The 103,115-nt window shown below is 71.9% G+C and carries 82 protein-coding genes and 2 pseudogenes; 39 read left to right on the top strand and 45 right to left on the bottom strand.

Annotated elements, in window-relative coordinates; translation table 11 throughout:
• Window positions 1-400: 400 nt before the first annotated feature.
• Window positions 401-1,048, bottom strand: a complete 648-nt coding sequence (locus ACLJOU_RS43090; RefSeq protein ID WP_410575058.1) for a TetR/AcrR family transcriptional regulator — start codon at window positions 1,046-1,048, stop codon at window positions 401-403.
• Window positions 1,049-1,241: 193 nt separating this feature from the next.
• Here ACLJOU_RS43090 and ACLJOU_RS43085 point away from each other — a divergent pair, with 193 nt between their 5' ends.
• The 8 genes from ACLJOU_RS43085 (at window position 1,242) to ACLJOU_RS43050 (ending at window position 13,615) form a co-directional block, all read left to right on the top strand.
• The gene (locus ACLJOU_RS43085) at window positions 1,242-2,711 is read left to right on the top strand and encodes an amino acid permease (RefSeq protein WP_410575057.1); all 1,470 of its coding nucleotides are present in this window, start codon (window positions 1,242-1,244) and stop codon (window positions 2,709-2,711) included.
• 12 nt (window positions 2,712-2,723) lie between these two features.
• Entirely contained in the window at window positions 2,724-3,557 is an 834-nt protein-coding gene (locus tag ACLJOU_RS43080; protein WP_410575056.1) for an urea amidolyase associated protein UAAP1, read from the top strand.
• A complete protein-coding gene (locus tag ACLJOU_RS43075; protein ID WP_410575055.1) occupies window positions 3,554-4,189 on the top strand; it encodes an urea amidolyase associated protein UAAP2 in 636 nt (211 codons plus the stop codon). The genes ACLJOU_RS43080 and ACLJOU_RS43075 overlap by 4 nt, the downstream gene beginning before the upstream one ends.
• Window positions 4,186-7,734 carry an urea carboxylase gene (gene uca / locus ACLJOU_RS43070; protein WP_410575054.1) on the top strand — a complete coding sequence of 1,183 codons (3,549 nt, stop codon included), beginning with the start codon at window positions 4,186-4,188 and terminating at the stop codon, window positions 7,732-7,734. Before ACLJOU_RS43075 ends, uca begins: the two co-directional genes overlap by 4 nt.
• A complete protein-coding gene (locus ACLJOU_RS43065) occupies window positions 7,731-9,365 on the top strand; it encodes an allophanate hydrolase (protein ID WP_410575053.1) in 1,635 nt (544 codons plus the stop codon). The genes uca and ACLJOU_RS43065 overlap by 4 nt, the downstream gene beginning before the upstream one ends.
• Before the next feature lie 126 nt (window positions 9,366-9,491).
• Window positions 9,492-10,121: a DUF998 domain-containing protein gene (locus ACLJOU_RS43060; RefSeq protein WP_410575052.1), complete on the top strand. Its 630-nt coding sequence runs from the start codon at window positions 9,492-9,494 to the stop codon at window positions 10,119-10,121.
• 183 nt (window positions 10,122-10,304) lie between these two features.
• Window positions 10,305-11,504: a thiolase family protein gene (locus tag ACLJOU_RS43055; protein ID WP_410575063.1), complete on the top strand. Its 1,200-nt coding sequence runs from the start codon at window positions 10,305-10,307 to the stop codon at window positions 11,502-11,504.
• Entirely contained in the window at window positions 11,504-13,615 is a 2,112-nt protein-coding gene (locus ACLJOU_RS43050) for a 3-hydroxyacyl-CoA dehydrogenase NAD-binding domain-containing protein (protein WP_410575051.1), read from the top strand. The genes ACLJOU_RS43055 and ACLJOU_RS43050 overlap by 1 nt, the downstream gene beginning before the upstream one ends.
• Here the strand turns inward: ACLJOU_RS43050 and ACLJOU_RS43045 are convergent, their stop codons facing one another.
• A complete protein-coding gene (locus ACLJOU_RS43045; RefSeq protein ID WP_410575050.1) occupies window positions 13,616-14,044 on the bottom strand; it encodes a hypothetical protein in 429 nt (142 codons plus the stop codon). It abuts the gene before it with no gap.
• A 68-nt stretch (window positions 14,045-14,112) separates the two neighbouring features.
• Between ACLJOU_RS43045 and ACLJOU_RS43040 the strand changes: the two genes are divergently transcribed.
• Together ACLJOU_RS43040 and ACLJOU_RS43035 are read left to right on the top strand one after the other, a co-directional pair.
• A complete protein-coding gene (locus ACLJOU_RS43040; protein WP_410575049.1) occupies window positions 14,113-15,645 on the top strand; it encodes a PHP domain-containing protein in 1,533 nt (510 codons plus the stop codon).
• Window positions 15,639-16,715, top strand: coding sequence for an alpha/beta hydrolase (locus ACLJOU_RS43035; protein WP_410575048.1), 1,077 nt, complete (start codon window positions 15,639-15,641; stop codon window positions 16,713-16,715). Before ACLJOU_RS43040 ends, ACLJOU_RS43035 begins: the two co-directional genes overlap by 7 nt.
• A 184-nt stretch (window positions 16,716-16,899) precedes the next feature.
• On the opposite strand, the gene ACLJOU_RS43030 is transcribed toward ACLJOU_RS43035, so the two are convergent.
• The 3 genes from ACLJOU_RS43030 to ACLJOU_RS43020 form a co-directional block, all read right to left on the bottom strand.
• Window positions 16,900-18,024, bottom strand: a complete 1,125-nt coding sequence (locus ACLJOU_RS43030; protein ID WP_410575047.1) for a sensor histidine kinase — start codon at window positions 18,022-18,024, stop codon at window positions 16,900-16,902.
• Window positions 18,021-18,698, bottom strand: a complete 678-nt coding sequence (locus tag ACLJOU_RS43025) for a response regulator transcription factor (protein ID WP_410575046.1) — start codon at window positions 18,696-18,698, stop codon at window positions 18,021-18,023. The genes ACLJOU_RS43030 and ACLJOU_RS43025 overlap by 4 nt, the downstream gene beginning before the upstream one ends.
• Before the next feature lie 188 nt (window positions 18,699-18,886).
• On the bottom strand, window positions 18,887-20,389 hold the full coding sequence (locus ACLJOU_RS43020; protein ID WP_410575045.1) for a PucR family transcriptional regulator ligand-binding domain-containing protein: 1,503 nt from the start codon (window positions 20,387-20,389) through the stop codon (window positions 18,887-18,889).
• A 98-nt stretch (window positions 20,390-20,487) separates the two neighbouring features.
• Here ACLJOU_RS43020 and ACLJOU_RS43015 point away from each other — a divergent pair.
• The 5 genes and pseudogenes from ACLJOU_RS43015 to ACLJOU_RS42995 all read left to right on the top strand — a co-directional run.
• A pseudogene (locus tag ACLJOU_RS43015) lies at window positions 20,488-21,932 on the top strand (sodium:solute symporter).
• On the top strand, window positions 21,925-22,869 hold the full coding sequence (gene speB, locus ACLJOU_RS43010; RefSeq protein WP_410575044.1) for an agmatinase: 945 nt from the start codon (window positions 21,925-21,927) through the stop codon (window positions 22,867-22,869). Before ACLJOU_RS43015 ends, speB begins: the two are co-directional and overlap by 8 nt.
• Window positions 22,866-24,509 carry a thiamine pyrophosphate-binding protein gene (locus ACLJOU_RS43005; RefSeq protein WP_410575043.1) on the top strand — a complete coding sequence of 548 codons (1,644 nt, stop codon included), beginning with the start codon at window positions 22,866-22,868 and terminating at the stop codon, window positions 24,507-24,509. Before speB ends, ACLJOU_RS43005 begins: the two co-directional genes overlap by 4 nt.
• Window positions 24,510-24,909: 400 nt before the next feature.
• A complete protein-coding gene (locus ACLJOU_RS43000) occupies window positions 24,910-25,242 on the top strand; it encodes a ClpX C4-type zinc finger protein (RefSeq protein WP_410575042.1) in 333 nt (110 codons plus the stop codon).
• 37 nt (window positions 25,243-25,279) lie between these two features.
• Window positions 25,280-26,023, top strand: a pseudogene (locus tag ACLJOU_RS42995) (helix-turn-helix domain-containing protein); the annotation flags it as partial.
• Between the two features lie 36 nt (window positions 26,024-26,059).
• Here ACLJOU_RS42995 and ACLJOU_RS42990 read toward each other — a convergent pair.
• The 3 genes from ACLJOU_RS42990 to dxs form a co-directional block, all read right to left on the bottom strand.
• Window positions 26,060-26,455, bottom strand: a complete 396-nt coding sequence (locus ACLJOU_RS42990; protein WP_410575041.1) for a hypothetical protein — start codon at window positions 26,453-26,455, stop codon at window positions 26,060-26,062.
• Window positions 26,456-26,470: 15 nt separating this feature from the next.
• Window positions 26,471-27,499 (bottom strand): LacI family DNA-binding transcriptional regulator, encoded by a 1,029-nt coding sequence (locus ACLJOU_RS42985; protein ID WP_410575040.1) that lies wholly within the window; start codon window positions 27,497-27,499, stop codon window positions 26,471-26,473.
• Window positions 27,500-27,624: 125 nt separating this feature from the next.
• Entirely contained in the window at window positions 27,625-29,535 is a 1,911-nt protein-coding gene (gene dxs, locus ACLJOU_RS42980) for a 1-deoxy-D-xylulose-5-phosphate synthase (protein ID WP_410575039.1), read from the bottom strand.
• Window positions 29,536-29,710: 175 nt separating this feature from the next.
• On the opposite strand from dxs, the gene ACLJOU_RS42975 reads away from it, so the two are divergent.
• A complete protein-coding gene (locus tag ACLJOU_RS42975; protein ID WP_410575038.1) occupies window positions 29,711-31,180 on the top strand; it encodes an aldehyde dehydrogenase family protein in 1,470 nt (489 codons plus the stop codon).
• A 127-nt stretch (window positions 31,181-31,307) separates the two neighbouring features.
• On the opposite strand, the gene ACLJOU_RS42970 is transcribed toward ACLJOU_RS42975, so the two are convergent.
• From ACLJOU_RS42970 to ACLJOU_RS42955, 4 genes are read right to left on the bottom strand one after another with little or no spacing between them, the layout of a single operon-like run.
• Window positions 31,308-31,541 (bottom strand): hypothetical protein, encoded by a 234-nt coding sequence (locus ACLJOU_RS42970; RefSeq protein WP_410575037.1) that lies wholly within the window; start codon window positions 31,539-31,541, stop codon window positions 31,308-31,310.
• The gene (locus ACLJOU_RS42965) at window positions 31,532-31,870 is read right to left on the bottom strand and encodes a maleylpyruvate isomerase N-terminal domain-containing protein (protein WP_410575036.1); all 339 of its coding nucleotides are present in this window, start codon (window positions 31,868-31,870) and stop codon (window positions 31,532-31,534) included. The genes ACLJOU_RS42970 and ACLJOU_RS42965 overlap by 10 nt, the downstream gene beginning before the upstream one ends.
• A gap of 49 nt (window positions 31,871-31,919) precedes the next feature.
• Complete coding sequence (locus ACLJOU_RS42960; protein ID WP_410575035.1) at window positions 31,920-33,107, bottom strand: class I SAM-dependent RNA methyltransferase; 1,188 nt, start codon at window positions 33,105-33,107, stop codon at window positions 31,920-31,922.
• Window positions 33,104-35,137 carry an APC family permease gene (locus ACLJOU_RS42955; RefSeq protein WP_410575034.1) on the bottom strand — a complete coding sequence of 678 codons (2,034 nt, stop codon included), beginning with the start codon at window positions 35,135-35,137 and terminating at the stop codon, window positions 33,104-33,106. The genes ACLJOU_RS42960 and ACLJOU_RS42955 overlap by 4 nt, the downstream gene beginning before the upstream one ends.
• A 92-nt stretch (window positions 35,138-35,229) precedes the next feature.
• On the opposite strand from ACLJOU_RS42955, the gene ACLJOU_RS42950 reads away from it, so the two are divergent.
• Window positions 35,230-35,895, top strand: coding sequence for a potassium channel family protein (locus ACLJOU_RS42950; protein WP_410575033.1), 666 nt, complete (start codon window positions 35,230-35,232; stop codon window positions 35,893-35,895).
• Complete coding sequence (locus ACLJOU_RS42945) at window positions 35,892-36,548, top strand: potassium channel family protein (protein WP_348946888.1); 657 nt, start codon at window positions 35,892-35,894, stop codon at window positions 36,546-36,548. Before ACLJOU_RS42950 ends, ACLJOU_RS42945 begins: the two co-directional genes overlap by 4 nt.
• A gap of 606 nt (window positions 36,549-37,154) precedes the next feature.
• Here ACLJOU_RS42945 and ACLJOU_RS42940 read toward each other — a convergent pair.
• Window positions 37,155-37,877 carry a DUF3159 domain-containing protein gene (locus tag ACLJOU_RS42940; protein ID WP_410575032.1) on the bottom strand — a complete coding sequence of 241 codons (723 nt, stop codon included), beginning with the start codon at window positions 37,875-37,877 and terminating at the stop codon, window positions 37,155-37,157.
• Window positions 37,878-37,886: 9 nt separating this feature from the next.
• Window positions 37,887-38,267: an OB-fold nucleic acid binding domain-containing protein gene (locus ACLJOU_RS42935; RefSeq protein ID WP_003074944.1), complete on the bottom strand. Its 381-nt coding sequence runs from the start codon at window positions 38,265-38,267 to the stop codon at window positions 37,887-37,889.
• A 106-nt stretch (window positions 38,268-38,373) separates the two neighbouring features.
• Between ACLJOU_RS42935 and ACLJOU_RS42930 the strand changes: the two genes are divergently transcribed.
• Window positions 38,374-39,087 carry an alpha/beta hydrolase gene (locus ACLJOU_RS42930; protein ID WP_410575031.1) on the top strand — a complete coding sequence of 238 codons (714 nt, stop codon included), beginning with the start codon at window positions 38,374-38,376 and terminating at the stop codon, window positions 39,085-39,087.
• Between the two features lie 45 nt (window positions 39,088-39,132).
• On the opposite strand, the gene ACLJOU_RS42925 is transcribed toward ACLJOU_RS42930, so the two are convergent.
• Window positions 39,133-39,804: a DUF3710 domain-containing protein gene (locus ACLJOU_RS42925; protein WP_410575030.1), complete on the bottom strand. Its 672-nt coding sequence runs from the start codon at window positions 39,802-39,804 to the stop codon at window positions 39,133-39,135.
• Window positions 39,804-40,307 carry a dUTP diphosphatase gene (dut, locus tag ACLJOU_RS42920; RefSeq protein ID WP_410575029.1) on the bottom strand — a complete coding sequence of 168 codons (504 nt, stop codon included), beginning with the start codon at window positions 40,305-40,307 and terminating at the stop codon, window positions 39,804-39,806. Before dut ends, ACLJOU_RS42925 begins: the two co-directional genes overlap by 1 nt.
• A gap of 24 nt (window positions 40,308-40,331) precedes the next feature.
• Between dut and ACLJOU_RS42915 the strand changes: the two genes are divergently transcribed.
• On the top strand, window positions 40,332-40,814 hold the full coding sequence (locus tag ACLJOU_RS42915) for a DUF3093 domain-containing protein (RefSeq protein WP_410575028.1): 483 nt from the start codon (window positions 40,332-40,334) through the stop codon (window positions 40,812-40,814).
• 133 nt (window positions 40,815-40,947) lie between these two features.
• Here ACLJOU_RS42915 and ACLJOU_RS42910 read toward each other — a convergent pair whose 3' ends face one another.
• A complete protein-coding gene (locus tag ACLJOU_RS42910) occupies window positions 40,948-41,256 on the bottom strand; it encodes a DUF4193 domain-containing protein (RefSeq protein WP_013224476.1) in 309 nt (102 codons plus the stop codon).
• Between the two features lie 513 nt (window positions 41,257-41,769).
• Between ACLJOU_RS42910 and cei the strand changes: the two genes are divergently transcribed.
• On the top strand, window positions 41,770-42,453 hold the full coding sequence (gene cei, locus ACLJOU_RS42905; RefSeq protein ID WP_410575027.1) for an envelope integrity protein Cei: 684 nt from the start codon (window positions 41,770-41,772) through the stop codon (window positions 42,451-42,453).
• A 100-nt stretch (window positions 42,454-42,553) separates the two neighbouring features.
• Here the strand turns inward: cei and ACLJOU_RS42900 are convergent, their stop codons facing one another.
• On the bottom strand, window positions 42,554-43,372 hold the full coding sequence (locus ACLJOU_RS42900) for an inositol monophosphatase family protein (RefSeq protein WP_410575026.1): 819 nt from the start codon (window positions 43,370-43,372) through the stop codon (window positions 42,554-42,556).
• 64 nt (window positions 43,373-43,436) lie between these two features.
• On the opposite strand from ACLJOU_RS42900, the gene ppgK reads away from it, so the two are divergent.
• A complete protein-coding gene (gene ppgK / locus ACLJOU_RS42895; RefSeq protein ID WP_410575062.1) occupies window positions 43,437-44,204 on the top strand; it encodes a polyphosphate--glucose phosphotransferase in 768 nt (255 codons plus the stop codon).
• A gap of 172 nt (window positions 44,205-44,376) precedes the next feature.
• Window positions 44,377-45,777 carry an RNA polymerase sigma factor gene (locus ACLJOU_RS42890; protein WP_410575025.1) on the top strand — a complete coding sequence of 467 codons (1,401 nt, stop codon included), beginning with the start codon at window positions 44,377-44,379 and terminating at the stop codon, window positions 45,775-45,777.
• Between the two features lie 54 nt (window positions 45,778-45,831).
• Here the strand turns inward: ACLJOU_RS42890 and ACLJOU_RS42885 are convergent, their stop codons facing one another.
• From ACLJOU_RS42885 to malQ, 10 genes are all read right to left on the bottom strand, one after another.
• Window positions 45,832-46,224: a hypothetical protein gene (locus ACLJOU_RS42885; RefSeq protein WP_410575024.1), complete on the bottom strand. Its 393-nt coding sequence runs from the start codon at window positions 46,222-46,224 to the stop codon at window positions 45,832-45,834.
• Window positions 46,225-46,402: 178 nt separating this feature from the next.
• Entirely contained in the window at window positions 46,403-48,610 is a 2,208-nt protein-coding gene (glgB, locus tag ACLJOU_RS42880) for a 1,4-alpha-glucan branching protein GlgB (protein WP_410575023.1), read from the bottom strand.
• Window positions 48,607-49,986 (bottom strand): maltokinase N-terminal cap-like domain-containing protein, encoded by a 1,380-nt coding sequence (locus tag ACLJOU_RS42875; protein WP_410575022.1) that lies wholly within the window; start codon window positions 49,984-49,986, stop codon window positions 48,607-48,609. Before ACLJOU_RS42875 ends, glgB begins: the two co-directional genes overlap by 4 nt.
• A gap of 5 nt (window positions 49,987-49,991) precedes the next feature.
• Window positions 49,992-51,821, bottom strand: coding sequence for a maltose alpha-D-glucosyltransferase (treS, locus tag ACLJOU_RS42870; protein WP_410575021.1), 1,830 nt, complete (start codon window positions 51,819-51,821; stop codon window positions 49,992-49,994).
• A 40-nt stretch (window positions 51,822-51,861) separates the two neighbouring features.
• Window positions 51,862-53,844, bottom strand: coding sequence for a maltotransferase domain-containing protein (locus tag ACLJOU_RS42865; RefSeq protein WP_410575020.1), 1,983 nt, complete (start codon window positions 53,842-53,844; stop codon window positions 51,862-51,864).
• 326 nt (window positions 53,845-54,170) lie between these two features.
• Window positions 54,171-56,318 (bottom strand): glycogen debranching protein GlgX, encoded by a 2,148-nt coding sequence (glgX, locus tag ACLJOU_RS42860; RefSeq protein ID WP_410575019.1) that lies wholly within the window; start codon window positions 56,316-56,318, stop codon window positions 54,171-54,173.
• A 71-nt stretch (window positions 56,319-56,389) separates the two neighbouring features.
• Complete coding sequence (gene treZ, locus ACLJOU_RS42855; RefSeq protein ID WP_410575018.1) at window positions 56,390-58,102, bottom strand: malto-oligosyltrehalose trehalohydrolase; 1,713 nt, start codon at window positions 58,100-58,102, stop codon at window positions 56,390-56,392.
• On the bottom strand, window positions 58,099-60,375 hold the full coding sequence (gene treY, locus ACLJOU_RS42850; RefSeq protein ID WP_410575017.1) for a malto-oligosyltrehalose synthase: 2,277 nt from the start codon (window positions 60,373-60,375) through the stop codon (window positions 58,099-58,101). Before treY ends, treZ begins: the two co-directional genes overlap by 4 nt.
• A complete protein-coding gene (gene glgX, locus ACLJOU_RS42845) occupies window positions 60,372-62,498 on the bottom strand; it encodes a glycogen debranching protein GlgX (RefSeq protein WP_410575016.1) in 2,127 nt (708 codons plus the stop codon). The genes treY and glgX (ACLJOU_RS42845) overlap by 4 nt, the downstream gene beginning before the upstream one ends.
• 81 nt (window positions 62,499-62,579) lie before the next feature.
• Window positions 62,580-64,547, bottom strand: a complete 1,968-nt coding sequence (gene malQ, locus ACLJOU_RS42840; protein ID WP_410575015.1) for a 4-alpha-glucanotransferase — start codon at window positions 64,545-64,547, stop codon at window positions 62,580-62,582.
• 187 nt (window positions 64,548-64,734) lie between these two features.
• Between malQ and ACLJOU_RS42835 the strand changes: the two genes are divergently transcribed.
• Window positions 64,735-66,168: an amino acid permease gene (locus ACLJOU_RS42835; RefSeq protein ID WP_410575061.1), complete on the top strand. Its 1,434-nt coding sequence runs from the start codon at window positions 64,735-64,737 to the stop codon at window positions 66,166-66,168.
• Here the strand turns inward: ACLJOU_RS42835 and ACLJOU_RS42830 are convergent.
• Together ACLJOU_RS42830 and ACLJOU_RS42825 are read right to left on the bottom strand one after the other, a co-directional pair.
• Window positions 66,146-66,928: a DUF6885 family protein gene (locus tag ACLJOU_RS42830; protein ID WP_410575014.1), complete on the bottom strand. Its 783-nt coding sequence runs from the start codon at window positions 66,926-66,928 to the stop codon at window positions 66,146-66,148. The two genes, ACLJOU_RS42835 and ACLJOU_RS42830, sit on opposite strands and share 23 nt — an antisense overlap.
• Window positions 66,929-67,536: 608 nt before the next feature.
• Complete coding sequence (locus ACLJOU_RS42825; RefSeq protein WP_410575013.1) at window positions 67,537-68,334, bottom strand: EamA family transporter; 798 nt, start codon at window positions 68,332-68,334, stop codon at window positions 67,537-67,539.
• Window positions 68,335-68,674: 340 nt separating this feature from the next.
• Here ACLJOU_RS42825 and ACLJOU_RS42820 point away from each other — a divergent pair, with 340 nt between their 5' ends.
• Window positions 68,675-68,854, top strand: coding sequence for a hypothetical protein (locus ACLJOU_RS42820; protein ID WP_191316871.1), 180 nt, complete (start codon window positions 68,675-68,677; stop codon window positions 68,852-68,854).
• Between the two features lie 130 nt (window positions 68,855-68,984).
• Here the strand turns inward: ACLJOU_RS42820 and ACLJOU_RS42815 are convergent, their stop codons facing one another.
• The 5 genes from ACLJOU_RS42815 to ACLJOU_RS42795 all read right to left on the bottom strand — a co-directional run bounded on the left by ACLJOU_RS42815 (window position 68,985) and on the right by ACLJOU_RS42795 (window position 75,958).
• Window positions 68,985-70,166, bottom strand: coding sequence for an ROK family protein (locus ACLJOU_RS42815; RefSeq protein WP_410575012.1), 1,182 nt, complete (start codon window positions 70,164-70,166; stop codon window positions 68,985-68,987).
• Between the two features lie 11 nt (window positions 70,167-70,177).
• Window positions 70,178-71,641 carry a sugar ABC transporter permease gene (locus ACLJOU_RS42810; RefSeq protein WP_410575011.1) on the bottom strand — a complete coding sequence of 488 codons (1,464 nt, stop codon included), beginning with the start codon at window positions 71,639-71,641 and terminating at the stop codon, window positions 70,178-70,180.
• 20 nt (window positions 71,642-71,661) lie between these two features.
• Entirely contained in the window at window positions 71,662-72,435 is a 774-nt protein-coding gene (locus ACLJOU_RS42805) for an ATP-binding cassette domain-containing protein (RefSeq protein WP_043783645.1), read from the bottom strand.
• A gap of 90 nt (window positions 72,436-72,525) precedes the next feature.
• A complete protein-coding gene (locus ACLJOU_RS42800) occupies window positions 72,526-73,668 on the bottom strand; it encodes a sugar ABC transporter substrate-binding protein (RefSeq protein WP_410575010.1) in 1,143 nt (380 codons plus the stop codon).
• Window positions 73,669-74,221: 553 nt separating this feature from the next.
• A complete protein-coding gene (locus tag ACLJOU_RS42795; RefSeq protein ID WP_410575009.1) occupies window positions 74,222-75,958 on the bottom strand; it encodes a DEAD/DEAH box helicase in 1,737 nt (578 codons plus the stop codon).
• 226 nt (window positions 75,959-76,184) lie between these two features.
• Between ACLJOU_RS42795 and ACLJOU_RS42790 the strand changes: the two genes are divergently transcribed.
• Both ACLJOU_RS42790 and ACLJOU_RS42785 read left to right on the top strand, forming a co-directional pair.
• Window positions 76,185-77,336, top strand: coding sequence for a YihY/virulence factor BrkB family protein (locus ACLJOU_RS42790; protein ID WP_410575008.1), 1,152 nt, complete (start codon window positions 76,185-76,187; stop codon window positions 77,334-77,336).
• Between the two features lie 89 nt (window positions 77,337-77,425).
• On the top strand, window positions 77,426-80,566 hold the full coding sequence (locus ACLJOU_RS42785) for an efflux RND transporter permease subunit (protein ID WP_410575007.1): 3,141 nt from the start codon (window positions 77,426-77,428) through the stop codon (window positions 80,564-80,566).
• 179 nt (window positions 80,567-80,745) lie between these two features.
• On the opposite strand, the gene ACLJOU_RS42780 is transcribed toward ACLJOU_RS42785, so the two are convergent.
• Both ACLJOU_RS42780 and ACLJOU_RS42775 read right to left on the bottom strand, forming a co-directional pair.
• Complete coding sequence (locus ACLJOU_RS42780) at window positions 80,746-81,582, bottom strand: hypothetical protein (protein WP_410575006.1); 837 nt, start codon at window positions 81,580-81,582, stop codon at window positions 80,746-80,748.
• Between the two features lie 166 nt (window positions 81,583-81,748).
• Window positions 81,749-81,991: a DUF3039 domain-containing protein gene (locus ACLJOU_RS42775; RefSeq protein ID WP_004561020.1), complete on the bottom strand. Its 243-nt coding sequence runs from the start codon at window positions 81,989-81,991 to the stop codon at window positions 81,749-81,751.
• Between the two features lie 214 nt (window positions 81,992-82,205).
• Here ACLJOU_RS42775 and ACLJOU_RS42770 point away from each other — a divergent pair, with 214 nt between their 5' ends.
• Window positions 82,206-83,111 carry a pseudouridine-5'-phosphate glycosidase gene (locus tag ACLJOU_RS42770; RefSeq protein ID WP_410575005.1) on the top strand — a complete coding sequence of 302 codons (906 nt, stop codon included), beginning with the start codon at window positions 82,206-82,208 and terminating at the stop codon, window positions 83,109-83,111.
• Window positions 83,108-84,010 (top strand): carbohydrate kinase family protein, encoded by a 903-nt coding sequence (locus tag ACLJOU_RS42765; protein ID WP_410575004.1) that lies wholly within the window; start codon window positions 83,108-83,110, stop codon window positions 84,008-84,010. The genes ACLJOU_RS42770 and ACLJOU_RS42765 overlap by 4 nt, the downstream gene beginning before the upstream one ends.
• On the opposite strand, the gene ACLJOU_RS42760 is transcribed toward ACLJOU_RS42765, so the two are convergent.
• Window positions 84,007-84,321, bottom strand: coding sequence for a DUF3099 domain-containing protein (locus tag ACLJOU_RS42760; RefSeq protein WP_410575003.1), 315 nt, complete (start codon window positions 84,319-84,321; stop codon window positions 84,007-84,009). The genes ACLJOU_RS42765 and ACLJOU_RS42760 overlap by 4 nt on opposite strands.
• 38 nt (window positions 84,322-84,359) lie before the next feature.
• Window positions 84,360-85,625, bottom strand: coding sequence for an amidohydrolase (locus tag ACLJOU_RS42755; RefSeq protein WP_410575002.1), 1,266 nt, complete (start codon window positions 85,623-85,625; stop codon window positions 84,360-84,362).
• A 28-nt stretch (window positions 85,626-85,653) separates the two neighbouring features.
• Between ACLJOU_RS42755 and ACLJOU_RS42750 the strand changes: the two genes are divergently transcribed.
• The 4 genes from ACLJOU_RS42750 (at window position 85,654) to ACLJOU_RS42735 (ending at window position 90,977) form a co-directional block, all read left to right on the top strand.
• Window positions 85,654-87,156, top strand: coding sequence for a methyltransferase (locus tag ACLJOU_RS42750; RefSeq protein WP_410575001.1), 1,503 nt, complete (start codon window positions 85,654-85,656; stop codon window positions 87,154-87,156).
• A complete protein-coding gene (gene dtd / locus ACLJOU_RS42745) occupies window positions 87,153-87,578 on the top strand; it encodes a D-aminoacyl-tRNA deacylase (RefSeq protein ID WP_410575000.1) in 426 nt (141 codons plus the stop codon). The genes ACLJOU_RS42750 and dtd overlap by 4 nt, the downstream gene beginning before the upstream one ends.
• Before the next feature lie 288 nt (window positions 87,579-87,866).
• The gene (locus ACLJOU_RS42740; protein WP_410574999.1) at window positions 87,867-88,901 is read left to right on the top strand and encodes a sigma-70 family RNA polymerase sigma factor; all 1,035 of its coding nucleotides are present in this window, start codon (window positions 87,867-87,869) and stop codon (window positions 88,899-88,901) included.
• Between the two features lie 423 nt (window positions 88,902-89,324).
• Window positions 89,325-90,977 (top strand): fumarate hydratase, encoded by a 1,653-nt coding sequence (locus ACLJOU_RS42735; RefSeq protein WP_410574998.1) that lies wholly within the window; start codon window positions 89,325-89,327, stop codon window positions 90,975-90,977.
• Window positions 90,978-91,031: 54 nt separating this feature from the next.
• Here the strand turns inward: ACLJOU_RS42735 and ACLJOU_RS42730 are convergent, their stop codons facing one another.
• From ACLJOU_RS42730 to ACLJOU_RS42715, 4 genes are all read right to left on the bottom strand, one after another.
• Entirely contained in the window at window positions 91,032-91,760 is a 729-nt protein-coding gene (locus ACLJOU_RS42730) for a hypothetical protein (RefSeq protein ID WP_410574997.1), read from the bottom strand.
• Between the two features lie 159 nt (window positions 91,761-91,919).
• Window positions 91,920-92,399, bottom strand: coding sequence for a hypothetical protein (locus tag ACLJOU_RS42725; protein ID WP_410575060.1), 480 nt, complete (start codon window positions 92,397-92,399; stop codon window positions 91,920-91,922).
• Window positions 92,400-92,484: 85 nt separating this feature from the next.
• Window positions 92,485-92,982, bottom strand: a complete 498-nt coding sequence (locus ACLJOU_RS42720; protein WP_410574996.1) for a hypothetical protein — start codon at window positions 92,980-92,982, stop codon at window positions 92,485-92,487.
• A gap of 41 nt (window positions 92,983-93,023) precedes the next feature.
• Window positions 93,024-93,806, bottom strand: coding sequence for a GntR family transcriptional regulator (locus ACLJOU_RS42715; protein WP_410574995.1), 783 nt, complete (start codon window positions 93,804-93,806; stop codon window positions 93,024-93,026).
• Between the two features lie 80 nt (window positions 93,807-93,886).
• Here ACLJOU_RS42715 and ACLJOU_RS42710 point away from each other — a divergent pair, with 80 nt between their 5' ends.
• Window positions 93,887-95,098, top strand: coding sequence for an APC family permease (locus ACLJOU_RS42710; RefSeq protein WP_410574994.1), 1,212 nt, complete (start codon window positions 93,887-93,889; stop codon window positions 95,096-95,098).
• Window positions 95,099-95,222: 124 nt separating this feature from the next.
• The gene (locus ACLJOU_RS42705) at window positions 95,223-96,023 is read left to right on the top strand and encodes a S1 family peptidase (protein ID WP_410574993.1); all 801 of its coding nucleotides are present in this window, start codon (window positions 95,223-95,225) and stop codon (window positions 96,021-96,023) included.
• A 51-nt stretch (window positions 96,024-96,074) separates the two neighbouring features.
• Here ACLJOU_RS42705 and ACLJOU_RS42700 read toward each other — a convergent pair whose 3' ends face one another.
• Both ACLJOU_RS42700 and ACLJOU_RS42695 read right to left on the bottom strand, forming a co-directional pair.
• Window positions 96,075-97,175 carry an NAD(P)H-dependent flavin oxidoreductase gene (locus ACLJOU_RS42700; protein WP_410574992.1) on the bottom strand — a complete coding sequence of 367 codons (1,101 nt, stop codon included), beginning with the start codon at window positions 97,173-97,175 and terminating at the stop codon, window positions 96,075-96,077.
• Window positions 97,176-97,186: 11 nt separating this feature from the next.
• Window positions 97,187-98,803 (bottom strand): acyl-CoA synthetase, encoded by a 1,617-nt coding sequence (locus tag ACLJOU_RS42695; RefSeq protein WP_410574991.1) that lies wholly within the window; start codon window positions 98,801-98,803, stop codon window positions 97,187-97,189.
• Window positions 98,804-98,864: 61 nt separating this feature from the next.
• On the opposite strand from ACLJOU_RS42695, the gene ACLJOU_RS42690 reads away from it, so the two are divergent.
• The 4 genes from ACLJOU_RS42690 to ACLJOU_RS42675 all read left to right on the top strand — a co-directional run bounded on the left by ACLJOU_RS42690 (window position 98,865) and on the right by ACLJOU_RS42675 (window position 102,902).
• Window positions 98,865-99,653: a crotonase/enoyl-CoA hydratase family protein gene (locus tag ACLJOU_RS42690; RefSeq protein WP_410575059.1), complete on the top strand. Its 789-nt coding sequence runs from the start codon at window positions 98,865-98,867 to the stop codon at window positions 99,651-99,653.
• A 90-nt stretch (window positions 99,654-99,743) separates the two neighbouring features.
• Entirely contained in the window at window positions 99,744-100,721 is a 978-nt protein-coding gene (locus ACLJOU_RS42685; protein WP_410574990.1) for a Zn-ribbon domain-containing OB-fold protein, read from the top strand.
• A gap of 7 nt (window positions 100,722-100,728) precedes the next feature.
• A complete protein-coding gene (locus ACLJOU_RS42680) occupies window positions 100,729-101,742 on the top strand; it encodes a thiolase domain-containing protein (RefSeq protein WP_410574989.1) in 1,014 nt (337 codons plus the stop codon).
• The gene (locus ACLJOU_RS42675) at window positions 101,739-102,902 is read left to right on the top strand and encodes a thiolase domain-containing protein (RefSeq protein WP_410574988.1); all 1,164 of its coding nucleotides are present in this window, start codon (window positions 101,739-101,741) and stop codon (window positions 102,900-102,902) included. The genes ACLJOU_RS42680 and ACLJOU_RS42675 overlap by 4 nt, the downstream gene beginning before the upstream one ends.
• The last annotated feature ends 213 nt before the right edge of the window (window positions 102,903-103,115 follow it).

Raw genomic sequence — 103,115 nt, 5'->3', positions numbered from 1 at the left:
AACGCTGCTTCAACCGCCTCAAACAGTTCCGTGCCATCGCCACCCGTTTCGACAAGACCGCTACCTCCTACCGAGGGTTGATCGACCTGGCCACCCTGCTCCTCTGGCTTTGAGGACACGCCCTAGGGCGTGTCTGACGAACGTTCCGGTTGGTCGCTGGGCCCACTCCTCGCGCGCGATCCGCGGACACCTGCGCGAGCGCGGCATCACCGCCGTGCTCCCCGAACCCGCAGACCAAGCCGGGCACCGCGAACGCCGCGGGTCCCGCGGCGGCCCACCACCCGCCTTCGACGCGGTCGACCACCGCGGCCGCACGTCGTCGAACGACAGTTCAACCTGCTCAAACAATCGTCCTGCATGCCGTGATCATCAGCCACCTGCTGGGCGGCCCACCTCGGCCCTAGTCCGGGAGAGCCGCCAGCAAGGCGTGCGCCTCGGCGCGCAGGCCGTCGGTCGGCTCCGGCAGGCCCACCAGCCGGACCACGCCGTCGGCGCCCTCCCGCACGTGGGCCTCGACGTCCAGGGCCGGATCGTCGCGGCGGATCACCGCGATGCTCTCCACCAGGCCGAACACCAGGTCCGTGCGGATCGCGACGGCCGCGGGGGCCACGCCCGAGGCCGCGACCAGCCGGCCGTACGCCGCCTTCAGGTCCGCGCGCTCGGTGCGGAACCGCGCCAGGTTGGGCGAGCCGACTTCCGGCAGCAGGTACAGCGCGCCCAGGTTGTGCCGGGCCCCGCCCAGCAGGCCGATGTCCGCGTACGCCAGCGCCCACAACCGGACCGCCGCCGGGGCCTCGCCGGCCGCGAGCCGGGCCGCCAGCGCCAGTGACGGGCGGACCGTCTCCGCCAGCAGCGCCGCGAGGATGTCTTCCTTCGCCGGGAAGTGGTAGTACAGCGACGCCTGACGCAGCCCCGCGCGTTCGGCGATCGCCCTCGTCGTCGTGGCCGCGTACCCGGCTCCGGTGAACAGCTCCCCCGCCGCGTCGAGCACCGCCGCGCGCGCGTCCGGGCGGTTCGCCGCCACTCCGCTCGCCCTCGGCCTGCCCACTCCCGCCCCTTTGCCCACGGGCGAGATCTTGCCAGGTTTCCGGCGGCAACTCGCGCGGGGAGCCGGGGTTACGCCGGGGTTTCCTCATTGACGCCGTGACCGTCCCGGCGTTAACGGAGTCCTTACCCCGCGGAGATCGCCGCGACGCGGCGGAAACCTAATTTCTGTCAGGCGATCGAAACAAGGAGCGCGCATGACCCCACCCGACGAACTCGCCGCTTTCGGTTACCGCCAGGAACTCCGCCGGTCCCTCGGCGGGTTTTCCGCCTTCGCCGCCGGCTTTTCCTTCGTTTCCATCCTCACCACCGTCTTCCAGCTCTTCGGCTTCGGCTACACCTTCGGCGGGCCGCTGTTCTTCTGGACGTGGCCGGTCGTCCTGGCCGGCCAGCTGCTCGTCGCCCTGGTCTTCGCCGAACTCGCGGCGCGCTACCCGCTCGCCGGATCCGTGTACCAGTGGGCGAAACAGCTCACCAAGGGCTTCCTGGGCTGGCTCGCCGGCTGGATGATGCTGCTCGGCTGCGTCGTCGCGCTCGCCGCGGCGGCCATCGCCCTGCAGGTCGTGCTGCCCTCGGTGTGGGACGGCTTCCAGTTCGTCGGGGGCGACCCGTCGGTGACGTCGCCGACCGGTGCGGCCAACGCCGTGCTGCTGGGCACCGTGCTGCTCGTCTTCACCACCGCCGTCAACACCGGCGGCGTCCGGTTGATGGCACGGATCAACGACGTCGGGGTCGCGGCCGAGCTCCTCGGGGTCGTCGTCCTCATCGGCGGCCTGACGCTGTTCGCCGTGCGCGGTCCGCAGGTGGTGCTGCACGACGCACCGGGCACCAGCGCGGGTATCGGCGGGGTGCTCGCTTCGGCGCTCATGGCCGCGTACGTCCTGTACGGCTTCGACACCGCGGCGTCGGTCGCGGAGGAGACGAAGGACGCGCGCAAGGCGGCTCCGCGCGCGGTGCTGCGAGCGGTGCTCGTTTCCGGGATCGGCGGCCTCGCCGTCGTCGTCACCGCGCTGATGGCCGCACCGAGCCTCACCGACGGGCAGCTCGCCGGCAAAGGCCTGCCGTACGTGATCACCGCCGTCTTCGGCGACACCCTCGGCCGGGTCTTCCTCGCCGACGTCGCGATCGCCGTCGTCGTCTGCACCCTGACCATCCAGACCGGCACCGTCCGGCTGATCTACGCGATGGCCCGCGACGGCGCGCTCCCGGGGTCCGGCCGCCTCGCCGGCGTCAGCCCGCGCACCGGGACGCCGGTCGCGCCGGCCCTGCTGTCCGGTGCGCTGGCCATCGGGCTGCTGCTGCTCAACGTCGGCAACCCGACCCTGTTCAGCACGATCACCGCGACGTCGGTGGTGGTCGTCTACCTGGCCTACCTGCTCGTGACGGGCCCCCTGCTCGTCAAGCGGCTGCGCGGGCGGTTCCCCGCCGAACCCGGCCGGTTCTCCTTGGGGCGCTGGGGGGTACCGCTGAACGGGGCAGCCGTCCTGTACGGAATCGCCATGATCGTGAACATCGCCTGGCCCCGCGCGGAGATCTACGATCTCGCCGGTTCGGGCGCACCCTGGATGCTCTTGTTCCCGATAGAGTTCGTCGGCGGCGCACTGGTGATCGGCTGGCTCTGCTGGCTGCGGCTGCGCCCTGCTCCCGCTCTCGAACCCGCGACCTGAGAGAGGACGACCATGAGCACCACCGCGACGACCTACGGAGCGCGCGACCACGCCCGCGCGCAGGCCGGCACCGTGGTCGACACGATGCCGTCGATCCCCGCGAGCACCTGGGCCGCCCCACCGGCCGGAGTCGACCCCGAAGCGCTGACCTGGGCCGAAACCGTGGCCGGCGGCGGGTACACGCACAAGGTGCTGGCCCGCGGCACGCGGCTGCGGCTGACCGACGTCGACGGCGACGCCTGCGCGCACCTGCTGCTGTTCAACGCCGATCAGCCGTGGGAACGGCTGAACGTCGCGGACACGGTGAAGGTGCAGTGGAACGCCTACCTCGGCGAGTCGGTGGCGCTGCTGTCGGACCAGGGCCGGGTGCTGGCCACGATCGTCGCGGACTCCAGCGGCCACCACGACGCGCTCTGCGGTACGTCCACAGTGGACGGTAACACCGAGCGGTACGGCGACGGTGCCCCGCAGGGCCCCTCCCCCGCCGGGCTGCCGCTGTTCACGCTGGCCGCGGCGAAGAACGGCCTCGGCCCGCGGGACGTGCCGCCCAGCCTGTCGTTCTTCCAGGGCGTGCGGGTGCAGCCGGACGGCCGGCTGGAGTTCACCGGGTCCGCGGGCGCGGGCAAGGCCGTCGACCTGCGCCTCGAGATCCCGTCGATCGTGCTGGTCGCGAACGTCGCCCACCCCGTCGACCCGCGCCCGGACTACACCGTGACCAACCTGGAGGTCCTCGCCTGGCGCGACCGGCCGACCACACCGGACAGTCCGGAGTGGACACACACGCCGGAGGCGCAGCGGGCCTTCGAGAACACCGCCGACTACCTGACCGCACGGGGGATCGCATGAGCACGGCGTACGAGTCCCAGCTCGAAGTCAGCTTCGACGTCCCCGCGCGGGCGCCGTTCTCCACGGTGCTGCAGGCGGGTCAGGAGCTGGCGATCATGGACCTGGGCGGCAACCAGGCCGTCGACTTCCTCTGCTACGACGCGCACGACACCTCGAAGCGCTACAGCGCGGCCGCGACGATCGCCGGCCAGTGCAACATCTTCCTGACCACCGGCAGCGTCCTGCGCACCCAGGAGGGCGCCCCGCTGCTGACCGTCGTCGCCGACACGTGCGGGCGCCACGACACGCTCGGCGGCGCGTGCAGCAAGGAGTCCAACAGCCTCCGCTACGGCCAGCACACCCGCTACCAGCACGCCTGCGTCGAGAACTTCCTCATCGAGGGCGCCAAGTGGGGCCTGGGCAAGCGCGACCTGGTCAGCAACGTCAACTGGTACATGAACGTGCCGGTCGAAGAGGACGGCACGCTCGGCATCGTCGACGGCATTTCGGCGCCCGGGCTGGAGGTCCGGCTGCGGGCCGAGACCGACGTGCTGGTGCTCGTCTCGAACTGCCCGCAGATCAACAACCCCTGCAACGGTTTCGACCCGACGCCCGTGCGGATGATCGTCATCTCCCCGGGAGGCGGCGAGTGAGGCTGCTCGTCGCCAACCGCGGCGAGATCGCGGTCCGGATCCTGCGCAGCGCGAGGGAACTGGGGCTCGAAACCGTGGCGGTGCACTCCGACGCCGACCGCCTCGCGCCGCACGTGCGGCTCGCCGACCGGGCGGTCCGGCTCGGCCCGGCACCCGCGGCGGACAGCTACCTGCGGGCCGACGCGATCATCGCCGCGGCGCTGGAGACCAGCTGCGACGCGATCCACCCCGGCTACGGCTTCCTCTCGGAGGACGCGGCGTTCGCCCGGGCCTGCGAAGACGCCGGGATCGTGTTCGCCGGCCCGGCTCCGGAGCACCTGGAGGTGTTCGGCAGCAAGCACACCGCGCGCGAGGCGGCCATCGCGGCGGGCGTGCCGCTGCTGGCCGGCACCGGCCTGCTGTCCGATGTGGACGAGGCACTGGCGCGCGCGGCGGACATCGGCTACCCGGTGATGCTCAAGGCGACCGGCGGCGGGGGCGGGATCGGCATGCGCGCCTGCGCGTCGCCGGAGGAGCTGCGCGCCGCCTGGGACACCGTGCGCAGCGTCGCGGCCAAGAGCTTCGCCAGCTCCGGGGTCTTCCTCGAACGCCTGGTGACCCGCGCCCGGCACGTCGAGGTGCAGGTGTTCGGCGACGGCCTGGGCGAGGTCCTGGAGCTGGGCACGCGCGACTGTTCGCTGCAGCGGCGCAACCAGAAGGTCGTCGAGGAGTGCCCGGCACCGGACCTGCCCGACGCCGTCCGCAAGCAGCTCGTCGAGTCGGCCGTCGCGCTGTGCTCGTCGGTGCGGTACCGCTCGGCGGGCACGGTCGAATACGTCTACGACGCCGAGCGCGGCGAAGCGGCGTTCCTCGAGGTCAACACGCGGCTGCAGGTCGAGCACCCGGTCACCGAGGCCGTCCACGGCGTCGACCTGGTCGCCTGGATGCTCCGGCTCGCCCAGGGCGATCGCGGGATGTTCCGCGCGGTCCCGATCCCGCGCGGGCACGCCGTCGAGGCGCGCGTGTACGCCGAGGACCCGGGCGCCGGGCACCGGCCGAGCGCGGGCCTCGTCACCCGGGTCACCCTGCCTCCGGGCACCCGGGTCGACACGTGGGTCGAGCCGGGCACGGCCGTCACCACCCACTACGACCCGTTGCTGGCCAAGCTGGTCTGCACCGGCACCGACCGCGCCGAGGCCCTGGCGAACCTGCGGGAAGCGCTCGCCGCGACCCGGTTCGACGGGGTGCAGACCAACCTCGGGCAGCTGCGGGCGGCGGCCGCGGACCCGACCTTCGGCGCGGCGGCGCACGACACGTCCACGCTGGACGCGGTGACCGACGCCGAGCCGCGGATCGACGTCCTGCGCGGCGGCACGATGACGACCGTGCAGGACTGGCCGGGCCGCACCGGGTACTGGGCCGTCGGGGTGCCGCCGAGCGGGCCGATGGACGACCTCTCGCTGCGGCTGGGCAACCTCGCCCTCGGCAACCCGGAGGGCGCACCCGGCCTCGAGTGCACTGTGGACGGTGTCGCGCTGCGGTTCTCCCACGCCACCGAGGTGTGCGTGACCGGCGCACCGGCAGCCGTGCTCGCCGACGGCACCGAGGTCCCCCTGTGGACACCCGTCGAGGTGCCGGCGGGCGCCACGCTCGACGTCCGGGCGTGCACCGCCGGGCTGCGCAGCTACGTACTGGTCCGCGGCGGCATCGACGTGCCGGAGTTCCTCGGCAGCGCGGCGACGTTCACGCTGGGGAAGTTCGGCGGCCACGGCGGCCGCGCCCTGGCCGCCGGGGACGTCCTGCGGCCCGGGCCGGCACCCGCGGACCCGGTCGCGGGCCCGGTCCCCGCGGCGGAGCGGCCGGTCTTCGCTCCGCATTGGACGATCGGCGCGCTCGAAGGCCCGCACGCGGCCCCGGAGTTCTTCACCCCGGAAGACGTCGACACGTTCTACGCCACGGACTGGCAGGTCCACTTCAACTCCGCGCGCACCGGCGTCCGGCTCGTCGGGCCGCGGCCCGAATGGTCCCGCGCGGACGGCGGCGAGGCGGGCCTGCACCCGTCGAACATCCACGACACGCCGTACGCGATCGGCGCCGTCGACTACACCGGCGACCTGCCGATCCTGCTCGGCCCGGACGGGCCCAGCCTCGGCGGGTTCGTCTGCCCGGCGACGGTGGCGACCGGCGAGCGCTGGAAACTCGGGCAGCTGCGGCCGGGCGACACCGTGCGGTTCGTGCCGATCGGCACCGACCACGCGGCGGCGCTGCGGCGGCGGCCGTCGTCGGCGGTCGAGCCGAGCCGGGCCGTCCGCGAGGACGGCGGCGTCCTCGCGCGACTGTCCTCCTCGGACAGTGTGGGATCCGTGGGCGAACCGTCGGTCACCTACCGCCGCAGCGGCGACGACAACCTGCTCGTCGAGTACGGCGAGATGAAGCTCGACCTCGCCCTGCGGATGCGGGTGCACGCGCTGGCCGAGCGTCTGGCAGCCGAAGGCGCGCCGGGGATCGTGGACCTGACGCCGGGCATCCGGTCGCTGCAGGTGCACGTCGACCCGGACGCGCTGCCGGTCGGCAAGGCCCTCGGGCTGGTGCGCGAGCTGGAGCGGGACCTGCCGCCGACGCACGACCTCGTCGTGCCGAGCCGCAGCGTGCGGCTGCCGCTGTCGTGGGACGACCCGGCCACCCGCGAGGCGATCGAGCGGTACATGACCGGCGTCCGCGACGACGCGCCGTGGTGCCCGTGGAACATCGAGTTCATCCGGCGCGTCAACGGACTGTCCAGTGTGGACGAAGTGTACCGGACGGTGTTCGACGCGGAGTACCTCGTGCTCGGCCTCGGCGACGTCTACCTCGGCGCCCCGGTGGCGACCCCGCTGGACCCGCGCCACCGCCTGGTCACGACCAAGTACAACCCGGCCCGGACGTGGACGGCGGAGAACTCCGTCGGGATCGGCGGCGCCTACCTGTGCATCTACGGCATGGAAGGCCCGGGCGGCTACCAGTTCGTCGGGCGGACGGTCCAGGTGTGGAACAGCTGGCGCGGCGGGGACCGGCCGTGGAACCTGCGGTTCTTCGACCGGATCTCCTGGTACCCGGTCTCGGCCGGGGAACTGCTGGACCTGCGGGCCCAGAGCGCGTCCGGGACGCTGGAGCTCGACACCACCGAGGGCTCGTTCGCCCTGGCGGACTACCAGCAGTTCCTCGCGGACAACGCCGAGAGCATCGCCGGGTTCCGGGCGACGCAGGCGGCCGCGTTCGAGGCGGAACGACGGGCGTGGGCGGCGGCCGGCGAGTTCGACCCGAAACCGGAGCCGGTCACCCGGCCGCCGGCCCGGGTCGAGGCGCCGCCGGGCGGGCACGTCGTCGAGGCACCGTTCGCGGCGACGGTGTGGCGGGTCGACGTCACCGCGGGCGAGCGCGTCGAGCACGCGCAGGCCCTGGTGACGCTGGAGGCGATGAAGACGGAGGCGCGGATCCCCGCGCCGTCGAACGGTGAGGTGGTCGAGGTGCTCGTGTCCCCCGGTGACCAGGTCGCCCCCGGCACGCCGCTGGTAGTGCTCGGGTGAGCGCCGACGCACTCCCGCCCGCGGAGGCGGCATCGAACACCGCCGTGGAGCGGGTGCGGGCCGCCTACCGGCGGATCGAGCAGGTGGACCGGCCGGAGATCTGGATCGGCCTCCGGCCGGAAGCCGACGTCCTGGCCGAGGCCGCCGCACTGGAGGAACGCGGGCGGCCGCTGTACGGCAAGCTCGTGGCCGTCAAGGGCAACATCGACGTCGCGGGACTGCCGACGACGGCCGGCTGCCCGGGCTACGCGTACGAGCCGGAGGCGGACGCCCCGGTCGTCGCGCGGCTGCGGGCGGCCGGGGCGCTGGTGCTCGGCACGACGAACCTGGACCAGTTCGCGACCGGCCTGGTCGGGACGCGCAGCCCGTACGGTGCGGTGCGCAACGCCGTCGACCCGGCGTACGTCTCCGGTGGGTCGAGTTCGGGCTCGGCGGTGGCCGTCGCGCTGGGGATCGTGGATCTCGCGTTGGGGACGGACACCGCGGGGTCGGGCCGGGTGCCGGCGGCGTTCAACGGGATCGTCGGGCTCAAGCCGACTCCCGGCCTGCTGCCGGCTCAGGGTGTGGTGCCCGCGTGCGCGAGCATCGACTGCGTGTCGCTGTTCGCGCGGACGGTCGAGGAGGCGTCGTTCGCGCTGACCTGCCTGGCCGAGCCCGCGCGGGTCCACCCCGGACGGTTCCGGCTGGGCGTCCCCGACCGGCTGGGATCCCTGGCGCCCGGCTGGGCCGAAGCGTTCGACGCCGCCGTCGAGGACTACGCGACCGCGGGCGCCGAAGTGACCACTGTGGACATCTCGGCGTTCCTGGAGGCGGCCCGGCTGTTGTACGGCGGCGCGTTCGTCGCCGAGCGGTACACGGCGGTCGGCGAGTTCATCGACACGCACCCGGACGCCGTCGACCCGGTCGTGCGCTCGATCATCGGCCCGGCTCGCGACATCCCGGCACACCGGTTGTTCGCCGACCAGGCAACCGTGGCGGCCCTGCGCGCGGAGGCACTGGCCGTGCTGGCCGGCGTCGACGCGATCCTGCTCCCGACGACGAGCGAACACCCGACGCTGGCGGAGGTGGCGGCGGACCCGGTGGCGGTCAACGCCCGGCTGGGGCGGTTCACCAACTCCACGAACCTGTTCGGGCTGTCCGCGCTGGCGGTCCCGGCGGGTTCGGTGGCCGGGCGGCCGTTCGGGGTGATGTTCCTGGGTGCTCCGCACGACGACCTGAAGCTGGCGGCCCTGGCCGGGCTGCGGCGCCGGCGGATCCCGATCGTGGTGGTCGGGGCGCACCTGCGGGGCCAGCCCCTGAACCACGAGCTCACCTCCCGCGGCGGCCGGTTCGTGTCGTCCGTGTCGACGGCGGCCGCGTACCGGCTGTATGCGTTGGACACGGTGCCGCCGAAGCCGGGCCTGGTGCGGGTGGCGTCCGGCGGGGTTTCTGTCGCGGCGGAGGTGTGGGAGCTCCCGGCGAAGGGGTTCGGCGAATTCGTGGCGGGAATCCCGGCGCCCCTGGCCATCGGCAAACTGGAACTGGCCGACGGCAGGTGGGTGGCCGGCTTCCTGTGCGAGCCGGTGGCCACGGAGGGAGCGGAGGACATCTCGGCGAAGGGCGGCTGGCTGGCCCACCTCGGCCTCGGGTGAATCCGCGACGGCGTCTCCGCCGAACTGCGTAACGATCAGCTGAGAACTTGGACAACTCCGTGGTAACAACCCTCACCCGTGGGCACTTGGACGCCGATCCACCTCAGTGAACCCCCGGAGGCGGCCATGACCACGGCGACCACATCCCCGCAGACCACGCTCGTCCACTCGTACCTGTTCCTGCGCCGCGCCATCGGGCTGATCGGCCTGGCCCTGCCGCTCGTCCTCATCCTCGGCAAGCAGCTGGTGCAGGGCGGCGACCTCATCGGCTCGCTGAGCGGCTACTACTACACCGACCTGCGGGACGTCCTCGTCGGCGCGATGTGCGCGGTCGGCGTGTTCCTGCTCGCCTACTACGGCCACGACTACGTCGACAACATCGCCAGCACCGTCGCCGGGCTGGGGGCGATCGGGCTCGCCTTCCTTCCCACCACCCCGGACCACGACGTCACGGCCTGGGACCGCACCGCCGGCGTCCTGCACCTCGCCTTCGCGGCCGTGTTCTTCCTCTCCCTCGCCTACTTCTGCCTCCGCCTCTTCCCCCACGACGGCGAACAGCCCGAACGGTTCGGCGCGCTCTACCGCGTCTGCGGGGGCGTGATCCTCGCCTGCCTGGTGCTGATCGCCCTGGCCAAGTACCTCGGCCTGACGCCGTCCCTGCACCCGGCGCTGTGGCTGGAGGCCATCGCGGTGGAGGCGTTCGGCGTCGCGTGGCTCGTGAAAGGACGGACGATGGAACCCCGGAGTGTGCCGTAGCCCACTCGACCGGGCCACACCACTGGTTACCCGTGGGTAACAAGGGCTATCGTGCGGACAGTGACAACCGGGGCTCCGCCCCGGCCGGGGGCTCCGCCACCCGGACCCCGCAAGAAGACCTGTCTACTTCATGGAGCATTCGTGGCCACAGCAGCAACGCCGCTCGCGCCGACCGCGCGGGGCGTGCGCACCGTCGCCTTCGTCGAAGGGGTCCGCACCCCCTTCGGCAAGGCCGGCGACAAGGGCATCTACGCCGGGACCCGCGCCGACGACCTGGTCGTCAACACCATCCGCGAGCTGCTGCGGCGGCACCCCGAACTGCCGCCCGAGCGCGTCGACGAGGTGGCCATCGCCGCCACCACCCAGACCGGCGACCAGGGCCTGACCATCGGCCGCACCGCCGCGCTGCTGGCCGGGCTGCCGAAGTCGGTCCCCGGCTTCGCCATCGACCGCATGTGCGCCGGCGCCATGACGGCCGTCACGACCGCCGCGTCCGGCATCGGCTTCGGCGCCTACGACATCGCCATCGCCGGCGGCGTCGAGCACATGGGCCGCCACCCGATGGGCGAGGGCGTCGACCCGAACCCGCGGATCATCGCCGACAAGCTCGTCGACCCGACCGCCCTGGTCATGGGCCAGACCGCCGAGAACCTGCACGACCGCTTCCCGGCCATCACCAAGCAGCGCACCGACGCCTACGCCGCGCGCAGCCAGGAGCGCTACGCCGAAGCCGTCAAGACCGGCAAGATCGGCCCCGAGCTGGTCCCGGTCGCCACCCGCTCGAAGGAGCTGGGCTGGGGACTGGCCACCGAGGACGAGCCGCCGCGGCCGGGCACCACGCTGGAAACCCTCGCGAACCTCAAGACGCCGTTCCGCCCGTTCGGCCGGATCACCGCGGGCAACGCGGCCGGCCTCAACGACGGCGCCACCGCGTCGCTCCTCGCCGACGAGGAAACCGCCCGCGAGCTGGGCCTGCCGGTCGCGATGCGGCTGGTCGGCTACTCCTTCGCCGGCGTCGAGCCGGAGGTCATGGGCATCGGCCCGGTGCCGGCCACCGAGAAGCTGTTCAAGCGCACCGGCCTCACCATCGACGACATCGGCCTGTTCGAGATCAACGAAGCCTTCGCCGTGCAGGTGCTGGCCTTCCTCGACCACTTCGGCATCGACGACGAAGACCCGCGCGTCAACCAGTGGGGCGGCGCCATCGCGTGCGGCCACCCGCTGGCGTCGTCCGGCGTCCGGCTCATGACGCAGCTGGCCCGCCAGTTCGCCGAGCGGCCCGACGTGCGGTACGGCATGACCACGATGTGCATCGGCATCGGCATGGGCGGCACCGTGATCTGGGAAAACCCGGCCTACAACGGCCTCCAGGGGGCGAAGTAATGACTTTCACCGCAGAAGAGGCGAAGGCCGCGTTCCCGGACGAGGTCGTCACCCACGCGAAGACCAACCTGGTCAAGGTGCCCGGGCTGGCGAAGCCGGTCGCGCTGATCACGCTCGACAACGGCCACGACCACACCCGGCCGAACACCTTCGGCCCGCAGGGCCTGGTGTCGCTGAACGCGGCACTGGACAAGGCGTTCGAAGCCGAGCCGGCCGCGATCGCCGTCACCGGCAAGCCGTTCATCTTCGCCGTCGGCGCCGACCTGTCCGGCGTCGAGGCCGTCAGCGACCCGCAGCTGGCGCGCGAGATCGCCCAGACCGGGCACGACGTGTTCCGCCGCCTCACCGAGTCGTCGATCCCGACGTTCGGGTTCGTGAACGGCGCGGTCATGGGCGGCGGCCTGGAGCTGGCCCTGTCCTGCCACTACCGGACGCTGTCGGAGAACACCGCGGCGATCGCGTTCCCCGAGGTCTTCCTCGGCCTGTTCCCGGGCTGGGGCGGCACGCAGCTGCTGCCGAACCTCATCGGCGCCGACGCCGCCGTCACGGTGATCATCGAGAACGCCCTGGCGCAGAACAAGATGCTGAACGTCAAGCAGGCGGCCGAGCTCGGCATCGTCGACGCGGTCTTCGGCTCGGCCGACTACCTCGAGCAGTCGCTGCTGTGGCTGGCCCGCGTGGTCAACGGCGAGCTCAAGCCGGAACGCCGGGAAATCGACCGCGGTGCAGCGTGGGACGCGGCCATCGCCCGCGCGAAGTCCATTGTGGACGGACGCACGCACGGCGCCTCGCCGGGCGCGACCAAGGCCGTCGAACTCCTCGAGCTCGCGAAGGAGAACGATCTCGACCGCGGGTACGCCGCCGAGACCGACGGCCTCGCCGAGCTGCTCATGTCCGACGTCCTGCGCGCCGGGCTGTACTCGTTCAACCTGGTCAACAAGCGCGCCAAGCGCCCCGCCGGCGCGCCGGACAAGTCCCTGGCCCGCAAGGTGAACAAGGTCGGCATCGTCGGCGCCGGCCTGATGGCCAGCCAGCTGGCCCTGCTGTTCGTGCGCCGCCTGAAGGTGCCGGTCGTGCTGACCGACGTCGACCAGGAGCGCGTCGACAAGGGCGTCGGGTACGTCCACGCCGAAATCGACAAGCTGCTGAGCAAGAAGCGCGTCTCCCCGGACGGCGCCAACCGGCTCAAGGCGCTGGTCTCCGGCTCGCTCGACAAGGCCGCGTTCGCCGACGCCGACTTCGTCATCGAAGCCGTCTTCGAGGAGCTCGGCGTCAAGCAGCAGGTATTCGCCGAACTGGAGCAGCACGTCAAGCCCGAGACGATCCTGGCGACGAACACCTCGTCGCTGTCGATCACCGCGATGGCGTCGAAGCTGCAGCACCCCGAGCGCGTGGTCGGCTTCCACTTCTTCAACCCCGTGGCCGTGCTGCCGCTGCTGGAGATCGTCCGCGGCGAGCGGACCGACGACGCTGCGCTGGCGACGGCGTTCTCGGTCGGCAAGCAGCTGAAGAAGTCCAGCGTGCTGGTGAAGGACGCGAGCGCGTTCGTCGTCAACCGGCTCCTGCTGCGCTTCCTCGGCGAGGTGCTGGTGACCGTCGACGAAGGCACGCCGTTCGAGGTCGCCGACAAGGCCCTGGAACCGCTGGGCCTGCCGATGACGCCGCTGACGCTGATGCAGCTCGTCGGCCCGGCCATCGCGCTGCACGTCGGCGAGACGCTGCACGAGTCCTTCCCGGACCGGTTCACGGTGTCGGACAACCTCGCCAAGTTCGTCAAGGCGGGCAAGAAGGGTGTCTGGATCTGGGACGCCCAGGGCCACGCCTCGGTCGATCCCGAGGTCGCCGAGCTGTGGACCCAGGGTGACCGGCCGTCCACTTCGGAGCAGGTGCGCGAGCGGGCGCTGTCGGCCATCGCCGAGGAGATCCGGATCATGCTCGACGAGGGCGTGGTCGCCGAGGCGCAGGACATCGACCTGTGCCTGCTCCTCGGGGCGGGCTGGCCGTTCTGGAACGGCGGCATCACGCCGTACCTGGACCGCTCCGGCGTGTCCGAGCGCGTGAACGGCAAGCCGTTCCTGGCTCCGGGCGTGGCGTCGGTGCCGACGGCGTAGCTAGTACTCGCCCTCGCGGGGGCACTTCGGCGGCGGCGCGGTGAGTTTCAGCTGCGCCGCCGTCGCGTCGGAGTCGATCACCGTCACTCGCTCGGCGGTCCGGAAGCGGGCGTGCAGCTGCTGCGCCCAGGCCTTGAGGTCGGTGCCCGGGACGGCGAGCAGGGACACCGACGGCGGGTCGACGAACACCCGCCGGACCGTCGGGTCGTCGTGCAGGGACCGCGCCGCGGCCCGCATGTCCGTGGCGGAGGGGAAGACCACGACGACCGCCGCGCAGAGCGTGTGCCCGGCCAGGGGCGCCGGATTCGTGTCCACCGGCAGGTCGGGCGGCCGGACGAGCGCGGCGATGAAGAACGCGAGCCCGACGCCGGCGGCCAGGGCCAGCGCCATGACCGGCGCCAGCACCCGGGCCAGGGGTTTGTCCTCCACACCGAAGATCACAGCACAGTTGGCCGCCGGGACACCGCCCGTTCACCCCGGCGGCTTAGCGTCCGGCCGTGACCACCGACAGACGCCGCTTCCTCCAGGGCGCCGGCCTCGCGGCCGCCGCCGCGGGCCTCCCGCTCCCCCGCCCCGGCCTCGACGTCGACCTGAGCCGGGTGTGCGGCCGCTACCAGTGGCTGGTCGGCGACCACCACACGCACAGCCAGTACTCCTACGACGCGATGTACCGGATCGAGCAGATCGCCGCCGGCGGGCGGGCGCACGGCGCGGACTGGATCGTCTTCACCGACCACGGCCACGCCGAGCACGAGCAGGTGTCGGTCGAACCCACCGAAGCCGACTTCCTCGCCGCCCGGCGGAAGTACCCGGACCTGCTGCTGTGGCACGGCATGGAGTGGAACGTCCCGGGCGCCGAGCACGCCACGGTCTTCTTCCAGGCCGGTGCGCAGCAGGCCGCGAAGCTGCGCGAGTTCGAGCGGGCCTTCGACTGGCGGCTGACGAACTCGGAGGCGTCGAGCCCGGCGAACGAGGCCCTCGCGCTGCGGGCGTTGCGGTGGCTGGCTTCGGAGGAACAGGCGAAGCGGATCCACGCCCCGGTCGTGCTGATCAACCACCCGCTGCGCAACGGCCGGGTCGCCCCGCACGAGCTGCGGGCCTACCGCGACGCCGCGCCGGGCATCGTCATCGGCATGGAGGGCGCGCCCGGCGCGCAGGCGGACGGCTTCCCCGAGCCGCTCGGCAACGGCGGCGCGCGCGGCGGCTACGGCAACAGCCCCGGGCCGAACTCGTGGCCGGGCTACCCGGCCGAGGCGTACCGCACGCACGGCGGCTGGGACTGGGCGACGGCGAAGGTCGGCGGGCTGTGGGACTCGCTGCTCGCCGAGGGCAAGCCGTGGTGGATCACCACGAACTCCGACTCGCACTACAACCGCGGCGACACGCTGGTCCGCCCGGACGTGCCGGGCGACTGGTACGACACGCACGGCAGGTTCCCGGACCCCGTCGACTCCGGCGTCCCGCAGTTCGTGCCGCCGTACGCCGACTTCTACCCGGGCGAGTTCAGCCGCACGCACGTCGGCGTCACGCAGCGCAGCCTCGAAGGCGTCCTCGCGGGCCTGCGGGCCGGTCGGATCTGGCTGTCGCACGGCGGCCTGGTGCCGGACCTGCAGGTCGGCGCGTACGGCGGTGGTTCCTCGGCGCCCCTGGGCGGACGCCTGCGGGTGCGGCGGGGTTCGGACGTCACGGTCGTCGTCTCCGCGCGGCTGGCGTCCCGGCCGAACGGCGGCGGTTCGGTGCCGCGGTTGGCGCGCCTGGACGTCGTCGCGGGGCCCGTCACCGGCCCGGCCGCCGACCGCGACGCGATGACCGCGCCGGGCACGCGGGTCGTGGAGTCGTTCGAGCCGCGCTGGGCGCCGGGGCGGCAGGTCGTGTTCCGGCACACCTTCCGGAACGTGCGGTCCCCGTTCTACCTGCGGGTCCGCGGCTCGAACGGCGATGCCGAGCCGACGCCGGACGTCGTCGGGCAGGCGAACCCGTTCGAGGACTTGTGGTTGTACGCGAACCCGATTTTCGTGGACCTGTGCTGACTGGACTCTCCCGCCGGCTGCTCGTCCGGTCGGTCATGGCCGGGTTGCGCTTCCTGCTGCGGCTGCCGTCGCCGGTGCTGCGGCTGATCGCCGGGCGTCCGGTGGTCGTGGCCGGCCGGGAGCCGGTCCTCACCGCGCAGGTGCTCATGCGGGTGTCGCGCTGGGCGCCGTTCGACGCGCCCCACCACAACGGCAGCCTGCCGCGGGCGCGGGCCGAGCTGAACCTGGCGGGTGCGCTCGCCGGCGCCGGGATCTGCCCGGGCGTCCGGACGCGCGATGCGTCGTGGCCCGGGCCGGGCGGGCCGCTGCCGCTGCGGTGGTACGAGCCGGCCGGCGTCCCCGCGCCCAGCCCGGCGCTCGTGTACTTCCACGGCGGCGGGTTCGTGCTCGGCAGCCTCGACACGCACGAAGGCGCGTGCCGGCTGCTGGCCGAGGAAGCCGGGGTGCGGGTCGTGTCGATCGGCTACCGGCTGGCGCCGGAGCACCCGTTCCCGGCGGCGGCTTCGGACGCGGTGGCGGCGTTCGCCTTCGTCCACGAGCACGCGGCGGAGTTCGGCGTGGACCCGGCCCGGCTCGCGGTGGGCGGCGACAGCAGCGGCGCCAACCTGGCGGCGGTGGTCGCCCACGCGGCGGCCCGCGGCGAGCTGCCGCGGCCCGCGTTCAGCCTCCTGCTCACCCCGGCGACGGACGCGCTGGGCTCGTCGGAGTCGCACCGGCAGTTCGGCTCGGGCTTCCGCCTGGACCGCGACGAATGGGCCTGGTACCGCGCGCAGTACCTGCGCGACCCGGCCCACTACCGCGACCCGCGCGCGTCGGTCCTCTACGACGAGAGTCTCGAGGGCCTTCCCCCGACGTTCGTGGCCACGTGCGGCTTCGACCTGCTGCGCGACGAAGGCGAGGCCTACGCGGCCCGCCTCGCCGAAGCGGGCGTCCCCCTGGTCCACCGACGTCACGAAGGCCAGCTCCACGGCTTCGCCAACCGTGTCGGCGTGGACCCGGACGCCCGCGCAGCCATGCTCCACGCGGCCGGAGTCCTCCGCGCCGCTCTCGCCCTGGGCCATCACCCGTGATCAGACAGCCATCATTCGTGATTGGAGGGACGACACGGCGGGCCGGCCGGACCTCGCCGTGTCGGCTCGCCAATCACGCGAGATGACCCTCCAATCACGCGAGATGGCCCTTCAATCACGCGTGATGACCCTTCAGTCACTCGTGATGCCCGGCGGAGCACGGGTGAGGCCTGGTGGCGCCCGGTCAGTGGACCGGAAGGTGGACCGTCACGCCGAGGCCGCCGCCCACGATCGGTTCCGCTGTCACGCTCCCGCCGTGCGCCGCCACCGCTGCGCGGACGATCGACAGGCCCAGGCCCGCGCCCGAGCGGGCCGTGCGGGCCACGCCCGCCCGGCGGAACGGCTCGAACAGCTCCGCCACCCCCGCCGGGTCGACGAGGCCGCCCGAGGACCGGACCCGCAGCGTCGACCACCGCGGCCCCGGCTGGACCACGACCTCGATCCAGCCGCCGTCGACGTTGTGCCGCACGGCGTTCTCCAGCAGGTTCCCCGCGATCCGCTCCAGCAGCGCCGGGTCGCCGAACGCGGACGCCGGCGGCGTCGTGAACGACGCCCGGATCCCGCGCTGCTCGGCTTCGCGGCGGACCGCGCGCCACGCCCGGTCGACGACCACCGCGAGGTCCACCGGCTCGTGGACGCCCAGCCCGGCGCCGTCGGTGCGGGCCAGCAGCAGCAGGGAGTTGACCAGCTGCCCGGCGCGCTCGGTGGCGTCGCGGACCACCCCGGCCATGCGCCGCAGCTCGGCTTCGTCGGCGGCGTCGTCGGCCAGGGTGACGTCGAGTTCGGTGCGGATCACCGACAGCGGCGTCCGCAGCTCGTGGCTGGCGTTGGCGACGAAGTGGCGTTGGGCGTCGAACGCGGCCTGGAGCCGGTCCAGCATGTCGTCGAACGTGCTCGCCAGCTCGGCCAGCTCGTCGCGGGAGCGGATCTCGCCGATCCGCTCCCCCAGCGACTCGACCGACAGCCGCCGCGCGGTCCCGGTGATCTCGCGCAGCGGCAGCAGCACGCGCGAGGTGAACGTCCAGGCGAGGATCGCCGCGGCCGCCACCACCAGCAGGAACGCCAGCGAACCGAACAGCAGCATCCGGTCGCGGGCGTGGACGCGCAGGTGCTCGGCGAGCGTCGAGGCGTCGACCGAGACGCCGTCGACGACCACCACGCTGCCCGGCGGCATCTGCGGCACGGTGTCGAGCGAGTCCCGCACCAGCGTCCAGGCCAGCCAGAGCAGCAGCAGGCTGACGGCGGCGACCAGGACGGTCGCCAGCAGGGTGATCCGGGCGCGGAGGGTGCGGGTGCCCGGCAGGTTCACGCGCGGGAAGCGCCGGGCTCCGGCACCCGGTACCCGGAGCCGACGACGGTCTCGATGATCCCCGGCTCGCCCAGCTTCTTCCGCAGCGTCATGACGGTCACCCGGACGGTCGTGGTGAACGGGTCGGCGTTCTCGTCCCAGACCCGCTCGAGCAGCTCCTCGCTGCTGACGACGGACCCGGCGGCCTGCAGCAGCACCTCGAGGACGCCGAACTCCTTGCGCGTCAGCTCGATCGGCCCGCTCGCGCGCCGGACGGTCCGCTTGGCCGGGTCGAGTTCGACGTCCCCGGCGGTGAGCAGCGGCGGCGCGGCCGGCGTCGCCCGGCGGCCCAGCGCCCGCACCCGCGCGACCAGCTCGGGGAAGGCGAACGGCTTGGCGAGGTAGTCGTCGGCGCCCAGCGACAGCCCGTCCACGCGGTCGGACACCGAGCTGCTGGCGGTGAGCATCAGCACCCGGGTCAGCTCCCCGGAGGCGACGATCTCCCGGCACAGCTCGTCCCCGGACATCCCGGGCAGGTCCCGGTCCAGCAGCACGACGTCGTACCGCGTGATGGCGGTCTTCTCGTGCCCGTCGTCCCCGGTGAGCGCGACGTCCACGGCCATGCCCTCCCGGCGCAGCCCACGGGCGATCGCGTCGGCCAGGGGTTCTTCGTCCTCGACTACCAAAACTCGCACGAGCCCACAATCCCATATTTTCCTGAGAGCGCCCTTTAAGGGCGTTGTGCATCCGATGAGACGCACGGCGGGCCGGCGCGACGAACTCTGCGGTCAGTAAGTCTTCCGCTGCCTCGCCCAAGCGCCAGGTGGGCGCGTGTTACGGCAGCGGGCGGAGCGGAGCTGCCCCGCCGCCCTGAGAGCGCCCTTCAAGGATGAAGGGTGGCCCACCGGAGGGCGAACCACAGCCGCATCCGGGTCTCCGGGTCCGCCAGATCCACTCCCAACGCCTTCTCCACCTGGGCGATCCGGTGCCGGACGCTGTTGCGGTGCACGCCCAGCTCCGCCGCCGTCGGCTCCCAGCCGCCGTGGTGGGCCAGCCAGGTCCGCAGCGTCACCACCAGTGAGCGGTCACCGGCCTCGTCCAGGGCCACCAGCGGGGCGAGCACCTTCTCGGCGAACCCCCGGGACGCGCCGGGGTCCAGCAGCGCGTCGAAGTCCGGTGGCCCGCCGCCCGCCAGCACCGGGCGGCCCAGGGCGCGCGCCCGCGCCAGCAGGAGCTCCACCTCCGCCGAGGCCGAAGCCGCCCGGGCAGCGGGCCCCGGTGACCCCACGGCCGCGAGCCAGCCGGCCGCACGCAGGTCCTCCAGCACCGCGAGCGGCACGGAGTCGGCGACGGCCACGAACGACGGCCCGGGCAGCACCGAGACCAGCGGCGTGTCCAGCCGCGCGCGCAGCCAGTCCGGGCGCTGGGCCACCTCGGCCGGCCCACGCCGGTACGCCGCCCCGGCGACCAGGCGGACGACGGCCGAGCCGACCAACGCGCGGGCCACCTCGTCCGGGGCAGTCCGGCCGAGCAGCAGGCCGGTGGCCGCCGCGCCCAGCTCGGCCGCGTCGGAGCCCGCGCGGCCGACCAGGCCGAGCAGGGCCGCGCCGACGGCGAGGATCGCCCGGTCCGCGCCGTCGAGCCGCCGGGACCGGCCGACGACCACCAGGTGCGACGCCGTGGCCTGCGGATACACCGGCTGGACCACCACGAAGGTGCCGCCGGCCGACGTCGTCGCGCTCCGGATCCCGCTGCCCGCCCGCACGGTCGCCAGCAGCTCCCGCACCTCGGGCGGCAGCGGCGCGGGCGCGTCGTGCGCCGAGGCCAGCACGTCCCCGGCGCCGACCAGGGCGACCCAGGACCGCAGCACCGCCGCCAGCGCCGACGTCAGCTCGCCGAGCCCGCCACCCGCCGCGCGGGTCAGCGTCTCGCGCGCCGCCGTGACCCGCCGCTGGTCCCGCTGCCCGGCCTCGGTCAACGCGACGGAGACCGCGCGGTTGACCGCCAGGAACGGCGTCCGCGACGGCACCACCAGCAGCGGCAGCCCGCGGCGCGCGCAGGCCCGGCGCAGGGGCTCCGGCAGGGTCTCGTGCACCGTCGGGGTGAGGCCGAACCCCAGCGCCGTCACGCCGGCGTCCCGCAGCCCGCGCACGTACCGGTCGAGGTTTCCCGGCAGGTTCACGCCGGCCGTGAGGATCAGCTCGCCGCCCAGCAGGTAGGGCGCGGGATCCTGCAGCTCGCTGACGTGGGCCCAGCGCACGGGCAGGTCCAGTGCACCCGGCCGCAGCGTCTCGGGGACGACCTCCAAGGCGAGCTCCCGGTTGCCCACCACGTCCCGTAACGGGACATTCACCTCCGTGTGCGCCATCTCCGGGTTCTGGGTCATTGCGTCCCCATCCGAGTCGACTATGAGATGAATCATCCCATGCCGCAGCGGTGGCGAGCGAACCTACGGTGACCCGAAACCGACGTGAGGAGGACACCGTGACCGGCGACTACACGGTGATCGCGCTGTACGTCGCGGGCATGCTCGGGGTCGGCTGGTACGGCCTGAAGCTCGCGAAGACGAAGTCCGACTACCTCGTCGCCGGGCGGCGGCTGGGCTGGTTCCTGTACTCCGGCACGATGTCGGCCGTCGTCCTCGGCGGCGCGTCCACCGTCGGCGGGGTGAAGCTGGGCTACACCTACGGTATCTCCGGCATGTGGCTGGTCGTGAGCATCGGCGTCGGCATCCTGGTGCTGCACGCGCTGTTCGCGCGGCGGCTGGTGCGGCTGCGGGTCTACACCGTCGGCGAGATGCTCGACCTGCGCTACGGCGGGCGCACCAGCGCGGTGTCCGGCGTCGTCATGTGGGGCTACACGCTGATGCTGACGGTGACCTCGACGCTGGCCTTCGCGACGATCTTCAAGGTGCTGTTCGACCTGCCGAACTGGGCCGGGATCGCGGTCGGCGGCTCGATCGTCGTCCTCTACTCCGTGCTCGGCGGCATGTGGTCGATCACGCTCACCGACATCGCCCAGTTCGTCATCAAGACCATCGGCATCCTGGCCATCCTGCTGCCGGTGGCGATCACCTCCGCCGGCGGCTTCGACGGCATGCGCGCGAAGCTCGACGCGAGCTTCTTCAGCTTCACCGCGATCGGCACCGACACGATCATCACCTACTTCGTGATCTACACCTTCGGCCTGCTCATCGGCCAGGACATCTGGCAGCGCGTGTTCACCGCCCGCACGCCCGCGATCGCGACCTCCGGCGGCCTCACCTCCGGCGGCTACTGCCTGGTCTACGGCCTGGCCGGCGCCCTGATCGGCACCGCCGCGCACGCGCTCTACCCGGACATCGCCAGCGCACAGGACGCCTTCGCGACGATCGTCGAGCGGCTGCTGCCGACCGGCGTCCGCGGCCTCGTCCTGGCCGCCGCGCTTTCGGCGATGATGTCGACGGCGAGCGGCGCGCTCATCGCGTGCTCGACCACCACGACGTCGGACCTGCTGACCAAGCTGGACCTCAAGAAGGCGGCGAAGTCCGCCGCAACCGGATCGCCACGCTGCTGCTCGGCCTGCTGGCCATCGGGATCGCGATGCTCGTCGACGACGTCGTCAACGCGCTCACCATCGCCTACGACATCCTGGTCGGCGGCCTGCTGGTGGCGATCGTCGGCGCGCTGTTCTGGAAGCGCGGCACCCGCCAGGGCGCATACGCCTCGATGGTGGCCGGGACGCTCTCCGTCATCGCCTTCATGATCATCGACGGGGTCGACGCCAACACCCCGATCTACTGGGGCCTCGGCGGCAGCCTGGTCGTGTACCTGGCGGTCAGCCTCGCCACCCCCCGCACGCCGGAGACCATCCTTTCCACCTGGACCCGCCGCCTGGCCGGCGAAGACACCCCCACCTCGATTCGGGAACAGGAGCCCACCAGTGCCTAACATCGGACCCCTCGACTCGGCGCGCATCCCCCGGTTCGCCGGCTTCGCGACCTTCGCGCGGCTGCCGCGGATCGACCAGGTCGAGCGCGCCGACGTCGCCGTCGTCGGGGTGCCCTTCGACTCCGGGGTGTCCTACCGGCCCGGCGCGCGGTTCGGGCCGGCGGCGGTCCGCGAGGCGAGCCGGCTGCTGCGGCCGTACCACCCGGAGCTGGACGTCTCGCCGTTCGCCGAAAAGCAGGTCGTCGACGCGGGCGACATCGCCGTCAACCCGTTCGACATCGGCGAAGCGATCGAGACGCTGCAGCAGGAAGCCGAGGCGCTGCAGGCGGACGGGACGCGGCTGGTGACCGTCGGCGGCGACCACACCATCGCGCTGCCGCTGCTGCGGGCCGTGGCGAAGAAGCACGGACCCGTTGCCCTGCTGCACTTCGACGCGCACCTCGACACCTGGGACACCTACTTCGGCGAGCCGTACACCCACGGCACCCCGTTCCGGCGGGCGTCCGAGGAAGGCATCCTCGACACGAGCGCGCTGTCGCACGTCGGCACGCGCGGCCCGCTGTACGGCAAGCGCGACCTCGAGGAGGACCGGCGGCTCGGCTTCGGCATCGTCACCTCCGGCGACGTCCTGCGCCGCGGGGTCGCCGAGACGGTCGACGCGCTGCGCCGGCGCATCGGCGACCGGCCGCTGTACGTCTCGGTCGACATCGACGTGCTCGACCCGGCCCACGCGCCCGGCACCGGCACCCCCGAGGCGGGCGGGATGACCAGCCGCGAGCTGCTGGAAATCCTGCGCGGGCTGCGTGAGCTCAACCTGGTCGGCGCGGACGTCGTCGAGCTCGCCCCGGCCTACGACCACGCCGAGATCACCGCCATCGCGGCCTCGCACGTCGCCTACGACCTGGTGAGCCTGCTGACCCTGGGGACGGGCGCATGACGCGGATCGGCGGCGACGTCGTCGTCGAGACCCTGCGGGCCCTGGGCGCCGACACGGTGTTCGGCCTGCCGGGCCAGCACGCGCTGGGCCTGTTCGAGGCCTTGCGGCGGGCCGAGGACCTGCGCGTGATCAGCGGGCGCGTCGAGAACAACCTCGCCTTCGCCGCCGACGGGTTCGCCCGCGCCCGGCTCGCGGCGGACCCGGACGGGCCCGTGCCGGTGACACCGCTGGTCGTCTCCACCGGCCCGGGTGCGCTGCTGACGTTGGCTTCCCTGCAGGAGTCCCGGGCGGCGTCGGTGCCGGTGCTCGGGATCTCCAGCCAGGTGCCGGTCGCCGGGCTCGGCGGCGGGCGGCACGGCTACCTGCACGAGCTGCCCGACCAGCAGGCGAGCTTCGCCGGCGTCGTCAAGTCGGTGCACGTCGTGCGTCGGGCGAGCCAGCTCCCGTCGGCGCTGCGCGAGGCGTGGACGTCGGCGGCGACCGCGCCCTACGGGCCGGTGTGGGTGGAGATCCCCCAGGACGTGCTGCTCGGCCCGGCGGGCATCCCGCCGATCACGTCGGTGTCGGCTGCTCCCCCGCCGCTGGAACCCCTGCCGGAGCTGGTCACCGCCGCAGCCGAACTGCTGGCGGGGGCGGCGAACCCGGTCATCCTGGCCGGCGGCGGCGCCCTGCGGTCTGGCGCGCACGCGGAGCTGCTGGCCCTGGCCGAAGCCCTGCGCGCGCCGGTGGTCTCGACGTTCGGCGGCAAGGGGGTTTTCCCGTGGGACCACGAGCTGTCCGGCCGGTCGTGGCTGGAGGACTGGCACACCACGGAGTTCCTCGCCGCCGCCGACGTCCTGCTCGTGCTGGGTTCCGGGCTCGGCGAGCTGTCCAGCAACTACCGCGAATTCGCCCCGCGCGGCCGGGTGGTCCAGGTCGAAGCCGACCTCGGCAAGCTGGAGGCGAACTACCCCGGTCTCGGCATCCACGCCGATGTCCGGCTCACGCTGCAGGCGCTGCTGGAGTGGGTGCCGATGCGGGCGTCCGACGGCCGGGCCGAGAAGGCCGTCTCGGGCCTGCTCGCCCGCGTCGAGTCGCGATTGGACGGTCAGGACCTGGCCGCCGAGCGGAAGCTGATCGACGACATCCGTGCCGCGCTCCCCGAGGGCACGCAGACGTTCTGGGACATGACGATCGCGGCCTACTGGGCCTGGTCGGCGTGGAATCCCGAGGGCGCCCCGATCCACACCGCGCAGGGCGCCGGCGGGCTGGGCTACGGGCTGCCGGCCGCGCTCGGCGGCGCCGTCTGCGGCGGCCCCACGCTCGCGGTGTCGGGCGACGGCGGCGCGATGTACGGCCTCGCCGAGCTGGCCACCGCGGTGCAGCACGACCTCGACGTCACGTGGCTGATCATCGACGACGGCGGTTACGGCGTCCTGCGCGAATACCTCACGGACACCTTCGGCCGGACCACGGCGACCGAGCTGGCCCGGCCGGACTTCGCCGCACTGGCTTCCTCCTTCGGCGTGCCCGCTCGCCTGTCCTCTTTGGACAAGGTGGGCGCGGACCTCGCCGAAGCGCTGCGCACACCCGGGCCGTCCGTCGTCGTCCTGCCCGCGTTGCTGAAGCTGTTCGCGCCGACCCACCGGGAGAAGGCATGAGCCGGACGCTCGACCTGACCGACCCCTCGACCGGCGAAGTGTCCGGCACCAGCCCGATCGCCTCGCCGGCCGACGTGGACGCAGCGGTGGCAGCCGCCCCCAGGCGTTCGCGACCTGGCGGCGCAGCACTCCGGCGCAGCGGCCGCCGGCCCTGCTGAAGATCGCCGACGCGCTGGAGGCGCGGTCGTCGGAGTTTCGCCGCGCTGGAAGTGCGGGAGACCGGCAAGATCCGGTCCGTCCTCCTCGCGGACCCTGCTGGTCTTCCCCGACGTCGACCTCGCGTCGGCGGCCGAGGGCATCGTGGGCGCGGCGGCCAGGAGGTTGTTGACGCGTCCTTGTCAGGCTTGTCCTGACGACCTACCTTCGCGTCAGGCACTTCCTGACGAAAGGTGTGTGGATCGTGGACCGCTGTTCCTTCTGCAGGCGATCAGCCGAGAGCGTCGACACGCTCGTGGCCGGGCCTGGTGTCTATATCTGCAACGATTGCGTGTCCCTGTGCGCTGAGACTGTGGCCACCAAGCCGGCCGGCTTGATCCGAGCCACTCCGATCTGGGTGGGCATCGACGACGAGGCGTTGCTGGCTCAGCTACCCCGCATCGAGGCGATTCGTCATCAGGTCGACGACGATCTGCGGGCATGGGTCGGCGAGGCTCGGCGACGTGGCATCTCCTGGGACCGGGTCGGCGACTCGCTCGGGATGCGCCGTCAATCGGCGTGGGAACGGTTCTCGTGACACGTCGGCTGCGCCCGACAGCCGGGAGGACGGACTCGTGGCGCACGCGAACGCACCGCTGAGCCCAGAGGGTCGTCGCCGCCTGGTCGAGCGGTGCGAGACGAGGCCGATCGCTCACGTCGCTGCGGAGATGGGGATCTCGCGGGCGACTGCGTCGAAGTGGGTGAATCGCTATCGCGATTACGGAGGCCTGGGGCTCGTGGACCGCTCGTCGGCGCCGCTGGCCCAGCCGGCCGCAACCCCGGCCGAGATCGTCGTGCGGATCGGGCAACTGCGGCGTGACCGCAAATGGTCGGCGGCGCGGATCACCCATGAACTCGCCGCTGACGGGATCGTGATCTCCCGCCGAACCGTCAGCCGTCACCTGGCCGACCTCGGGTTGAATCGGCGCAAGTCCATCGATCCGGGCGGCGATACCAACCGCGCACCCGGAAGGATCATCGCCCGCAGGCCCGGCCACCTGATCCACATCGACGTCAAGAAGGTCGGCCGGATTCCCGACGGCGGCGGCCGGCGAGCCCACGGGCGCGGGAGCACCCGAGCAAAGGCCGTGGAACGCCGAAAAGGGAAGTCCGAACGCGGCGGATGCACCTACCTGCACTCCGCAATCGACGGCTACTCGCGACTCGCCTACGCCGAGGCCCTCCCCGACGAGACGGCCACGACCGCAATCGCTTTCCTCCACCGCGCACGCGGGTGGTTCGCCGCCCACGGAATCACCCGCATCGAACGGATCGTCACCGACAACGGGACGTGCTACCGCGCCGACGCCTTCGCCCGAGCAAGCGCCGCCGACGGAGAGTCGCCCGCCTCTTGACTACCCGTCGGCGCCACGCTCGGCCTCCGAGACAGGACGACGTTGCCGAGGCACGTCGACCGGTGGCGGGGGCGCCGAGACGGCGGTGACGACGGACAAGATCTTTTCGGTCCACTTGATGGATCCCGCGATCAGGTCCGTCGTGGGCTTTCGCATGGACGGAACGAAGTTGCCGACGACGAGCGCGGGCGCCGCGCAGACCACCACCACGAGCAGCGGCAGAAAGGCGAGCAGGACCGCCACCGAACGCGCGAGCTGGCCCCAAGCCTCAGCGTGTCTCAATGCCACCAAGGGAAACGGCATGGGAGCCTCCAGCCGGCTGCACCGGGCCACTCGGTGAACGGGGAACGGCACGTCGACCACCGGCCCGGCGACGGTCCACGTCACGTTGTCCATCAGCAATCGAAGCGGTCATCCATCGGTGCGGTTCACCGGGCTGCTCCGGCAGCCGCAGGACTCGCGCAGCACAAGCTCGGTGGAAAAGGTCTTCGGCAGCGCGTCGGCCTTGCTGTTCCGGATGCGGTGTTCCAGGTGCCGGAAAGCGCAGTCGGCCAGCTGTTCCATGGGTTGCTGAACGGTACTGAGGGAAGGAACGCTGAAGCGGCCGCGCTCGATCCCGTCGAAGCCCAGGACGGCGAGGTCGTCCGGCACGCGCAAGCCCAGCTCGGCAGCCGCGCGCAGCACGCCCATCGCCTGCTCGTCGCTGGTGGCGAAGACCGCGTCGGGACGGTCCGCCCCGGTGAGGATTTCCAGGCCGGCGCGGTAGCCGTCGTCGAGGCGGAACGTGCCGTAGGCGAGCGGTAACGTCGCCGGATCGATCCCCCGGTCGGCCAGGCCACGGCGCCAGCCCGCCACCCGGGCCGTCGTGGTCCGGGCGCTCTCCGGCCCGGCGACGCAGGCGATCCGCGTGTTGCCGTGCCCCAGGAGGTGGTTCGTCGCCACGTAGGCCGCCTGCTCGTTGTCCACGGTGATCTCCACGGCGTGTTCGTCGTCGAGACTCCGGTCGAGGATCACGAACGGAACCGGCGCCCGGTCGAGGTCCGCCTCCAGCACAGTCGAGCCCGGCACGGGAATCACGATGAGCCCGTCGACCTGGCGGTCGAGCAGCGTACGGACGTACTGCCCTTCCCGTTCCGGGTCCTCCATGGCGTTGCCGAGCAAGGTCGTGTAACCGAAGTCGAACGCAACGCTCTCGATGGCGCGCGTCAGGTAACCGAAGAACTCGTTCGACGAGTCGGGCGTGACCACGCCGATGGACATCGTGCGGTTCGTCCGGAGGGAGCGCGCCACGGCGTTCGCGCGGTAACCCAATTCGCGAATGGCGGTCAGGACCCGCTCCCGGGTCGCCGGGGCGACATTGCGCGGGCCGTTGTTGACGACATAGCTGACCACCGCTTCAGAGGTCCCGGCCCGCAACGCAACATCACGTCGAGTAACCATCACGATCACCCTCTGGGATCAACACGTGTCGTCTACACGCGTTGATTACGCTACGCCCAGCGTTGATCGACATCCAGTGACTTCAGGTCACCACTCGGTCACGGGTCCACCGTCGCCGGAATCGCTCAGCTGCGGTCGGCGTTCTTCTTCGCCGGCTCGTCCGACCCCAGCCGTCCCGAGGCCCACTCGGTGACCCGGCGCGCCACGTCCTGGGCGGTCAACCCGATCCGCCCGAGGACCTCGTCCCGGCTCCCGTGGTCGTGGAACGCCTGCGGCACCGCCAAATCGCGCAACGGGACATCGCACTCGGCGTCCCGGAACAACGCCGCCAAAGCCGAGCCGAACCCCCCGTGCCGGCCGCTGTCCTCGACCGTCACCACCAGCTTGTGCTGCGAAGCCAGCGCGACCAGCTCCGCGGGCACCGGCAGCACCCACCGGGGGTCCACCACGGTCACCCCGATGCCCTGATCCGCCAGCCGGTCCGCGGCCGCCAGCCCGAGCGCCGCGAACGCGCCCACCGTCACCAGCAGCACGTCGGCCCCGTCGGCCGGGCGGCGCAGCACGTCGACCGTGCCGATCCGCTCGACGGCGGTGACGTCCGTTCCGACCTTGCCCTTCGAGAACCGCAGGGCGGTCGGCCCGTCCGCCACCGCGACAGCCTCGCGCAATTCCTCCCGCAGCGTCGCCGGGTCGCGCGGAGCCGCCACCCGCATCCCCGGCACCATGCCGAGCAGCGAGAGGTCCCACATGCCGTGGTGGCTCGGCCCGTCCGGCCCGGTGATCCCGGCCCGGTCGAGCACCAGCGTCACCGGCAGCCGGTGCAGCGCCACGTCCATCAGCACCTGGTCGAACGCCCGGTTGAGGAACGTCGAGTAGATCGCGACAACCGGGTGCAGGCCGCCCATCGCCAGGCCCGCGGCCGACGTGACCGCGTGCTGCTCGGCGATCCCGACGTCGTACCACCGGTCCGGGAACGCCTCGGCGAACTTGTCCAGGCCGGTGGACCGCAGCATCGCCGCGGTGATCGCGACGACGTCCGCGCGCTCGGCACCGATCCGGGCCAGCTCGTCGCCGAACACGCCGGTCCAGCTCGGGCCCTTCACCGGCGGCAGGCCGGTCTCCGGGTCGATCGGGTCGGTCTGGTGCATCTGGTCGTGCTGGTTGTTGACCGCGGGCGCGTAGCCGTGACCCTTTTCGGTGACCACGTGCACGATCACCGCGCCGCCGAACGCCTTCGCGCTCTGCAGGGCCTTCTCCAGCGCCACCTGGTCGTGGCCGTCGACCGGACCGAGGTACTTCAGGCCCAGGTCGGAGAACATCGCCTGCGGGCTCAGCGCGTCCTTCAGGCCGGCCTTCGCGGCGTGCAGCGCGGCGTAGATCGGCTTGCCGACGACGGGGGTGTGCCTGAGGATCTCGCGGCCGCCGTCGAGGAGCCGCTCGTAGCCGGGCTGCAGGCGCAGCGCCGCGAGGTGGTCGGCCAGGCCGCCGATGGTCGGCGAGTAGGAGCGGCCGTTGTCGTTGATCACGATGACGACCGGGCGGTCCTTGTGCGCGGCGATGTTGTTGAGCGCCTCCCAGCACATGCCGCCGGTGAGCGCGCCGTCGCCGACGACGGCGATCGCGTGCCGGCCGCCGCCGGCCAGCTCGAACGCCTTCGCCAGGCCGTCCACATAGGACAGACCGGACGACGCGTGGCTGCTCTCCACCCAGTCGTGTTCGCTCTCCGCGCGCGACGGGTAGCCGGTGACGCCGCCGGTCTGGCGCAGCAGGTCGAACCCGGCCGCGCGGCCGGTGACCAGCTTGTGCACGTACGCCTGGTGACCGACGTCCCACACGATCGCGTCGCGCGGCGAGTCGAACACGCGGTGCAGCGCCAGGGTCAGCTCGACGACGCCGAGGTTCGGCCCGAGGTGACCGCCCGCCCGCCGGACCTTGTCGACGAGGAAGTCCCGGATCTCGGCGGCCAGCTCGCCGAGGTCCTCGACACTCATGCGCTTCAGGTCCGCCGGTCCGTCCACGGACTCCAGCATCGTCACTCGTCTCCACCTCACTCGCTCGGTTCCGGCCAGTCTACGGAGACCCGCCAGGGCGGGGCCGCAGGCCGCGTCCGGCATCACAGCCGGAGCGCGACCGCCGGTCATCAGGCGGGGTGAACCTCGTCTCCCCGCGGCGCTGTGGCGGTCACGCGGCGTGGCCACGAGAATGGGTGGCATGGCGGATTTCTTCATCGGCGGCGAATGGGTGGACGCGGTGGGCGGCGGCCGGCGGGAGATCCGCTGCCCGGCCGACGGCTCCCTGGTCGCGACCGTCGCCGAGGGCACCGCCGAGGACACCGAGGCCGCCATCGCGGCGGCGCGCCGGGCGTTCGACACCGGCCCGTGGCCAGGCACCCCCGCCCACCTGCGCGGTGACCTGCTGTTGCGCACCGCCGATCTGCTCGACCGCGACGCGGAGGCGTTCGCCCGCGCCGAGTCGCTCGACACCGGCAAGCGCCTGGTCGAGAGCCGGTACGACATGGCCGACATCGCCGCGTGCCTGCGCTACTTCGGCAAGCTCGCGGCGCAGGACGCCGGGCGCGTCGTCGACACCGGCAACCCGGACGCCTTCAGCCGGATCGTGCACGAGCCGGTCGGCGTCTGCGGGCTGATCACGCCCTGGAACTACCCGCTGCTGCAGAGCGTGTGGAAGATCGCGCCGGCGCTGGCCGCGGGCAACACGTTCGTGCTCAAGCCCAGCGAGCTGACCCCGCACACGGCGATCCTGTTCCTGAAGCTGCTCACGGAGGCGGGCCTGCCGCCGGGGGTGGGCAACCTGGTGCTCGGTGCGGGCGCCGAGGCGGGCGCGCCGCTGGCGGCGCACCCGGACGTCGACCTGGTGTCGTTCACCGGCGGCCTGGCGACCGGGAAGACCATCGCCGCCGCGGCGGCCGCCACGGTCAAGAGGGTGGCGCTGGAGCTGGGCGGGAAGAACCCGAACGTGGTGTTCGCCGACGCCGACTTCGAGACCGCGGTGGACTACGCGCTGACGGCGGTGTTCCTGCACTCCGGCCAGGTCTGTTCGGCGGGCGCGCGGCTGATCGTGCAGCGGGAGTGGCACGACGAGTTCGTCGACGAGCTGGTGCGCCGCGCCGAGCGGATCCGCCTCGGCGGCCCGTTCGACGCGCAGGCGGAGGCGGGCCCGCTGATCTCGGCGGCCCATCGGGAGAAGGTGGCGGCGTACGTGGCGGCCGCGCTGGCCGAGGGCGCGGTCCTGCGCACGGGCGGCCGCCGCCCGGACGACCCGGCGCTGGCCGACGGCTGCTACTACCTGCCGACCATCCTCGACCAGGTGAAGCAGGGGTCGTCGGCGGTGGTCGAGGAGTCGTTCGGCCCGGTGCTGACGGTCGAGACGTTCACCGACGAGGACGACGCGGTCCGCATCGCCAACGACACGCACTACGGCCTGGCGGGCGCGGTGTTCACCCAGGACGCGGGGCGCGCCCAGCGCGTGGCGGGGCGGCTGCGCCACGGGACGGTGTGGATCAACGACTACCACCCGTACCTGCCCCAGGCCGAGTGGGGCGGCTACAAGCAGTCCGGGTTCGGCCGCGAGCTGGGCCCGACGGGACTGGCCGAGTACACCGAGGTGAAGCACATCTACCAGAACCTGCGGCCGGCGCCGCAGCGCTGGTTCTCGGGCTGACCGGCGTGGTGCTGCCTCCACGGTGAGGCAGGGAGGCGCACGGCCGAAGACCCGGCATGTCGAGCCGCGGCATCCACCGCACGAGAAGGCAGCCGCCGCACCCTCCCGGCCCGGTCACCTGCCGCCCCTAGCCGTTCACCGCCTTCCGGCCCAGGAACGCCGCCAACCGGTCGGCCGCCGTCGCTTCCGGGGGCGCCGGGACCTCCGGCCCGAACGGCCCACCCGGCTGCCGAGGCGCCGACCTGAACCGGGACCGCCACTGCTCCAGCGCCCGCTCCGCCAGCTCCGGCGCCAGGTCCGTCGGCTGTCCCGTGGCGTCCGCGATGTCCCAGCCGTGGGCCAGGTACTCGTTCACCCGCATGTGTACCAAAACACCCCGGGCACCTCGCCGAGCGGGGTCGTCACCTGCCGGGTGAACAGCCCCGGCGCCGCCAGCACCGCACGAGCCGCCGCGACCGACGCGGTGAACGCCTCGACCGGCGAGGCGCCCAGGTAGTCGCCGTCCGGGGCCGGTGGGCCCGTGCCCGCCCAGAACGCCACCTTCGCGTTTCCGTGCGCCAGGTGGTTCACCACCGCGCGCACGTCCCAGTCCACGCACGCCGTCGGGAGCGTCCACTGGTCCGCGCGGACCGCCGTCACCACGCCGGTCACCGTCGAAGCCGCCAGGTCGAACTCGTCGAGAGGAGTCATGCGCACAGTGTGCCGACCACCACCGACAAAAACTCACGCCGACAAAAACTCACGACAGCAGCGCCACGCACTCCACGTGGTGGGTCATCGGGAACGCGTCGAAGGCCCGCAGGTCCGTCAGCGAATAGCCGTGCGACGCGAAGGTCGCCACATCGCGCGCGAGCGCCGCCGGGTCGCAGGCCACGTACACGATCCGGTCCGGTGCGCCCGCGACGATCGACTCCACGACCGCCTTGCCCGCGCCCTTGCGGGGCGGGTCCAGCACCACCACGTCGACCGGCTTGGCCGCCGACGCCAGGACGTGCTCCACCCGCCCGGCCCGCCACGTCACCTGCGGCAGGTCCGCGAGGTTGCGCTCGCCGTCGGCGACCGCGCGCCGGCCGGACTCGACCGCGAGCACCCGGCCCGCCGATCCCACCTGCCCCGCCAGCACCGACGCGAACAGCCCGACGCCCGCGTAGAGGTCCCAGGCCGTGCCACCGGAAGGCGCTTCCGCCCACTCCCCCACGACCGCGGCGAACGTCGACGCCGCCGCCGGGTGGACCTGCCAGAAACCGTGCGCGTCCAGCCGCCAGTCGCGGCCCGCCGCGTGCTGGACCGCGACGCCGCCGGTCAGCTGCCGCGCCCGCACCTTGCCGCGGACCGTCGAGAGCTCCCGCACGTGCACGTCGCCGTCGCCGTCGGTGGTGACCTCCAGCTCGCTGCCCGGCCGCCAGCGCCGGGCCAGGACGTCGTCGAGCTCGCCGGGGACCGCGATCGGGCAGTCCTCCAGCGCCACCACCCGGTGGCTGTGGTGCGCGCGCAGCCCCGCGCGCCCGTCGCGCCCGGCGACCAGCCGGACTCGGCTGCGCCAGTCCAGCGGCCCGCCGTCGAGGGCTTCCACGACGACCTCGCGCTCGATCCCGGCCAGCCGGTGCAACTGTTCCGCCACCACCGACGCCTTGAGCGCGCGCTGGTGGTCCGGGTCGGCGTGCTGCCAGTCGCAGCCGCCGCAGCCGCCGGGCACGGCCAGCGGGCACGGCGGCGGGACCCGGTGCGGAGACGCCGAGAGCACCTCGATCGCGTCCCCGCGGCAGAACGAACCGCCGTTGTCCTCGGTGATCTCGACGCGGACCTGCTCGCCCGGCAGCGCGTGCCGGACGAACACGACCCGCCCTTCCGCGCGGGCGACGCAGTGACCGCCGTGCGCGACCGCGCCGACCTCCACCTCGAGGACCCGGCCCAGCCAGTTCGTCATTCGGCGGGCTCCTTGGGCTTCGGCGCGACGACGGGCTTGCCGTTGGGCGAGAACCCGCGGCGGACGTCACCGGCCGCCGGCCGCTCGTTGCGGACGCGCGCGGCCGCCTTCGCCGACGACTCGAGCTGCCACGGCACGCTCGCCACGATGACCCCCGACTGGAACAGCAGCCTGCCCTTGAGCCGCAGCGCGCTCTGGTTGTGCAGCACCTGCTCCCACCAGTGCCCGACCACGTACTCCGGGATGAAGACGGTGACCACGTTGCGCGGGTTGTCGCCGCGCACGCGCTTCACGTAGTCGAGGACCGGCTTCGTGATTTCGCGGTACGGCGACTCGACGACCTTCAGCGGCACCTTGAAGTTGTGGGCGTCCCACTCGGCGGTGAGCTTGCGCGTGTCCGCATCGTCCACATTGACCGTCACGGCCTCGAGGACGTCGGGGCGCATCGCCTTGGCGTAGGCCAGCGCGCGCAGCGTCGGCCGGTGCAGTTTGGACACCAGCACGATCGCGTGGTTGCGCGAGGGCAGCACGGTCGGGGTGTCGCCGAGGTCCTTCAGCTCGTCGGCGACGCGGTCGTAGTGCTTCCGGATCGCCGTCATGAGCACGAAGATCGCGACCATGGCCGCGATCGCGATCCACGCGCCGAGCAGGAACTTGGTGATGAGCACGATCACCAGGACGGTCGCGGTCATGGTCAGGCCGATGGCGTTGACCGTCTGCGAACGCCGCATCCGGCGCCGCGCGCCCGGGTCGGTTTCCCTGGCCAGCAACCGGTTCCAGTGCCGGATCATGCCCGCTTGGCTCACCGTGAACGAGACGAACACGCCCACGATGTAGAGCTGGATGAGCCGGGTCACCTCGGCGTCGAAGGCGATGATCAGGACCAGCGCGAACGCCGCGAGGAACAGGATGCCGTTGGAGAACGCCAGCCGGTCGCCGCGGGTGTGCAGCTGCCGGGGCAGGTAGCGGTCCTGCGCCAGGATCGAGCCCAGCACGGGGAAGCCGTTGAACGCGGTGTTCGCGGCCAGCAGCAGGATGATGCCGGTGGAGAAGGAGATGTAGTAGAAAGCCGGCGGGAAGTCGGCGAACACCGCGTGCGCGATCTGCGCGACGATCGTCTTCTGCTCGTAGCCGGCGGGCGCCCCTTCGAGCTGCCGCGCCGGGTCTTCGGCGAACTTGACGTCGGTGATCGTGGCCAGGGTGATGATGCCGACCAGCATGGTGACCGCGAGCAGCCCCATCATCAGCAGCGTGGTCGCCGCGTTCTTCGACTTCGGTTTCTGGAACGCCGGCACGCCGTTGCTGATCGCCTCGACCCCGGTCAGCGCCGCCGCACCGGAGGAGAACGCCCGCAGGATGAGGAACGCGTACCCGACCCCCGCGAAGGTGCCCTCGGCGGTCAGCGTGAACCCGGCGCTCTCGGCCTTCATCTCGGTGCCGGTGGCGGCCTGCACCAGGCCCCAGACGACCATGACGAGAATGCCCAGGATGAACCCGTATGTCGGGATCGCGAAGGCCTTCCCCGACTCGCGGATGCCGCGCAGGTTCAGCGACGTCAGCACGACCACGATGACGATCGACGCGAGCACCTTGTGCTGCGCGACCCACGGGACGGCCGAGCCGATGTTGGCCACACCGGACGAAGTGGACACCGCCACCGTCAGGACGTAGTCCACGAGCAGGGCGCTGGCCACGGTGAGGCCGAACTTGCCGCCCAGGTTCGTGTTGGCGACCTCGTAGTCGCCGCCACCGCTCGGGTAGGCGTGCACGTTCTGTCGGTAGGAGGCGACGACGACCAGCATGACCAGGGCGACCATGATGCCGATCCACGGCGCGATCGCGTACGCGGACAGGCCCGCGACGCTCAGGGTCAGGAAGATCTCCTCCGGCGCGTAAGCCACGCTCGAGAGCGCGTCGGAGGCGAAGATCGGCAGCGCGATGCGCTTGGGCAGGAGCGTGTGAGCGAGCCTGTCACTGCGGAACGGACGTCCGAGGACCAGGCGTTTCAGCACGGTCGGGAACTTCGACACCACGAAAGCGTAGCTGCCGTGGGGCACGGTAGGTTCGGCGCTGGTATGTCGGGGGTAAGACGGACGGGTAACCGCCGAGGAGGAGGCAGGGCGTGCACGTGGTGATCATGGGATGCGGCCGGGTCGGCGCGTCCCTGGCCGCTGCGCTGGAGCGGCTCGGCCACGAGGTGGCCGTCATCGACAAGAACCAGCAGGCGTTCCGCCGGCTCGGCAGCGACTTCCACGGCCAGCAGGTCGTCGGCGTCGGCTTCGACCGGCGGGTGCTGATCGACGCCGGCATCGAGCGGGCGGGCGCGTTCGCGGCGGTGTCCAGCGGCGACAACTCGAACATCATCTCGGCGCGGGTCGCGCGCGAGAACTTCGGCGTGGAGCACGTCGTCGCGCGGATCTACGACCACAAGCGCGCGGCCGTGTACGAGCGGCTGGGCATCCCGACGGTCGCGACCGTGCCGTGGACGACCGACCGGTTCCTGCGCACCCTCCTGCCGGACGGCGTGGCGTCGGCGTGGCGTGACCCGTCGGGCAACGTCGCGCTGCTGCAGCTGCCGCTGCACGAGGGCTGGGTCGGGCACTCGGTGCAGTCCCTGCAGCAGGCGACGGGCGCGCGGGTGGCGTTCATCATGCGTTTCGGCACCGGCGTGCTGCCCGACACGAAGACGGTGCTGCAGGCCGACGACGTCGTGTGGGTGGCCGCGCGCTCGGGCACCGTCACCGACGTCACCAGTGTGGCCCAGCGCGAACCGGAGGACGAGGCATGAGGGTCGCGATTGCGGGCGCGGGGGCGGTCGGCCGTTCCATCGCCGCCGAGCTGATCGACGGCAGGCACCAGGTGATGCTCATCGAGCGCGAGGCGGACCAGTTCGAGCCGCACGCGGTCGAGCAGGCCGACTGGGTGCTCGGCGACGCGTGCGAGGTGTCGATCCTGGAGGAGTCCGGGATCGAGCAGTGCGACGTCGTGATCGCCGCGACGGGCGACGACAAGGCGAACCTGGTGGTCTCGCTGCTGGCGAAGACGGAGTTCGCGGTCCGGCGCGTGGTGGCCCGGGTGAACAACCCGGCCAACGAGTGGCTGTTCACCGACGCGTGGGGCGTCGACGTGGCGGTCTCGACCCCCCGCATGCTGGCGGCGATGGTCGAGGAGGCGGTGAGCGTGGGCGACCTGGTGCGGCTGATGACGTTCCGCCAGAGCAACGCGAACCTCGTCGAGCTGACGCTGCCGGCGGAGACGCCGCTGGCCGGGAAGCCGGTGAGCGACCTGACGCTGCCGCGCGACGCGGCCCTGGTGACGATCCTGCGGGGCGACCGGGTGATCGTGCCGCAGCCGGAGGACCCGCTGGAGCCGGGCGACGAACTGCTGTTCGTCGCGACGGCGGACGTCGAGCCGGAGATCCGGACGGCGCTCGGGTACTGAGGCAGCGGCGAAGGCCCCCGGCTCGTTGTGCCGGGGGCCTTTCTCGTGGGCTGTGGATGGTTGGGCGCGGGTCGGCGGCCGGCGGCCGGAACTGTCGGTGGCTGCCGGTAGCGTGGAAGACGGGGGCGCCCCCGCGCGGGGGTTGTGGCTTCGGGGCCGTTCTGGCGTGCATTCCGGGGTGGTCGGGGCCGGAGGGCGCGTGTTCACATCCGGGCTCACGCGATCGGGTCCATCTCCTGCGAGACCCGGCGCGGGACTCGAGGCGGAACTCGGGTGATTGGGTACGGAACTCGCGTGATCGGACCCGGCACCCGCGTGATCGCATCCCGGAACGCGCGTAATCGAGTCCGGAACTCGCCTGATCAGATCCGACACTCGCCTGATCTCACCCGGGACTCCCGTGACAGGAGCCGGGACTCGCGTGATCAGCCGCGCATCTTGCGTGTCCGGAGGGGCATCACGCGTGATCAGAGGGACATCTCGCGTGATTGTGGAGGCATCACGCGTCCCCGGCCGCCGGCGCGCCGAAACTGTCGGTGGCTGCCGGTAGAGTCGAGAACGGGGGGCGCCCCCGCGGGCCCGGCGAGGTTTCCGGAGCCGAGCGGGTCAGGCTTCCGGGGTCTGGGCGTACTTCTCGCGCAGGCGGGCCTCGACCTCGGCGTCGGTCTCCGGGGCCGGCTCCTCCTCCGCCATGGCCTTCAGGCGCTTGTCCGAGCGCCGGACCGCCCACACGACCACCAGCAGGCCCAGCGCGTACAGCGGATAGCCCATCGCGATCTTCGCGAACGCCAGCCAGCCCGTGTAGTCCTCCTGGTACAGCCACCGCTGGACCACGAACCGGGCCGCGAAGATCGCCGCCATGGCCAGGGTGGCGATGTCGTAGCCGTAGCGGGACGGCTTGTCCCGGCGCCACGCCTGGCCCGTGCCGTTGAGCATGTTCCAGACCACGCCCGCGATCGGCCAGCGCACCACCACCGACAGCACGAAGATGCCGCAGTAGATCAGGCTCGCGTAGATCCCGAACAGGAAGAACCCCTTCGCCGACCCCGTGCGGTAGGCGATGAACGCCGCGATCGCGACGCCGAAGAAGCCGGAGATCGCCGGCTGGAGGGGTTCCTTGCGGACCAGGCGCAGCACCGCGATGGCCACGGCGCTGCCGATCGAGGTCCAGATGGCCGCGGTCAGGCCGAAGAACGAGTTCGCCAGGACGAAGACGATCACCGGGACCGACGAGTAGATCAGGCCGGACACCCCGCCCATCTGCTCGAGCAGGGTCGGCTGCGGCTCTTCGCCGTCGGTCTTCTTCTCGCTCGGGGCGGGTTCAGTCACGATGGGTGATCAACTCACTGGGCTCTGGAGCTCGTAATAGGGGTTGTACAGCACCTTCTGGCCGTCACGCTCGGCCATCCGACCACGCACCTTGATCGTCCGGCCAGGCTCGATGCCCGGGATCCGGCGGCGGCCGAGCCAGATTAGCGTCACGCCCTGTGTTCCGTCGAACAACTCCGCCTCCAGCGTGGCGGCCTCGTTGGTCGGGCAAAGCTCGACGCTGCGCAGCCGGCCCATCACGGTGACCTCTTCGCCCGAGCGGCAGTCGCAGGCCCGCTGCGCCCCCTCGGCGCCCGACCTCATCGACATCTCGTCGGCGTCGAGGTCCTCGACGTCGCTGGTCAGCTTGCGTACCAGCCGGCTGAAGTAGCCGCCGTCTTTGGCGGACATAGGTGCTCCTGTGCTCCGGGGCCCGGCGACAAATTGCTTGCGGCCCGAACGATTCAAGCGTACTGCGGTCTCCGCCAGGGAAACGCCTTTGCGCAAAGATCGCAACGTGACGTCCGCTATCGAAGTTCCCGCCGCGGTGCTGCTGCCCGGCACCGGCTCGGACGAGGTGTTCGTCCGGGCCGTCTTCGCCGGTCCGCTGCGCGCCCTCGGTGTCCCGCTCATCGCGCCACCGCCGCCCGCCGGCGCCGCGCTCGCCGACGGCTACCTGGCCACCCTCGACGCGCTGGCGGACGAACACGGCGAACTGCTCGTGGGCGGCATTTCGTTCGGCGCCCACCTCGCCGCGGAGTGGGCGGTGCGCAACCCGGCCCGTTGCGGGGGCCTGCTGGCCGCGCTCCCGGCCTGGAACGGCGTCCCGGGCCCGGCACCCGCCGCACGGGCCGCGTCGCTGACGGCGGATCTGGTGGCCGGTTCCGGCGTCGACGCCGCCTTGGCGCAGACGGACGGCAGCCCGGCCTGGCTGCGGGCGGAACTCGACCGGGCGTGGCGCCGCCACGGCGACGGGCTGGCGGCCGGCCTGCGCGTCGCCGCCGGCCGGCCCGCGCCGACCCTCGGCGAGCTGGCGGCGCTGGCCGTCCCGGCCGGGATCGGCACGTGCACCGACGACCCCGTACACCCGACGAAAGTCGCATCGGAGTGGGCGGCCGCGCTCCCCCGCGGCGTCCTCGGCGAGACGACGCTCGCGGCCCTGGGCGCGGACCGCGAATCACTCGGCCGGGCGACCGTCCTCGCGTTCCTGAAAGCGCTCCGGACGCGCTGAAGGCCGCCACCGGGCGTCCCGGTGGCGGCCTTCGGCCGGCGGGCGTCAGCCCTGTTGCTGCTGGGCCGCGATGTGCTCGGCGACCGCCTCGGGCAACGTGATGGTCAGCGGGGTGCTGACCGGCATCGGGGCGTCGCCGCGGTCGACGATCGTCCGCCGGACGATCTCGCGCAGCACCTCGACGGCCGCCGCGGCCTCCGACTGCGGGCCGGCGATGACGCCGCGCAGCATCCAGCGGGGGCGGTCGACGCCGACGAAGCGCAGCGCGACGTCGCCGACGATGGCCGAGATCTCCAGGCCCCAGACACCGCGGCCGATGGTGACCTTGGCGCCGTCGGCCCGGAGGTGGTCGGCCAGTTCGGCGCTGACCTCCCGCCACAGCCCGCCCGAGCGCGGCGCGGCGTACGCGCTGACCGTGATCTGGCCCTGCTCGGTGACGACGTGCACGGCGCGCACGCCACCGGCCTCCGCATCCATCTCGACCTGGACCTGGGAACCGTCGGGCACCGGCACCTTCACCGAGCCGAGGTCGATCCGCGGGATGCCGTCGTCTTCGAAGTCGGCGACGTCGAACGGGCCGTCGGAAACGTCCGAAAGCTCCGATTCTCCGTCGTACTCGTCGTACTCGTCGTCCTCGAAAGTGTCGTCGGCCTCGGGCGCGGCGTGCCGTCCCGCGGACCCGCCCTCGGTCCGCCGCTTGCGTCCGAAAATCCCCACTACTTCTCCGTTCCTTCCCCCGTGGCGGCGCTCGCGGCGAGCGCCGGTGCTCCCAGTGTGGCGTGTCCGCCCGTCGAGCCGTAGCCTCCGTCGCCCCGCTCGGTCGCGTCGAGCGCGTCGACCTCGACGAACTCCGCGTGCTCGACCCGCTGCACGACCAGCTGGGCGATGCGGTCGCCGCGCGTGAGCGCCAGCGGGTGCACCGGGTCGTGGTTGATCAGGCAGACCTTGATCTCGCCGCGGTAGCCCGAGTCGATCGTGCCCGGGGTGTTCACCACCGAGAGACCGGCCCGGGCGGCCAGCCCGGACCGCGGGTGGACGAACCCCGCGTACCCGGGCGGGAGCGCGATCGCGACGCCGGTGCCGACGACGCCGCGTTCCCCGGGCCCGAGGACGATATCCGAGGTGGTGACGAGATCGGCGCCCGCGTCGCCCGGTCGGGCGTAGGCGGGCAGCGGGACATCCGGGTCGAGCCGGGAAAGGAGTACCTGAACGCTGGACACGGGCGGCGAGATTACTCTCTACCCGTGGGTGAATCAGCGAAGACGGCCGCGAACGCCGCGGTCCGGCACTCCGAACGGCTGTACGTCCCGTGGTGGGGCTGGCCGCTGCCGGTGCTGGGGGCGGTCCTGCTCGCGGCCGAGATCGACCTCGGGTACCCGGGGATCCGGGCGTGGCTGCCGTACGTGATCGCGCTGCCGGTCGTCGTGGCGCTGCTGCTGTCGCTGGGCCGGTCGAAGGTCCGGATCACCGGCGGCGACGAGCCGGAACTGTGGGTCGGCGACGCCCACCTGCCGCTGCGGTACGCCGGCGAGGTGGAGATCTTCGACAAGGAGGCCAAGCGCAAGGCCCTCGGCCGCGACGGCGACCCGGCGGCCTACGTGCTGCACCGCGGCTGGGTCGGCCCGGTGGTGAAGGTGCACCTCACCGACGCGAACGACCCGACGCCGTACTGGCTGTTCAGCACCCGGCACCCCGAGCGCGTGGCCGGGCTGCTCAAGAGCACCTGACCCCGGACATGGAAGGGGGCCGGCCTGCCGGCCGGCCCCTTGTCCCCAGCGCGCTTCGAGCCTTCCCCTCGTCCCTCGAGGCTCTCCGTCGCGTCTGTTCGTTCCCCTGTGTCCGAGAACCCCTCCGCGCCTTTCAGGCGCAGTCGCGGCAGATCAGGCGTCCGCCGTTGTCCTCGGCCAGCCGGCTGCGGTGGTGCACCAGGAAGCACACCGAGCAGGTGAACTCGTCGGCCTGCTTCGGCACCACCTTCACGGTCATGTCCTCACCGGAAAGCCCGGAGAGGTCGGCACCCGGCAGCTCGAAGTTCTCGGCGGTCGCGTCCTCGTCGACGTCGACGACGCCGGACTGGTTCTCGTTCCGCCGGGCCTTGAGCTCCTCCAACGAGTCTTCGGCCAGCTCGTCGGCTTCGCTGCGGCGCGGAGCGTCGTAGTCGGTAGCCATGTTGTCCCTCACCCCTGCGATCAGCTTGTGTAGTCGTTTTCCCGGACTCCGGGATGCGCCCCTGAGTCCGCCGTGCCGCTGGTCAACGTTCCAGGGCCCCTGTTTGTGCCCGACGGCCGAAGTGACCGAGGTCTCTTCTTTTCGGGCCTCTTCCTGCGGCCGGAGCCCGGGAAGGGTAGCTCACCGCTGTCCGGGTTCTGCAACGAGTCAGACATTGCCGGGGAATCGTCACCCGACAGGGGGAACCCGCAGGTAAGACGCGTCGTCGTCCGTTCGGGTTGCGCGCGGGTGGAGAACTTCACGCGCGGCCCGTCTCCGCTTGCCCCGGCCGGTCCCGGCGTGGTGCGATCGTCGTCACGGGATCGGCCCGGACGGGGCCGATCCCGCGGGATCGACGCGGGAACCCACGGGGGTGACCCGGGACGGCGTGCGCCGGTCGCAACGCCTAGGCTGACCGCCTCGGCGGTGCTCGGTACGCACGGCCGGTTTCGGTGTTCGGGAAGGGACGGGCAGGTGGCGTCGGGGAACGGCATCGGGGACCGTGCGGCGCGGCCGTACCGCAAGCACAAGCCGCTGCCGGCGCTGATCGTCATCGGGGTGCTCGCGGTCGGCGCGATCGTCGTCTGGGTGAACGCCGCGATCGGCAAGGGCGACATCGACGACGCCGTCAAGTGCGACCCGCCCGCGAGCCCACCGCCGGGTGTGACGTTCAGCAGCCTCCCCCACAACGCGCTCGACGACCGCACGCCGATCCCGCCGGACAAGGTCGCCTACCGCGTCCTCAACGCCTCGGGCAGCCGCGGCCAGGGCGGCATCACCACGACGGCGCTGCGCGAACTCGGCTTCATCGGGGCGGCCGAACCCGCCAACGACCCGGCGTACGAGAACCGCGAAGCCAAGTGCCGCGGCCAGATCCGCTTCGGCGAGAACGGCGTCACCGCGGCCCGCACGCTCAGCCTGGTGGTGCCGTGCGCGGAGCTGGTCCAGGACAACCGCAAGGACGCGAGCGTCGACGTGGTGACGGGCACGCTCTTCGGCGACCTCCGGCCCCGCGCGGAAGCCCGGCAGATCATCACCCAGCTCGCCGACTGGTCGAAGACCCACCAGGGTGGCGGCGGCAACGAGCAGTCCGCGGGCGCGAAGGCCCCCGTGGTGGACCAGACGCTGCTGGCTTCGGCCCGCGACGTCGCCTGCTGACCTCTCCCCGGAGCCCGCGCTCACCCTCGCCCGCGGGGGCGCCCCCCGTTTTCCACGCTACCGGCGGGCACCGACAATTCCGGGCGCCCGCGGGACCTGGTCAGACCTCTGCTGCGCCGCAGTCCGCCAGGACCTTCCGCAGGGGCTGCGCGATCGACGGGGCCGCCGCGTACGTCGCGTCCGCGCCCAAGTCCGGCGACGACCCCGGCAGTGACACCTCCGCGCCCGCCTCGGCCGCGATCAGCGCCCCCGCCGCCCAGTCCCAGCTGTGGAGGCCGTGCTCCACGTACGCGTCCAGCCAGCCCGCCGCCACCGCGCACAGGTCCAGCGACGCCGCTCCGTTGCGGCGGATGTCGCGGACCCGCCCGAGCAGCGAGGCCGCGAACTCGGCCTGCCGCGTCCGCCGCGCGGGCGAGTACGCGAAACCGGTTCCGACCAGCGTCACCTCGAGGCTCGCGGGCGCCGACACCGCCAGCCGGCGTCCGTCCAGGAACGCGCCCCGGCCGCGGGCCGCCGACCACACGCGGCCGCTCGCCGGCTCGACCACCGCGCCGGCCACCGACCGCCCGCCGACCTGGGCCGCCACCGACACCGCGAACCACGGCAGCCCGTAGAGGAAGTTGACCGTGCCGTCGATCGGGTCGACCACCCACGTCACGCCGTCGCCCGCGGCGCCGCCACCCTCCTCGCCCAGCACCGGCTCCCCCGGCCGCAGCTCGGCCAGCCGGTCCCGCACCAGGCGTTCGGACTCGTGGTCCACCGCGGTCACCACGTCGGTGGCCCCGGACTTGGTGCCCACGGCCACCGAACGGCCGTCCGCCATGCCCGCCCAGGCCTCGCGGACCAGCGCGGCGGCTTCCGTCGCGACCTGCACCGCGACGCTTTTCAGCAACGACTCGTCAACTCCCACGTCCGACATGTCACCACATCCGGTTAAAGTCTCCGAGGCAGGCTTCTGAATCGTGCGAGAAGGGACCACGTCCGTGGTGGAGGCGACCCGCCGAGGTTTCGGCATCGACATCGGCGGCAGCGGGATCAAGGGCGCCTTGGTCGACCTGGACGCCGGTCAGCTCATCGGCGACCGCATCCGGATCGAGACGCCGAAGCCGTCCACGCCGTCGGCCGTGGCGGACGTCGTGCACGACATCGTCACGCAGGCGGGCTGGGACGGCCCGGTCGGCGTGACGCTGCCGGCCGTCGTCAAGAAGGGCGTCGCGCACACCGCGGCCAACATCGACAAGCAGTGGATCGGCACCGACGCCGACGCGCTGTTCGCCAAGCGGCTCGGCCGCAGCGTCGACCAGATCGCGATGCTGAACGACGCCGACGCGGCGGGCATGGCCGAGATCCGCTTCGGCGATCCGGTCGCGCGCACGGGCGTGACCGCGCTGCTCACCTTCGGCACCGGCATCGGCAGCGCGGTGTTCCAGGACGGCAAGCTCGTCCCGAACACCGAATTCGGCCACCTCGAGATCGACGGCCACGACGCCGAGAAGCGCGCGGCCGCTTCGGTGAAGGACAACGAGGGGCTCTCCTACCCCGAATGGGCCAAGCGCGTGCACCGTTATCTGACCGTGCTGGAGAACCTCATCTGGCCCGACCTGTTCATCGTCGGCGGCGGGGTCAGCAAGAAGGCCGAGAAATGGGTGCCGCTGCTGGACATCCGCACTCCGGTGCTGGTCGCGAGCCTGCAGAACAACGCCGGGATCGTCGGCGCCGCGGCCGCCGCGGCGGAGGGCATCCAGCACTGAATCGGCGCTGAGGGTGATCGCTTCGCACCGCATGCGCGTACCGTCGTTACAATGGAACACGGCCCACGGCTGCGGAGGGCAAAACCGCAGGCCGAGGCGTGATCCCCGAATGTGAGGCAGCAGTGGCCCCAGGCCGTTGCTCGTCGTGATCGACCGCTGCGAAAGGGCGTAAGTGGCAGCCGCAAGAACCGCAACCCGAGGCGGGACGAAGACAGCGACCGCAGCCGGCGAGCCGGCCGAAGAGGCAGCCACCGGGACGGCGAAGCCGGCGGCCCGCAAGACCACCACCGCCAAGAAGGCGCCGGCCAAGAAGGCACCGGCGAAGAAGGCCGTGACCAAGGGCCCGAAGACCGAAGACGGCGAGCCGGACGTTCCCGGCGACCTCGAGGACGAGGACCTCGGTACGCCCGACCTGTCGGACCTGGAAGAGGTCGAGGTCGACGTCGTCGACGAAACGGTCAGCGACGAGCCGGACACCGACTCGGCCGACGACGACGATGACGACGAGGAGTCGGACGAGGAGACCCCGGCGCAGCGTCGCCGCGGTGCCGCGGCCGAAAAGGCGGCGAAGAGCTCCGACAACCCGGACTTCGTCTGGGACGAGGAGGAGTCCGAGGCGCTGCGCCAGGCGCGCAAGGACGCCGAGCTCACCGCGTCCGCCGACTCCGTGCGCGCCTACCTCAAGCAGATCGGCAAGGTCGCGCTGCTGAACGCGGAGGAGGAGGTGGAGCTGGCCAAGCGGATCGAGGCCGGGCTCTACGCCGCCGAGCGCGTGCGCACCGCCGAGGAAGAGGGCGAAAAGCTCGTCACGCAGATGCGCCGCGATCTCAAGTGGATCGTGCGTGACGGCGAGCGCGCCAAGAACCACCTGCTCGAGGCGAACCTCCGGCTCGTGGTCTCGCTGGCCAAGCGCTACACCGGCCGCGGCATGGCGTTCCTGGACCTGATCCAGGAGGGCAACCTCGGCCTGATCCGCGCGGTGGAGAAGTTCGACTACACCAAGGGCTACAAGTTCTCGACGTACGCCACGTGGTGGATCCGCCAGGCGATCACCCGCGCGATGGCCGACCAGGCCCGCACCATCCGCATCCCGGTGCACATGGTCGAGGTCATCAACAAGCTGGGCCGCATCCAGCGCGAGCTGCTCCAGGACCTCGGCCGCGAGCCGACCCCGGAAGAGCTCGCGAAGGAAATGGACATCTCCCCGGAGAAGGTCCTGGAGATCCAGCAGTACGCGCGCGAGCCGATCTCGCTGGACCAGACGATCGGCGACGAGGGCGACAGCCAGCTCGGCGACTTCATCGAGGACTCCGAAGCGGTCGTCGCGGTCGACGCGGTGTCGTTCACGCTGCTGCAGGACCAGCTCCAGTCGGTGCTGCAGACGCTGTCCGAGCGCGAGGCGGGCGTGGTCCGGCTGCGCTTCGGCCTCACCGACGGCCAGCCGCGCACGCTCGACGAGATCGGCCAGGTGTACGGGGTCACCCGCGAGCGCATCCGGCAGATCGAGTCGAAGACGATGTCCAAGCTGCGCCACCCGTCGCGGTCCCAGGTCCTGCGGGACTACCTGGACTGAGTTCCCTTTGGGTACAACGGAAACCCCGTCACCTCGGTGGCGGGGTTTCCGCGTTCAGGGCACGGCCAGCCCGCGCTCCCGCAGTGACTGCTCGACGCGCAGGCGTTCGATCTCGCGGTCCATCCCCTCGGGCAGTTCGCCGAGCCGGTGCGGGACGCCGACCTGGCGGCACGCCACGGTGAGGAGTTCGTCGTACGCCTGCCGGGTGCCGAGCCGGCGCGCGGCCGGCGTCCCGGACGGGTAGCCGGCCAGCAACCGGTGCACCCGCCGCAGGTCCGCGGCGACGCGTTCGATCGGCGGGTTTTCGGGTTGCGGCTTCGCGCGTTTCTGCCGGACCCAGCCGACCACCTTGGGGACGCGCAGCGCGCACCAGAACAGCACCGTGGGCGCGAGGCAGACCACGATGAAGAGGATCAGGTTCGCAAGGACGCCACCGCTGCCGCCCATCCCCCGATGGTAAGCCCGCCACGCCCGCCCCGCGGAGCCCTTTTCGCGTGATGGAAGGGTCAGCACGCGTGATAGGAGAGCCGACTCGCGTGATTGAAGGGTCGACACGATGCCAGTCGCCGTGTCGACCCTCCCCTCACGCGTGTCGACCTCCTGATCACGCGTGTCGACCCTCGGGTCACGGGAGTTCGGGGGTCTCCGGGGTTTCTTCGAGGAGCCAGAGGACGCCGGCCGGGGGGAGCTGGAGGACCGCGGAGGCCGGCTGGCCGTGCCACGGGTCTTCCGTCGCCTCCACCGCGCCCAGGTTCCCGACCCCGGACCCGCCGTACGCCTCCGCGTCCGTGTTGACGACCTCCCGCCAGCGGCCCGCCGACGGCAGGCCGACCCGGTAGTCGTGGTGCGGGACCCCGGCGAAGTTCGCGACGCAGGCCAGCCGGGAGCCGTCGGTGCCGATGCGGAGGAAGCTCAGCACGTTGCCGCTCGAGTCGTTCGCGTCGATCCAGCGGAAGCCGTCCGGTGAGGTGTCCTGGCTGTACAACGCCGGCGTGGACCGGTACACCGTGTTCAGCGACCGCAGCAGCTCCCAGACGCCGAGGTGCAGCGGCTCGTCCAGCAGGTGCCAGTCGAGCGACTTCGACTCCGACCACTCCCCCGGCTGGCCGAACTCGCCGCCCATGAACAGCAGCTGCTTGCCCGGGTGCGCCCACATGAACGCCAGCAGCGACCGCAGCCCGGCCGCCTTGTTCCAGGCGTCGCCCGGCATCCGGCCCCACAGGGATCCCTTGCCGTGCACCACTTCGTCGTGCGACAGCGGCAGCACGAAGTTCTCGCTCCACGCGTACACGAGCGAGAACGTCATCTCGTTGTGGTGGTACGCGCGGTGGATCGGCTCGTGCGACAGGTACCGGAGCGTGTCGTGCATCCAGCCCATGTTCCACTTGAAGCCGAACCCGAGGCCGCCGAGGTGCGTCGGGCGCGTGACACCCGGCCAGGCCGTCGACTCCTCGGCCACCATCACGACACCCGGGTGTCGCTTGTAGACGGTCGCGTTCAGCTCCTGCAGGAACCGCACCGCGTCGAGGTTCTCCCGCCCGCCGTACTGGTTGGGCAGCCACTCCCCGTCCTTGCGGGAGTAGTCGAGGTACAGCATCGACGCGACGGCGTCCACGCGCAGGCCGTCGAGGTGGAACTCCTCGATCCAGTACAGCGCGTTGGCGACCAGGAAGTTGCGGACTTCGTTGCGCCCGAAGTCGAACACGAGCGTGCCCCAGTCGGGCTGCTCGCCGCGGCGCGGGTCCGCGTGCTCGTAGAGCGCGGTGCCGTCGAACTTCGCCAGCGCCCAGCTGTCCTTCGGGAAGTGCGCGGGCACCCAGTCCACCAGCACGCCGATCCCCCGCTGGTGCAGGCGGTCGACGAAGTAGCGGAAGTCGTCCGGCGAGCCGAAGCGGGACGTCGGCGCGTAGTACGACGTCACCTGGTAGCCCCACGAGCCGCCGAACGGGTGCTCCGACACCGGCAGCAGCTCGACGTGCGTGAAGCCGGTCTCGACGAGGTAGTCGCCCAGCTGGTCGGCCAGTTCCCGGTAGTCCAGTCCGGGCCGCCAGGAGCCGAGGTGGACCTCGTAGACGCTCATCGGCGCCGCGATCCACTGGGTCGCCTCGCGCTGGGCGACCCAGTCGTCGTCCGACCACAGGTGCGCGGAAGTGGTGACGACCGACGCCGTCGCCGGCGGCTGCTCGGTGGCGAACGCCATCGGGTCGGCCTTCTCGTGCCAGTTGCCGTCCGCGCCGAGGATCCGGAACTTGTAGCAGGTGCCGACGCCGACGCCGGGCACGAACAGCTCCCAGACCCCGGACCCGCCGAGCGAGCGCATCGGGTGCCCGCGCCCGTCCCAGCCGTTGAAGTCACCGATCACGCGGATGCCGCGGGCGTTCGGCGCCCAGACCGCGAACGACGTCCCTTCGACGACGCCCTCCGGCGTCTCGTAGGACCGCACGTGCGCGCCGAGCACCTCCCACAGCCGCTCGTGGCGGCCCTCGCCGATCAGGTGCAGGTCGAGCTCGCCGACCGTGGGCAGCCAGCGGTACGGGTCGTCGGCCGTCGCGGTGTGCCCGTCGTACTCGACCTCCAGCCGGTAGTCGCCGGGGTGCTCGGGCACGGCGACGGCGAACAGCGCGTCGATCACCGGTTCCATCGGGTACTTCTTCCCGCCCGCGCAGAGCGTGACGGCTTTCGCCCCGGGCAGCAGGGCCCGGGCCGCGAAGCCCTTGCCCACCGCGTGCACGCCCAGCACCGAGTGCGGGTCGTGGTGCGAGCCGGCGAGCAGCCGGTCGATGTCCGCGGCCGGCGGGGCCGCGGCCGGGAGGCCTTCGGGAGCCGCGTTCACGGTGTCGTCCCTCCGTTGGTGATCCGGGCGATCGAGGCGAGCGGCACGCCCAGCCAGTCCGGCCGGTTCGCGTGCTCGTACCCCACCTCGTACACCGCCTTGTCCAGTTCGAAGGCGCGCAGCAGCTCACCCTGCTCGCGCGGGTCCGCCGCGATCGCGGCGTACCCTTCGCAGAACGCCGCCCGGTTGCGCTCCGACCACTCCTGGGCGCGTTCGGCCAGCGCCGGGTCGTCCGGCTGGCCGACCAGCATCTGCTGGGCGGCGTAGTCGAACGACCTCAGCATGCCCGCGACGTCGCGCAACGGCGACCGGAGCGCGTGGCGTTCCTCGACCGGGGCCGCGGGCTCGCCCTCGAAGTCGATCAGCAGCCAGCCGCCGACGGTCCGCAGTACCTGGCCCAGGTGCAGGTCGCCGTGGATGTACTGCATGGTCACCGAGTCCAGCGGCAGCGCCCGCAGCTTCTCGAACGCCGCCCGCAGCGCCGGCGCGTGCGCGGCCAGCTCGGGCACCCGCCCGGCGATCGTGTCGAGCCGGTCGAGCATCGCCTTCGCCGAGCGTTCCAGCTCGTCGGCGTCGACCGGTTCGGTGCCGAGCGCCTCGGCCAGGTCCGCGTGCACCTCGGCCACGGCGCGCCCGAGCCGCTCCGCCTCGCCGGCGAAGTCGCCGCCGACCTCCCCGGCGTGCAGCTCCGGCGCCGCCATCAGGTCGCGGACACTGGTGGTGGCCATCGCCCAGCCGTCGACCGCGTCGGAGACGAACTGCTGGAGCATGCCGACCGTGGTCGGCTCGCCGTCCAGGTCGCCGGTGATCGACCCCAGCGGGTGCGCGATGTGCTTGCTACCCACCCCCTGCAGCGCGCGGTGCAGCAGCAGGTCCTTGTTCTTGCCCGGCGTCAGCTTCCGGAACAGCTTGAGGATGTACTGCCCGCCGTAGACCAGGGACGTGTTGCTCTGCTCCGACGTGATCGGCCGGGCTCGCAGCCCGGTTTCCAGCCGGACGCCGGGCTCGTGCTCGAAGACCAGTGCCCCGACCGTCTCCTCGCGGGCCATCAGGTCGAGCAGCACGCCGGTGACGTCCAGGTCGCCGGACGCCTCGTAGGCGTTCAGGTCACCGACCGCGCCGATCCAGCTGGTGGACGCGATCTCCGGCGGGTGCGTCCGCCGGCCCACCAGCAGCTGGTAGGGCTCGCGCCGGTCGTCCTGGGCGACCTCGATGACCACGTGCAGCAGTTGCGGATCGCCGGCGACCAGCTCGGTCACGCCGAGTGGCCGGACGCCGGTCACCGGCCGGTCCTTGCCGGCGAACCAGCGCTGCTCCGGCAGCCAGCGCTTCAGGTCCTCGGTCAGGTCGTCGACCAGCTCACGTGGGTCGGACAAGGAACTCACCTCGCTTCGCCTTCGTCTCCCGAACTCGTCAGCTGGAACCAGTAGAAGCCGTGCCCCGGCAGGGTCAGCAGGTACGGCAGCTCCCCGATGCTGGGGAACCGCACGCCGCCGGTGAGCTCCACCGGCGTGCACCCGCGGTGCACGGACAGATCCAGCTCCACCGGCTGCGGGAACCGGGAGAGGTTGTTGACGCAGAGCACGATGTCCTCGCCACCGTCCGGGCGCCGCCACCGGCGCTTGTACGCCAGCACACTCGGGTTGGACCCGCCGAGGTCGATGAAGTCGCCTTCGGCGAACGCGTGGTGCTGCTTGCGCACCTCGATCATCCGGCGGGTCCAGTTGAGCAGCGAGGACGCGTTGTTGGACTGCGCCTCCACGTTCAGGCCCTGGTAGCCGTACACCGGGTCCATGATGACCGGCAGGTAGATGCGGCCCGGGTCGCAGGAGGAGAACCCGGCGTTGCGGTCCGGGGTCCACTGCATGGGGGTGCGCACCGCGTCGCGGTCGCCGAGCCAGATGTTGTCTCCCATGCCGATCTCGTCACCGTAGTACAGAACGGGCGAACCGGGGAGGGACAGCAGCATCGCGGTGAACAGCTCCTGCTGGTTGCGGTCGTTGTCCAGCAGCGGCGCGAGCCTCCGGCGGATGCCGATGTTGGCCTTCATGCGCGGGTCCTTGGCGTACTCCGCGTACATGTAGTCGCGCTCTTCGTCGGTGACCATCTCGAGGGTCAGCTCGTCGTGGTTGCGCAGGAAGATGCCCCACTGCGTCCCGCTGGGGATCTCCGGGGTCTGGGTGAGGATCTCCGAGATCGGGAAGCGCGATTCGCGGCGCACCGCCATGAAGATCCGCGGCATCAGCGGGAAGTGGAACGCCATGTGGCACTCGTCGCCGCCGACCGCCGGGTCGCCGAAGTACTCGACGACGTCCGAGGGCCACTGGTTGGCCTCCGCGAGCAGGATCCGGCCCGGGTACTCGTCGTCGACGACCTTCCGGCAGCGCTTGAGGAACTCGTGCGTGCGCGGCAGGTTCTCGCAGTTGGTGCCCTCCTGCTCGAACAGGTACGGCACGGCGTCCAGGCGGAACCCGTCGATGCCCAGGTCCAGCCAGAACCGCAGGACGTCGATCATCGCGTTCTGGACGTCGACGTTCTCGTAGTTCAGGTCGGGCTGGTGGGAGAAGAACCGGTGCCAGTAGAACTGGCCGCGGACCGGGTCGTAGGTCCAGTTCGACGTCTCGGTGTCGACGAAGATGATCCGCGCGTCGGCGTAGCGGGAGTCGTCGTCGCTCCACACGTAGTAGTCGCCGTATGGGCCGTCGGGCTCGTTGCGGGACTGCTGGAACCACGGGTGCGCGTCCGAGGTGTGGTTGAGCACCAGGTCGGTGATCACCCGGATGCCGCGCCGGTGGGCCTCGTTGAGCAGGAAGACGAAGTCCTCGACGCTGCCGAACTCGGGCAGCACCGCACGGAAGTCGCTGATGTCGTAGCCGCCGTCGCGCAGCGGCGAGGCGTAGAACGGCGGCAGCCACAGGCAGTCGATGCCCAGCCAGGCCAGGTAGTCGAGCCGGCCGGCCAGGCCGCGCAGGTCGCCGGTGCCGTCGCCGTTGGAGTCGGCGAACGCACGCACCAGCACTTCGTAGAACACCGCGCCCTTGAACCACTCCGGGTTGCTCGGCGCCTGCTGCGCCGACCGGAAGTCCCCGGCCTGCGGTTCCACGAGCATGCCGTCGGCGGTCATCGCCTCACCGGTGTGCGGCACGCCCTCCAGCCCCAGTGCGGCTGCCGCCGCATCGCGCCGCGCGTCGGGCCGGCCCTCTTCCGCCATCTGTTCCACCTCAGTCCCTCGGATTCCTGTCCTTCCGTTCTCAGGCGGCCAGCCGTCGTCTGACCGAAACCACGTGCGCCACCGCCCGCCACGGCTCGAGCCGGACGTAGTTCGCCGGACCCCATTCCCACGTGTCGCCGGTGACCTCGTCGTGGGCGATCAGCCGCTCGTGCGGCTCGAACCCGAGCGCGCCGGTGTCGAGCCACAACGTGCCCTCCTGGGGCCCGTACGGGTCGAGGGTGACGACCGTGACCACGGTGTCGCCGGTGGCCGGGTCCTGTTTGGAGTAGGCCAGCAGCGCGTCGTTGTCGATGTGGTGGAAGTGCAGGGTGCGCATCTGCTGCAGCGCCGGGTGGGCGCGGCGGACGGCGTTCAGCTTCGCCAGCCACGGCTCCAGCGAACGCCCTTCGGCGAGCGCCCGCTCGAAGTCGCGGGGACGCAGCTGGTACTTCTCGGAGTCGAGGTACTCCTCGCTGCCTTCGCGGACCGGGACGTGCTCGAACAGCTCGTAGCCGGAGTAGACGCCCCACGTCGGCGAGATCGTCGCGGCCAGCGCGGCCCGCAGCGCGAACATGCCCGGGCCGCCGCGCTGCAGCGACTCGTGGAGGATGTCCGGGGTGTTGACGAACAGGTTCGGCCGGCCCTCGTTCCAGTGTTCCCGCAGGTCGATGGCGAAGTCGATCAGCTCCTGCTTGCCGGTGCGCCAGGTGAAGTAGGTGTAGCTCTGGGTGAAGCCGAGCCGGGCCAGGCCCCACAGGCGCGCCGGGCGGGTGAACGCCTCGGCGAGGAACAGCACGTCGGGGTGGGCGTCCTTGACCGACTGGATGAGCCAGGCCCAGAAGTCCGGCGGCTTGGTGTGCGGGTTGTCGACCCGGAAGATCTTCACCCCGTGGTCGATCCAGACGGTGATGACCCGCAGCATCTCTTCGTAGACGGCCTTGGGGTCGTTGTCGAAGTTGATCGGGTAGATGTCCTGGTACTTCTTCGGCGGGTTCTCCGCGTACGCGATCGAGCCGTCCGGGCGCGTGGTGAAGAACTCGGGGTGCTTGAGGACCCACGGGTGGTCGGGCGCGGCCTGCAGCGCGAAGTCGAGCGCCACCTCCATGCCGAGCTCTTCCGCGCGGGCCACGAAGGCGTCGAAGTCGTCGAAGGTGCCCAGTTCGGGGTGGATCGAGTCGTGCCCGCCCTCGTCGGCGCCGATCGCCCACGGCGAGCCGACGTCCTCCGGCTTGGCGTCGAGGGTGTTGTTCGGGCCCTTGCGGTTCACCCGCCCGATCGGATGGATCGGCGGGAGGTAGACGACGTCGAAGCCCATCTTCGCCACGCGGTCCAGGGCCGTCGCGGCGGTGGCGAAGGTGCCGTGCACCGGCTTGCCCCCGGCGTCGAGGCCACCGGTCGAGCGGGGGAACAGCTCGTACCAGGAGCCGTACGCGGCGCGGCGGCGGTCGACCCACACCTTGAACGGTTTGCCCTTGGTGATCAGCTCCCGCACCGGGAACTCGTGCATGACCTGGCGGACCTCGGGCGAGAGCGCCGGCCCGACGCGCTCGGCGAGGCTGCGCTCTTCGTCGCGCAGGGCCCTCACCGCGCCGGTCAGCAGCGCTTTCTCGCCCCGCCGGTCGGGGCGGCGGGAGACGCGCTCGATCAGCCGGGCGCCGTTCTCGATGTCGTTGGCGAGGTCCTCGGGGCCCTGCCCGGCGGCGACCTTCACCTCGACGGCGTGCTCCCACGTCGCCCACGGGTCGCTCCACGCGTCGATCCGGAACGTCCAGAGACCGGTGGTGTCCGGGGCGATCACCGCGGCGAACTCGTCGGGGTGGTCGGGACCGCGCGGCACCATCCGCGTCTGGCGCGTCAGCCGGTCCTCCGGGCCGCGCCACGCGACGGTGGCCGCGACGGCGTCGTGGCCCTCGCGCCAGACGGTCGCGAAGACCGGGATGTGTTCCCCCACAACGGCTTTGGCCGGATACCGGCCGCAGCTCACGCTGGGGGAGACGTCGTCGATGCCGAGCCGGCCGGTCATGGGCAACGCCCTTCGATGTGTCGGTTGGACGCAGACGGCGACAGTCTGCCTGACTCGATCAAGCGCCCACGAGGCAGGGTTCTCTATCCCTGTACCCAATCGAGACCAACCGAAACGCTGTTCCCGCAACGAATCTCCGCCAGATGTCCGGCAGGTTACGCCCACCCGTGCTTGCCGGGTCGACACGCGTGATCAGGGAGTCAACTCGCGTGATTGCCGGGTCGACACGGCGGCCGTGCCCGTGTCGACCCTTCGATCACGCGTGTCGACTTTCCGATCACGCGTGTCGACTCCCCGTTCACAGGGGCCGGCGCCCGGGGTACGCGTCAGTAGGGCTCGGGGTGGGGGTCGGCGGCCAAGCGGGGGGCGCGGAGCAGGAGGAGGGAGCGGGACCCGAGGGTCACGCGGCTCTTGGCCTCCAGGGCGCCCGGGTTGGCCGGGCTGCCGTCCGCGGTGCTCGTGTCCAGGGTCGGCTTGAACGTCTCGCCGTACTCGCGGCCGGGCAGGATGACCTCGGCCGGGCCGTCGCCGGCGTGCAGCCAGAGCAGCCACGAGTGGTCGGACACCAGCTCGCCCTCGCGGTTGCGGGCCTGGCTGTTCGAGCCGTCGATCCACATGCCGAGCGTGTGCCGGTCCTCGAACCAGTCGCTCTCGCCGAACTCCTCGCCGTCCGGGCGGAACCAGACCAGGTCCGGCTTGCCGGTCGGCGTCGTCCGGCCTTCGAAGAACTCCGGCTGCCGCAGCGCCGGGCTGTTCGCGCGCAGCCGGACGACGCGGCGGGCGAAGGCCAGCATGGCCTCGGCCGCGGGGTCGTCCGGGGTCCAGTCGAACCACGACGTCTCGTCGTCGAGGCAGTAGGCGTTGTTGTTGCCGCCCTGGGTCCGCCAGAACTCGTCACCCGCGGTGAGCATGGGGGTGCCGGTGGACAGCAGCAGCGTCGCGAACATGTTGCGGGCCTGCCGGGCCCGCAGCGCGCGGACGGCCGGGTCGGCCGTGTCCCCCTCGGCGCCGTGGTTCCACGAGCGGTTGTCGTTGGTGCCGTCGCGGTTGTCCTCGCCGTTGGCCTCGTTGTGCTTCTCGTTGTAGGACACCAGATCCCGCAACGTGAAGCCGTCGTGGGCGGTGACGAAGTTGATCGACTGCCACGGCCGGCGCAGGTTGTGGTCGTAGAGGTCCGACGAGCCGGACAGCCGGTAGGCGAGGTCGCGGACGCCGGTCGTGCCGCGCCAGAAGTCGCGCACGGTGTCGCGGTAGCGGCCGTTCCACTCGGCCCACTGGGCGCCGAAGCCGCCGACGCGGTAGCCCTCGCCGGTCGCGTCCCACGGCTCGGCGATCAGCTTGCAGCGCGAGAGCACCGGGTCGGCGGTGATCGCGGTGAGCAGCGTCGACGCCGGGTCGAACGCGCCGCCGCGCGGCCGCCCGAGCGTGCTGGCCAGGTCGAACCGGAAGCCGTCGACGCCCATCTCCTGCGTCCAGTACCGCAGCGAGTCGGTGACCAGCCGGACCACGGTCGGCGAGCCCGCTTCGAGGGTGTTGCCGCAGCCGGTGATGTCGGCCATGTGCCCGCGGTCGGTGTGCAGGTAGTACGCCGGCGCGTTCAGCCCGCGGAAGCTCAGCGTCGGCCCGTCCGGGCCGCCCTCGCAGGTGTGGTTGAACACGACGTCGAGGATCACCTCGATGCCGGCCGCGTGCAGGGCGGCCACCATCAGCCGGAACTCCTCGACCTCGTGGCCGGGTTCGCTGGCGTAGGCGGCGTGCGGGGCGAAGAAGCCGAGCGGCGAATAGCCCCAATAGTTGTGCCGCCCGGCCCGGATCAGCGACGGCTCGTCGAGGAACGCGTGCACCGGCAGCAGCTCGACCGAGGTGACGCCGAGCCGGGTGAGGTACTCGATGGCCACCGGGTGGGCCAGGCCGAGGTAGGTGCCGCGCAGTGCCTCCGGGATGAACGGGTGCTGCTGGGTGAAGCCCTTGACGTGCAGCTCGTAGATCACCGCCTCCTCGAACGGCACCTCCGGCTTGATCCCGGTGTCCGGGCCGCCCGGCGAGCTGACCACCGACAGCGGGACGCTGCCCAGGGAGTCCACAGTGGACATCGGGCCGCGCTCGGGGTCGCCGGTGAAGCCCTGGGCCGCGGTCAGGTCGGTGAGCCGGCCGGTGATCTGCCGGGCGTACGGGTCGACCAGCAGCTTGTGCGGGTTGCACCGCAGGCCGCGGGCCGGGTCGTACGGGCCGTGGATGCGGTAGCCGTACCGCTGCCCCGGCGTCACGCCGGGGACCAGGCCGTGCCAGACGCCGAACGTGCGCTCGGTCAGCGCGATCCGGCGTTCCGACCCGTCGGCGTCGACCAGGCACAGGTCGACGGCGTCCGCGACGGCGGACGTGATCGCGAACCGCACCCCGCCGGCCTCGGGGTGGGCACCGAGCGGAAAGGGGCGGCCGGCGAGGACGTGCTGGGTCGAGGGTCGTGTGGCCATTCCTGAATCGTCCCAGATCGGTGGTGGTCCGTGCGCGCCATTACCGGACAGTTACCCGGCGGCGACCCGCGTCACACGGCGGTCTCGGCCAGCACGAAGGTGTCCGGCGGCAGGTGCGCGGCGCCACCGTCCACGGTGGCCTCTCCCCAGGTGAGCAGCGACGCCGTCGCCCCGAGCGGCAGCGTCACCGGGCCGGCGCCGAAGTTGACGGCCAGCCGCAGCGCGCCGCGGTGCAGCACCAGCCAGGACCCGTCCGGCGCGGAGTCGACGCGCAGGTCCGCGACCCACGGGTCGGCCAGCTCCGGCCGCTCCCGGCGCAGCCGGATCAACGCGCGGTACAGGGCCAGCATGTCCCGGTGACCGGGACGTTCCGGCTCGGCCCAGTCGAGCCGGGAGCGCTCGACCGTGGCCGGGTCCATCGGGTCCGGCACGTCCGACTCGCCCCAGCCGTGCCGGGAGAACTCGCGACGGCGGCCCGTGCGGACGGCCTCGGCGAGCTCCGGGTCCGGGAAGGACGCGAAGAACTGCCACGGCGTGCTCGCCGCCCACTCCTCCCCCATGAACACCATCGGCGTGTACGGCGAGCAGAACAGGATCGCCGCGCCGCAGGCCAGCCGGCCCGGCGCGACCGTGGCCGAGAGCCGGTCACCGGTCGCGCGGTTGCCGATCTGGTCGTGGTTCTGCAGGTAGCCGAGGAAGCGGTGGCCGGACACGGTCCGCGTGTCGACCGGGCGGCCGTGGGTCCGCTCCCGGAACGACGACCACGTGTTCGCGTGGAAGAACACCTCGCGCAGCACCCGCTCGACCGCGTCCGGGGCGGCGAAGTCCGTGTAGTACCCCGTCGTCTCGCCGGTGAGCTTGACGTGCAGGGCGTGGTGGAAGTCGTCCGACCACTGGGCGTGCAGGCCGAAGCCGCCGCGCTCGCGGGGCGTGACCAGGCGCGGGTCGTTGAGGTCGGACTCGGCGATCAGGGTCAGCGGCCGGTTCAGGGCCGCGGACAGCGCGTCGACCTCGGTGGCCAGCTGTTCGAGCAGGTGGACCGCGCGCCGGTCGAGCAGGGCGTGCACGGCGTCGAGGCGCAGGGCGTCGATGTGGAAGTCACGCAGCCAGCTCAGGGCGTTGTCGATCACGTACCGGCGGACCTCGTCCGAGCCGGCGCCGTCGAGGTTGAGGCCGGGACCCCACTCGTTCTGCCCGGCGAAGTACGGCCCGAACTTGTCGAGGTAGGCGCCGGAGGGCCCGAGGTGGTTGTAGACGACGTCGAGCACGACGGCCAGGCCGCGTGCGTGCGCCGCGTCGACGAACCGCTTGAGCCCGTCCGGGCCGCCGTAGGGCTCGTGGACCGCGCCCCAGAGGACGCCGTCGTAGCCCCAGCCCGCGGTGCCGTCGAAGGCGTTGACCGGCAGCAGCTCGACGTGCGTGATCCCGAGGTCGACGAGGTGGTCGAGCCGGTCGATGGCCGCGTCGAACGTGCCGCCCTCGGTGAACGTGCCGACGTGCAGCTCGTAGAGGACGGCGCCGGCCAGCTGCCGCCCGGTCCAGGCGTCGTCGGTCCAGGCGAACTCGCCGTGGTCGTAGACGCGCGACTCCTGGTGGACGCCGTGCGGCTGCCACCGCGACCGCGGGTCGGGCAGCGGCTTCTCGTCGTCGAGCAGGAAGGCGTAGTTGACGCCCTCGGCGTCGGCGTGCCACCAGCCGCCGTCCGCCGCGGTCATCTCGTGCACCTCGGCGTCGACGCTCACCCGGACCCGGCGGGCGGCCGGGGCCCACACGCTGAACCTCATACGTCTCCTCGCACCAGCAACGCGACGGGGTACCGCTCGAACAGGGTGGCCAGGTCACCGGTGACCTCGCGGCCGGTCAGGACGTCGGTCCAGACGCCGGCGGGCAGGGGCAGGACCGTGTCGCGCCAGCCGCCGCCGGCCTCGAGGCCGACCGGGAGCCGGGTCACCGCGACGGCGAGATCGGGGCTGCGCGTGTAGGCCAGGCAGTGCGCCGCGGCCGGCCCCTCGGCCCGCAGCGGCCGGTAGCCGCGGAACAGCGCCGGGTGCTCCCGCCGCAACCGCAGCGCCCGGTGGACGACCAGGAGCTTCGCCGCGCCGGACGCGTCGATCTCCGGCAGCTCGCCGTCGGTGATCCGGGCCAGCAGCTCCCGGCGGGCCGCGTAGTCGACCGGACGGCGGTTGTCCGGGTCGACCAGCGAGAAGTCCCACAGCTCGGTGCCCTGGTAGACGTCGGGGACGCCGGGCGCGGTGAGCTGGACGAGCTTCTGGCCGAGCGAGTTCGCGTAGCCGGGGCCCTCGATGCGCTGGACGAACGCCTCGACGTCGGCGGCCAGCTCGGAGTCGTTCACGACGTCTTCGGGCCACGCGGCGACGTCGGCCTCGAAGGCCTCGTCGTGGTCGGTCCAGCTGGTCCGGAGCTTGGCTTCCTTGGCCGCCTTGTCCAGGTAGTCCCGCAGCCGGGCCGGTTCGATCGGCCACGTCGACACGAGCGTCTGCCAGGCCAGCAGGTTCAGCGACGGTTCGTCGATGCCGCGCCGCGCGGTCCACCGCCGGACGGCCTGGGCGAACTCGCCGGGTACCTCGGCCAGCACCGCCATCCGCGCGCGGGTGTCCTCCGAGCGCTTGGTGTCGTGCGTGGTCAGCGTGGTCATCGCGGCCGGGTAGCCTGCCTCGCGCTCGGCGGCCAGCCGGTGGAACTCCTCGACGTCCAGGCCGAAGCGGTCCGGGTTGCCGCCGACCTCGTTGAGCGCGGCAAAGCGCGTGTAGCGGTAGAAGGTCGTGTCCTCGGTGCCCTTGGCCACGACCATGCCGGACGTCTGCTGGATGCGGGTGGCCAGCTCGCCGTCCGGGTTCTTCCGCACCGCGGCGTCGAGCGCCGCCAGCGGCTCGGCGAGGTCGGGCCGGGCGCGGCGGGCCCCGTCGATCGCGGCCGTCCAGTGCGCCGCGCCTTCGGGCAGGTACGAGCGGTAGACGGGGAAGGCGATCATGGTCTCGGCCACCGCCTGCCGGGCCTGCTCCGGATCGACGTCCGGCAGCTGCGCGGCGATCCGCCGGACCTCGGCGACCAGGATGCGGTCGGTGACCAGGCGGCGGGCCTCGGCTTCGACGCGGTGGTAGCCGGTCTTGACGCCCAGTTCGTCCGCCAGTGCGGTGAAGTCCGGCTCGCCCGCCGGGTCGATGAACACGCCGGCGATCTCGCGCAGGGCGTCGTAGCCGGTGGTGCCGTCGACCGGCCAGCTCTGCGGCAGCGGCTCGCCGGGGTGCAGGATCTTCTCGGCCACGATCCACGCGTCCGGCGCGTTCTCGCGCAGCCGCCGGAAGTAGCCACCGGGGTCGGCGAGGCCGTCGGGGTGGTCGATGCGCAGGCCGGTGACGTCGCCGTCGGCGACCCACCGCAGCACCTCGCCGTGCGTCTCGGCGAACACCTTCGGGTCTTCGACGCGGACCGCCGCCAGTGTCGTGATGTCGAAGAACCGGCGGTAGGTCAGTTCGGCGTTGCCGCGGCGCCAGCCGATCAGGCGGTAGTGCTGGCGCTCGTGGACCTCCTGCGGGGTGCCTCCCCCGGTGCCGGGCGCGATCGGGAACCGGTGGTCGTAGTAGCCGAGCTCGTCGCCCTCGACCGACAGTTCACCCACTGCGTCGTCGTCGCCGAGGACCGGCAGCAGGATCGGGCCGCGGTCCCAGTCGACGTCGAAGAAGGAGGCGTACTCGGAGTCCCGGCCGTGCTGCAGGACGTCCCACCACCAGCGGTTCACCTTCGGCACTTCGACCGACATGTGGTTCGGCACGATGTCGACGACGAGCCCCAGCCCAAGCTCCTTCAGCAGCGCGGCGAGCTCCTGGCGCGCCCCCTCACCGCCGAGCGCGGGCCGCGCGTGGGTCGGGTCGACGACGTCGTAGCCGTGCGTCGAGCCGGGCGCCGCGTCCAGCACCGGCGACGCGTACAGCGCGCCGATGCCGAGGTCGCGCAGGTAGCCGGCGATGCCGGCCGCGTCGGCGAACGTGAACTCCGGGCGCAGCTGCACCCGGTAGGTCGACTCGGGGACCGTCATTCGGCTTCCGTCTCCGTCCGTTGCAGCACGATCAGGGACCGGGCGGGCAGGGTCAGCCGGCCGCCGCCGTCGATCGGCTTCGCGTCGGCGGGTTCGACCTCGCCGGTCGCGGTGTCGACCACGACGGTCCAGCTTTCGCCGTAGCCGTTGCCCGGCAGGGTGGCGTCGATGTCCTCGTGATGGGCGTTGAAGGCGAGCAGGAACGAGTTGTCCTCGACGTGCATCCCGCGCTGGTCGAGGTCGGGGATCGCCTTGCCGTTGAGGAAGACGACGACCGCCTTGCCGAAGCCGTCGTCCCAGTTCTGCTCGGTCATCTCTTCGCCGGCCGGGGTGAACCAGGCGATGTCGCCGAGCTTCGCGCCCTTGCCGACCGGGCCGCCCTGGAAGAAGCGGCGGCGGCGGAACACCGGGTGCCGCTGCCGGAGCGCGGTCAGCCCGCCGGTGAACTTGACCAGGTCCGCGTTTTCCTTGGCCAGTTCCCAGTCCATCCAGGACAGTTCCGAGTCCTGGCAGTAGACGTTGTTGTTGCCCTGCTGGGTGCGGCCGAACTCGTCGCCGTGCAGCACCATCGGCACGCCCTGGGACAGCAGCAGCGTGGCCAGCATGTTGCGCTGCTGCCGCGCCCGCAGCTCGAGCACCCCGGCGTCGTCGGTCTCGCCCTCGACGCCGCAGTTCCACGACCGGTTGTCGTCGGCGCCGTCGCGGCCGTCTTCGCCGTTGGCCTCGTTGTGCTTTTCGTTGTAGGAAACCAGGTCCCGCAGCGTGAAGCCGTCGTGCGCGGTGACGAAGTTGATCGACGCGAACGGGCGGCGGCCGTCGTCCTGGTAGAGGTCGGACGAACCGGTGATCCGCGAGGCGAACTCGCCGAGGGTGGAGGGCTCGCCGCGCCAGAAGTCGCGGACGGTGTCGCGGAACTGCCCGTTCCACTCCGTCCACAGAGGCGGGAAGTTGCCGACCTGGTAGCCACCGGGGCCGACGTCCCACGGCTCGGCGATGAGCTTCACCTGGCTGACGATCGGGTCCTGCTGGACCAGGTCGAAGAACGTCGACAGCCGGTCGACGTCGTAGAACTCGCGGGCCAGCGCCGAGGCGAGGTCGAACCGGAAGCCGTCGACGTGCATCTCCGTCACCCAGTAGCGCAGCGAGTCCATGATCAGCTGCAGGGTGTGCGGGTTGCGCACGTTCAACGAGTTCCCGGTGCCGGTGTAGTCCATGTAGTACTCGGGCTCCCCCTCGACCAGGCGGTAGTAGGCCTCGTTGTCGATGCCGCGCATCGACAGGGTCGGCCCGAGGTGGTTGCCCTCGGCGGTGTGGTTGTAAACCACGTCGAGGATCACTTCGATCCCGGCTTCGTGGAAGGCCTTGACCATGCCCTTGAACTCCTGGACCTGGCCGCCCTCGCCGGGCATCGCCGCGTAGGCGTCGTGGGGCGCGAAATACCCGATCGTGTTGTAGCCCCAGTAGTTCGTCAGCCCCTTTTCGGCGAGGCCGTGGTCGGTGACGAACTGGTGGACCGGCAGCAGTTCCACCGCGGTGACGCCGAGCTTCTGCAGGTGCTCGACGACGGCGGGGTGCGCGAGGCCGGCGTACGTGCCCCGCAGCTGGTCGGGCACGAACGGGTGATGCACGGTCATGCCCTTGACGTGGGCCTCGTAGATGACCGTCTCGTTGTACGGCCGCTTCGGCTGCCGGTCGTTGCCCCAGTCGAAGAACGGGTTGGCCACCAGCGAATACGGCACGCGGCCGGCGCTGTCGTCGTCGTTGCGCTCGTCCGGGTTGTCGAACTTGTAGCCGAACAGCGACTCGTCCCACTTCACGCCGTGCGAGACGGCCTTCGCGTACGGGTCGATGAGCAGCTTGTTCGGGTTGCAGCGCAGGCCGCGCTTCGGGTCGTACGGGCCGTGCACGCGGAACCCGTAGCGCTGCCCGGGTCCGATGTTGAGCAGGTAGCCGTGGTGGACGAAGCCGTCGACCTCTTCGAGCGCGTAGCGCGTCTCCTTGCCCTCGGCGTCGAACAGGCACAGTTCGACGCGCTCGGCCACCTCGGAGAACAGGGCGAAGTTCGTCCCGACTCCGTCGTAGGTGGCGCCGAGCGGGTAGGGCGTTCCGGGCCAGGGCCGCACTGGGTCTCTCCTCGAGCTTGGGTCGTGCCGGTGGCGTCCGCGGACGCGTACCACCGGGCGGGGTGCTCCGCGAGGTGGCCGTTACCGGGGCAGCGGCCGGGCCGCCGCCAGCGGTGCGACCGCGGCGCGGACCCCCTTCGCGGTGAAGAAGCCGTCGACGCTGACGGGCAGGCGAATCCGCCAGTTAGGGTACTGGTCGACGGTTCCGGGCAGATTCGGCTGCCGCACCTGGCCCGCCACGTCGGCCGGCGAGGTCAGCACCAGCCGCGACGCGGCCTTCGCGAGCAGGGTGTGCAGCGCGACCACCGGGTCGTCGTCCGGGATCCCTTCGCGCGCAAGGAGTTCGAACAGCGCCCGGCGCTCCTCGGCGGCCGCTGCCTCCTCCGCCTCGACACCGCGGTCCAGCAGGCCCAGCTCGGCCCGGACCCGGACGTGTTCGCCCTTCAGCCAGCCGGAGACAGTCGGCAGGTCGTGCGTGGAGATGCTGGCCATCGCGTCCGGGTCCCAGCTGTCCGGCCGGGTGAACGGCTGGCCGGGCGCGTCCCAGTCGCGCTCGAACCACAGCACGGCCGAGCTGAGCATCCCCCGGTCGTGCATGGTGTCGGTGACGACCTCCTCGACCGTCCCGAGGTCCTCCCCCACGACCACCGCGCCGGCGCGGTGGGCCTCGAGCGCGAGCACGCCGACCATCGCTTCGGCGTCGTAGTGGACGTACGTGCCGCGGTGCGCGGGCTCGCCCGGCGGGATCCACCACAGCCGCCACAGCCCGGCGATGTGGTCGACGCGGATGCCGTCGGCGAACCGCAGCACGCCGCGGACGACGTCCCGCAGCGGCGCGTACCCGGCCTCGGCCAGCTTGTCCGGCCGCCACGGCGGCAGGTTCCAGTCCTGGCCCTGCTGGTTGAACGCGTCCGGCGGCGCCCCGACCCGGACGTCGGCGGCGAAGACGTCCCGCACGGCCCAGGTGTCGGCCCCGCCGGGGTGCACGCCGACCGGCAGGTCGTGCACGATCCCGACGGTCATCCCGGCGTCCCGCGCGGCCTGCCGCGCCGCCGCCAGCTGGACCCGGCAGAGGTGCTGGAGCCACGTGTGGAACGCGACGCGCTCCTTCAGCTCTTCGCGCGCCTTCGCGGTGGCCGGCCCGGCCGGGTCGCGCAGCTCCTCCGGCCAGTCCCGCCAGTCACCGCCGTGGCGCTCGGCGAGGGCGCAGAAGAGGGCGAAGTCCCGCAGGTCGGCGTCTTCGGGCACCTCTTCGACGCGGTGCGGCCACAGCAGCTCGAGGGCGGCCCGCTTGGCGGTCCAGACCGCGTCGTAGTCGACCAGCTCGCCGTCGCGGTCGGGGGCGAGGGACTCGACGGCCGCCCGGGTGCCCGCGTCGGCCCGCTCGAACGTCTCGGTGGCGGTGACGCGCAGGTAGACGGGGTTGGCGAACCGGCGGCTCGCGGGCGAGTACGGCGAGCGTTCGACGGGGTGGGCGGGGCTGATGGCCTGGACCGGGTTCACCAGCAGGACCCCGGTGTCCAGTTCCGCGGCCGACCGGGCGGCGAAGGTGGCGAGGTCGGCGTAGTCGCCGATGCCCCACGAGCCGGCCGAGTGCAGGGCGTAGAGCTGCAGCATCCAGCCCCAGGCCGGCCGGACCTGCGGCAGCTTCGCCGGCACGACCGCCAGGACGACGTCCTGCTCGGCGGTGACGACCCGGTGCCAGCCGAGCGGCAGGTCCGCCGGCAGCTGCGTGCCGACCCGCCGCCGGGTGCCGTCCTCGAGGACGACTTCGGCGTCGACGCCCAGTTCCCGGCCGGCGCCTTCCCGCACGACGATCGTCGGCGGCAGCGCGGTGGGCGCCTCGCGGGCGGCGGCCAGCGCGGCGGCGATGGCGTCGGCACCGGTCGCGTCGACCCCGAACTGGCCGAGGACGGCGACGACGACGTCGTCGTCCACGTCGACCCACTCCCGGTCGGCGTTCTCGTAGCGGGTGGCGACTCCGTGGTGGTCGGCGAGCTCGTGCAGGGCGCTGCGGGCGGGGATCTCTTCGGGCACGGGACCCAGCATTCCGGTGCGGGGGCGTTCCCGCCATCTGCGCGGGCCACGTCACTCCGCCGTCCCGCGGCCGCCGCCCCGCACCCGGCCGCTACCCCCGTCCGGAAGGACGGCCCGACCCGGGAAAACCCGTCGCCGATCTGCGGGAACGCCCGTGACCTTCTAACTTCTCCCCATGGGTGAGCGGCGGACGCTGAACGTGGACGAGGTCCTGGCACGCCAGGACTCCGGGGACCTCAAACGGCGGCTGCGCGGCCGCGACCTGATCGGATTCGGCGTCGGGATCATCATCGGCACCGGCATCTTCACCTTGGCCGGCGTCGAGGCGAAGACCCACGCGGGGCCCGCCGTGACGTTGTCGTTCGTGCTCGGCGCGGTCGTCGCCGGGCTCGCGGCGCTGTGCTACGCCGAGCTCGCTTCGAGCGTCCCGACGGCCGGCAGCGCCTACACCTACGCCTTCGCCACCCTCGGCGAGGTGTTCGCCTGGATCATCGGCTGGGACCTGCTGCTGGAGTTCGCGCTCGGCGCGGCGGTCGTCTCGCGCGGCTGGTCCGGGTACCTGGCGAACCTGCTCGGGCTGTCGCCGGAGTGGTTCGGCGAGGACGCGAAGGTCAACGTCGGCGCGGTGCTGATCATCGCCGTGCTGACCGTGGTCGCCGTGCTCGGCATCAAGGAGTCGGCGTGGCTGACCAACCTGCTGGTGTGCGTCAAGGTCGCCGTCTGCGTGCTGGTGCTCGGGGTGGGCCTGTTCTTCGTCAGGAGCGCCAACCTCACGCCGTTCATCCCGCCGGCGCACGCCCCGGCCGCCGGGACCACGGCGCTGGAGCAGCCCCTCGTGCAGGCCGCGCTCGGCCTGCAGCAGTCGGTCTACGGCATCGCCGGCATGATCACCGCGGCGGCCGTGGTCTTCTTCGCCTACACCGGTTTCGAAGCGCTCGCCAACCTGGGCGAGGAAACGCTGAACCCCCGCAAGGACCTGCGCGTCGGCATCCTCGGCGCGCTGGCTGTGTGCGCCCTGCTCTACATCGGCGTCTCGATCGTGCTGACCGGCATGATCCCGTTCACCGACATCGACACGGGCGCGCCGCTGGCCGACGCGTTCGACCGGGTCGGCCAGCACTGGGTGGGCGCGCTGATCTCGCTCGGCGCGGTGACCGGGCTGACGTCGGTGATGATGGTCGAACTGGTGACGATCGGGCGGATCGGGTTCGCCATGGGCCGCGACGGCCTGCTGCCGAAGGCGCTCGGCACCGCGCACCCGCGCTGGGGCACCCCGCACCGGATGACCGTCGGCGGCGCGGCGCTGATCGCCGTGCTGGCCGCGTTCATCCCGATTTCGGAGCTGGCCGACATGGTGAGCATCGGTGCGCTGTCGGCGATGATCATCGTCGCCGTGGCGGTCCCGGTGCTGCGCCGCCGCCGTCCCGACCTCGACCGGCCGTTCAAGGTGCCGTTCTCCCCGGCGGTCCCGGTGGTGGCCGCGCTGGCGTGCCTGTACCTGATGCTGAACCTCAACGTGCTGACGTGGCTCCGGTTCGCCGCGTGGCTGGTGATCGGCCTGGTGATCTACTTCGCCTACGGCCGCCGTCATTCCCGCTTCGCGGCGCCGGTCAGTCCCAAAAGGACGGAGTGAGCCCGGCACCCCGGGCGGCCGCGCGCACGACGGCGGCCTGATCCGGGTCGACGACCACGAGGACGCCGAGACCGGCCAGCGCCGCCGTCACCCATTCGACCGGCTGGTCGTGACGGCCGTCGTCGCCGAGGGACGGATAGGTGTCCACAATGGACAGCAGAGTGCCCTCGGCGCCGATGCGGATGCCCGCGAGGAGCACGAAGTGCCCACCGGGCGGCCGCCACCGGGACGTCCACAGTGGAGGGACACCGGTGTCGAGGTAGTCGAGCAGCGCGCGTTCCGGCGTGTCGTGGGCCCCGAGCTCGGCACCGTCGATCCGCGCGAGCACGGCGACGCGCGGGACGTCCCACAGCCCGACGAGCAGGTCGAACAGCGCGCCGGTGGTCCACTCCCCGGTCACCGGCACGGCGGCGAGCGCGCCCCGCGACAGCTCCTGGATGGCCGCCGCCAGCCCGGAGACCCGGGTGCCGGCCGCGGCCGGATCGTCGACGACCGGCAGCGGCAGCCGGAAGCCGCGCCGTCCCGGTTCGCCCGGCGGCCGCACGGCCGGGCCCCGCACCGTGCCCGCGGCCGCCGCGACGGCGTCCTGATCGGGCACATCGAGCCCGGCGGCCCGCAGCGCGGCGAGCCCGCAGAACGCCGCGGCCAGGCCGTCCTTCTGGGGCAGTTCCGCCTGGGCCACCGCGGCCAGCCGGGCACCACCCGGCAGCCACCGCACCCCGGACAGGTCGAGCTGCCCGCCGTCGATCCCCGAAGTCATCGGTCCCCTCAGAACCTTGTTCGCCGGCGGCCTGTCGCCGAAGCGGACGCCGCCTCGGTGGTGGCCACCCGCTTTCGTGCCGCCCGGGGTAAGTATCCCGGGCGGGGGCGGAGGGGGCCATCACGATCCGGTGCTGGCCGCCGGGGCTTCGGTACGGGTGGGGCTCGGTACGGGTGAGTTCGATACGGGGGTTCCGCACGGGTGGAGTTCGGGCGAGCGGCGACGGCCCGGCCTGGCCCGGCGAAGCCCGCCGCCGCAGGGCCCGCCCTCCCTGGGGGATCCGCCCCGCTCCAGCGTATCGAGGCCGACCGACGGAAACGGTCGAAAACCGCTCACCGAGGCCTCGCTGCCCACATCACGGGGGACCTGTGGACAACCCGGCGGCGAGTGCCCCGAACGGGTACCTCACGTGCCCGCTGCGGGGCCGAGCGGCTGAAGCCGGACCGACGGCCACCCGGACCCGGCGCGCGGAACACTCGAGCCATACCCGCCCCGGGGGGCGAGGGGCGAGGGGCGAGAAGCAACGGCAACGGCAACTGGCGACGGGCGACGGGCGACGGGCAGCATCCCCGCTCTTCACCCAGGCACTTCCCCTCTCCCCCGTCCCCTCACCCAGGCGGCTCCGCGACCCCCGCTTCCTCCCGGCTCCGCAGCCCCACCCCCGCCACCACGGCCAGCGTCCCGACCGCCTCCACCACCCCGGGCACCTGCCGCAAGAACAAGAACCCCATCACCCCCGCGGTCACCGGGAGCAACGCCAGCAGGGTCGCGAACCGGGCCTGGCCCACCCGGCGCAGCACCACCTGGTCCAGCGCGTACGGCACCACCGTCGACAGCACGCCGACCCCCACGCCCAGCAGCAGCAACCGGGGTGAAGACCACATCGGGCCGGTGCCCAGGGCCAGCGGGGACAGCACCACCGTTCCCGCCGCGAAGCCGATCGCCAGGCTGTCGATCCCGTCGCCGTCCGTGGCGACCTTCTTGCCCAGGAGGATGTAGCCCGCCCAGGCCGCCGCCGCGCCCAGGGCGAACACCACGCCCCAGAAGCTGCCTTCGAGGCGGACGTCCGCGATCGCCACCACCCCCGCCGCCACCAGGACCAGCGCCAGCACGTCGCGCACCGTCCGGGAACCCAGGGCCGCCACCACCACCGGGCCGGCGAACTCCATCGCCACCGCCGTGCCCAGGGGCAGCCGGGCGATCGCCTCGTAGAACAGCACGTTCATGCCCGCCGTCACCACGCCGAACACCGCCGCCAGCAGCAGGCGCCGCCCGCGCCACGCCGCGCGGCCCGGGCGGCGCCACGCCAGCAGGACCACCGCCGCGCCCAGGCAGCGGAGCCAGGCCACCCCCGCGGGGGATGCGTGGCCGAAAAGCCCGACCGCCACCGCCGCTCCGGCGTACATCGAAATTCCGCTGAGAACGAACAAGAGCGGGGCGGGGACCGCGGAAAGCCGTCGCGGGGAAGTCACCGTACTCACCACCCCATGGTGCCTGACCACGGAAAACGTAACTCTCCGGGTAATCGTCTCCTGGAATGCGGGATGCCGCTACGGCATCCGGGGTAAATCGACGTGACTCAGGTCCCACCGGCGCGGGAACACTTGCGAGCCGCGAAACGTCTGGAACAGTGGAAGCACGAACACGCGGAGCCGGCGGCGATCGCCGCCACCGGCATCAGTGCCAAGTGGGCGTAGCTGGATCGATGGCACCGGGCGACCGGTGCCGGGACGGAGGGAGACCCCCATGACATCGCCGACGCTCACCCGCCCCGAACTGACCGCCGCCGACCGCTGTGACCGGTGCGGAGCAGCAGCTCAGGTACGAGCCGTCCTCTCCGGAGGTGGCGAACTGCTCTTCTGCGGGCACCACGCCCGCGAGCACGAGGCCAAGCTCAAGGAACTGTCCGCCGACATCCAGCGGTAACCACGCGCGAGCGAAAGGCGGCCGGTGCGCACAGGCACCGGCCGCCTTTCTGCATCTTGCAGAATGCGTGACCGAAATCACGGTTCGGTGGCGAACAGCAGTGATTCCGGACACGAAACCGGACAAGAAATCAGACAGAATCCAGCACGACTTCGAACGCCACTTCCGCGGCGCCGAGCAGCTTCCCGTCGGCCCCCAGTGCCGAGCTGACGATCCGCGTGCCGCCGACCGCCCGGCTCACCAGGCTGCGCCGGCGCACCTCCGCGCCGACGTGCCGCAGCACCGCCTCCGGCAGCACCGTCAGCAGGTCGCCGAGGATCACCAGCTGCGGCCCGAGCAGGTTGACGACGTTGATCAGCCCCAGGGTCAGCCACTCGGCGAACTCCGCGAGCCGCGTGAGCGCCTCCTCCGGGTCGCGGCCCAGCTCGCGCAGCTCGAACAGGATCGCCCCGCGCGGCGTGTCCTCGGGCAGCCCGAGCGCCCGGCACAGCGCCGCCTCGCCGACCTCGGTCTCCCAGCAGCCGCTGCTGCCGCAGTAGCAGGGCCGCCCGTCCGGCCGGATCACCATGTGCCCGATCTCGCCGACGTACCCCGAGCCGCCGCGCAGCGCCGACCCTTCGGCGATGACGCCGCCGCCGACCCCGACGTCCGCCGAGATGTACACCACGTCGGACGCCCCGCGGGCCGCCCCGCGCAGGTGCTCGGCGACCGCGCCGAACTCGGCGTCGTTGCCGACCAGGATCGGGACCTGGAGCACGCCGCCCAGCCGTTCGCCGAGCGCCACGTCGGTCCAGCGCAGGTTCGGGGCCTCGTGCACGTGCCCGTCCGCGCGCCGGACGACGCCGGGGACCGACACCCCGGCCGCCACCGGGGTCACGCCGAGGTCGCCGGCCAGGATGGCCGTCGACTCCACGACGTGGGTGATGACTTCGCCGGGCTGCCCCATCCGGCCGCGCAGGTTCCAGCTGTTGCGGCCGAGGATCTGGCCGCCCAGCCCGACCAGCGCGATCGCGACGTGCTCGACCTGCAGGTCGACCGCGAGCACGACCGCCGCGTGGGGTTGGGGCAGGACCAGGAGCGAGGGGCGGCCCGCCCCTCGTCCCGGCCTCGGCACCTTCTCCTCGACGACACCGGCTTCGGCGAGCCCGTCGACGAGGGTCTTGATCGTGCTCCGGTTGAGCCCCAGCTCGGCGGCCAGGGTCGCCCGGGTGCTCGGCCCGCTGACGTGCAGCAGGCGGAGCAGGGTAGTGCGGTTGTGCCGGCGCACCTCGTCCGGTCGTGCAACGGGCGTGCTGGTCACGGGCTTTATCATCCCATGCTGGTTCAGCGCGCCGACGCAGCCGCGCGGCGCCGGGAGAGCGCGTCGACCGTGGCGGCGAGGAGCAGGACCAGACCGGTGATGATGTTGACCACCGCGGCCGGCTGCTTGAGCAGGCCGAGGCCGTTGATGACGACGGCGATCACGAGCCCGCCGACCACGGCGTCGGACACGCGGCCCTTGCCGCCGAACAGCGACGTGCCGCCGATGACCGCGGCGCCCACCGAGAACAGGAGGGTGTTGAGGCCACCGGACTGCGGGCTGACCGAACCGACCTTCGACGCGGCGACGATGCCGCCGATGGCCGCGACCGCCGAGCCGATGACGAAGACGCTCGCCCGGATCTTCGGCACGTCGATACCGGCGCGGCGGGCGGCTTCCTTGTTGCCGCCGACCGCGTAGACGTACCGGCCGTACTTGGTCCGGTTGAGCACGTAGGTGCCGGCGACCAGCAGGACCAGCATGATCGGGATGACGTACGGGACGCCTTCGATCGTGACGACCGCCTTGTTCGGCGAGCGGTTGATCGTCAGCAGCCAGGTGCCCAGCGCCGAAAGCACGACGAGCGCGCCGACCTTGAGCATCACCAGCGCCGTCGGCTGGACGACCAGGCCGCGCTGCAGCCGCTTGAAGTGGCTGACCAGCGTGATGACGGCGAAGCCACCGGCGGCGAGGAGGAAGAAGATCCAGCTGCCGAGGATGTCCAGGTTGCCGTTGGCGATCTTGTACAGGACGTCCGAGTTGCTGATGCCGATCGTGCCGCCCTCACCGATGAACTGCAGCAGGACACCCTGCCACACGATGAACAGCGCCAGCGTCACGACGAAGGACGGCATGCCGATCTTCGACACGAGGAAGCCGGTGATGCAGCCGATGGCGGTGCCGACGCAGATGGCCAGCAGGATCTCGAGCCAGGCGTTGGCGGGCACGCCGATCGCGACGATCAGCAGGCCGATCAGCGAAAGCGCGGCGCCCGCCCAGATCCGCTGGTAGGCCGACAGCAGCAGGGCCACGGCCAGCACCCCGATGAAGGTGATGAACACGCCGGTGCCCAGGGAGCCCAGGAGGTTCCCCGCGTTCACGTAGTGCAGGGCCATCACGGACGCGGCGACACCGGAGGCCACACCGGCGGCGAGGTCGATCTCGCCGAGCAGCAGGACGAAGACGATGCCCATCGCGATGATGATGACGCCGGCGCCCTGCGGGAACACGTTGGCGATGTTGGCCAGCGTGAAGAAGTTGTCCGACAGCGCGCTGAACAGGATGACGAGCACGAGCAGGCCGAACAGCGACGGCAGCGCGCCGAGTTCACCGGCCCGCAGGCGGGCGAAGTAGTCGCGGATCGCTTCGCCGGGTGACATCGATGTCGTGTCGATGCCGAAGTCGGAGATCGCCCCGGTGGGGGCCTGGGTCTGCGCGAGCGCGTCGGCGGGGGTGCCGACCTCGTGCCTGGCAGGGGTTTCAGTCATTTCCGGTTCTTTCTTCCCGCTCACAGGACCACGGCTTCGGGCCGGGCAAGGCCGAGGTCACCGGAGCGACCCGCGGTGATCAGCTCCACGACCTGGCCGTGGGTGACGTCCTTCGTGTGCACCTCGGCGACGAGCCGGCCGAGGTAGAGCACCGCGATGCGGTCGGCGACCTCGAACACGTCGGCCATGTTGTGGCTGATCAGCACGACCCCGAGGCCCTGCTCGGCGAGCCGGCGGACCAGGTCGAGCACCTGCCGGGTCTGGGCGACACCCAGCGCGGCGGTCGGTTCGTCCAGCACGACGACCTTGCTGTTCCACAGCACCGACTTCGCGATGGCGACGGTCTGCCGCTGGCCACCGGACAGCGAGGAGACCGGCGTGCGGACCGACTTGACGGTCCGGACCGACAGGGAGGCCAGCGTCTCGCGGGCGGCCTTCTCCATGCTGGCTTCGTCGAGCTTCCACGAACTGCCGCGCTCGCGGCCGAGGAACATGTTCTGCACGATGTCGAGGTTGTCGGCGAGCGCGAGGTCCTGGTAGACGACCTCGATGCCGAGTTCGGCCGCGTCCTTCGGGCCGCGGATGTGGGCGTCCTCGCCGTTGAACCGCACGGCCCCCGAGTCGTACGGGTGGATGCCGGCGATGCACTTGACGAGCGTCGACTTGCCGGCGCCGTTGTCGCCGACCAGCGCGGTCACTTCGCCCGCACGCACGTCGAAGTCCACGTCGTGGAGGACGTGGACCGGGCCGAAGCTCTTGTTCAGGCCCTTGATCTCGAGAATGGGCTCACTCATGGATGGGCTTTCTCCTGGGTGGGGACCGGGCCGGGACGCGCCGTCGGGGTGCGCGTCCCGGCCCGGCTGTTCATGGGGTGGTGCGGGGGCTCAGGAGATGCCGAGCGAGGTGCACTTGGCGGCGAGGTCGCCACCGCAGATCTCGGTCGCCTTCACGTAGCCCTGGGTCACGACGGTCTTGACGTCCTTCGCCAGGATCGTCGTCGGGGTCAGCAGCACGGACTTGATGTCGCGGTTGTTCTTCGGGTCGTGCAGCTTGCCCGTGGCGATCGCGTCGGCCGCGGCCTTGTCGCCCTTGGCCAGCGCGGCGGCCAGCTTCGCCGTCGCCTCGGCCTCTTCCTTGATCGGCTTGAAGACGGTCATGTACTGGTCGCCGCGCATGACCGCCTTGAGGCCGTCGGCGGTGGCGTCCTGGCCGGTGACCGGGATCTTGCCGTTGAGGCCGTTCTTCTTCAGGATGGTGATGACCGCACCGGCCAGGCCGTCGTTCGCCGCGACGACGCCGTCGACCTTGCCGCCGTTGGCGGTGAAGATCTGCTCGAACGTCGTGCCGCCGAGCTGGTTGTCCCAGTCGTTGATCGGCTGCTTCTGGATCCGCTTCAGCGTGCCCGCCGAGAACAGCGGCTCCAGGACGGAGTCCTGGCCCTTGGTGAACAGGGTGGCGTTGTTGTCGGTCGGGGCGCCCTCGATCTGGACGACACCCGCGCCGGCCTTGCCCTTCAGCGCGTCGGCCATGGCCTGGCCCTGCAGCTGGCCGACCTTCTCGTTGTCGAACGAGACGTAGTACTCGGCGGACCCGCCGAGGCTCGGGCGGTCGTAGTCGATGACCGGGATGCCCGCGGCCTTCGCCTTGTTCTCGACGGCGGCACCGACGGCCGGGTCGGACGGGGCGATGATCAGGGCCTTGACGCCGGAGCTGATGAAGCCGTCGGCCAGGCTGCTGAACTTCTGGCTGTCGCCTTGGGCGTTCTGGACGTCGGCCTCGAAGCCCTGCGCCGCGAGGGCGGCCTGCAGCATCGGCTTGTCGAAGGCTTCCCAGCGGGCCGAGCTGGCGGTCTCCGGCAGGATGACGCCGACCTTGCCGCCGGCGCCACCACCGGCGGCGGCCGGGGCGGACGAGGAAGCGGAGTTGCTCCCCGTGCCCCCGCTGTTCGAACTGTTGGCACCGCAAGCGGTCAGCACCAGGCCGGTGCTCACCGTGGCGGCGAGGAGGGTAAGGGTTCTGCTGCGCATCCTCGTTCCTTCCGGATCCAAGCATTGGTGACGAGCGGCCGTCGGCGTGTGCGTCGGGCCAAGCGAGACGGCGATCCGGGGAGGCCCGGCGCACCGTCGCGCATATGTTGTGGGCGACAACATATGCCGCTGAGCGGCTGCGGGGAAGATAGCTGGATCGATTAAATGACACCAATTGGACACGGTTCGGCAACACGGGCTGAACCTCGCCCGGAAAGAGTAGATCCGCTGACGATGTGATCGCCAGCACTCACCGTTAGTTACATCGAGGTTTCATCGAGGCGTGATGTTAGGCCGGTGGTGTGCACCGAGCGCAACCCGTGGCGAATCCACGCTGCGGAGGCGTGATTGGTCGCCGACTTGCGGGAGCGGGCGGTCATCGTGCCCGGCAGGCCACCGCGCGGGGGCTGGACGGGCAGTCCGGCGGTGACAGCGGGATACAGAGCGTCACAAGCTCGGCCGTGCGACGACGGCCGCTTCCGGGAACGGACGGTGACCGCCGAACTTCAGCCTCCCGGGCGACAGGAGGCGTCGCCCGACCGGGGGCGTGGCTTCACCAGGACCGCAGCGTGACGATCCGTTCTTCCAGCTGCTCGACGGTCGCCATCGCGGTCACCGGCCCCCCGCAGACCCGCCGCAGCTCGTTGTGGATCGCGCCGTGCGGCTTCTTCGTCCGGTGGTGGTACATCCCCACCAGGGCGTTCAGCTCCTTGCGCAACGCACCGAGCCGCTCGCTGACCGACTGCGGCCGGGCCACCGGCGGGGGCGCTTCCTCCTTCGCCGGCTTGCGGCGCTTCTCGTCCGCGATCTGCTCTTCCTGGCGCTTGCGCAGCAGGGCGCGGACCTGGTCCGGCTCCAGCAGGCCGGGCAGCCCCAGGTACTCCTGCTCCTCGTCCGACCCCGAGAACACCGCCGTGCCGAACGAGTTGCCGTCGTAGATCACCTGGTCGAGCTCGGCCGAGGCGCCCAGCGACGTGAACGCCTTCTCCTCCTCGCCCGGTTCGTCCTCGGTGCGGTTGGCCTGGGCCAGGAGCTCGTCCTCCCAGCCCTCCTTCTCGCGGTGCGGCTTGCCGAGGACGTGGTCGCGCTGCGCCTCCAGCTCGCTGGCCAGCTCCAGGAGCACCGGCACCGACGGCAGGAACACGCTCGCCGTCTCGCCCTTCTTGCGCGCCCGCACGTACCGGCCGATCGCCTGGGCGAAGAACAGCGGGGTCGACGCGCTCGTCGCGTACACGCCCACCGCCAGGCGCGGGACGTCGACGCCTTCGGAGACCATCCGGACCGCCACGATCCAGCGCTCGTTGGTCTCGGAGAACTCCTTGATGCGGCCCGAGGCCTTCGGGTCGTCCGACAGCACCAGCGTCGGCATCTCGCCGGAGATGCGCTCCAGGATCTTCGCGTACGCCCGCGCCGACTCCTGGTCCGTCGCGATGACCAGGCCACCGGCGTCCGGCACGCTCTGGCGGACCTGCGACAACCGCGTGTCGGCGGCCTGCAGCACCGCCGGGATCCACTCGCCCGCCGGGTCCAGCGCCGTGCGCCACGCCCGGGCGTTCTGCTCCGCCGTAAGCGGCTCGCCGAGCCGGGCGGTGAACTCCTCGCCCGCGCTCGTGCGCCAGGACGCCTCGCCCGAGTACGCGAGGAAGACGACCGGCCGGACCACGCCGTCGGCCAGCGCGTCCGCGTAGCCGTACGCGTGGTCGGCCTTGCTGCGCTGGAAGCCGCCCGCGTCCGGCTCGTACGTGACGAACGGGATGGGCGAGTCGTCCGACCGGAACGGCGTCCCGGTCAGGCAGAGGCGCCGCACGGCCGGGGTGAAGGCCTCGCGGATCGCGTCACCCCAGGACTTCGCGTCGCCGCCGTGGTGGATCTCGTCGAGGATCACCAGCGTCTTGCGGTTCTCCGTGCGCACCCGGTGCAGCGTCGGGTGCGCCGCGACCTGCGCGTACGTCAGCGCGACACCGTTGTAGTCCGACGACGTGACGCCGGTGGTGTTGCGGAAGTTCGAGTCGATGGCGATGCCGGCCGCCGCGGCCGAGGCCGCCCACTGGTGCTTGAGGTGCTCGGTCGGGGTGACGATGGTGACCGCTTCGATCGTGCGGTCGCTCAGCAGCTCCGCGGCGATCCGCAGGCCGAACACCGTCTTGCCGGCGCCGGGCGTCGCCACCGCGAGGAAGTCCTTCGGCTTCCGCGTCAGGTACTTCGTGAGCGCCCGCCGCTGCCACGCCCGCAGCGGGCGCGCGGTCGAGTCCTTCTCCGCGGGAGGCGCCCCGAGCTGCGTCTCCGTCATCGCCGGTCCTCCCCCTCGCTCAAGTGCTTTGACGTGCGAAAACCCTCACTGTGGTACCGACTTCTGCTGCGTTGATCGGCCGGCGACTGCGGTGAGGGCACTGGAGCGAGTCTACCGGCCGGGTCCGACAGTTCCGGGCACCGGCACGGGTGATGTCCCCCGACACGCCCGGCCGCAGGGGGCGTGACGAGCCAAATCAGCACGGATGGACCATGCTGGACACGTCATGGGTGAGGTGCAGCCGTCCGCAGCGACGAAGGTGGCCCGCAAGGGGCCGTGGCGGCTCGTCACGCGCACGTTCGCCAAGGCCTGGGAGGGCAACATCTTCTCCGAGGCCGCCGAGGCGGCCTTCTGGCAGACGCTGTCGCTCCCGCCCCTGTTGCTGGGGCTGCTGGGCAGCCTGGGCTTCGTCGGCGAATGGTTCGGCCAAGGGGTCGTCGGCGCGGTCCACGACCGCATCATCGGGTTCTGCCGGACGGTGTTCAGCCAGAACGCCGTGCACGACATCATCGAACCGACCGTGAACAGCATCCTCACCGTCGGCAAGGGCGAGATCGTCTCGGTCGGCTTCCTCATCTCGCTGTGGGCGGGTTCGTCGGCGATGTCGTCGTTCGTGGACGCGATCACCGTCGCGCACGACCAGTACGGTGTCCGCAACGACGTCTGGCAGCGGATCTTCGCGCTGCTGCTGTACCTGTGCGGCCTGGTGATCCTGGTGGTCGGGCTGCCGCTGCTGGCGATCGGCCCCGACCTGCTGCCGGAGTTCTTCCCGCTCGCCTGGCGCCCGACCGTGACGTCGTGGGTGAGCGCGCTGTACTTCCCGGCCCTCGGCGCGATGATCACCCTGGCGCTGACCACGTTGTACAAGCTCGCGCTGCCGCGGAAGCTGCCGTGGCACCGCGGGCTGCCCGGCGCGGTGCTCGCCATGGTCGTGTTCCTGCTGTCCTCGGTCGGCCTGCGCGTCTACCTGAACTGGATCACCAAGACCGGCTACACCTACGGCGCGCTGGCCGCGCCGATCGCGTTCCTGCTGCTGATGTTCTTCATCGGGCTGGCCGTGGTGGGCGGCGCGTACTTCAACAGCGCGATCCAGGAACTGTGGCCGGCCAAGGCGACCCGCCGGCAGCGGCGCAAGTGGCGGCGGCTGGAGATGGAACGCGCGTCCGAGCGGCTGCGCTCGGAAGAGGGCCGCAAGCTGTGGGAGCGCTCGACCACGCCGCCGCGGCGCCCGCGCGCGGAAGACGGCCCGCCCGGCGGCGAAGAGCCCGAGCCGTCCGAAGAGGACCTGTCGTCACCGAGCGCGCCCGAACCGGCACCCAGTGCTGCTCAGGGTCGCGGGTCCACCGGAGGGACGACCCGGAATCCACCCGGAGACTGAGTCGCTCCTCAGGTCGGGCGTGGCACGCTTCCCCCGTCACTGACGCAGGCGTCGGTCGCCGCGTCGTTCCCGAGGGGGTTTTCGAAGTCATGTCCGTGCTGGCCAGACTGAGCCTGCGCAACCGGAGCCTGATCGGCCTGCTCGCGCTGGTCGTCGTCGGCTTCGGCGCCTTCGCGCTGCCGCAGCTCAAACAGCAGCTCTTCCCGTCCCTGCAGTTCCCGCAGGCCCAGATCGTCACTGCCTACCCGGGCGCTTCGCCGGACGCGGTCGACCGGCAGGTCTCCGAGCCCCTCGAAGGCGGCCTCCAGGGGCTGAAGGGCCTCGAGCAGATCACCTCGACGTCGTCGGACGGCGTGTCGCGGGTCGTCGCGCAGTTCGAGTTCGGCACGGACATCGACGCCGCCGTCTCGCAGATCCAGCAGGTGGTGAACCAGGTCCGGTCGCGGCTGCCGCAGAACAGCGAGCCCGCCGTGTCCGCGGGCAGCACCGACGACCTGCCGGTGGTGCTGGTCGCCGCGGGCACCGCCGGGGACCCGCAGGCCCTCGCGCCCGCGCTGACCGACCAGGTCGCGCCGGAGCTGCGCAAGATCGACGGCGTCCGCACGGTCACCGTCACCGGCGTGCGGACGCCCCGCGTCACGATCGCCCTCGACTACGCGAAGCTCGCCGCCGCCGGGGTCGACCCGGCGTCGGTCGCCACCACGCTGCAGACGGCGGGGGCCGCGGTGCCGGCCGGGACACTGACCCAGGACGGCAGGACGCTGTCGGTCCAGGTCGGCGGCGGACAGACCACTGTGGACACCCTCCGCAACCTCTACCTGACGCCGGGTGCCTCGGCGTCGCGCCCGGGCACCCCGGCGCGCGGCCCGGTGAAGCTCGGCGACGTCGCCGACGTCCAGGCCGGGTTCGCGCCGCCGACGTCGATCACGCGCACCAACGGCAAGCCCAGCCTCGGTCTCTCGATCACCATGGTGGACAACGGGAACGCCGTCGCGATCTCCCAGGCGGTCCGGGACAAGCTGCCGGACCTGGCGAAGAAGACCGGCGCCGAGATGAGCGTCGTGTTCGACCAGGGCACCCCGGTGAAGGACGCGATCAGCGGCTTGACCACCGAGGGCCTGCTGGGCCTGGCCTTCGCCGTCGTCGTCATCCTGCTGTTCCTGCTGTCGGTGCGCTCCACGCTGGTGACCGCGGTGTCCATCCCGCTGTCGGTGGTCGTCGCGCTGCTGGCGCTGTGGACCGGCGACCTGTCGCTCAACCTGCTCACCCTCGGCGCGCTGACCATCGCGATCGGCCGGGTGGTCGACGACTCGATCGTGGTGCTGGAGAACATCAAACGGCACCTGGCCTACGGCGAGGAGAAGCAGCGGGCGGTGCTCGACGGCGTCCGCGAGGTGGCCGGCGCGGTGACGTCGTCCACGCTGACGACGGTCGCGGTGTTCCTGCCGATCGCGTTCGTCGGCGGGTTCGTCGGGGAGCTGTTCTCGCCCTTCGCGATCACCGTGACGGTGGCGCTGCTGGCGTCGCTGCTCGTGTCGCTGACCGTGGTTCCCGTGCTGGCGTACTGGTTCCTGAAGCAGCCGGCGGTCCCGGCGGACGCCGTCGAGGCCGAGCGGGCGCGCGAAGCCGCCGTCGAGAAGGAGCGCCGCAGCGTCCTGCAGCGCGCCTACCTGCCGGTGATCCGGTTCGCGACGCGGCGGCGGCTGACCGTCGTGCTGCTGGCGCTGCTGATCTTCGCCGGCACGGTCGGGCTCGCGACGCGGCTGAACACGAACTTCCTCGACCAGTCCGGCGGTACCACGCTGAACATGACGCAGAAGCTGCCCGCGGGCACCAGCGTCGACGCCAAGGAGAAGGCGGCCACGGCCGTCGAGCAGGCCCTCGCGGCCGAGCCCGCGGTGAAGACCTACCAGGTCAGCGTCGGCGGCGGCGGCACGTTCGGCTTCGGCGGCGGCACCAACACGAGCATCTCCGTCACCGTCGCCAAGGACACCGACCTCGACGCGCTGTCGGACCGGCTGCGCGCGAAGCTGACGTCCCGGCCGGAGCTGGGCGAGATCAAGATCGGCGCGGACGCGTCCGGCTTCAACTCCGACCAGGTCTCGGTGACGGTGACCGCGCCGTCGGAGGCCGCGCTCAAGCCCGCGTCCGACCAGGTGGTGCAGGCGCTGCGCGGGGTGTCCGGGCTGACCGAGGTGTCGAGCGACCTGAGCGTCGGCTCACCGCGGGTGCAGGTCGAGGTGGACGACGCCGCGGCCGCCGCGCGCGGGCTGTCGGCGAGCACCATCGGGCAGGTCGCCAACCAGGCGATCGCCGGGCGCACCGTGACGCAGCTGCCGGTCGGCGGGCAGCGCACGGACATCGTCCTGCGCGCCGGCACGGCCCCGGCCACGGTCGACGAGGTGAAGGGCCTGCCGATCCCGGGCCCGGGCGGCGTCGTCCGGCTCGACGAGGTGGCCAAGGTGTCCACTGTGGACGGACCGGCGTCGGTGCACCGCACCGGCGGCGACCTGAGCACCACGGTGACGGCGAAGAACACCGGGAACGACCTGACCAAGACCACCGCGGACATCAAGTCCAAGCTGGACGGCCTGACGTTCACCGGCGGCGCGGCGTACTCGCTGGGCGGGGTGAGCCAGGACCAGCAGGAGGCGTTCTCCAACCTGTTCCTGGCGCTGCTCGCCGCCATCGCGATCGTGTTCCTGATCATGGTGGCGACGTTCCGGAGCCTGATCCAGCCGCTGATCCTGCTCGTGTCGATCCCGTTCGCGGCGACCGGCGCGATCGGGCTGTTGCTGGCCACCGGCACCGCGCTCGGCCTGCCGGCGTTGATCGGGATGCTGATGCTGGTCGGCATCGTCGTGACGAACGCGATCGTGCTGATCGACCTGATCAACCAGTACCGCGCCGAGGGGATGAGCGTCGCCGACGCCGTCACCGAAGGCGGCCGGCGCCGGCTGCGCCCGATCCTGATGACCGCGGCGGCGACGATCTTCGCCCTGGTGCCGATGGCGCTGGGCATCACCGGCCAGGGCGGGTTCATCGGCCAGCCCCTGGCGATCGTGGTGATCGGCGGCCTGGTCAGCTCCACGCTGCTGACCCTGGTCCTGGTCCCGACCCTCTACACGATGGTCGAGACCCGCAAGGAACGCCGCCGCGCGCGCCGCGAAGCCCGCCGCACCCCGGCCCAGGCCCCCGAATCAGAGTCCCTGAACCCGGAACTCGCGTGACCCAAAGGTCGACACGCGTGATTTGAGGGTCGACACGCGTGATTAGGAGGTCGACACGCGTGATCAGGAGGACGACACGCCGGAGCCGGACCAGGCCCGGCGTGTCGTCCCTTCAATCACGTGTGTCGACTCCTCAATCACGCGTGTCGACCCTCAAATCACGCGTGTCGGCCCTTCCGTCACTGGCGGAAGCGGTAGGTCTTGCTGTCGAAGAGGATGCAGATGCTCGGGGACATGACGATCACGCGGAGGGTGTTGTCGCGTTCGTCGAAGTCGATGCCTTCGACCTCGAACGAGCCCGAGCAGCCGCTGCGGAGGGGGAGCTGGCCTAGTGAGGTGACGTGGGCGGTGACGTCGGTGCCGGAGAGGGGGCCGGCTAGGTCGACCTGGAGCAGGGGTTTCGTGGTGCCGAAGAGGCTGCCGTCCGGGTCGTCGGACGCGCAGAGCAGGCGGGTCGCGGTCTGGAAGTCGCAGCCCTGGACGTCGCGGACCGGGTGATCGAGCCGGATCGCCGCCGCGTACGGCAGGTTCTGGGCCGGGTCCTTGGCCACCACGCCGGGCATCGGGTGCACCAGGAGGCGGTCCATCGTGCCCCACTCCCCCGCCACCAGCCAGCGTGCGTCCGGCGACACCGCGGCGAAGGAGTTGTTGTTCGCTTCCCACGACTCGAGGTTGTGCTTGTAGTCGGCCCACGAGCCGTCCGGGGCCTGGACGCGGAAGAGCTTCGCGCCGCGGTCGTCACGCTGGTAGGGCTCGACGTACCAGCCCTGCGCCGAGCCGGGGTCGCCGACGTGGTTCCAGCCCTGGGCGGTCAGGTCGGCCGGGATCGTGCCGACCCCGGTGTAGCGGATCGTCGTGCCCGACGGGCGCACGATCGTCGCGAGACCCTGGCTTTCGTCGAGGGCGCGGGCGTTGTCCGAGCCGACCTCCGTCCAGCCGGTGACCGCCTGCGCCAGCGCGGGCGAGACGACGGCGAGCAGGGCGGCGAGGGTGAGCACGATCCCGGTTCTGCGCATGTGCGACTCCGGTGGGTGAGAGTGACCTGGCCTGCTGGATTTACCAGGCCGCCCACCCCGGGCACACCCGCCGAATGAAGGTTTTTCACGTTTGTTCGACGATTTGTCTCATCCCGGACAGCTCAAAGCCCCGGCGGGGACGCCCCGCCGGGGGCTCAGGCCCGGATCACTTGCCGGGGCGGAGACTGTCGTAGATCTCCTTGCAGGCCGGGCAGACCGGCGACCCGGGCTTCGGCGACTTCGTCACCGGGAAGACCTCGCCGCACAGCGCCACCACGTGAGTGCCCATGACCGCGCTCTCGGCGATCTTGTTCTTCTTCACGTAGTGGAACATCTTCGGCGAGTCGTCGTCGGTGGTGTCCGTGCCCTCGGGCGTGGTTTCCGGCTTCGTCAGCGTCTCGGTGCTCACCCGTCCATTGTGCCCGAGCCCCGCCGGACCGCCCACACGGCGCCGGGCGGCGCGCCCGGTGCCCGGCCGGCTGCAGACCGTCCTGGAGGGCATGCTCGCGCTCCACCGCAGCGAAGCCGCGCGGACACGCTGGGCGAACACCGCCCGGAAGAACCCGACCACCGAACTGACCCACTGGCGCCGGGCGCGGACCGATCACCGATGATGGTCCCTCGTGACTACCGCACTCTCGCTGCACGAAGAGGTCGCCTCGGCGCTGCGTGACGGGCACCCCGTCGTCGCGCTGGAGAGCACCATCCTGTCCCACGGCCTGCCGCCGGGCCGCAACCTCGACGTCGCCCGCCGCCTCGAAGGCGTCGTCCGCGACGGCGGTGCCGTGCCGGCCACGATCGCGGTGCTCGACGGGCGGGTCGTCGTCGGCCTCTCCCCCGCCGAGCTCGAGCGCGTCTGCGCGCCGGACGCCGGGCTGGACAAGCTCTCGCTGCGCGACCTCGGCCCGGCCGTCGGCCTCGGCCGCTCGGGCGCGACGACCGTGGCGAGCACGTCGGCGCTGGCCGCGGCGGCCGGGATCGGCATGTTCGCCACCGGCGGTCTCGGCGGCGTGCACGTCGGCGCGGCGCAGTCCTGGGACGTCTCGGCGGACCTCGGCGTGCTGGCGAAGGTGCCGACCGTGGTCGTCTGCTCCGGCGTGAAGTCCGTGCTCGACATCCCGGCCACCCTCGAGGTGCTGGAGACGAACTCGGTGCCGGTGCTGGGCTACCGCACCGACGACTTCCCGGCGTTCTACCTGCGCTCGTCGGGGCACCGGGCCGGCTGGCGGGTCGACGACCCGAAGCAGGCCGCCGCCGTCATCGACGCGCACCGCGCCTACGCCGGTTCCGGTGTCCTGCTGGCGAACCCGATCCCGGAAGCGTCCGAAATGGACAAAGAACTGCACGACCGGCTGCTCGCCGAGGGGCTCGCGCTCGTCGAGGAGCAGGGCGTGCACGGCGCCGACGTCACGCCGGTGCTGCTGGAGCACTTCCACACCGCGAGCGGCGGCGTGAGCATCGACGCGAACGAAGCTCTCGTGCTGAACAACGCGAAGCTGGCCACCGAGGTCGCGGTGGCGCTGGCATGAGCGAGCTCGCGAGGGAATCATCCGGCACCGCGCGGATCGTGGTGGTCGGCGACGCGGCGTTGGACGTGATCGCCCGGCACGACAAGCCGTTGCCGCACGGCGGGGACGCGCGCGCGAAGATCCGCTTCACCGGCGGCGGCGCGGGCGCCAACACCGCGCTGTGGCTGCGTTCCCTGGGCGCCGAGACGACGCTGGTCGCGCGGATCGGCGACGACCCGGGCGGCCGGCTGATCCGGGCCGAGCTGGAGGCGGCCGGCGTGCGGTGCGCGTTCGCCGTCGACGCCGAGGCGCCGACGTGCTGCGTCGTCGTGATGGTCGACGGGGACGGGCAGCGCAGCATGCTGGCCGACCGCGGCGCGAACCAGCGGTTCGCACCGGAAGACGTCACGCCCGAGGCGCTCGAAGGGGCGAGCCACCTGCACCTGTCCGGGTACGTGCTGCTCGACCCGCCGTCGCGCGCCGCCGGGCTCGCGGCGCTGGCGGCGGCGAAGGAGGCCGGGCTGACGACGTCGGTCGACCCGCAGGCCGCCGCGCACATCACCGATCCGGCCGTGTTCCTGGCCGACGTCCGCGGGGTCGACCTGCTGATGCCGAACACCGAGGAGCTGGTCGCGCTGACCGGTTCGGCGGACCCGGCGTCGGCGAAGGAACTGCTCGGGACGGTCGGCGCGGTGGTCGTCACCGCCGGGCTGGAGGGCGCCAGCTGGGTCGACGCGGGTGGCGTCACGAGCGTCCCCGCGGTCGAGGCCGACTGCGTCGACTCGACCGGCGCGGGCGACGCCTTCGACGCGGGTGTGCTCACCGGCTGGCTGGCCGGAGAGTCCACTGTGGACGTCCTGCGGCACGGGACGCGGCTGGGCGCGCTGGCCGTCGGGAAGGTGGGCCCGCAGCCCGGCTAGCCGTCGATGACGCGGTGGCTGGTGCTTTCGATCGCCTTCGCTTCGCGCTGGTAGGTGTTCACCTGCTCGGTCTTGCGGGGCGGGCGGTCGTTGGCGATCAGCACCGCCACCCACGGCAGCGGCACCGAGATGGCCAGGAAGGTCAGGGCCAGCCACCACACGTGGTAGGTCAGCCCGGCCGCGATCAGGCACGGGATGCGGCAGCACATCATGATGACGTACTTGCGCTTGCGCGCGGCGAACTGCTCTTCGTACGACGGGGCCGCCCCGGTGATAAGCACCGGGTCCGAGTCGTTGGCGGGCATGGTCACTGCACCACCTCCGCTGTCCATCGTCCCACTTGCGGGGTTCATCCGACACCGGGGTGACGCATCTTGCTCAACGCGGCGACCACGAGGGTTTCGATGCCCGTGCGCAGGGTCGGGTGCAGCACCGGGGCGAACCGCGGCGAGTGGTTGGACGGGACGTCCCGCTCGAACCGGCCCTCGGTCATCGCCGTGATGACCGTCTGCGGGTCGAAGCCGCCGACCAGCCAGAACACCGACGGGACACCGGCCGCGCGGCCGAACTCGCTGAAGTCCTCACTGCCGGTGACCAGCGGTGCCGGCAGCACGACGTCGGCGCCGAAGCGGGCGCGGAAGGCCTCGGTGAGCGCTTCGTTGGCGGCTTCGTCGTTCTCGGTGATCGGGTAGGCGCCGGACCGCTCGATGTCCGGCGGCTTCGGCGCCCCGGCCGTGGCGGCTTCGCCGTTGACGATCCGCTCGACCGCCGCCAGCACCCGCTCGCGCACGGCCTGGTCGAAGGACCGGACGTTGACCTCGAGCACGGCGTCGTCGGCGATCACGTTGGCCGCGGTGCCCACGTGCAGGGAACCGACGGTGACCACGGCCGAGTCGGTGGCGGCGATCTCCCGCGCCACGATCGTCTGCAGCTTGAGCACCACGGACGCGGCCAGCACGGCCGGGTCGACGGTGGTCTCCGGGCGCGAGCCGTGGCCGCCGCGGCCGTGCAGGGTGACGCGCAGCGTGTCGGTGGCGGCCATGATCACCCCGGGCCGGGTGAGCACCCAGCCGGCCGGGCCGGGAACGAGGTGCTGGCCGAACACGACGTCGGGCTTCCCGGCGATGTCGAACAGGCCGTCGCGGACCATCGCCGACGCGCCGCCCGCGCTCTCCTCCCCCGGCTGGAACACCACCAGCAGCGTCCCGGACCAGGTGTCGCGGCCCTTCGCCAGCAGCGCGGCGGCGCCCGACAGCCAGGTGGCGTGCATGTCGTGGCCGCAGGCGTGCATGACCGGGACATCGGTGCCGTGCTCGTCGGTGCCGCGGGCGGTGCTGGCGTAGGACAGCCCGGTCTTCTCCTCGACCGGCAGCGCGTCGATGTCGGCCCGCAGCAGGACCGTGGGACCCTCGCCGTTGCGCAGGACGCCCAGCACGCCGGTGCCGGCGATGCCGGTGTGCACCTCGTAGCCGTCGGCCTCCAGCCGCCGGGCCAGCTCCGCCGCCGTCCGGGTCTCGGCGAAGGACAGCTCCGGGTGCCGGTGGAGGTCGATGTACAGCGCTTCGAGTTCGGGCAGCGCCGCGTCGAGCGGGGCGAGGACGCGTTCAAGGGTCACGGGGGCCATCGTGGCAGCATTACCCACCGTGAGCACGCGAAGTGGATTGCCCGACCTGTCCGACGACGTCTGCGCGCGGCTGCGCGAGGCCTTCCGGCGCACCTCCTACGACGCCGACGGCGTGGTGACGGCCCTCGGCGGGGCCGCACACGCGGCGCTGGGCCGCGGGGAGCCGGTGCCCGCCGAGCGCGCGAGCCGGGACGCGGGCGACCTCGGCACGCTGATCCGGCTGTTCCTGCTCGGCGACACCGAACCGGAGACCGCGGTCAAGGCCGCCCTCGCGCCGCTGTCCCCGGAAGACGCGGTGGCCGCGGGCGTGCTGGCGCCGGTCGCCGAGGGCTACCGGGCCGCGCTCGACATCCGGCCGCACGGCGACGAAGAGGGCTCCTGGTGGGTCGTGTCCGACCTCGACGCCGACCTGCTGGGCCACACCGTGCCCGAGGACCACGTGCTCGGGGTCGGCCACGCGTCGCTGTCGCTGATCCGCGCGACCAGCCGCCGCCCGGTCGGCACCCTGCTCGACCTGGGCACCGGCAACGGCGTGCAGGCGCTGCACGCGACCCGGCACGCGCAGCGCGTCACCGCCACCGACGTCTCGGCGCGGGCGCTGGCCCTGGCCGCGGCGACCTTCCGGCTGAACGAGCTGGACGTCGAACTGGTCCGCGGCGAGTGGTTCGCGCCGGTCGCGCGGCGGAAGTTCGACCAGGTCGTCTGCAATCCGCCGTTCGTGGTCGGCCCGGCGCGGGTCGACTACACCTACCGCGACTCCGGGCTGGCCGGCGACGACGCGAGTGCGCTGGTCGTGCGGCAGCTGCCGGGCTTCCTCACCGACGGCGGCACCGGCCACCTGCTGGCGTCCTGGCTGCACACCTCCCGCGAGGACTGGGCCGACCGGGTGAGCCGCTGGCTGCCCGCCGAGACCGACGCCTGGTTCGTGCAGCGCGACGTCGCCGATCCGGCGCTCTACGTCGGCACGTGGCTGCGGGACGCGGGCCTCGACCCGCGTTCGGCCGAAGGCCGGGCCAAGGCGGCGGCGTGGCTGGACTGGTTCGCCGCGAACAACGTCCGGGGCATCGGCTTCGGGTTCGTCACGCTGCGGCGGGCGGCCGGGCGGACCCCGACGGTCGTGTGCGAGGACCTGCGGCAGGCCTACGACGACCCGCTGGGCCCGGAGGCCGCCGGCTGGCTCGATCGCGTGGAATGGCTGCGCGAATCGGGTGATTCATTGCTCGACGTCCGGTTTGTGGTTCCGGACACGGTGCTGCTCGAAAGTGTCGAAGAACCCGGCGACGAAGGCTGGGCGACGACCGTCCGGCGCCTGCACCGCACCGACGGGCCGGGCTGGCAGCACGAGGTCGACGAGCTGGCCACGCGGCTGCTGGCCGGCTGCCGCGGCGCGCTGCCGCTGGAGGACCTGATCGAGCTCCTCGCGGCCGCACAGGGGCTGTCGTCGGAGGAGCTGGCGGCGGCCGCCCTGCCCGTGGTGCGGGAGCTCGTGCGGCACGGGATGCTCGTCCCGGCGGACCGGTGAGGGCGGTCGCGGCCCGGGTCACCCGGGCGGACGTGACGGTCGACGGCGAGGTCGTCGGCGCGATCGACGAGCCGGGTTTGCTTGTGCTGCTGGGCATTCACGTCGACGACGACGCCGCGAAGGCCGCCACGATGGCGCGCAAACTGCACGAACTGCGGGTGCTGCGCGACGAAGAATCATGCGCCACGGCGAATGCGCCACTGCTCGTGGTGAGCCAGTTCACGCTCTACGGCGACACGAAGAAAGGGCGCCGGCCGTCGTGGACGCGGGCGGCCCGGCCGGAGGTCGCCGAGCCGTTGGTGGACGCCGTCGTGGCCGAACTGCGCGGCCGCGGGGCCACCGTGGCGACGGGGCAATTCGGGGCGATGATGGCGGTGTCGAGCGTGAACGACGGTCCGTACACGGTTTTGATAGAGGTCTAGACCATCTCTGTCCGGTTCAGTTCCTGACCGGATTCATATGGAATTCTCAGGTTCCCCGGTCACGGACCGTTCTCAGCAAAAGCTCAGCATTGGTCGAGCAACCGGATCGCTCCGGCAGCCGTCTTCTCCAGTGACGAGCCGGGAACGTTTTGGGAACCCGGAGCGTTGTGCCAGATGTCCAGCCAAGCCGGCCGGACCGGCGAACCGGGATCCACAGGCCTCGGTCCGCGGGTACGCACCCGGTGGACGACCGCAGCAGCACGTTCAGCCCGTGACCGGGGAGGCAGAATGTCAGTCCAGACTCTCGAACGCGAGTCGCGCGGGATTCGCGAGCGCATCCCGGCTCAGACGACCGAGGAACCGACGACGCTGGGCGTGGGGACGCTCACCGACGCCGACCTCGACGCCCAGAGCCCCGCCGCCGACCTCGTCCGCGTCTACCTCAACGGCATCGGCAAGACGGCCCTGCTGTCCGCGGCCGACGAGGTCGAGCTGGCCAAGGGCATCGAAGCCGGGGTCTTCGCCCAGCACATGCTGGACACGGCGGAGGACCTCACGGCGAAGCGGCGCACCGAGCTGGCCGCCCTGGTCCGGGACGGCCACGTGGCGAAGAACCACCTGCTGGAGGCGAACCTCCGCCTGGTGGTCTCGCTCGCCAAGCGCTACACCGGCCGGGGGATGCCGCTGCTCGACCTGATCCAGGAGGGGAACCTGGGCCTGATCCGCGCGGTGGAGAAGTTCGACTACTCCAAGGGGTTCAAGTTCTCGACGTACGCCACGTGGTGGATCCGCCAGGCGATCACCCGCGGCATGGCCGACCAGGGCCGCACCATCCGGCTGCCCGTCCACCTGGTGGAACAGGTGAACAAGCTGGCCCGCATCAAGCGCGACCTGCACCAGCAGCTCGGCCGCGACGCGACGCACGAGGAGCTGGCGGCCGAGTCGGGCATCCCGGCGCACAAGATCTCGGACCTGCTCGACCACTCGCGTGACCCGGTAAGCCTGGACATGCCGGTCGGCACCGAGGAGGACGCCCCGCTGGGCGACTTCATCGAGGACTCCGAGGCGACCGACGCCGAGAGCGCCGTGATCTCGGGCCTGCTGCAGGACGACCTGCGCCGGGTGCTGGCGACGCTGGACGACCGCGAGCAGCACGTGATCCGCCTGCGCTACGGCCTCGACGACGGCCAGCCGCGCACGCTCGACCAGATCGGCAAGCACTTCGGGCTCTCCCGCGAGCGCGTCCGCCAGATCGAGCGCGAGGTCATGTCGAAGCTGCGCCAGGGCGAGCGGGCGGACCGGCTCCGCGCGTACGCGAGCTGATCGGATTTCTTTCGGGGCGGGTGCGCTTGCGCACCCGCCCCCTTTTTGTTTCTGGCCACCGCCTGACCAGGCGTTCGGCGGAACCGGAGAATTTCCCACGAAAACCGGGTTTCCTGATCGACCGCGCTGGGTAGCAACCCTCCGCCAGCACCCGTTCGGCGGCGTTGACTTATGACCTGCGTCACGACAGCCTCGAAGTGCCGGCCGCAGGCCTCGCGACCGGGTGTGCACGCACCCGGGAGCTTTCCCCGGGAGGTCGGGTCCGTCGGGGTGGACCCGGCCTCCCGACCCAACTCCCGTGGACGGGACCGGTCGGTCTCGGGTCGTTCGTGGGGTGGCCCACAGTGATCGGGTGCTTCTGTCCCGTGCTTACCCGGGATGCGTAGGGTGGACCGATCCCGGAGCTGGCAAAGGAGCCTGGCAGTGCCGTCCACCACGTTTCAGCACACCGAAGTCCTCCCGCTGGGCAAGGACACCACCACCGAATACCGGCTGGTCACCGACGAAGGCGTCGAGACCGTCGAAGCCGCCGGGCGCACCTTCCTGAAGATCGCCCCGGAAGCGCTCACCACGCTCGCCCGCACCGCCATCACCGACATCCAGCACCTGTTGCGCACGTCACACCTGCAGCAGCTGCGCGCCATCGTCGACGACCCCGAAGCCAGTGGCAACGACCGGTTCGTCGCCATGGACCTGCTGCGCAACGCCGCCATCTCCGCCGGCGGTGTGCTGCCCATGTGCCAGGACACCGGGACCGCCATCGTCATCGGCAAACGCGGCGAAGGCGTGCTCACCGGCGGTGACGACGAGCGCGCGCTCTCGCAGGGCATCTTCGACGCCTACCAGCAGCTGAACCTGCGGTACTCGCAGATGGCGCCGGTCAGCTTCTGGGACGAGCGCAACACCGGCACGAACCTGCCCGCGCAGATCGAGCTCTACCACAAGGACGGGGACCCGACCTACGAGTTCCTCTTCATGGCCAAGGGCGGCGGCAGCGCCAACAAGACGTTCCTCTACCAGGAAACCAAGGCCGTCCTGAACCCGAAGCGGCTCGCCCGGTTCCTCGACGAGAAGCTGCGCAGCCTCGGCACCGCCGCCTGCCCGCCGTACCACCTCGCGATCGTCGTCGGCGGGATGTCCGCGGAGTTCAACCTGAAGGTCGCGAAGCTCGCCTCCGCGCGCTACCTCGACAACCTGCCGCAGGAGGGCTCCGAACTCGGGCACGCCTTCCGCGACACCGGCCTCGAGCAGCAGGTCCTGGAGATGACCCGGCAGTTCGGCATCGGCGCGCAGTTCGGCGGCAAGTACTTCTGCCACGACGTCCGCGTCATCCGGCTGCCCCGCCACGGCGCCAGCTGCCCGGTCGGCATCGCCGTCTCCTGCTCCGCCGACCGCCAGGCCAAGGCCAAGATCACCGCCGACGGCGTCTTCATCGAGCAGCTCGAGCGCGACCCGGCCCGCTTCCTGCCCGACATCACCGAGGAGGACCTCTCCGACGACGTCGTCGCCGTCGACCTCAACCGGCCGATGGCCGAGATCCGCGCCCAGCTCTCGCAGCTGCCGGTCAAGACGCGGCTTTCGCTGACCGGGCCACTGGTCGTCGCGCGGGACATCGCGCACGCCAAGATCGCCGAGCGCCTCGACGCCGGCGAGGAGATGCCGGACTACCTCAAGAACCACCCCGTCTACTACGCGGGCCCGGCGAAGACGCCCGAGGGCTACGCGTCCGGCTCGTTCGGCCCCACCACGGCCGGGCGGATGGACTCCTACGTCGAGCAGTTCCAGGCCGCCGGCGGCTCGCTCGTCATGCTGGCCAAGGGGAACCGCTCGAAGCAGGTGACGAACGCCTGCCAGGCGCACGGCGGTTTCTACCTCGGCTCGATCGGCGGGCCGGCCGCCCGGCTCGCGCAGGACTGCATCAAGCGGGTCGACGTCCTCGAGTACGCCGAGCTCGGCATGGAAGCCGTCTGGAAGATCGAGGTCGAGGACTTCCCCGCGTTCATCGTGATCGACGACAAGGGCAACGACTTCTTCGCCAGCACCGGCGACCCGGTGCTGCAGATCAGCTTCCGCTGACGCACGAAGGCGGGGGACACCGGCCCGCCGCCGGTGTCCCCCGCCTTTCCGCTCTCAGCCGACGCGCTCGATCCGCGCGCGCCGGATGAGGAACTTGCCGGGCTCCCGGACCTGTTCGAAGGCCGCGTTGTTCAGCAGCGTGCAGCTGCCCGACACCGAGGTCACCTCCACCGTGGTGGACTTCGAGTTGTCCAGGTTGGTCACCTTCAGCTTCGTCCCGGCCGGGAACTGGTTGCTCGACGCCGCCGGTGCGCCGCCTTCGCCGGAGAGCGTCACGGTCGAACCCGGGCACACGACCTGGCCGACCGCGCCGCCCGCGGCCTGGTCACCCGCAGCCTTATCGACCGCAGCCTTGTCACCGGCGGCCTTGCCACCCGCGCCGGCGGCCGCGTCCTGCTTCTTCTGCTGCCCGGGCGCCTGCGCTTTGCCCGGTGCATTGCCGGAGTTCCCCGGCGCCGCCGCGGCCTGGCCGTTGTTCGCCACGACGTTCGCCGTGCAGCCCGCCACCTGCCGCCGCTGCTGGATCAGGTCGACCACCGCCTGCCGGTTGGCGATCCGCGCGGCGGACTGCGCGTCCGGGTTCGCCTGCTGGCCGGCGATGAAGTTCAGGTTGTTCTGCAGGGCGGTGTCGAGTCCGCCGCAGTTCTCCTTGGGCGCTTCGGCCGCGTTGCCCGCGGGACTGCTCAGCGCGATGGCGGTCGCGGTGACACCGGCGACGCCCAGCAACGCGGCCAGTCCGACGGTCGCCTGCTTGCGGTGCCGGCCACTGCTCAACCGGGGCATGGGCCCCTCCTCTCTGATCGCCACCTCACCCGGGGACACGGGCCGGTCACGGTGGCGGTTCAGCGGGAGCCCCGGCAATTTTCGACGACTTCGACGAAGCGGACCGCCGCCCCCGCGTGGTCCGGACCACGCGGGGGCGATCGTCCACTGCGGACCGCGTTACTTCGGCGGCGTGGCCTTGAGCACCACTGTGCGCTGGTCCAGCGGTGCGGCCAAGGCCACCGAGATCACCGGGTACCGGATGTCCATCGTGCACATCTGATTGGTCTGGGCCTTCGTCTCGCTCAGGTTGACGACGACGTGGTCGGCCGCCTGTTCGACGGCTTCGCCGAGCGCGTGGCCGCAGCCGCCTTCCTGGGCGCGGATGTCGAGGACGGTCCCGCCGTTCGCCGTCCACACCTCACGCGGGAACCCCGCGGGCAACGCGGTCGCGTCGATCTGGCGCGCCGGGACCGGCGCGCTGCCCTCCGGCACGGTCAGCCGCGGCTTGCCGGGCGGGTTGGGCTCGGGCGGCGCCGGCAGCACCGACGCGCTCGACGAGGCCGCCGGTGTGGAGACGTCACCGGCCGGCTGGTTGGTGGGCGTGCCCCGGCCGGCGCAGGCCGTCACCATCAGCAGGAGCGCGCCCGTCCCGGCCACTTTCGCTGAGTACCTCATGTCCCGAAGACGGAACGGGGACGGCGTGGGGTTGCACCGCCGCGTGGTCCGGGAGGGCCGGTGGTGGTCAGCCCTGGCGGAGGACGACCGTGCGGGTCCCGAGCGGCGCCGAAAGCGTCAGCGGGACCTTGATCTCCTTGATGTAGTCCGGGCACATCTGGCCCTTGGGCGCCGACAGCACGTTCACGAGCACGACCACCTGCTGGGCGGTCTGCTCGCCGACGCGCGCCGAGATGCGGCGGCAGCCGCCCTCTTCGGCCTGCAGGACCAGCGTCCGGCCGTCGAGGCTGCGGGTGAGGCTGCGCGGGTAGCCCTCGGGCAGCCCGCGGGCGTCGACCTGCGTCTCGGCGATCACGTCGTCACCCGGCGCGATGCCCTGCGTCGGCCGCCCCACCGTCTGCGACGGCGGCGGGCCGAGCGTGGGCGTCACCGTCCCGGGCACGCTCGCCGACGTCTCGGGCGCCGGACCGGTTCCCGCCGGGGCACCGGCGCGAGAGTTCGCGGCACAGGCCGTCGCCGTGAGCAGCAGCAGGCCCGCGCCCAGCAGTTTCACCGTGGTACGCATACCCGTCAGACGGAACGGACCCCGCGCGGGGTTGCATCCGGTCACCGATGGGTGGCGCGGCTCAGCCGGGTCGTGAAGCTGAGCCGGTCGCCGCGGTACAGCGACCGCACCCGCTCGAACGGCACGCCGTCCGGGCCCCACGAGACGCGGTGGGTCAGCAGCATCGGCAGCGCCGGGTTCGTCCCGATCAGCAACGCCTCGCGCGGGGTGGCCAGCACCGTCTCCACCCGCTCCTCCGCGCCGTCGAACACCACGCCGAGCTTCTCGGTCAGGCACGCGTACAGCGACTGCTCCGGGTCGAACACGTCGAGCAGGCCGGGGAACCGCGCCGCCAGGAGATATGTCGACTCGAGGCCGACCCGCTCCTCGTCGGCCAGCAGGACGCGCTCGAGGTGGAAGACCTCGGCGTCCGACGTCACCTGCAGGTCGGCGGCCAGCGCGCTGCCGGCCGGGCGCCGCTCCAGGGTGATCACCGTGCGGCCCGGCCGGATGCCCTGGCGTCGCAGCCCTTCGGTGTAGCTCACCAGGGCCAGCGGCTGGACGAGCTTCGGGCCGGCGATGTACGTGCCGCTCCCCTGGCGGCGGCTGAGCCTGCCCTCGAGCACCAGCTCCGCGACCGCTTGCCGTACCGTCGCCCTCGACACTTCGAACCGTTCGCACAATTCCCGTTCCGTGGGCAGCACCGCGCCTTCGCCGAGTTCCGCGATCACCGCCAGCAGTTCGACCTTGACCGCGTAGTAACGCGGGACGCGGCCGTGTTCGGGAATCCCGTCGAGGACGGGACCGTCGGCGGACAGGCGGGAATGGCGCGAAGGGGCGGGCACGGAATCGACCCTATTCGGTTTCCCGCGCACCGTGGTTCGCTGTGGTACGCAACTCGGCCGCCACGTGGAGGATCACCCGGATGCCCCCGACCCAGCTCGACCGCCGGCTCGGCCTCGCCGACGCCGTTTTCCTCGGCCTGGGCTCGATGATCGGAGCCGGGGTGTTCGCCGCGTTCGCCCCCGCGGCGCGCGCCGCCGGCGCCGGATTGCTCATCGCGCTCGTCGTCGCGGCCGTGGTCGCTTACTGCAATGCGACGTCTTCGGCGCGGCTCGCCGCGATTCACCCGGAATCCGGCGGCACCTACGTTTACGGCCGGGAAAGGCTCGGTGAATTCTGGGGCTACCTGGCCGGCTGGGGATTCGTCACCGGGAAGACCGCCAGTTGCGCCGCGATGACGCTGACCGTCGTCGCCTACACCGCGCCGGGACTCGGGCAACCGTGGCGGAGTCTCCTGGCCGTGGCGGTGGTCGCCGCGCTCACCGCCGTCAACTACTTCGGCGTGCACCGGTCGGCGCTGGCGACCCGGGTCATCGTGTCGTGCACCCTGCTCGTGCTCCTGGTCTCGGCCGTCGCGATGGCCGCCGGGCCGTCCGGCGGCGGCCCGCTCGTCGCCTGGCCGGGCGGCGGGGGCGTGCTCGAAGGGGCCGGGCTGCTCTTCTTCGCCTTCGCCGGGTACGCGCGGCTCGCGACGCTCGGCGAGGAGGTCCGCGACCCGGCCCGCACCATCCCCCGTGCGATCCCGCTCGCCCTCGGCATCACCCTCGTGGTCTACGCGGCGGTGGCGGTGCTGCTGCTCGTCCGGCTCGGTCCGGCCGGGCTCGCCGCGAGCCCGGACCCGATCGCCGCGGCCGTGCCGCGGTGGCTCGCCCCGGTCGTCCGGGTCGGCGCGGCGATCGCCGCACTCGGCTCGCTGCTCGCGCTCATCCTCGGCGTCTCGCGCACGACGCTGGCCATGAGCCGCGACGGGCACCTCCCCCGCTTCCTCGCCGCCGTGCACCCGCGCTACCGGGTGCCGCACCGGGCCGAGCTCGCCGTCGGGCTCGTCGTCGCCGTCCTCGCCGCGACGATCGACCTGCGCGCCGCGATCGGCTTCTCCTCCTTCGCCGTCCTGACGTATTACGCGATCGCCAACGCCGCCGCGCTCACGCTGAAGGGGAAAGTGCGGGCCGCCCTGGGGCTGGCCGGGTGCGTGGTGCTGGCCTTCAGCCTGCCGCTGCCGTCGGTGCTGGCCGGCGGCACCGCCCTCTTGCTGGGCGTGCTGGCCTACGGCGTTCGCCGGACACGCCGGTGAGAAATCACCCAACTGCCCGAAAGATCCGAAGAAAGTCGGTTGTCCCGATACTGCTCACCTGGTGTAGTCAGGGAGCCGCGAACGGCAACGGTCTCCACTGTGGACACTGGAAGGACTGATCCCCTTGGCTCCCAAGCGCTGGTTCACCCTGCTCAGAAACGCCACCACCGCACTGGCCGCGGTCGCCGCCGCCGCGGCGTTCGCCACCCCGGCGATCGCCGCCCAGCCGCCGTCCACCGACGTCGTCGGCGGGACCCGCGCCGCCCAGGGCGAATTCCCGTTCATGGTCCGGCTTTCCATGGGCTGCGGCGGGGCGCTGTACACGAAGCAGATCGTCCTGACCGCGGCGCACTGCGTCAGCCGGACCGGGGCCAACACCTCCATCACGGCGACCGTCGGGGTCGTCGACCTGCAGAGCACCAGCGCGCAGAAGATCCGCTCGACCTACGTCTACCAGTCCCCCACCTACGGCACCTCGACCGGCGGCGACTGGGCGCTGATCAAGCTCGCGAGCCCGGTGAGCGGCCTCTCGACGCTGCCGATCGCGTCGACGTCGGCGTACAACAGCGGCACGTTCACCGTGGCCGGCTGGGGCGCCGCGCGCGAAGGCGGCGCGCAGCAGCGGTACCTGCTCAAGGCGACAGTCCCGTTCGTCGACGACGCCACCTGCGCCGCCCAGGGCGGCAGCTACCCCGACCTGATCCCGAGCGCGGAGATCTGCGCGGGCAACCTCGCCTCCGGCGGCGTCGACACCTGCCAGGGCGACTCCGGCGGCCCGATGTTCCGCCGCGACAACGCAGGCGCCTGGATCCAGGTCGGCATCGTCTCCTGGGGTGACGGCTGCGCGCGGGCGCACGCTCCCGGCGTCTACACCGAGGTGAGCACGTTCGCGGCGAAGATCGCCGCGGCCGCCGCCACGCTGTAACCGGTCACAAAGGAGAAGGGGCCCCGCCGCGGCGGGGCCCCTTCTTCCGGTTCAGCGCGTCTTGTCCAACCGGGACAGTGCTTCTTCGTACCCGTTCACCAGGTCGGCGACGACGTCGGCGACCGGGCGCACCGCGTTCATCCGGCCGACGATCTGCCCGACCGGCATCGACACCACGCTCGGATCGCCAGCCGCGTGGATCCGGTTGTGGGCCGGGGAAACCAGCAGGTTCTGCAGCGGCATCGGCAGCGGCTCGGGCGCGTCCGGCGCGGCCCACGCCTCGGTCCAGCGGGTCTTCAGCAGCCGGGCCGGCTTGCCGGTGTAGATCCGCGTCCGCACGGTGTCCGACGACGAAGCCGCGACGAGCGCCTGCTGCATCGCCACCGACTCGCCCATCGTCTGCAGGTATTCCTCGGTGGCCAGCCACATCGAGCCCATCCACACGCCGGACGCGCCGAGCGCGAGCGCCGCGGCCACCTGGCGGCCGGAACCGATCCCGCCCGCGGCGAGCACCGGCACGTCGACGGCGTCGACGATCTCCGGGACCAGCACCATGGACGCGATCTCGCCGGTGTGGCCGCCGGCTTCGTAACCCTGCGCCACCACGAAGTCGACGCCGTTCTCGACGTGCCGCACCGCGTGCTCGGCCTTCCCGGCGAGCGCCGCGACCGGGACGCCCTGGTCGCGGCACTGGGCGATGACGTCGACCGGTGGTGAACCGAGGGCGTTGGCGATCAGCTTGATCGGGTGGTTCAGCGCGACCTCGACGTGCGAGCGGGCCACCGAGTGCAGCCACCCGAGGACGCCGGCGCGCTCGTCGGTGTCGTCGGGCAGCGGCGGCACCGACAGCTCCTTCAGGACGCGGTCGACGAAGGCGCGGTGCCCGTCCGGGATGAGCTTCGCCAGGTCGACCTGCGTGCCCTCGGCGGGCACCTTCGCCGGCATGACGATGTCGACGCCGTACGGCTTGCCGCCGGTGTTCTCGTCCATCCAGGTGAGCACCCGGTCGAGCTCGGCGGCGTCGTTGAACCGCACGCAGCCGAGCACGCCGAGCCCGCCGGCGCGGCTGAGGGCGGCGGCGACGTGCTCGGACGGGGTGAACCCGATGATCGGCAGGTCGATGCCGAGCCGGTCGCACAGGGGTGTCCGCACTCTTGTCCTCCTCAGACGGGCTGGGCGGTGGCCGGTTCGTGCTCGGCGGCGTAGCGCTGGGCCCACGGGTAGTCCGGTTTGCCGCTGGGCGAGCGGCCGATCTCGCCCGCCAGCCAGATCGTGCGCGGCACCTTGTACCCGGCGATCTGCCCGCGGACGTGCGCTTCGAGCGCGCCCAGATCCGCTTCGGCGCCTTCACGCAACTGGACGACGGCGGCGACACGCTGGCCGAGCCGCTCGTCCGGGACACCGATGACGAGCGCGTCGAAGACGTCGGGGTGCGACTTCAGCGCCCCTTCGACCTCCTCCGGGAAGACCTTCTCGCCGCCGGTGTTGACGCACTGGGAGCCGCGGCCGAGCAACGTGACGGTGCCGTCCTCTTCGTAGCGGGCGTAGTCGCCCGGGACGACGTACCGGACGCCGTCGACCTCGACGAAGATCTTCTCGCTCTTCACCGGGTCGCCGTAGTAACCGAGGGGGACGTGCCCGCGGCGGCCGATCAGGCCGACGGCCCCGGGCTTCTTCTCGACGACGTTGCCGTCTTCGTCGAGCAGGATCGCGTCCACGCCGAAGCTCACCCGCGGGCCCGCGCTGTGGTCGGAGCCCTTGGCCACCATGCCGATCCCGGTGAAGCCGCTTTCCGAAGAACCGATCGCGTCGGTGATCACGGCGTTCGGCAGGAGTTCGACGAACTCCTGCTTCACCGACTGGGAGAACAGCGCTGCGTGGCTCGACACGGCGACGATCGAGGAAGCGTCGTAGTCCCCTTCGCGGAACGCCTCGATGAGCGGCCGGGCCATCGCGTCGCCGACGATCGTGAGGACCTGGACCTTGTGCTGCTGCACGGCCTGCCAGATGTCGTGGGCGTCGAACCGCGGCACGAAGACGACCGGGCTGCCGGTGAACAGCGCGCCGAACGCGGCCCACTGCGCGGCGCCGTGGATCAGCGGGGCCGCGGGCAGCCGGGTGAGGCTCCCGGCCTTGCCCTGCTCCGCGAGCGTCCATTCGTCCGGGACGTATTCGCCGGTGACGAAGTTGATCCCGCCGCCGAGGGCGCGCCAGACGTCCTCCTGCCGCCAGAGGACGCCCTTCGGGTAGCCCGTGGTGCCACCGGTGTAGAGGATGTAGTGGTCGTCGCCGGAGCGCTCTTCGAAATCGCGTTCGGGGGACTGCTCGGCGAGCGCGGTTTCGTAGTCGACGCCGCCGTAGCTCCCGTAGTCGCCGTCCGTGCCGTCGCCGATCACGACAACGTGTTTCAGTTTCGGCGCCTCGGGCAGGGCGGCCCGCACCTTGTCGGCGTAGCTGCGTTCGTGCACGAGGGCGACCAGCTCGGCGTCGTTGAACAGGTAGACGAGCTCGCCGTGCACGTAGCGGTAGTTGACGTTGACGGCGATCGCGCGCAGCTTGTAAGCCGCGATCATCGCCTCCAGGGCCTCGATCGAGTTGCGGGAGTAGACCCCGATGTGGGATCCGCGTCCCACGCCGTGCGCGGCGAGGTGGTGGGCGAGCCGGTTGGCCCGCGCGTCCAGTTCGGCGAAGGTGACTTGCCGGTCGCCGCACACGACCGCGACGCGCTCCGGCACGGCGTCGACGGCGTGCTCCAGAAGATCCGCGATGTTGAGTGCCACGCCCTCAAAGTAGAACATGTTATCGTTCCGGGCAATGGCACTGCTCCTTCAGGAGGTCTTCGTGGGTGAACCGCACGCGCTGGTGACGAGCGAGGGGCAGACCCTCGTCGTCACGATGAACCGGCCCGAGGCGCGCAACGCGATCACCGGCGAGATGATGGCGATCATGGCCGAGGCGTGGGACCGCGTGGACGCCGACGACTCGATCCGCAGCTGCATCCTCACGGGCGCGGGCGGCGCGTTCTGCGCGGGCGCGGACCTGAAGTCGATGTCCCGGAACTCGCCGTCGGAGTCGTTCGCCTCGGGCAAGTTCGACCCTTCGCGGATCCCGGGGCTGCTGAAGGGCCGCCGCCTGACGAAGCCGCTGATCGCGGCGGTCGAGGGCCCGGCGATCGCGGGCGGGACGGAGATCCTCCAGGGCACGGACATCCGGGTGGCGGGTTCGTCGGCGCGCTTCGGGGTGTCGGAGGCGCGCTGGGGCCTGTTCCCGATGGGCGGCTCGGCGGTGCGGCTGCCGCGCCAGATCCCGTACACGGTGGCGGCGGACATCCTGCTGACCGGACGTCACCTGACGGCGCCGGAGGCGCTGGCGATCGGCTTGATCGGCCACGTGGTCCCGGACGGGACGGCGTTGTCGAAGGCCCTGGAACTGGCGGCGCTGGTGAACGCGAACGGGCCGCTGGCGGTGCGGGCGATCCTGCGGACGATCCGGGACACCGAGGGACTGCCCGAGGAAGAAGCCTTCAAGCTGGATTCGCAGTACGGGATCGAGGTCTTCGCGTCGGAGGACGCCAAGGAGGGGCCACGGGCGTTCTCGGAGAAGCGGAAGCCGGAGTTCCGCGGCCGCTGAGGTCGTCGTCTCAGAACGCGTTATAACCGCACTCGACCGGCGCGCGAGGGAATCTTGCCGACAGAACGAGAACGTGTTTCACTCAAGGACGTGACCGAGACACCGCTTGCGGCACCGCTGAACGTCGGCTTCGACTACACCCGCTCCACCGGGCCCGTCCTCGGGCGGTTCGTCAACGCGCTGCGCGAACGCCGCATCGAAGGCGTCCGGGGCAGCGACGGCCGCGTGCACGTTCCGCCGGTCGAGTACGACCCCGTCACCGCCGAGCAGCTCGGCGAGTTCGTGCCCGTGGCCGAAGAGGGCACCGTCGTCTCCTGGTCGTGGTGCCCGCACCCGCTGGACGGGCAGCCGCTGAGCCGGCCGTTCGCCTGGGCGCTCGTGCGGCTCGACGGGGCCGACACCCCGATGCTGCACGCCGTCGACGCCGGCTCGCCCGAGAACATCCACAGTGGACAGCGGGTGCGCGTGCGGTGGGCCGACGAGGTCGTCGGGCACATCCGGGACATCGCCTACTTCCTGCCCGCGGACGCCGAGGACACCACGCCGACCGAGCCCGCTCCCCCGGTCGCCGAGCGCGAGGAAGGCGCGCCGGTCAGCGTCGTCATCACGCCGGTGCACCTGAAGTACCTGCACTCCGCCTCCCCCGAGGAAAGCACCTACCTGCGCGGGCTCGCCGAGGGGAAGCTGATCGGCCAGCGGTGCCCCGCCTGCGGCAAGGTCTACATCCCGCCGCGCGGGGCGTGCCCGACCGACGGCGTGCCGACCACCGAAGAGGTCGAGCTGCCCGACACCGGCATCGTCACCACCTTCTGCATCGTCAACGTCCCGTTCCTCGGCCAGCGGATCAAGCCGCCGTACGTCGCCGCCTACATCCTGCTCGACGGCGCCGACATCGCCTTCCTCCACCTCGTCCTCGGCTGCGCCGCCGAGGACGTCAAGATGGGCATGCGCGTGCGCGCCGCGTGGAAGCCGCGCGACCAGTGGTGGACGTCGCTGGAGAACATCAGCCACTTCGAGCCGACCGGCGAGCCGGACGCGGCTTACGAAACCTTCGCCCACCACCTGTGAGGTCCTGATGCCAGACGTCGCCATCGCGGGCTTCGCGAAGGCCCCCAACGTCCGCGAGACCGAGGGCACCACCAACGGCGTGGAAATGCTCGTCCCGATCTTCGCCGAGGTCTTCGCGCGGACCGGTCTGTCCAAACAGGACATCGGGTTCTGGTGCTCCGGCTCTTCGGACTACCTGGCCGGCCGTGCGTTCTCCTTCATCGCCGCCGTCGACGCGATCGGCGCGTTCCCGCCGATCCACGAGTCGCACGTCGAGATGGACGCCGCCTGGGCGCTGTACGAAGCCTGGCTGAAGATCAAGATGGGCGAGGTCGAGACCGCGCTCGTCTACGGCTTCGGCAAGTCCAGCGCCGGGCAGCTGCGCCGGGTGCTCGCCCTGCAGCTCGACCCGTACGTCGTCACGCCCCTGTGGCCGGACTCGGTGTCGATCGCCGGGATCCAGGCCCGGCTGGGCCTCGAGGCCGGACTCTGGTCCGAAAAGGACCTCGCCGAGGTCGCCGCGCGCGGGACCGGCAAGGACGTCGCGGAGCTGCTCGACACGCCGTACTACGCGGATCCGTTGCGGCCGCACGACATCGCCCCGGTCACCGACGGCGCCGCGGTCGTCATCCTGTCTACTGTGGAACGAGCCCGGGACGTCGTCGACCGGCCGGCCGTGATCACCGGCATCGAGCACCGCGTCGACTCGCCCGTGCTCGGCGCCCGCGATCTGCCCCGCAGCCCGTCCACCGAGGCGGCGGCGAAGGCGCTGGACCTCGACGGCGTCGACCTCGCCGAGCTGCACGCGCCCTTCACCCACCAGGAGCTCATCCTGCGGACCGCGCTCGGGCTCGGCGACGGCGTCAAGGTCAACCCCTCCGGCGGCGCGCTGGCCGCGAACCTGATGTTCTCCGCCGGCCTCGCCCGGATCGGCGAAGCCGCGGTCCGGATCCACGACGGCGAATCCCGCAAGGCGGTGGCGCACGCGACGAGCGGCCCGGCGCTGCAACAGAACCTGGTGACCGTGCTGGAGGCCCGATGACCAAGCAGCTCACCGCCGTGCTCGGCACCGGCCAGACGCACCACCGCGCCAAGCGCCAGGACGTCTCGATGCCGGGCCTGCTGCGCGAGGCGATCGACCGCGCGATGACCGACGCCCAGGTGGAGTGGGCCGACATCGACGCCGTGGTGCTCGGCAAGGCCCCAGACCTGTTCGAGGGCGTGATGATGCCCGAACTGTTCCTCGCCGACTCGCTCGGCGCGACCGGGAAACCGCTGCTGCGCGTGCACACCGCGGGCTCGGTGGGCGGCTCGACCGCGTTGGTGGCGGCGTCGCTCATCCAGGCCGGCGTGCACCGGCGGGTGCTCACGGTGGCGTACGAGAAGCAGTCCGAGTCGAACGCGATGTGGGGCCTGTCGATCCTGCCGCCGTTCCAGATGCCGGTCGGCGCGGGCGCGGGCGGCTACTTCGCGCCGCACGTGCGGTCCTACATCCGCCGTTCGGGCGCGCCCGAGCACGTCGGGGCGATCGTCGCGGCGAAGGACCGGCGCAACGGGGCCCTGAACCCCTACGCCCACCTGCGGCAGCCGGACATCACCGTCGAGTCGGTGCGGGCGTCGCAGATGCTGTGGGACCCGATCCGCTACGACGAGACGTGCCCGTCGTCCGACGGCGCGTGCGCGATGGTGCTCGGCGACGAGGCCGCCGGGGACGCGGTCGAAGGCGGCACCGCCTGGGTCCACGCGACGGCGATGCGCACCGAGCCCACGACGTTCGCCGGCCGCGACCAGGTCAACCCCCGGGCCGGGCGAGAGGCGGCGGCCGCGCTGTGGGCCGAGGCGGGCATCACCGACCCGATGTCCGAAGTGGACGTCGCCGAGATCTACGTGCCGTTCTCGTGGTTCGAGCCGATGTGGCTGGAGAACCTCGGCTTCGCGCCCGAAGGCGAAGGCTGGAAGGTGACCGAGAAGGGCGAGACGGCGATCGGCGGGCGGCTGCCGTGCAACCCCTCCGGCGGCGTGCTGTCGTCCAACCCGATCGGCGCGTCCGGCATGCTGCGGTTCTCGGAGGCGGCGAAGCAGGTCATGGGCCGGGCCGGCGACTACCAGGTCGACGGTGCGCGGCTGGCCCTCGGCCACGCCTACGGCGGCGGATCGCAGTACTTCTCGATGTGGCTGGTCGGTTCGGAGAAGCCCGCCTGACAAGCGCCCCAAGGCGGCCTTCGGTGCGTCAGACGCACCGAAGGCCGCCTTGGTTGCGTCTCACGCACCGAAGGCCACATTGGGGCGCTAGGGCCTGTCCTCAAAGCTGGTGCGGGTGATCTGCTTTGATCTTCGGTCGTGGTGCGTAGGCATGAGCTGACCGACGAGCAGTGGCAGGTCATCGAGCCGTTGCTGCCGGTGTCGGGGGCGAAG

Source organism: Amycolatopsis sp. cmx-4-61 (assembly GCF_046548775.1).
Taxonomy (GTDB): domain Bacteria; phylum Actinomycetota; class Actinomycetes; order Mycobacteriales; family Pseudonocardiaceae; genus Amycolatopsis.
This window is presented reverse-complemented; position numbering and strand designations above follow the sequence as displayed.

Excerpts from the sequence above, each read along its gene's own strand:
- ACLJOU_RS43085 (WP_410575057.1), top strand. The coding sequence starts at position 1,242 with ATGACCCCACCCGACGAACTCGCCGCTTTCGGTTACCGCCAGGAACTC.
- ACLJOU_RS43080 (WP_410575056.1), top strand. The coding sequence starts at position 2,724 with ATGAGCACCACCGCGACGACCTACGGAGCGCGCGACCACGCCCGCGCG.
- ACLJOU_RS43075 (WP_410575055.1), top strand. The coding sequence starts at position 3,554 with ATGAGCACGGCGTACGAGTCCCAGCTCGAAGTCAGCTTCGACGTCCCC.
- ACLJOU_RS43060 (WP_410575052.1), top strand. The coding sequence starts at position 9,492 with ATGACCACGGCGACCACATCCCCGCAGACCACGCTCGTCCACTCGTAC.
- ACLJOU_RS43050 (WP_410575051.1), top strand. The coding sequence starts at position 11,504 with ATGACTTTCACCGCAGAAGAGGCGAAGGCCGCGTTCCCGGACGAGGTC.
- ACLJOU_RS43020 (WP_410575045.1), bottom strand. The coding sequence starts at position 20,389 with ATGACCCAGAACCCGGAGATGGCGCACACGGAGGTGAATGTCCCGTTA.
- ACLJOU_RS43005 (WP_410575043.1), top strand. The coding sequence starts at position 22,866 with ATGACGCGGATCGGCGGCGACGTCGTCGTCGAGACCCTGCGGGCCCTG.
- ACLJOU_RS42990 (WP_410575041.1), bottom strand. The coding sequence starts at position 26,455 with ATGGACAACGTGACGTGGACCGTCGCCGGGCCGGTGGTCGACGTGCCG.
- ACLJOU_RS42985 (WP_410575040.1), bottom strand. The coding sequence starts at position 27,499 with ATGGTTACTCGACGTGATGTTGCGTTGCGGGCCGGGACCTCTGAAGCG.
- ACLJOU_RS42975 (WP_410575038.1), top strand. The coding sequence starts at position 29,711 with ATGGCGGATTTCTTCATCGGCGGCGAATGGGTGGACGCGGTGGGCGGC.
- ACLJOU_RS42970 (WP_410575037.1), bottom strand. The coding sequence starts at position 31,541 with ATGCGGGTGAACGAGTACCTGGCCCACGGCTGGGACATCGCGGACGCC.
- ACLJOU_RS42965 (WP_410575036.1), bottom strand. The coding sequence starts at position 31,870 with ATGACTCCTCTCGACGAGTTCGACCTGGCGGCTTCGACGGTGACCGGC.
- ACLJOU_RS42960 (WP_410575035.1), bottom strand. The coding sequence starts at position 33,107 with ATGACGAACTGGCTGGGCCGGGTCCTCGAGGTGGAGGTCGGCGCGGTC.
- ACLJOU_RS42945 (WP_348946888.1), top strand. The coding sequence starts at position 35,892 with ATGAGGGTCGCGATTGCGGGCGCGGGGGCGGTCGGCCGTTCCATCGCC.
- ACLJOU_RS42935 (WP_003074944.1), bottom strand. The coding sequence starts at position 38,267 with ATGTCCGCCAAAGACGGCGGCTACTTCAGCCGGCTGGTACGCAAGCTG.
- ACLJOU_RS42910 (WP_013224476.1), bottom strand. The coding sequence starts at position 41,256 with ATGGCTACCGACTACGACGCTCCGCGCCGCAGCGAAGCCGACGAGCTG.
- ACLJOU_RS42900 (WP_410575026.1), bottom strand. The coding sequence starts at position 43,372 with ATGTCGGACGTGGGAGTTGACGAGTCGTTGCTGAAAAGCGTCGCGGTG.
- ACLJOU_RS42885 (WP_410575024.1), bottom strand. The coding sequence starts at position 46,224 with ATGGGCGGCAGCGGTGGCGTCCTTGCGAACCTGATCCTCTTCATCGTG.
- treS (WP_410575021.1), bottom strand. The coding sequence starts at position 51,821 with ATGGCGGAAGAGGGCCGGCCCGACGCGCGGCGCGATGCGGCGGCAGCC.
- ACLJOU_RS42865 (WP_410575020.1), bottom strand. The coding sequence starts at position 53,844 with ATGACCGGCCGGCTCGGCATCGACGACGTCTCCCCCAGCGTGAGCTGC.
- glgX (WP_410575019.1), bottom strand. The coding sequence starts at position 56,318 with ATGGCCACACGACCCTCGACCCAGCACGTCCTCGCCGGCCGCCCCTTT.
- treZ (WP_410575018.1), bottom strand. The coding sequence starts at position 58,102 with ATGAGGTTCAGCGTGTGGGCCCCGGCCGCCCGCCGGGTCCGGGTGAGC.
- treY (WP_410575017.1), bottom strand. The coding sequence starts at position 60,375 with ATGACGGTCCCCGAGTCGACCTACCGGGTGCAGCTGCGCCCGGAGTTC.
- malQ (WP_410575015.1), bottom strand. The coding sequence starts at position 64,547 with ATGCTGGGTCCCGTGCCCGAAGAGATCCCCGCCCGCAGCGCCCTGCAC.
- ACLJOU_RS42830 (WP_410575014.1), bottom strand. The coding sequence starts at position 66,928 with ATGACTTCGGGGATCGACGGCGGGCAGCTCGACCTGTCCGGGGTGCGG.
- ACLJOU_RS42825 (WP_410575013.1), bottom strand. The coding sequence starts at position 68,334 with ATGTACGCCGGAGCGGCGGTGGCGGTCGGGCTTTTCGGCCACGCATCC.
- ACLJOU_RS42820 (WP_191316871.1), top strand. The coding sequence starts at position 68,675 with ATGACATCGCCGACGCTCACCCGCCCCGAACTGACCGCCGCCGACCGC.
- ACLJOU_RS42815 (WP_410575012.1), bottom strand. The coding sequence starts at position 70,166 with ATGATAAAGCCCGTGACCAGCACGCCCGTTGCACGACCGGACGAGGTG.
- ACLJOU_RS42810 (WP_410575011.1), bottom strand. The coding sequence starts at position 71,641 with ATGACTGAAACCCCTGCCAGGCACGAGGTCGGCACCCCCGCCGACGCG.
- ACLJOU_RS42805 (WP_043783645.1), bottom strand. The coding sequence starts at position 72,435 with ATGAGTGAGCCCATTCTCGAGATCAAGGGCCTGAACAAGAGCTTCGGC.
- ACLJOU_RS42800 (WP_410575010.1), bottom strand. The coding sequence starts at position 73,668 with ATGCGCAGCAGAACCCTTACCCTCCTCGCCGCCACGGTGAGCACCGGC.
- ACLJOU_RS42795 (WP_410575009.1), bottom strand. The coding sequence starts at position 75,958 with ATGACGGAGACGCAGCTCGGGGCGCCTCCCGCGGAGAAGGACTCGACC.
- ACLJOU_RS42790 (WP_410575008.1), top strand. The coding sequence starts at position 76,185 with ATGGGTGAGGTGCAGCCGTCCGCAGCGACGAAGGTGGCCCGCAAGGGG.
- ACLJOU_RS42785 (WP_410575007.1), top strand. The coding sequence starts at position 77,426 with ATGTCCGTGCTGGCCAGACTGAGCCTGCGCAACCGGAGCCTGATCGGC.
- ACLJOU_RS42780 (WP_410575006.1), bottom strand. The coding sequence starts at position 81,582 with ATGCGCAGAACCGGGATCGTGCTCACCCTCGCCGCCCTGCTCGCCGTC.
- ACLJOU_RS42765 (WP_410575004.1), top strand. The coding sequence starts at position 83,108 with ATGAGCGAGCTCGCGAGGGAATCATCCGGCACCGCGCGGATCGTGGTG.
- ACLJOU_RS42740 (WP_410574999.1), top strand. The coding sequence starts at position 87,867 with ATGTCAGTCCAGACTCTCGAACGCGAGTCGCGCGGGATTCGCGAGCGC.
- ACLJOU_RS42730 (WP_410574997.1), bottom strand. The coding sequence starts at position 91,760 with ATGCCCCGGTTGAGCAGTGGCCGGCACCGCAAGCAGGCGACCGTCGGA.
- ACLJOU_RS42720 (WP_410574996.1), bottom strand. The coding sequence starts at position 92,982 with ATGCGTACCACGGTGAAACTGCTGGGCGCGGGCCTGCTGCTGCTCACG.
- ACLJOU_RS42710 (WP_410574994.1), top strand. The coding sequence starts at position 93,887 with ATGCCCCCGACCCAGCTCGACCGCCGGCTCGGCCTCGCCGACGCCGTT.
- ACLJOU_RS42680 (WP_410574989.1), top strand. The coding sequence starts at position 100,729 with ATGCCAGACGTCGCCATCGCGGGCTTCGCGAAGGCCCCCAACGTCCGC.
- ACLJOU_RS42675 (WP_410574988.1), top strand. The coding sequence starts at position 101,739 with ATGACCAAGCAGCTCACCGCCGTGCTCGGCACCGGCCAGACGCACCAC.